This is a genomic window from uncultured Parasphingorhabdus sp. (assembly GCF_963975735.1).
In the GTDB taxonomy this organism is placed as follows: Bacteria; Pseudomonadota; Alphaproteobacteria; order Sphingomonadales; family Sphingomonadaceae; genus Parasphingorhabdus.
This window is the reverse complement of the sequence record NZ_CAXBIA010000010.1, coordinates 1-114018: the sequence shown is the minus strand read 5'-3', so window position 1 is coordinate 114018 and position 114018 is coordinate 1. Positions and strand designations below refer to the sequence as shown.

At 57.3% G+C, this 114018-nt stretch carries 106 protein-coding genes, 1 tRNA gene and 4 pseudogenes; 54 read left to right on the top strand and 57 right to left on the bottom strand.

Annotated features, from left to right (window positions below):
- Positions 1 to 195: 195 nt before the first annotated feature.
- Positions 196 to 2085 (bottom strand): AMP-binding protein, encoded by a 1890-nt coding sequence (locus AACZ86_RS11820; RefSeq protein WP_339692807.1) that lies wholly within the window; start codon positions 2083 to 2085, stop codon positions 196 to 198.
- Positions 2086 to 2127: 42 nt separating this feature from the next.
- Entirely contained in the window at positions 2128 to 3048 is a 921-nt protein-coding gene (locus tag AACZ86_RS11815) for a DMT family transporter (RefSeq protein WP_339692805.1), read from the bottom strand.
- A 124-nt stretch (positions 3049 to 3172) separates the two neighbouring features.
- On the opposite strand from AACZ86_RS11815, the gene AACZ86_RS11810 reads away from it, so the two are divergent.
- From AACZ86_RS11810 to AACZ86_RS11790, 5 genes and pseudogenes are all read left to right on the top strand, one after another.
- Positions 3173 to 4537 carry an aromatic ring-hydroxylating dioxygenase subunit alpha gene (locus tag AACZ86_RS11810; RefSeq protein WP_339692803.1) on the top strand — a complete coding sequence of 455 codons (1365 nt, stop codon included), beginning with the start codon at positions 3173 to 3175 and terminating at the stop codon, positions 4535 to 4537.
- 43 nt (positions 4538 to 4580) lie between these two features.
- The gene (locus AACZ86_RS11805; RefSeq protein WP_339692801.1) at positions 4581 to 5105 is read left to right on the top strand and encodes an aromatic-ring-hydroxylating dioxygenase subunit beta; all 525 of its coding nucleotides are present in this window, start codon (positions 4581 to 4583) and stop codon (positions 5103 to 5105) included.
- Positions 5106 to 5141: 36 nt separating this feature from the next.
- Entirely contained in the window at positions 5142 to 6239 is a 1098-nt protein-coding gene (locus AACZ86_RS11800) for an NAD(P)-dependent alcohol dehydrogenase (protein WP_339692799.1), read from the top strand.
- Between the two features lie 304 nt (positions 6240 to 6543).
- Positions 6544 to 7965 (top strand): MFS transporter, encoded by a 1422-nt coding sequence (locus tag AACZ86_RS11795; protein WP_339692820.1) that lies wholly within the window; start codon positions 6544 to 6546, stop codon positions 7963 to 7965.
- A 278-nt stretch (positions 7966 to 8243) separates the two neighbouring features.
- A pseudogene (locus AACZ86_RS11790) lies at positions 8244 to 8519 on the top strand (transposase); the annotation flags it as partial.
- Positions 8520 to 8806: 287 nt separating this feature from the next.
- Here the strand turns inward: AACZ86_RS11790 and AACZ86_RS11785 are convergent.
- The 4 genes and pseudogenes from AACZ86_RS11785 to AACZ86_RS11770 form a co-directional block, all read right to left on the bottom strand.
- Positions 8807 to 9184: pseudogene (locus AACZ86_RS11785) on the bottom strand (transposase); the annotation flags it as partial.
- Positions 9185 to 9365: 181 nt separating this feature from the next.
- A complete protein-coding gene (locus AACZ86_RS11780; RefSeq protein WP_339692798.1) occupies positions 9366 to 10424 on the bottom strand; it encodes an IS5 family transposase in 1059 nt (352 codons plus the stop codon).
- A 102-nt stretch (positions 10425 to 10526) separates the two neighbouring features.
- Complete coding sequence (locus AACZ86_RS11775; RefSeq protein WP_339692797.1) at positions 10527 to 11519, bottom strand: fumarylacetoacetate hydrolase family protein; 993 nt, start codon at positions 11517 to 11519, stop codon at positions 10527 to 10529.
- Between the two features lie 114 nt (positions 11520 to 11633).
- Positions 11634 to 12014: pseudogene (locus AACZ86_RS11770) on the bottom strand (transposase); the annotation flags it as partial.
- A gap of 153 nt (positions 12015 to 12167) precedes the next feature.
- On the opposite strand from AACZ86_RS11770, the pseudogene AACZ86_RS11765 reads away from it, so the two are divergent.
- A pseudogene (locus AACZ86_RS11765) lies at positions 12168 to 12613 on the top strand (transposase); the annotation flags it as partial.
- 465 nt (positions 12614 to 13078) lie between these two features.
- Here AACZ86_RS11765 and AACZ86_RS11760 read toward each other — a convergent pair.
- Entirely contained in the window at positions 13079 to 13552 is a 474-nt protein-coding gene (locus AACZ86_RS11760; RefSeq protein WP_339692795.1) for an Lrp/AsnC family transcriptional regulator, read from the bottom strand.
- 125 nt (positions 13553 to 13677) lie between these two features.
- Between AACZ86_RS11760 and AACZ86_RS11755 the strand changes: the two genes are divergently transcribed.
- From AACZ86_RS11755 to AACZ86_RS11725, 7 genes are all read left to right on the top strand, one after another.
- Positions 13678 to 16026 carry a transketolase gene (locus AACZ86_RS11755; protein WP_339692793.1) on the top strand — a complete coding sequence of 783 codons (2349 nt, stop codon included), beginning with the start codon at positions 13678 to 13680 and terminating at the stop codon, positions 16024 to 16026.
- 1 nt (position 16027) lies between these two features.
- Entirely contained in the window at positions 16028 to 16600 is a 573-nt protein-coding gene (locus tag AACZ86_RS11750; protein ID WP_339692792.1) for a biotin/lipoyl-containing protein, read from the top strand.
- 59 nt (positions 16601 to 16659) lie between these two features.
- A complete protein-coding gene (wecB, locus tag AACZ86_RS11745; RefSeq protein WP_339692790.1) occupies positions 16660 to 17805 on the top strand; it encodes a UDP-N-acetylglucosamine 2-epimerase (non-hydrolyzing) in 1146 nt (381 codons plus the stop codon).
- Positions 17806 to 17922: 117 nt separating this feature from the next.
- Positions 17923 to 19221: a UDP-N-acetyl-D-mannosamine dehydrogenase gene (gene wecC, locus AACZ86_RS11740; RefSeq protein ID WP_339692787.1), complete on the top strand. Its 1299-nt coding sequence runs from the start codon at positions 17923 to 17925 to the stop codon at positions 19219 to 19221.
- A gap of 224 nt (positions 19222 to 19445) precedes the next feature.
- Positions 19446 to 21032, top strand: a complete 1587-nt coding sequence (locus AACZ86_RS11735) for a toll/interleukin-1 receptor domain-containing protein (protein WP_339692784.1) — start codon at positions 19446 to 19448, stop codon at positions 21030 to 21032.
- On the top strand, positions 21029 to 21802 hold the full coding sequence (locus AACZ86_RS11730) for a hypothetical protein (RefSeq protein ID WP_339692782.1): 774 nt from the start codon (positions 21029 to 21031) through the stop codon (positions 21800 to 21802). The genes AACZ86_RS11735 and AACZ86_RS11730 overlap by 4 nt, the downstream gene beginning before the upstream one ends.
- Positions 21803 to 21819: 17 nt before the next feature.
- Positions 21820 to 23307 carry a tetratricopeptide repeat-containing protein gene (locus tag AACZ86_RS11725; RefSeq protein WP_339692779.1) on the top strand — a complete coding sequence of 496 codons (1488 nt, stop codon included), beginning with the start codon at positions 21820 to 21822 and terminating at the stop codon, positions 23305 to 23307.
- Between the two features lie 10 nt (positions 23308 to 23317).
- Here AACZ86_RS11725 and AACZ86_RS11720 read toward each other — a convergent pair whose 3' ends face one another.
- Genes AACZ86_RS11720 through AACZ86_RS11705 form a run of 4 tightly spaced genes read right to left on the bottom strand, consistent with a single transcriptional unit; the run spans position 23318 to position 27012 of the window.
- Positions 23318 to 23971 (bottom strand): Crp/Fnr family transcriptional regulator, encoded by a 654-nt coding sequence (locus AACZ86_RS11720; RefSeq protein ID WP_339692777.1) that lies wholly within the window; start codon positions 23969 to 23971, stop codon positions 23318 to 23320.
- A gap of 13 nt (positions 23972 to 23984) precedes the next feature.
- Positions 23985 to 24800, bottom strand: a complete 816-nt coding sequence (locus tag AACZ86_RS11715; RefSeq protein ID WP_339692774.1) for a TIGR03084 family metal-binding protein — start codon at positions 24798 to 24800, stop codon at positions 23985 to 23987.
- Between the two features lie 11 nt (positions 24801 to 24811).
- Positions 24812 to 26626 carry an acyclic terpene utilization AtuA family protein gene (locus tag AACZ86_RS11710; protein WP_339692771.1) on the bottom strand — a complete coding sequence of 605 codons (1815 nt, stop codon included), beginning with the start codon at positions 26624 to 26626 and terminating at the stop codon, positions 24812 to 24814.
- 5 nt (positions 26627 to 26631) lie between these two features.
- Positions 26632 to 27012, bottom strand: coding sequence for a VOC family protein (locus AACZ86_RS11705; RefSeq protein ID WP_339692768.1), 381 nt, complete (start codon positions 27010 to 27012; stop codon positions 26632 to 26634).
- 203 nt (positions 27013 to 27215) lie between these two features.
- Here AACZ86_RS11705 and AACZ86_RS11700 point away from each other — a divergent pair, with 203 nt between their 5' ends.
- Both AACZ86_RS11700 and AACZ86_RS11695 read left to right on the top strand, forming a co-directional pair.
- Positions 27216 to 27989, top strand: a complete 774-nt coding sequence (locus AACZ86_RS11700) for an SDR family oxidoreductase (RefSeq protein WP_339692766.1) — start codon at positions 27216 to 27218, stop codon at positions 27987 to 27989.
- 111 nt (positions 27990 to 28100) lie between these two features.
- Positions 28101 to 29033, top strand: coding sequence for an NmrA family NAD(P)-binding protein (locus AACZ86_RS11695; protein ID WP_339692763.1), 933 nt, complete (start codon positions 28101 to 28103; stop codon positions 29031 to 29033).
- Between the two features lie 102 nt (positions 29034 to 29135).
- Here AACZ86_RS11695 and AACZ86_RS11690 read toward each other — a convergent pair whose 3' ends face one another.
- From AACZ86_RS11690 to AACZ86_RS11675, 4 genes are all read right to left on the bottom strand, one after another.
- Positions 29136 to 30125 carry a HupE/UreJ family protein gene (locus AACZ86_RS11690; RefSeq protein WP_339692762.1) on the bottom strand — a complete coding sequence of 330 codons (990 nt, stop codon included), beginning with the start codon at positions 30123 to 30125 and terminating at the stop codon, positions 29136 to 29138.
- A complete protein-coding gene (locus AACZ86_RS11685; RefSeq protein ID WP_339692761.1) occupies positions 30122 to 30937 on the bottom strand; it encodes a peptidylprolyl isomerase in 816 nt (271 codons plus the stop codon). Before AACZ86_RS11685 ends, AACZ86_RS11690 begins: the two co-directional genes overlap by 4 nt.
- 91 nt (positions 30938 to 31028) lie before the next feature.
- A complete protein-coding gene (locus AACZ86_RS11680; protein WP_339692758.1) occupies positions 31029 to 32918 on the bottom strand; it encodes a DUF3604 domain-containing protein in 1890 nt (629 codons plus the stop codon).
- Between the two features lie 87 nt (positions 32919 to 33005).
- Entirely contained in the window at positions 33006 to 34613 is a 1608-nt protein-coding gene (locus AACZ86_RS11675; protein WP_339692755.1) for an NAD(P)/FAD-dependent oxidoreductase, read from the bottom strand.
- A gap of 160 nt (positions 34614 to 34773) precedes the next feature.
- Here AACZ86_RS11675 and AACZ86_RS11670 point away from each other — a divergent pair, with 160 nt between their 5' ends.
- From AACZ86_RS11670 to AACZ86_RS11630, 9 genes are all read left to right on the top strand, one after another.
- The gene (locus AACZ86_RS11670; RefSeq protein ID WP_339692753.1) at positions 34774 to 36591 is read left to right on the top strand and encodes a DUF885 domain-containing protein; all 1818 of its coding nucleotides are present in this window, start codon (positions 34774 to 34776) and stop codon (positions 36589 to 36591) included.
- A gap of 274 nt (positions 36592 to 36865) precedes the next feature.
- Positions 36866 to 37708: a DUF6597 domain-containing transcriptional factor gene (locus AACZ86_RS11665; RefSeq protein WP_339692750.1), complete on the top strand. Its 843-nt coding sequence runs from the start codon at positions 36866 to 36868 to the stop codon at positions 37706 to 37708.
- Positions 37709 to 37835: 127 nt separating this feature from the next.
- Positions 37836 to 38291: an SUF system Fe-S cluster assembly regulator gene (locus AACZ86_RS11660; protein WP_339692747.1), complete on the top strand. Its 456-nt coding sequence runs from the start codon at positions 37836 to 37838 to the stop codon at positions 38289 to 38291.
- 47 nt (positions 38292 to 38338) lie between these two features.
- Positions 38339 to 39799 carry a Fe-S cluster assembly protein SufB gene (sufB, locus tag AACZ86_RS11655; RefSeq protein ID WP_339692819.1) on the top strand — a complete coding sequence of 487 codons (1461 nt, stop codon included), beginning with the start codon at positions 38339 to 38341 and terminating at the stop codon, positions 39797 to 39799.
- 141 nt (positions 39800 to 39940) lie between these two features.
- The gene (gene sufC, locus AACZ86_RS11650; protein ID WP_339692746.1) at positions 39941 to 40690 is read left to right on the top strand and encodes a Fe-S cluster assembly ATPase SufC; all 750 of its coding nucleotides are present in this window, start codon (positions 39941 to 39943) and stop codon (positions 40688 to 40690) included.
- A gap of 151 nt (positions 40691 to 40841) precedes the next feature.
- Positions 40842 to 41594 (top strand): SufD family Fe-S cluster assembly protein, encoded by a 753-nt coding sequence (locus AACZ86_RS11645; RefSeq protein ID WP_339692745.1) that lies wholly within the window; start codon positions 40842 to 40844, stop codon positions 41592 to 41594.
- A 50-nt stretch (positions 41595 to 41644) separates the two neighbouring features.
- Positions 41645 to 42880 (top strand): SufS family cysteine desulfurase, encoded by a 1236-nt coding sequence (locus AACZ86_RS11640; RefSeq protein WP_339692817.1) that lies wholly within the window; start codon positions 41645 to 41647, stop codon positions 42878 to 42880.
- Between the two features lie 186 nt (positions 42881 to 43066).
- The gene (locus AACZ86_RS11635; RefSeq protein ID WP_339692815.1) at positions 43067 to 43486 is read left to right on the top strand and encodes an SUF system Fe-S cluster assembly protein; all 420 of its coding nucleotides are present in this window, start codon (positions 43067 to 43069) and stop codon (positions 43484 to 43486) included.
- A 111-nt stretch (positions 43487 to 43597) separates the two neighbouring features.
- Positions 43598 to 43960: an iron-sulfur cluster assembly accessory protein gene (locus tag AACZ86_RS11630; protein WP_339692742.1), complete on the top strand. Its 363-nt coding sequence runs from the start codon at positions 43598 to 43600 to the stop codon at positions 43958 to 43960.
- Between the two features lie 90 nt (positions 43961 to 44050).
- Here AACZ86_RS11630 and AACZ86_RS11625 read toward each other — a convergent pair whose 3' ends face one another.
- From AACZ86_RS11625 to AACZ86_RS11595, 7 genes are all read right to left on the bottom strand, one after another.
- On the bottom strand, positions 44051 to 44980 hold the full coding sequence (locus AACZ86_RS11625) for an electron transfer flavoprotein subunit alpha/FixB family protein (RefSeq protein WP_339692739.1): 930 nt from the start codon (positions 44978 to 44980) through the stop codon (positions 44051 to 44053).
- 114 nt (positions 44981 to 45094) lie between these two features.
- Positions 45095 to 45841 (bottom strand): electron transfer flavoprotein subunit beta/FixA family protein, encoded by a 747-nt coding sequence (locus AACZ86_RS11620; RefSeq protein ID WP_339692738.1) that lies wholly within the window; start codon positions 45839 to 45841, stop codon positions 45095 to 45097.
- Positions 45842 to 46038: 197 nt separating this feature from the next.
- On the bottom strand, positions 46039 to 47238 hold the full coding sequence (gene sucC / locus AACZ86_RS11615; RefSeq protein WP_339692736.1) for an ADP-forming succinate--CoA ligase subunit beta: 1200 nt from the start codon (positions 47236 to 47238) through the stop codon (positions 46039 to 46041).
- Positions 47239 to 47482: 244 nt separating this feature from the next.
- Positions 47483 to 47998: a GNAT family N-acetyltransferase gene (locus tag AACZ86_RS11610; RefSeq protein WP_339692734.1), complete on the bottom strand. Its 516-nt coding sequence runs from the start codon at positions 47996 to 47998 to the stop codon at positions 47483 to 47485.
- 13 nt (positions 47999 to 48011) lie between these two features.
- Positions 48012 to 48326 (bottom strand): hypothetical protein, encoded by a 315-nt coding sequence (locus AACZ86_RS11605; protein ID WP_339692731.1) that lies wholly within the window; start codon positions 48324 to 48326, stop codon positions 48012 to 48014.
- A complete protein-coding gene (ppa, locus tag AACZ86_RS11600; protein ID WP_339692728.1) occupies positions 48323 to 48856 on the bottom strand; it encodes an inorganic diphosphatase in 534 nt (177 codons plus the stop codon). The genes AACZ86_RS11605 and ppa overlap by 4 nt, the downstream gene beginning before the upstream one ends.
- Positions 48857 to 48870: 14 nt before the next feature.
- Positions 48871 to 50811, bottom strand: coding sequence for a peptidase M61 (locus AACZ86_RS11595; protein WP_339692725.1), 1941 nt, complete (start codon positions 50809 to 50811; stop codon positions 48871 to 48873).
- A gap of 120 nt (positions 50812 to 50931) precedes the next feature.
- On the opposite strand from AACZ86_RS11595, the gene hisS reads away from it, so the two are divergent.
- The 4 genes from hisS (at position 50932) to AACZ86_RS11575 (ending at position 55118) form a co-directional block, all read left to right on the top strand.
- Positions 50932 to 52263: a histidine--tRNA ligase gene (hisS, locus tag AACZ86_RS11590; protein WP_339692723.1), complete on the top strand. Its 1332-nt coding sequence runs from the start codon at positions 50932 to 50934 to the stop codon at positions 52261 to 52263.
- Entirely contained in the window at positions 52260 to 53336 is a 1077-nt protein-coding gene (gene prfA / locus AACZ86_RS11585; protein ID WP_339692721.1) for a peptide chain release factor 1, read from the top strand. The genes hisS and prfA overlap by 4 nt, the downstream gene beginning before the upstream one ends.
- Positions 53329 to 54165 carry a peptide chain release factor N(5)-glutamine methyltransferase gene (gene prmC / locus AACZ86_RS11580; RefSeq protein ID WP_339692718.1) on the top strand — a complete coding sequence of 279 codons (837 nt, stop codon included), beginning with the start codon at positions 53329 to 53331 and terminating at the stop codon, positions 54163 to 54165. The genes prfA and prmC overlap by 8 nt, the downstream gene beginning before the upstream one ends.
- 236 nt (positions 54166 to 54401) lie before the next feature.
- Positions 54402 to 55118: a DUF4167 domain-containing protein gene (locus AACZ86_RS11575; protein ID WP_339692715.1), complete on the top strand. Its 717-nt coding sequence runs from the start codon at positions 54402 to 54404 to the stop codon at positions 55116 to 55118.
- A gap of 114 nt (positions 55119 to 55232) precedes the next feature.
- On the opposite strand, the gene AACZ86_RS11570 is transcribed toward AACZ86_RS11575, so the two are convergent.
- The gene (locus tag AACZ86_RS11570) at positions 55233 to 55985 is read right to left on the bottom strand and encodes a folate-binding protein (protein WP_339692713.1); all 753 of its coding nucleotides are present in this window, start codon (positions 55983 to 55985) and stop codon (positions 55233 to 55235) included.
- Between the two features lie 52 nt (positions 55986 to 56037).
- Here AACZ86_RS11570 and pyrC point away from each other — a divergent pair, with 52 nt between their 5' ends.
- On the top strand, positions 56038 to 57078 hold the full coding sequence (gene pyrC, locus AACZ86_RS11565) for a dihydroorotase (protein ID WP_339692711.1): 1041 nt from the start codon (positions 56038 to 56040) through the stop codon (positions 57076 to 57078).
- Here the strand turns inward: pyrC and rarD are convergent.
- Together rarD and AACZ86_RS11555 are read right to left on the bottom strand one after the other, a co-directional pair.
- Positions 57069 to 57995 carry an EamA family transporter RarD gene (gene rarD / locus AACZ86_RS11560; RefSeq protein WP_339692708.1) on the bottom strand — a complete coding sequence of 309 codons (927 nt, stop codon included), beginning with the start codon at positions 57993 to 57995 and terminating at the stop codon, positions 57069 to 57071. The two genes, pyrC and rarD, sit on opposite strands and share 10 nt — an antisense overlap.
- A 75-nt stretch (positions 57996 to 58070) precedes the next feature.
- A complete protein-coding gene (locus AACZ86_RS11555) occupies positions 58071 to 58292 on the bottom strand; it encodes a hypothetical protein (protein ID WP_339692705.1) in 222 nt (73 codons plus the stop codon).
- An 89-nt stretch (positions 58293 to 58381) separates the two neighbouring features.
- On the opposite strand from AACZ86_RS11555, the gene AACZ86_RS11550 reads away from it, so the two are divergent.
- From AACZ86_RS11550 to AACZ86_RS11540, 3 genes are all read left to right on the top strand, one after another.
- Positions 58382 to 58933, top strand: coding sequence for a GNAT family N-acetyltransferase (locus AACZ86_RS11550; RefSeq protein ID WP_339692703.1), 552 nt, complete (start codon positions 58382 to 58384; stop codon positions 58931 to 58933).
- A gap of 10 nt (positions 58934 to 58943) precedes the next feature.
- Complete coding sequence (locus AACZ86_RS11545) at positions 58944 to 59381, top strand: DUF1330 domain-containing protein (RefSeq protein ID WP_339692701.1); 438 nt, start codon at positions 58944 to 58946, stop codon at positions 59379 to 59381.
- A gap of 113 nt (positions 59382 to 59494) precedes the next feature.
- Positions 59495 to 60277 carry a hypothetical protein gene (locus AACZ86_RS11540; protein ID WP_339692699.1) on the top strand — a complete coding sequence of 261 codons (783 nt, stop codon included), beginning with the start codon at positions 59495 to 59497 and terminating at the stop codon, positions 60275 to 60277.
- A gap of 82 nt (positions 60278 to 60359) precedes the next feature.
- Here AACZ86_RS11540 and AACZ86_RS11535 read toward each other — a convergent pair whose 3' ends face one another.
- From AACZ86_RS11535 to secB, 8 genes are all read right to left on the bottom strand, one after another.
- A complete protein-coding gene (locus AACZ86_RS11535; RefSeq protein ID WP_339692697.1) occupies positions 60360 to 61130 on the bottom strand; it encodes an SDR family oxidoreductase in 771 nt (256 codons plus the stop codon).
- Between the two features lie 22 nt (positions 61131 to 61152).
- Entirely contained in the window at positions 61153 to 62400 is a 1248-nt protein-coding gene (locus tag AACZ86_RS11530; protein WP_339692695.1) for a cytochrome P450, read from the bottom strand.
- A gap of 18 nt (positions 62401 to 62418) precedes the next feature.
- Positions 62419 to 62760: an antibiotic biosynthesis monooxygenase gene (locus AACZ86_RS11525; protein ID WP_339692692.1), complete on the bottom strand. Its 342-nt coding sequence runs from the start codon at positions 62758 to 62760 to the stop codon at positions 62419 to 62421.
- 13 nt (positions 62761 to 62773) lie between these two features.
- Positions 62774 to 63184, bottom strand: a complete 411-nt coding sequence (locus AACZ86_RS11520) for a nuclear transport factor 2 family protein (protein WP_339692690.1) — start codon at positions 63182 to 63184, stop codon at positions 62774 to 62776.
- An 84-nt stretch (positions 63185 to 63268) separates the two neighbouring features.
- A complete protein-coding gene (gene murA / locus AACZ86_RS11515; RefSeq protein ID WP_339692688.1) occupies positions 63269 to 64552 on the bottom strand; it encodes a UDP-N-acetylglucosamine 1-carboxyvinyltransferase in 1284 nt (427 codons plus the stop codon).
- Positions 64553 to 64629: 77 nt separating this feature from the next.
- On the bottom strand, positions 64630 to 65625 hold the full coding sequence (gene trpS / locus AACZ86_RS11510) for a tryptophan--tRNA ligase (RefSeq protein WP_339692813.1): 996 nt from the start codon (positions 65623 to 65625) through the stop codon (positions 64630 to 64632).
- A 15-nt stretch (positions 65626 to 65640) separates the two neighbouring features.
- Entirely contained in the window at positions 65641 to 67233 is a 1593-nt protein-coding gene (murJ, locus tag AACZ86_RS11505; RefSeq protein ID WP_339692684.1) for a murein biosynthesis integral membrane protein MurJ, read from the bottom strand.
- Positions 67234 to 67262: 29 nt separating this feature from the next.
- Positions 67263 to 67805 carry a protein-export chaperone SecB gene (gene secB, locus AACZ86_RS11500; protein WP_339692682.1) on the bottom strand — a complete coding sequence of 181 codons (543 nt, stop codon included), beginning with the start codon at positions 67803 to 67805 and terminating at the stop codon, positions 67263 to 67265.
- A gap of 278 nt (positions 67806 to 68083) precedes the next feature.
- Between secB and AACZ86_RS11495 the strand changes: the two genes are divergently transcribed.
- The 3 genes from AACZ86_RS11495 to AACZ86_RS11485 are packed head-to-tail and all read left to right on the top strand — an operon-like array spanning position 68084 to position 70619.
- Complete coding sequence (locus tag AACZ86_RS11495; RefSeq protein WP_339692680.1) at positions 68084 to 68749, top strand: Tim44/TimA family putative adaptor protein; 666 nt, start codon at positions 68084 to 68086, stop codon at positions 68747 to 68749.
- Between the two features lie 25 nt (positions 68750 to 68774).
- Positions 68775 to 70055 carry a murein transglycosylase A gene (locus AACZ86_RS11490; protein WP_339692677.1) on the top strand — a complete coding sequence of 427 codons (1281 nt, stop codon included), beginning with the start codon at positions 68775 to 68777 and terminating at the stop codon, positions 70053 to 70055.
- A gap of 3 nt (positions 70056 to 70058) precedes the next feature.
- A complete protein-coding gene (locus AACZ86_RS11485; RefSeq protein WP_339692674.1) occupies positions 70059 to 70619 on the top strand; it encodes a Smr/MutS family protein in 561 nt (186 codons plus the stop codon).
- 37 nt (positions 70620 to 70656) lie between these two features.
- On the opposite strand, the gene dapE is transcribed toward AACZ86_RS11485, so the two are convergent.
- The 9 genes from dapE to AACZ86_RS11440 form a co-directional block, all read right to left on the bottom strand.
- Positions 70657 to 71799, bottom strand: a complete 1143-nt coding sequence (gene dapE, locus AACZ86_RS11480; protein WP_339692672.1) for a succinyl-diaminopimelate desuccinylase — start codon at positions 71797 to 71799, stop codon at positions 70657 to 70659.
- Positions 71800 to 71809: 10 nt separating this feature from the next.
- Complete coding sequence (locus AACZ86_RS11475; protein WP_339692670.1) at positions 71810 to 72481, bottom strand: glutathione S-transferase family protein; 672 nt, start codon at positions 72479 to 72481, stop codon at positions 71810 to 71812.
- Positions 72482 to 72541: 60 nt separating this feature from the next.
- Complete coding sequence (yihA, locus tag AACZ86_RS11470) at positions 72542 to 73165, bottom strand: ribosome biogenesis GTP-binding protein YihA/YsxC (RefSeq protein ID WP_339692668.1); 624 nt, start codon at positions 73163 to 73165, stop codon at positions 72542 to 72544.
- Positions 73166 to 73272: 107 nt separating this feature from the next.
- Positions 73273 to 75132 carry a membrane protein insertase YidC gene (yidC, locus tag AACZ86_RS11465; protein WP_339692667.1) on the bottom strand — a complete coding sequence of 620 codons (1860 nt, stop codon included), beginning with the start codon at positions 75130 to 75132 and terminating at the stop codon, positions 73273 to 73275.
- Between the two features lie 54 nt (positions 75133 to 75186).
- Positions 75187 to 75399 (bottom strand): membrane protein insertion efficiency factor YidD, encoded by a 213-nt coding sequence (yidD, locus tag AACZ86_RS11460; RefSeq protein ID WP_339692665.1) that lies wholly within the window; start codon positions 75397 to 75399, stop codon positions 75187 to 75189.
- Between the two features lie 2 nt (positions 75400 to 75401).
- On the bottom strand, positions 75402 to 75851 hold the full coding sequence (rnpA, locus tag AACZ86_RS11455; RefSeq protein ID WP_339692662.1) for a ribonuclease P protein component: 450 nt from the start codon (positions 75849 to 75851) through the stop codon (positions 75402 to 75404).
- Positions 75852 to 75858: 7 nt separating this feature from the next.
- Positions 75859 to 75993, bottom strand: coding sequence for a 50S ribosomal protein L34 (gene rpmH, locus AACZ86_RS11450; RefSeq protein WP_339692660.1), 135 nt, complete (start codon positions 75991 to 75993; stop codon positions 75859 to 75861).
- Positions 75994 to 76101: 108 nt separating this feature from the next.
- A complete protein-coding gene (locus AACZ86_RS11445; RefSeq protein WP_339692659.1) occupies positions 76102 to 76437 on the bottom strand; it encodes a PGPGW domain-containing protein in 336 nt (111 codons plus the stop codon).
- A 122-nt stretch (positions 76438 to 76559) separates the two neighbouring features.
- Positions 76560 to 77213, bottom strand: coding sequence for a hypothetical protein (locus AACZ86_RS11440; protein ID WP_339692656.1), 654 nt, complete (start codon positions 77211 to 77213; stop codon positions 76560 to 76562).
- A 258-nt stretch (positions 77214 to 77471) separates the two neighbouring features.
- Between AACZ86_RS11440 and AACZ86_RS11435 the strand changes: the two genes are divergently transcribed.
- Complete coding sequence (locus tag AACZ86_RS11435; RefSeq protein WP_339692811.1) at positions 77472 to 78980, top strand: YifB family Mg chelatase-like AAA ATPase; 1509 nt, start codon at positions 77472 to 77474, stop codon at positions 78978 to 78980.
- A gap of 46 nt (positions 78981 to 79026) precedes the next feature.
- Here the strand turns inward: AACZ86_RS11435 and AACZ86_RS11430 are convergent, their stop codons facing one another.
- Positions 79027 to 79449, bottom strand: a complete 423-nt coding sequence (locus AACZ86_RS11430) for a polymer-forming cytoskeletal protein (protein WP_339692654.1) — start codon at positions 79447 to 79449, stop codon at positions 79027 to 79029.
- Positions 79439 to 80635, bottom strand: coding sequence for a M23 family metallopeptidase (locus AACZ86_RS11425; protein WP_339692651.1), 1197 nt, complete (start codon positions 80633 to 80635; stop codon positions 79439 to 79441). The genes AACZ86_RS11430 and AACZ86_RS11425 overlap by 11 nt, the downstream gene beginning before the upstream one ends.
- A gap of 247 nt (positions 80636 to 80882) precedes the next feature.
- Here AACZ86_RS11425 and AACZ86_RS11420 point away from each other — a divergent pair, with 247 nt between their 5' ends.
- From AACZ86_RS11420 to AACZ86_RS11380, 9 genes are all read left to right on the top strand, one after another.
- Positions 80883 to 82136, top strand: coding sequence for a glutamate-5-semialdehyde dehydrogenase (locus AACZ86_RS11420; RefSeq protein WP_339692649.1), 1254 nt, complete (start codon positions 80883 to 80885; stop codon positions 82134 to 82136).
- A gap of 10 nt (positions 82137 to 82146) precedes the next feature.
- Positions 82147 to 82788, top strand: coding sequence for a nicotinate-nucleotide adenylyltransferase (locus AACZ86_RS11415; RefSeq protein ID WP_339692646.1), 642 nt, complete (start codon positions 82147 to 82149; stop codon positions 82786 to 82788).
- 92 nt (positions 82789 to 82880) lie between these two features.
- Complete coding sequence (gene rsfS / locus AACZ86_RS11410; protein ID WP_339692809.1) at positions 82881 to 83204, top strand: ribosome silencing factor; 324 nt, start codon at positions 82881 to 82883, stop codon at positions 83202 to 83204.
- A 12-nt stretch (positions 83205 to 83216) separates the two neighbouring features.
- Complete coding sequence (locus AACZ86_RS11405; RefSeq protein WP_339692644.1) at positions 83217 to 83639, top strand: 23S rRNA (pseudouridine(1915)-N(3))-methyltransferase RlmH; 423 nt, start codon at positions 83217 to 83219, stop codon at positions 83637 to 83639.
- Positions 83640 to 83641: 2 nt separating this feature from the next.
- On the top strand, positions 83642 to 84841 hold the full coding sequence (locus AACZ86_RS11400; protein ID WP_339692642.1) for a peptidoglycan DD-metalloendopeptidase family protein: 1200 nt from the start codon (positions 83642 to 83644) through the stop codon (positions 84839 to 84841).
- 127 nt (positions 84842 to 84968) lie between these two features.
- On the top strand, positions 84969 to 86333 hold the full coding sequence (locus AACZ86_RS11395; RefSeq protein WP_339692640.1) for a S41 family peptidase: 1365 nt from the start codon (positions 84969 to 84971) through the stop codon (positions 86331 to 86333).
- Positions 86334 to 86340: 7 nt separating this feature from the next.
- Positions 86341 to 86829, top strand: coding sequence for a disulfide bond formation protein B (locus tag AACZ86_RS11390; protein ID WP_339692637.1), 489 nt, complete (start codon positions 86341 to 86343; stop codon positions 86827 to 86829).
- Positions 86822 to 87361, top strand: a complete 540-nt coding sequence (locus AACZ86_RS11385; RefSeq protein ID WP_339692634.1) for a demethoxyubiquinone hydroxylase family protein — start codon at positions 86822 to 86824, stop codon at positions 87359 to 87361. The genes AACZ86_RS11390 and AACZ86_RS11385 overlap by 8 nt, the downstream gene beginning before the upstream one ends.
- 54 nt (positions 87362 to 87415) lie before the next feature.
- Entirely contained in the window at positions 87416 to 88039 is a 624-nt protein-coding gene (locus AACZ86_RS11380) for a hypothetical protein (RefSeq protein WP_339692632.1), read from the top strand.
- Here the strand turns inward: AACZ86_RS11380 and AACZ86_RS11375 are convergent, their stop codons facing one another.
- The 5 genes from AACZ86_RS11375 to AACZ86_RS11355 all read right to left on the bottom strand — a co-directional run bounded on the left by AACZ86_RS11375 (position 88040) and on the right by AACZ86_RS11355 (position 94385).
- On the bottom strand, positions 88040 to 89812 hold the full coding sequence (locus AACZ86_RS11375; RefSeq protein ID WP_339692629.1) for a DUF885 domain-containing protein: 1773 nt from the start codon (positions 89810 to 89812) through the stop codon (positions 88040 to 88042).
- Positions 89813 to 89877: 65 nt separating this feature from the next.
- The gene (locus tag AACZ86_RS11370; protein ID WP_339692623.1) at positions 89878 to 91392 is read right to left on the bottom strand and encodes a PH domain-containing protein; all 1515 of its coding nucleotides are present in this window, start codon (positions 91390 to 91392) and stop codon (positions 89878 to 89880) included.
- Positions 91389 to 91934: a PH domain-containing protein gene (locus tag AACZ86_RS11365; RefSeq protein ID WP_339692620.1), complete on the bottom strand. Its 546-nt coding sequence runs from the start codon at positions 91932 to 91934 to the stop codon at positions 91389 to 91391. The genes AACZ86_RS11370 and AACZ86_RS11365 overlap by 4 nt, the downstream gene beginning before the upstream one ends.
- A gap of 68 nt (positions 91935 to 92002) precedes the next feature.
- A complete protein-coding gene (locus AACZ86_RS11360; protein ID WP_339692617.1) occupies positions 92003 to 93007 on the bottom strand; it encodes a nitronate monooxygenase in 1005 nt (334 codons plus the stop codon).
- Positions 93008 to 93116: 109 nt separating this feature from the next.
- Positions 93117 to 94385, bottom strand: a complete 1269-nt coding sequence (locus AACZ86_RS11355; protein ID WP_339692615.1) for an aspartate kinase — start codon at positions 94383 to 94385, stop codon at positions 93117 to 93119.
- Between the two features lie 68 nt (positions 94386 to 94453).
- On the opposite strand from AACZ86_RS11355, the gene ubiG reads away from it, so the two are divergent.
- Both ubiG and AACZ86_RS11345 read left to right on the top strand, forming a co-directional pair.
- On the top strand, positions 94454 to 95182 hold the full coding sequence (gene ubiG / locus AACZ86_RS11350) for a bifunctional 2-polyprenyl-6-hydroxyphenol methylase/3-demethylubiquinol 3-O-methyltransferase UbiG (protein WP_339692612.1): 729 nt from the start codon (positions 94454 to 94456) through the stop codon (positions 95180 to 95182).
- Positions 95182 to 95622: a GNAT family N-acetyltransferase gene (locus tag AACZ86_RS11345; protein WP_339692609.1), complete on the top strand. Its 441-nt coding sequence runs from the start codon at positions 95182 to 95184 to the stop codon at positions 95620 to 95622. Before ubiG ends, AACZ86_RS11345 begins: the two co-directional genes overlap by 1 nt.
- A 20-nt stretch (positions 95623 to 95642) precedes the next feature.
- Here AACZ86_RS11345 and AACZ86_RS11340 read toward each other — a convergent pair whose 3' ends face one another.
- The 6 genes from AACZ86_RS11340 to AACZ86_RS11315 form a co-directional block, all read right to left on the bottom strand.
- Positions 95643 to 96314: a glutathione S-transferase family protein gene (locus AACZ86_RS11340; protein ID WP_339692606.1), complete on the bottom strand. Its 672-nt coding sequence runs from the start codon at positions 96312 to 96314 to the stop codon at positions 95643 to 95645.
- 86 nt (positions 96315 to 96400) lie between these two features.
- Positions 96401 to 96847 (bottom strand): hypothetical protein, encoded by a 447-nt coding sequence (locus tag AACZ86_RS11335; RefSeq protein ID WP_339692603.1) that lies wholly within the window; start codon positions 96845 to 96847, stop codon positions 96401 to 96403.
- A 108-nt stretch (positions 96848 to 96955) separates the two neighbouring features.
- Positions 96956 to 97291 (bottom strand): VOC family protein, encoded by a 336-nt coding sequence (locus AACZ86_RS11330; protein WP_339692600.1) that lies wholly within the window; start codon positions 97289 to 97291, stop codon positions 96956 to 96958.
- A gap of 26 nt (positions 97292 to 97317) precedes the next feature.
- Entirely contained in the window at positions 97318 to 101844 is a 4527-nt protein-coding gene (gene gltB / locus AACZ86_RS11325; RefSeq protein WP_339692597.1) for a glutamate synthase large subunit, read from the bottom strand.
- Entirely contained in the window at positions 101841 to 102530 is a 690-nt protein-coding gene (locus tag AACZ86_RS11320; RefSeq protein WP_339692595.1) for a DUF2059 domain-containing protein, read from the bottom strand. The genes gltB and AACZ86_RS11320 overlap by 4 nt, the downstream gene beginning before the upstream one ends.
- Before the next feature lie 20 nt (positions 102531 to 102550).
- Positions 102551 to 104005: an NAD(P)-dependent oxidoreductase gene (locus AACZ86_RS11315; RefSeq protein ID WP_339692593.1), complete on the bottom strand. Its 1455-nt coding sequence runs from the start codon at positions 104003 to 104005 to the stop codon at positions 102551 to 102553.
- Positions 104006 to 104274: 269 nt separating this feature from the next.
- Between AACZ86_RS11315 and AACZ86_RS11310 the strand changes: the two genes are divergently transcribed.
- Positions 104275 to 105072 (top strand): undecaprenyl-diphosphate phosphatase, encoded by a 798-nt coding sequence (locus tag AACZ86_RS11310; RefSeq protein WP_339692590.1) that lies wholly within the window; start codon positions 104275 to 104277, stop codon positions 105070 to 105072.
- Between the two features lie 34 nt (positions 105073 to 105106).
- Here the strand turns inward: AACZ86_RS11310 and AACZ86_RS11305 are convergent, their stop codons facing one another.
- Positions 105107 to 106048: a complex I NDUFA9 subunit family protein gene (locus tag AACZ86_RS11305; RefSeq protein ID WP_339692588.1), complete on the bottom strand. Its 942-nt coding sequence runs from the start codon at positions 106046 to 106048 to the stop codon at positions 105107 to 105109.
- Between the two features lie 238 nt (positions 106049 to 106286).
- Between AACZ86_RS11305 and AACZ86_RS11300 the strand changes: the two genes are divergently transcribed.
- A tRNA-Leu gene (locus tag AACZ86_RS11300) sits at positions 106287 to 106373 on the top strand.
- 158 nt (positions 106374 to 106531) lie between these two features.
- Complete coding sequence (locus AACZ86_RS11295; protein WP_339692587.1) at positions 106532 to 107782, top strand: integrase arm-type DNA-binding domain-containing protein; 1251 nt, start codon at positions 106532 to 106534, stop codon at positions 107780 to 107782.
- Between the two features lie 163 nt (positions 107783 to 107945).
- On the opposite strand, the gene AACZ86_RS11290 is transcribed toward AACZ86_RS11295, so the two are convergent.
- On the bottom strand, positions 107946 to 108209 hold the full coding sequence (locus tag AACZ86_RS11290) for an AraC family transcriptional regulator (RefSeq protein WP_339692583.1): 264 nt from the start codon (positions 108207 to 108209) through the stop codon (positions 107946 to 107948).
- Between the two features lie 140 nt (positions 108210 to 108349).
- Between AACZ86_RS11290 and AACZ86_RS11285 the strand changes: the two genes are divergently transcribed.
- From AACZ86_RS11285 to AACZ86_RS11270, 4 genes are all read left to right on the top strand, one after another.
- Positions 108350 to 108658: an excalibur calcium-binding domain-containing protein gene (locus tag AACZ86_RS11285; RefSeq protein WP_339692580.1), complete on the top strand. Its 309-nt coding sequence runs from the start codon at positions 108350 to 108352 to the stop codon at positions 108656 to 108658.
- Between the two features lie 54 nt (positions 108659 to 108712).
- Positions 108713 to 110266, top strand: a complete 1554-nt coding sequence (locus AACZ86_RS11280) for a CehA/McbA family metallohydrolase (protein ID WP_339692578.1) — start codon at positions 108713 to 108715, stop codon at positions 110264 to 110266.
- A complete protein-coding gene (locus AACZ86_RS11275) occupies positions 110250 to 111455 on the top strand; it encodes a DUF2235 domain-containing protein (protein WP_339692576.1) in 1206 nt (401 codons plus the stop codon). The genes AACZ86_RS11280 and AACZ86_RS11275 overlap by 17 nt, the downstream gene beginning before the upstream one ends.
- Before the next feature lie 262 nt (positions 111456 to 111717).
- Complete coding sequence (locus AACZ86_RS11270) at positions 111718 to 113505, top strand: recombinase family protein (RefSeq protein WP_339692574.1); 1788 nt, start codon at positions 111718 to 111720, stop codon at positions 113503 to 113505.
- The last annotated feature ends 513 nt before the right edge of the window (positions 113506 to 114018 follow it).

Sequence of the window (114018 nt, the reverse complement as noted above, 5' to 3'; positions counted from 1 at the left end):
GCCTTCAACCCTTCAATGGCACAACGCGCAAGGCGGCCTACAGCTCTCGCTTACTCTGAAGCCGCGTCAATCCTCCTTGAATCACAACCTCAAATCTGTGCCATAGGCGCTGACGGCGCGCACCCGGCTTGCCGCGCTACGATCTTCAGTGATTCCGGTTTGATGGAGACTGCTCGAGACCGGCCGCGCCAATGATCAGGTGCCGTTTACTCGCAAGGCGATAGCATGGGGGATGGTGGCGTCATCGATCGTTGGCGGCAGACTAAAAGGTTCGTGATCGACGATCTTGCGCAGAAGGTTGCGGAGAATCTTTCCAGATCGGGTCTTCGGTAACTGATCGACCACATACACGGTCTTCAATGTCGCGACTGCGCCCAGTTCGGCGCGCACGGCCTCGATGACAAGTTCGGCAATCGCGAGTTCATCCGCTGTGCCTGCTCGCGCCGTTACGAATGCAACAGGAACCATGCCCTTGACCAAATCCTTCGCACCGACCAACGCGCATTCGGAAACATCGGCAAGGCGTGCCACAATCTCTTCCATCTGTCCGGTTGAAAGGCGGTGACCTGCGACATTGATGATGTCATCGGTCCGGCCCATGATATGAAGAAAACCGGCGCTGTCGCGATAGCCGGAATCGCCCGTTTCGTAATAGCCCGGGAAACTGGCGAAGTTTTTCCGATAGGCAGCCTCGTTGTTCCACAGCGTCCGGAAGGCACCAGGCGGCAGGGGCGTCCGAATAACGACGTTGCCGCTTTCGCCTTCGTCTACCGCGCGCCCATCGTCGTCGAGGATAGCAAATTCGTAGCCTGGCACCGCTAGCCCCGCGCTGCCCGGCTTGCGCCGCAAATCGCCCATCGCGAAACATGAGGCGATGGCAGGCCAGCCCAGTTCGGTCTGCCACCAGTGATCGATCACCGGCAGCCCGCTTTCCCGTTCAAGCCAGTCAATGGTTGCAGGATCGGCGCGTTCACCGGCAAGGAAGATAGCGCGGCAATCGCCCGTGCCGATCTCCTTCAGGAACTTTGCTTCGGGATCTTCCTTGCGGATTGCCCGGATCGCAGTGGGTGCGGTGAAAAAGGTCTTGACCTTGTTGCGTGTAATCGTCCGCCAGAAGGTGCCCGCATCGGGCGTGCCAACCGGTTTTCCCTCGAATAGAACGGAGGTTCCGCCGACCAGCAAGGGCCCATAGACGATATAACTGTGGCCCACGACCCAGCCAACGTCCGATGCAGCCCAGAAGGCGTCGCCCGAGCTTATGCCATAGATATTCGTCAGGGACCACGAAAGCGCGACAGCATGACCCCCATTGTCGCGCACGACACCCTTGGGAGTTCCGGTGGTTCCCGAGGTGTAGAGGATATAGAGCGGGTCCGTCGAAGCGAGCGGCAAACAGGCTGGCATTGCATCGCTTGCGGTGCGGCTGCGGAGTTCCTGCCAGTCAATGTCTCGGTCATGGCCAAGGTCGGCCGCCAGGCCCTCGCGCTGCAGAAGGACGACATGTTCGACGCCATGCAACGAAAGTTCAACCGCCTCATCGACCAAAGGTTTGTAGGCAATGACCCTCGCCCCCTCGATCCCGCACGAGGCGGTCAGGATTACTTTGGGTTCCGCATCATCAATCCGCTTGGCTAGTTCCGGTGCGGCGAATCCGCCGAAAACTACGGAATGGATCGCACCCAGACGCGCACAAGCCAGCATCGCTAAGGCCGTCTCGGGCACCATCGGCATGAAGAGGACGACTCGGTCGCCCTTCGACACACCCAGGCTGGCAAGCATCGCCGCCACTCGCCCTGTTTCGTCCCGCAGTTGTGAATAGGTGTAGCTGCGATAAGCGCCTGTCGCGGGGCTGTCGTAGGTCAGTGCAACTGCGTCGCCGCGGCCGGCCAGGACATGCCTGTCCACGCAGTTGTGGCAGGTGTTGAGAATCCCGTCAGAAAACCAGCCCTTGTCTTCGTCATAGGCCAGCCGGGGCTCGGAAAACCAGTCGATCGCCTGCGCGGCGTTCGCCCAGAAGCCTTCAGGGTCTTCGGCAGCGTGACGAAAAGCATCGGCATAGGACTGATTGTGTTGTTTTTTGGTCATGGCTTCAAGCGTCCTGGGTTGCGGATTCGGAGGGTCGCGGGGTTATCGACGTGAAATGGCGATCGCAGCGATGATCATGATCGCGCCCACAAAATGATATGAAGATAGATATTCACCAAGGAGCGGTATGGCAAGTCCGACCCCGAACACCGTCGGCAAGTTCATATAGACCCCTGCGCGAACCGATCCGATCAGCACTACCGAACGGTTGAACAGGCCATAGGCGGCAAGCGAGGGAAATATCCCGACATACAGAACGGCAGCCACCACTTCGGCCGGCGGCAACGACAGGCCCTTGCTGGCCAGCATGGTGAAGTAGGGTATTGCCAGCGATGCTGCGCCGATCGCGAAAAGGACGGCGAGCAAGGTAAGGTGATGTACGGCCGGCACCTTGCGCAGGAAGGTGGCGTAGGCCGAATAAAGGAATACAGCTGTCACGGCGAGCAAATCCCCGCGGTTGAGTGCGCTCCATTGCAGGGCGAACGGATGCCCTTTAGTCACGATCCATATGACCCCTACAAATGACAATCCAGCGCTGAGCACAAGAAGTGGCCGCAACCGCTCCCCAAACACAACCGCTGGTATCACGATCGTCATTATCGGCATGATGGCTTGCAGCATCAGACTGTTGGTCGCAGTAGTGTACTGAAGCGCCGAATAGACGAGATAGCTGAACAGCCCCACACCAAAAAGACCGAGCAGCACGAGCCCCAGCCAGGACTCGCGCAGGGCCTGGCTGTCGGCCTTGATATATCGCCAGGCGAAAGGCAGCAAGAACAGGAAAGCAACCACCCATCTCCAGAATGCAAGCGACAGGGGAGAGATCAGGTCGCGCGCTGCCCGGCCGACAATCGGGTTCAACGCCCAGAAGAAGGACGCCAGGCAAAGCAGCAGGGTGGGCGAGTTCCAGATCGCTGGCCCCGCACCGCGCCAGCCGGCGAGATGCCTAACAAACGCGTTCAAAATCCTGCGCCTTGTGGGACAAAAGCTGCTTGCAGAACAGTTCTTTTTTGCATATGGTGCATCACGTTGCCTATAATGACTGGGCCTAATTGGTGCAAGCCAAATGAGCTTTACGGAGAGAATTATGACCGGAGACCCCCGCCTTGTCGACACAATCGAATCGAGTCAGTCGCGCGAGATTTTCTGGGATAAGGACGTGTACGATCTTGAGCTGGAGCGGATTTTTGGGCGCACGTGGCTATTTCTGGGCCACGAGTCGCTCCTCCCCAAGCCCGGCGATTTCATCACCACCTATATGGCCGAAGACAAGGTCGTCCTGTCGCATCAGCCCGATGGATCATTCCGGGCGTTCATCAATTCGTGCACCCACCGCGGCAACCAGATTTGCCATGCCGACAGCGGCAATGCCAAGGCCTTCGTCTGCAACTACCACGGCTGGGTATATGGGCAGGACGGTAGCCTCGTTGATGTCCCTCTCGAATCGCGGTGCTACCACGACCAGCTCGACAAATCGCGGCTAGCCGCTAAACCCGTCCGGGTGGAGACCTACAAGGGTTTCATTTTCGGCTGCTGCGATTCTGAAGCGCCATGCCTAGAAGGATATCTGGGGGAATTCCGCTGGTACCTTGACACGATTTGGGAGGGCGCCGGAGGCGGGCTGGAATTGCAGGGACCGCCAATGAAGAGCCTTTTGGCTTGCAACTGGAAAGTGCCGACTGAAAATTTCGTCGGCGACGCCTACCACGTAGGCTGGACCCACGCCGCTGCCTTGGCCGGAATCGGCGGCGAACTTGCCGGTCTGGCGGGTAACCGCGCTGACATGCCCTTCGAAGATTTCGGCCTCCAGTTCACGACCCGGCACGGGCACGGCTTCGGAGTAATAAACAACGCGGCAGCGGCAATCCACGTCAAACGAGAAGGCTGGGCAAAGTACCTTGCCGAAACTCGGGCTGAAGTGGGCCGAAAGTTTGGGCCTGAGCGTGAGAACCTTTACGTCGGCCATTGGAATTGCTCGATCTTCCCGAACTGCTCGTTCCTATATGGCACCAATACGTTCAAGGTCTGGCATCCACGCGGGCCACACGAGATTGAGGTATGGACCTACACGATGGTGCCACGCGACGTCGACCCCGAAACCAAGAGAAGTATCCAGCGTGAAGCCAGTCGGAGTTTCGGGACTGCCGGGACGTTGGAAAGCGACGATGGCGAGAATATGTCGTCGGCGACCCATGTCAACCGCGGAAACATCACCCGCGATGGTCGAATGGACTCCAGCATGGGTGCTGGCTTCGAAGGGCCGCACCCGGTCTATCCGGGGATAGTTGGATCCAGTTTCATCGGCGAAACATCCTATCGCGGTTTCTATCGTTTCTGGAAGGAGATGCTGGATGCGCCCGATTGGACGGCGGTGAAGGCAAACGACGACACATGGGATTTGGTTTTCCCCAATCGCGAATATTGGACCGATAGGCTCGCTGCGGCCGAGTAGTAGATAAATTTCTACACGAAACGTACCGAAAACCGGAGAATTTATGTCAGTTAAGCAGATTTCAGTAGGACCGGAAGTGCAGTTCGCTATCGAGGCGCATTACCGAGCCGAAGTCCGATTGTGGCAAACCGGACAATACCGCGAGTGGCTCAAGGATATGATCGCGGAGGACATCCATTACTGGATGCCAATCTACGAACAGCGCTTTCTCCGCGATCGGCGCTCCGACCCCACTCCCGACGACGCCGCTATTTATAATGACGATTACGGCGAACTCGATCAGCGGGTTGAGCGGCTCTATACTGGTACCGTGTGGATGGAGGATCCTCCCTCCAAAATAAGGTATTTTATCGGCAACGTTGAAGCTTTCGATGCGGGCAAGGACGAATTCGACGTTTATTCAAACCTGCTCGTTTATCGTAACCGCCGCCAGCTTGAGACGACCGTGCACACGCTGGGTCGCGAAGACAGTTTGCGCCGGGTTGGCGATGGTTTCAAGGTGTTCCGGCGCAAGCTCCTGCTCGATGCCAGGGTAACGCAAGATAAGAACCTGTATTTTTTCTGTTAAGCGAGCGCCCGAGAGCGCAATAAAGGGAGACTCAATATGCAAGCCTATGCCGCGATCATTGAAAGCCAGGGCGGGAAATTTGTCCTTGATAACGTAGATATCGAAGAGCCCCGTGACAATGAAGTACTCGTAAAGATAGCTGCGGCCGGGATGTGCCACACCGATCTTACCGTCCGCGACCAATATTATCCGACGCCACTTCCCGTCGTGCTAGGCCATGAAGGTTCGGGCGTTATCGAAAAGGTCGGGCGCGGCGTCACCACAGTCAAGCCTGGCGACAAGGTGGTGTTGTCATTCAGCTATTGCGGAACCTGCCCATCGTGCCGGAAGGGCCACCAAGCCTATTGCCCGAGCCTCTTCCCACTCAATTTCATGGGTCGCAGACTCGACGGATCGACTCCGATCAGGCGCAACGGAGAAGAGATGAATGCATGCTTCTTCGGACAGTCCTCATTCGCGACCTACTCGATCGCAACTGAAAACAACTGCGTCAAGGTCGCCGACGACGCGCAGATAGAACTTCTCGGTCCGCTGGGCTGTGGCATTCAAACCGGCGCGGGCACCGTCCTCAATGCACTGCAGCCTGCCCCGGGCTCGTCGATCGCGATCTTCGGCGTCGGCTCAGTTGGTCTCAGCGCGGTGATGGCTGCAAAGGCTTCCGGTTGCCTCAAAATTATCGCAGTCGATCGCAATCCAACGCGTCTCAACCTGGCCCGTGAACTTGGTGCGACCGATATTATTGATGCCATTAGCACCAATGCCCAAGAAACGATCATTGCCCTAACGGGGGGCGGCGCGGACTATGCGATAGATACCACCGCCATTCCTCAAGTTCTGCGCAGCGCGGTAGACAGTACACATACCATGGGGGAAACAGCCGTAGTCGGCGGGGCATCGTTGGGTACCGAATTCTCGCTTGACATGAACAATATACTTTTCGGCCGCAAATTACGCGGCGTTGTTGAGGGTTCGAGCACTCCGCAAGTCTTCATCCCGCAACTGATTGCGATGCGCGAGGCCGGCCTGTTTCCGTTCGAACGGCTCTGCACGTTCTACGATTTCGACCAGATCAATCAGGCCGTCGAGGACACGGAAGTTTCCGGTAACGCAATCAAGGCCATTCTCAAGATGTAATGCCGCAAAGGGTGCTCCCTGATCGGCTTAACCCCAGTTAGAATGTTACGCCAAGCGGCCCTATAGAAAAGCCGATCATCAGGCAGGCACTTGAAAGGGCGAAGGGCAGGAAATTCACTTGTGGTTCGCCCTGAGTGGCTTCTGCTGAAACCCGCCGGTCTATTTCCAGTTTGTGCCATATATTCTGAAGGCAAACGGAGCAGATCGTCCCGTTTGCTTCCTACTTCACGGCTGACGCGACGGGGATCGCCATATTGAGTAGGGAGTGCAACAGGATGGGCGGAAAACCAAAAGCAACAAAGACATGATTGCGAAAGATGGGACGCCCCAAGGGTGGCCGCCAAGTAGACCGGACGGAGCCCAAACCATAACTGGACTTCCGGCACCTCGTCGTCTCTGGGCAGCACTTTCGATTTGGTGCGCTATATTTCTAACCATAATGGACGTATCGATCGCGAGCGTTGCGCTCCCATTTATCTCCAAGGGCCTGGAAGTAACTGCGGCAAAATCGGTGTGGGCTATAAATGCCTTTCAGATTGCCATAGTGATGGCACTTTTGCCAATGGCCAAGGCCAGTGAAATCCTCGGCTACAAAAAGGTCTATCTGGCAGGAATCGTACTTTTCATGCTTGCAGCCTCTGGAAGTATCTTAGCCACCAACCTTCCAGTTCTCGCAATATCGCGCTTCGTCCAGGGAATTGGCGCGGCGGCGGTAATGGTGGTCAGCGGGGCATTGGTTCGGACAATCTATCCCCCCGAATTCATCCCGCGTGGAATTGGCTACAATACCATAGCCGTTTCGATTGCCTCGGCCGCAGGACCGGCGGTTGGCGCACTTGTTTTGTCATTGGCAAGTTGGCATGCTGTTTTTGCCGTGGGCCTTCCGTTCGGGCTGCTTTCACTTGCGCTCGGGATTTGGGCAATTCCCTCGACGGCGTCGGCTAGACAACCTTTCGAACACTCTTCGGCGCTACTGTCCGCCGTGGGTTTTGCCGCGATCTTCCTGGCTCTTAACGACTTTGCCCAGAATACCATCTCAGGCTGGACGTTGTTTGAAGTCTGTGTCGCGGTTCCAGCCATTTTTCTCCTCGGAAAACGCACCTCCACCAGCCAAGATTCGATAGTGCCTCTAGATTTGCTAAAGCTCCGTTCGTTGCGTAAAGCCTATGCAATGTCGGCAGCAGCCTACGCCGCGATGATATTGATCACATTGTCATTTCCCTTCATTCTCCAGCAGCGGTTTCAATTCGAGCCAGACGCGATCGGCCTGCTGATGGTCCCCTTGCCGCTTGGTATCATGATCGCCGCCTTCGTCTCCGGCCGACTGGTTAATCGCTATCCATCAGCCTGGCTGTGCGGTGCGGGGCTAATTCTACTCGCAGGCGGAGCAATCTTGCTTTCGTTAATACAGCCGGGCGTCTCAACTTTCCTGATAGCTTTGGCTGCGGCAATTTGCGGTATCGGTTTTGGAATTTTCCAGGTTCCCAACAACTATAGCATGCTGGCAACCGCGCCCCACTCGCGTTCGGGAGCTGCATCGGCAATGCTATCGTTGTCACGGTTGATCGGTCAGACGCTCGGTGCCTTGATGGCCGCACTATTATTCCGCAAGATCGGCGCGCAGAGTGATGCGCCAATCGTGGCAGCGGCCATGATTGCGATGATGGTGGCAAGCGCAACCCTGTTGCAAAGAGGTCGGAATCGATCCGTTACGGGCGATACATAATTAAACATTTCTGAGCAGTCTGCGAGCGGTGGATCACTCCCCACTAAGCAAACGGCCGGATGGTGATCTTGCGTACGCCGAGCTTTTGACGGACGGGAAGAAAATTCTTCGCCGTCAAAAAGCCTGCCCTTCATTTCTCTAAAATTGCCTGCGCCGCCAGACAGGCAATCGGCACGCGGAATGGCGAAGCACTGACATATTCGAGCCCAACCTACTCACAGAACGCGATCGAAGCCGGATTACCGCCGTGCTTTCCGCAGATGCCCAGCTTGATATCGGCAAGTGTCGCTCGCCCGCGTTGAACAGCAAGCCTCGTTCCAAAACAACGACCACCCGGCGGCAAGCCTAAGCTTCTGGGCATAAGCAGGCGGGGTAACATCTATTTGCGAACATTGTTTATCCACGGTGCGCGAGCTGCTGTACCGTGGCTGGCGAAGAGCGAGACCCAATTGGGCTTTTGGTTGCGCGAGCTGCTTGCCCGGTCTCACCGCAACTCTGCAGTTGTAGCGCTAGCCAACAAACTAGTGCGTATCGCGTGGGCAACCTTGCGTCACCAAGAAACATATCGGAATGTGCCCGCCAAATCTGCGGCATTAATAAAAAGGAGTTACAATCTATCGAGAGATACGCTTTTGCGAGTGGAAAGTGAGATGGCCGAACGATTGATCGGCGGACCGGACACCTGGTCAAAAAAATGGCTTCTCGAAGCCGACAAGCTTATGAGGACCGGGCCGCGCGAATATCCCTCTTGGCGACGATCAGATGATCGATATGCCGCATACGTTTACGCAGACCGTGCGATTGCTATCAAAAAATCTACTCTTGCAAAGAGGCGGGCCATACGTTTTTTGAGTAGGCGCATTTCGAGCATCTGTTCGGTAACCACTTCTTTCAGATCACGGGCTTCCTTACGAAGATCACGGACCTCATCGCTATTGGCAGCGCGTGCCGTATCGCCAGCGAGCCTGCGCTTGCCCTTCGGTTCTCGCCATGCCCCCGGCATGGCGGCGCTGCCTCAGTCCATGAAGTCCTTCGACCATTTGTAGTATACGCCCTGCGCGCTACCCTCACGGCGGCATAGCTCTGCAATGCTATCTTCGCCGCGCAGGCCCTCCAGCACGATCCGGATTTTCTCTTCCGCGCTATACTGTTTGCGCGTTGCTCTGCGGATATCTTTCCCCACCCGCTCCGCGGGGGCTTTTGAGTGTTTTGCTTTCATTTCCGTTCCTTACAGTCACCGCAATGAAACCAAAACACTCACTTATGGCCACCTCGAACAATGGCGATTATCGGTTAGCAAAGCGGTTGCTTGAACCGCTTGCCGGGCCAGAAGCCCGATCATTTGTGGATTGATCAGTGCTATTTTGGGTTGATATAGTCTTTCTGGTTGGCCGCCGGTATCAGATGGCGACGATTGCCGCTCTTTCCAGCACCACCAGACGCCGCCTGTTGTAAGCCAGGTTCTGCATCCCGATCTTTGTCGTAGCCCGCACGATGCCGATGGTGCGGACGAACTTGCCTCCCATGCTGGTGGGCTGGGTGCCAAACACATGCTCGACCCGTGCGCGGACTTTTGAGCGGGTCTTGTTAGCTGCGTCCTGACGCGGGTCAAGCGGCTTGCCCCGATTGCCGCGCCGGTGGATGTGGCTCTTCATCGCGCGGTCGGCAAGCATCTTTTCACTCTCTTTGCTGCGGTAGGCGCTGTCGGCCCACACGCCGCTGGCGGTATTATCAGGGTCAAGCACATCCTCCAGTCTCTGGCTGTCATGCACCGAGGCTGTGCTGATAACGTAGCGCCGCACCAGCTTGTACTTCCGGTCGATGCTGATGTGGTTCTTGTAGCCGAAGTGACACTGCCCATGCTTCTTCGTCCAGCGCGCGTCCTTGTCTTTTTGGCGATTTTTGGCGGGGTGGGCCTCCCATTCCGGCGGCGTCTCCCCGGCTTTGACCTGTGCATTATCGTCGCGCGAGTTGCGCTGGCGCGGCGCAGGCACGATGGTGGCATCAATAATCTGGCCGCCCATCGCCAGATAGCCTTGATCCTTGAGATAAGCATCAAACAAGCGAAACAGCTTATCCACCGCCTTCGCTTTGCCCAGCGCCTCGCGGTACAGCCACAAGGTCTTGGCATCGGGCACTGCCTCCTCCAGACCAAGCCCTACGAACCGCATGAACGAAAGCCGGTCGCGCAATTGATACTCCATCTGGTCATCTGACAGATTATACAGCGCCTGAAGCACTAATATCTTGAAAATCAGCACCTCGTCCCACGGCTTGCGTCCCGCCGCGCTCTTGCGGTCCCTATCCGCCTTGCGTAGCCCGCCTTTGACAAGTGCGCGCTGAAGCTTCCCCCGGAATAGCGCAAAGGGAACCGCCGCTGCTATCGCCACTAACGGATCACCCGCCGCGTCCAGGCCTTCATAACGGCGGCTCAAATCAAAAAATCCCGGTTGGCTCATGATGCAAAATCCCTCGCTGTCTCAGCATCCTTGAATCGAAATTTGATCGCGGGGGCAAGAGGCTACTGTTCGAGGTGGCCTTATGTAATTAACACAGCTGCATCAATATGTTTTCAATGTTTTAACAAAACGCTTGTTCGCGGCGAAATATTCCTTTGGGTCAGCATTGCGGATCCGTTTGATTGGTGTTTCGACTGTTCCAATACTTTCGATTTCAACCCGAACGACCTCCCCTCTACTGTTCAGGTCACCTCTAGAAAGCGGGTCGCATTGAGCATCAGGATGCAGAGCGGTACCCATCGAAATTATGTCCCCTGCTTCGAGAGTTGAATGCATACTTATCCAATGGATTACTTCTGATACGGAATAGTGCAGATTTTTAGTATTATCATCGGCAATAATATCTTCGTCGATCCATGCCTTTACGTAAAGATTGTGAGGATCGTCAATTTCATCTTTGCTGACGATGTACGGCCCCATCGGTGCAAAACCATCTGCATTTTTATAGCGACCCGGATAAAGGAGATGTTCTTCAACTGGCACATATGCGAAGTCGGCTTTCGGCATTGGATAACGAACGAGATATACGTCCTCCATTCGCATAGTAGCCGAAGTCACATCATTTATTACAGTGTAGCCAAAGACATGGTTCATGGCGTTCTCAATGGCAATATATCGACCGCGCTTACCGATTATTACACCGAGTTCAGGTTCGGCATGCGTGAGTCCGTATTGTGCGTGCAATTCCAAAATCGCGCCGCTACCGGCGAGCGCCGAATTGATTTTCGGAAAGTAAACCGGGAAATCCGGTCGATGAACTAGTATTTCATCTAGTACGACGTTGTTGAGGGCAATGAATAGCATTTTCGATGGATCTGGTATCGGAGGTGCCCATTTTGCTTGCGCAGCAGAAATTGTACGCAATTTTTTTCTCGACAACGCTTTTTTAACGTTCTCAATCGCGGCGTCACCTCCTTCAATTAACTCGCGAATTGAGGCCCACGGTCCTAAATCTGACAGACGGACCAGCTGATTTTGCTGAATTCCCACTGTACCAACTGTGTCGCCGTCTTCAATAATCGTTGCAAATTTCATGACTCGTTATTTCCTGAAAAGTTGAAATGGGTTGACGTTTTATCCGTTACTCGCTCGTCAATTTGTTGATCTTAGATTACCGAAATTGTGTCAAACTTGACGTGACCCCAACGTTCATCCAGTTGCGATTAGAGTCTCGGCATCGTTATTGCGCGACTGCGCGGGTGAAGCAAGGGGCTGCGTAGCGTAGCCTCCGGCTATGCGGAGCGAAGCAGCCCCTTGCTTTTCAACTCCGGCAGCGAACGCTGCCGGAGTTGCGTATCCCAACGATGAGTGTGGCCGCTGGTTATTGTAATCATCGATCCATGCAGCGATCTTTTCACGGGCGTGATCAAGGCTCATGAACAGCGTCTCGTTCAATAACTCGTCACGCATCCGCCCGTTAAAGCTCTCCACGAACGCATTATCCGTCGGCTTGCCAGGCGTCGTGTAATGCCACTCAAGCCTTGCATCCCCGCACCATGCCAGCACCGCATTGGAGGTGAGTTCCGTGCCATAGCACATTGGGAAGCGGCTTTTGTAAAGGCCGCATTGCCTTGATGAAGGCAAGGGCGCGTAGCGTCCGCAGGCTTCATCAAGGCAGCCACAATCGGCCAGTGGGTCTCTAAAGTGAAGTTACCGACTCAACACTTTGGAGGCTGACCGATCATGACCAACCGTAATTCTACTCCCGCCGATGCTGTACTGGTAGCCATAGATATGTCCAAGCATCGCCAAGAGATATTGCTCGAGCGCCCGGAGGGCGGAAGACGCAGGCGCATGACCGTGATGGCGAGCAAGGTAGACTACGACCGGTTGACCAATGATCTGGCTGCGATTGGTCGCCGATTGTTGTCGGCTTTGAAGCCACTGGCAACTATCACCGGACGCTGGCTCACCGGCTGCTGACTGCAGGTTTCGAGCTACGCCTGATCTCATCGGTCGCGTTGGCGCGGACGCGTGAGGCGCTCCACAATGGCTGGGACAAGAACGATTCCAAAGATGCCCAGGTGATCTTGCATATGCTGCAGATCGGCGCGACCCAGCGCTATGTTGATCCGCTAGCAGCGGGCATCAATGACCTGCAGGAGATGTCGAAGACCCATGAGGCCGTCGGGCATGTTCCGGGGGCGCACTAAGCTTTCCAAGTATGGCAATGCTCGTCTGCGCCGTACGTTCTGGATGGCAGCACAGGTTGCTGGGCTTCTTTATGGGCCTTCTCGATCTCCGTATTGAAATATATATTTAAATCAACAGGTTAACGCATAAATTCGAGTCCTCTTCTTATTCAATGCGTCTGTTTTACGAGATATCTCTTGAATTTGGTTCACTCGCATTGACTCGATAATGTGGGCCTGAGTGTGGGTCTAAGTATCACATCAACTTTTTTTGTGATTTTTTATCAGGATATTATTTAGGAAGTATTCCGGACTCCGTCTCCGCCATTCATTTTTCGTTTTAATCTAAAAAGCTAGATGGGCGGCGCGTCTGGTGACGCGATGTTTCTTCCGGGTTGGCCAAATATACCACGGTGCACGTCTGCGAGGCTATGTGTGAGGATATTGCGCGGGCGTACTAATTCAGTGCCCGAGCGGTAATGCCGTCTTGTAGATGATTGGCCGCAGGGCAAAGCTGGTGGTGACTTGCGCTACACCACCGATCATCGTCAGCTTGTTGCGCAGAAAATGCTCGAAGGCATTCAGCGATTCCACCATTACCCGCAGCTGGTAATCAGCATCTCCGCTCATCAGATAGCATTCCATTACTTCCGGAAAATCGGCAATTGCTGTTTCGAAGGCTCGCAGGTGCCGGTCATCCTGCTGGTCGAGGCGAACCCGCACAAAGGCAGAAACCGAAAGGCCGATGGCTTGCGGGTCAACCAGTGCCACATAGCCAGAGATCATGCCCCGGGATTCAAGCTGACGAACCCGGCGCAGGCATGGACTAGGCGATAGTCCGATTTTTTCTGCCAGATCGCTGTTTGTCATACGGCCATCGGTCTGCAGGGCGTCCAATATCCGTCTGTCAAATTCATCCAGTTCAGTATTTGACATAATCTGCCTTAATGCATGATAATATAGTAAATTATGCCAATTTATTAAGATATGGCGCAACCAGTAGCAATAACATGTTGGCTGGAAAGATCTATAAGCGACAGCCCAGATCCGGAGATTCAAAAATGGTGAAAACGGCGCAGCCTTCTAACGCGGAAACCATAAATGTGCTGGAAACGCTCGAAGCGCGTTTGCGCTGGCTTTCCTCCTGGACGGTGCATAACGCCAATCACATCCGGCCCAAACGCGATGGTTTGAAGGTTGGCGGGCATCAGGCGAGCTGCTCTTCGATGACGGCAATCATGGCGGCGCTCTATTTCCATGCGTTGCGGCCCCAGGACAAGGTCGCGGTCAAGCCACATGCGGGGCCCGTGCTGCACGCGATTCACTATATGCTCGGCAACCAGTCGCGCGAAAATCTGATCAACTTCCGTAGCCTTGGCGGTGTCCAGAGCTACCCCTCGCGCACCAAGGATAGCATTCCTGTTGATTTTTCAACCGGCTCTGTCGGTCTGGGCGTTGCCGTCACCGCTTTCTCTAGTCTGGTGCAGGACTATCTCATCGCACACGGGCAGGTGAAAAACGAAGACGCGGGCAGAATGATCGCGCTGATGGGCGATGCGGAGCTGGATGAAGGCAATATCTATGAGTGCCTGATCGAAGGCTATAAACATAATATCCGCAATTGCTGGTGGATTGTGGACTATAACCGCCAGTCGCTCGACAGCACCACCGCCGACCGGATGTTCCGGCGCTTCGACGATATATTCGAGACATGTGGCTGGCGGGTGATCACGCTTAAATATGGCAAGTTGCAGCAGGCGGCGTTCAGGAAACCGGGTGGCAAGGCGCTCGAGGAATGGATCGACAATTGTCCGAACGCCGATTTTGCCGTGCTGACCTACAAAGGCGGAGAGGCATGGCGCGAGCGGTTGCTCGCAGACATCGGCGGCAAGGCGAACGTAACGAAGCTCATCGCCGGCTATGATGATGACCAGCTTGCTGCGCTGATGACTAATCTGGGCGGGCATTGCATGGCCAGTCTGACCGAGGCCTTTGATGCTGCGGATGACGAACTGCCGACCATGTTCATCGCTTATACGGTGAAGGGCTTTGGTCTGCCATTGGCAGGACATAAGGATAATCACTCCGGCATGATGAACCCGCCGCAGATTCACTGTCTGCGGGACCGGATGGGCATATCCGAGGGCGATGAATGGGAGCCCTATGCCGGACTTGGTGACAATATGGCCGCCGAACTCAAGGCCTTCATGGAAAATAGCGCCTTTGCCCGAACCCCGCCGGAGGGCGAGGCGGAAGCTGTTCCGGTACCAGCGCGTTTTTCCATTCCCGACGGGGATGAACAATCCACGCAGGCCGCGTTCGGTCGGATATTGTTTGACCTTGCCAAATCCGATGAGGAAATCGGCAACCGGATTGTGACCACAGCGCCCGATGTGACGCAGACCACAAATCTTGGCGCCTTTGTAAACCAGCGCGGCCTGTTCCGCCGTCAGGAAGTGGCCGATGTGTTCCGGCAGGCAAAAATCCCCTCTGCGCAGAAATGGGCCGCCCATGCGGCTGGCCAGCATATCGAGCTGGGTATCGCGGAGAATAACTTCTTTCTCATGCTGACATCGCTGGGGCTTTCCGCGCCGCATTTCGGCACACGGTTGCTGCCGGTCGGGACGGTCTATGATCCATTTATCGCCCGCGGTCTCGATGCGCTCAACTATGGCTGTTATCAGGATGCACGTTTCCTGCTGGTCGGAACGCCGTCTGGTCTGACGCTGGCCGGCGAAGGCGGCGCGCACCAGTCTATCAACACGCCGCTTATCGGCATGGGACAGCCCAATCTCGACTATTTCGAACCGGCGTGGGCGGACGAGGTGGCGCTGATGATGCGTCATGCTTTCGACCATATGCAGAGGCCGGATGGCAGTTCTGTCTATCTGCGGCTGAGTACACGATCCGTCCCGCAGATTAAACGCAACAGCGATGCCTGGGAGGCCGATGCTTTAAAGGGCGGCTACTGGCTGCGTCAACCCGGCCCGGAGGCTGAGGCCGCCATTGTCTTCACCGGTGCCATTGCTCCCGAAGCGTTGGAAGCATGGGAAAGCCTGTCGGAAGACATGCCGGGACTGGGGCTTCTCAATGTAACCTCGCCCGACTTGCTGCACCGCGGATGGTCCGCGCGCTGTGCTTGTCGCTGGAATGGTGCGCAAACGGACATTGCGCCTTCCCATGCCGAACATCTGCTGTCGGCACTGGCTCCCGGTGCCGGTCTGGTCACAATATTGGACGGCTCGCCGGGCGCCTTGTCCTGGCTGGGCGGAGTCAAGGGCATGCGGGTTAGTCCGCTCGGCACCGACCGCTTTGGCCAGACCGGGGATCTGCTCGACCTTTACCGCGAATACCGGCTCGATGCAGAGGCTATCGTTGATGCGGCCGCTGAACTGTTTCTGGAGAATTGAGATGGCGATTGAACTTGAAATGCCTGCATTGTCATCGACCATGGAGAAAGGCACGCTGGCAAAATGGCTCGTCGCAATAGGCGATGCGGTCAAATCAGGCGATGTGATTGCGGAGATTGAAACCGACAAGGCGACGATGGAATTTGAAGCGGTTGATGAGGGACGTATCGCCTCGCTTCTGATCGCGGAAGGCACTGACGATGTTCCTGTCGGCACGATTATCGCAACCATGGCCGAAGACGGCGAAGCAGTCGCTGCGGTGCCGGTCGTGACGGCGGCCAAGTCTCCGGTTGATGCTGAAGCTCCGGTGGAAGAGCAGAGACGGCCACCTCCAACCACTCCAGAACCAGCTCCAGCTCCCGTTGCAGATCCGCTACGGGGACCAGCTATTGCTGGGCACGGCGATAATCGGGCCGCTAATGCAACCCCGCTCGCTCGGCGCATCGCCAGTTTCAAGGGGCTTTCGCTCAGCGATCTCAAGGGATCGGGGCCGCGTGGCAAGATCGTCAAAGCCGACCTTGGCTTGCCGTCATTGTTGTCGCCTCCATCCACAGTCATCATGAACGGCCGATAGAGACATTCTAGCATAGATAGTTTAGCAAATATTAGCCTTAATCGGTTAGCGGGTAAGCCATGAAAAATAGTCCAATATCCAAACCGAAGGTTGTCACGATTTTTGGTACAAGGCCAGAGGCCATCAAGCTATTCCCGGTAATCCGGGCGCTATCCGAACGCGATAAATTGCAAACCATCAGCTGTGTGACAGCTCAGCATAGGGAAATGCTGGATCAGGTGTTGGAAATCGCTGATATTCAACCGGACTATGATCTTGACCTTATGCGCGCCAACCAGAGCCTCGACGAACTGACCGGCCGTCTCCTGACTGGCATCGGCCAAATCCTTGACGATATCAAACCTCAAAGGGTGGTGGTGCAGGGTGACACTGCCACTGCGATGTGCGGGGCGCTGGCCGCTTATTATCGGCAGATTCCGGTCAGCCATGTTGAAGCTGGTCTTCGTAGTTACAATATTTATCATCCATGGCCAGAAGAGGTGAACCGGAAAATTATCGGAACGATCGCTGATCAGCATTTTGCGCCGACGGAGACCTCCGCTGGTGCATTGCGTAAAGAAAACGTCGCCGATGAACAGATCAGCGTCACCGGCAACACCGTCATTGATGCATTGTTGATAACGACAGAAAAGAACCGGACCGGCCAACCCGTAAATAGAGATCTGCAGAATTTGTTCGACAAATTCTCCGACAGGAAAATTATCGGAGTTACCAGTCATAGGCGCGAGAATTTTGGTGACGGTTTGACAAATATCGCATCTGCCCTTCGCGAGATCGCCCGCCGCAATGACGTTGCACTGATTTTTCCGGTGCATCTTAATCCCAATGTGCGCGCGATCATGAACGATGCTCTGGGAGGTCTCGACAATGTTGCGATGATCGAACCGCTGGATTATCCCAATTTTGTTGCCCTGCTGGATAGCTGCACCCTGATGCTCACCGATAGCGGCGGCGTGCAGGAGGAAGCGCCGGCGCTAGGAAAGCCGGTATTGGTTATGCGCGACACTACCGAACGGCCGGAAGGCATAGAGGCAGGCACAGCCAAATTGGTGGGGACCGACCCAGATGTGATCATCAAAGAGACCAGCAAGCTGCTCGACGATAAAAGATATTACGATTCAATGGCAAAAGCCCATAATCCCTTTGGGGATGGGCTCGCAAGTCAGCGGATTGCCGCCATTATCGAGCAAAGTCTGATATCCTAAAACGCATATTGGAAAAACTTTTCGGATTGCCCCCCATTACCGAAATATTTACGATGTTCTACTATCGCAGATCCTGAGATTTACGCCCGATAGGGCGCATTCAGGAGATTTTTTAATATGCTTTCCGACGAGAAACCTTCCGTTTGCGTTTTGGGCCTCGGCTATATTGGATTGCCAACAGCGGCAGTCATCGCGCGTTCCGGATGTGCCGTGCTCGGCGTTGATGTGACCGCCCACGTCGTCGACACCGTTAATAGCGGCAAGATTCATATTGAAGAAGTCGACCTGGAAGGCCTCGTCCAGGGCGTTGTCGCGCGCGGAACATTACGGGCAACTCTGCATATTGAACCCGCCGATGTGTTCGTCATTGCGGTGCCGACTCCTTTTGGTGACAATCATGTACCGAACACCAGCTACGTAATGGAAGCGGCCACCAATGTTGCCGCTGCCTTGAAAGCCGGTGATACAATTATACTGGAATCGACATCTCCTGTCGGGACGACCGAAAAAATGCGGGATCTGATTGCGAAATTGCGCCCGGACCTCAAGATACCCGGACTTACCAATGATATTCCGGACGTCGCCATTGCCTATTGTCCTGAACGGGTGTTGCCGGGAAGAATTCTGGAAGAGCTCACCAATAATGATCGATGTATCGGCGGCATAACGCCGCGCTGCGCCCGCAAAGCATTGGGTTTCTATCGGCGTTTTGTCCGAGGTGAATGCGTTACGACAACCGCACGCGCGGCAGAGATGACCAAGCTGGTCGAGAATAGCTATCGCGACGTCAACATTGCCTTCGCCAATGAACTTTCGATCGTGGCGGATGAAATGGAGCTGGATGTGTGGGAGGTTATCCGGCTTGCCAATCGTCATCCCCGGGTCAATATATTGAAGCCTGGTCCTGGTGTCGGCGGGCATTGCATCGCAGTCGATCCATGGTTTATCATCCACGGCGCACCCAATCAGACCCCGCTTATCCGTATCGCCCGAGAAGTGAACGACTCAAAAATCGATCATGTACTGGAACAAGCAGCGCGCATGATCGACGAACTGCCCGGAGTGTCTGTTGCCTGCTTCGGTCTGGCGTTCAAAGCCAATATTGATGATTTCCGCGAAAGTCCGGCGCTGAAAATTGCCGCTAAACTAGCGCAGCAATATGGTGGACGGATCAAGATTGTCGAACCCTACGCCAACGAATTGCCGGCAGCCTTTGACGGAACAGAGGCGGAGCTAATCGATATTGACGCGGCTCTCGAAACTTGTCCGGTCATGATCACGCTAACGGACCATGATATATTCAAATCCATTCCGCTCGATGAACGCGCCGGGAAAGTCGTTTATGACACGCGCGGCATTTGGCCGGATCAGCCCGACAATGTGCAGGCCGCTACCGGCCTTCGGCTGGCCAGCTAGACGTTTTCCGTTTCCAAACACCGCCCAAGAACTGATCGGCTGACGCCTTCGGGCTAGTACGCGGATTTCGACAGCATGAACCTAGTCGCGCGATAACATGACGCGTGATGATCGGTATAATGCGGCTGGAAACTTTTGACCGTGACAGCGATAGCGAAAAGTTATAGAATTTTACATGTAGCTATCGGGCAAATGTCGTCTGAACATTCGATCGCGGGGCAAAATTGGGAGACGCAGGGAAATCTGATCCGCAAGCGGTGCGTTTTCGCGCCTTTGTCAGTTACAGCCATGCCGATGCCGCGATCGCGCAAAAACTCCACAGGAAAATAGAGACATACCGGCTGCCGCAACATTTGCGGGATCGTGAGACCGATGATCCGGACAACGGCCGGCTCGGGCGGATATTCCGCGATCGCGAAGACCTGCCGGCGGCCGAGGATCTTTCGGAATCAGTGAAGGAAGCGCTGGCGGGATCGGAGGTGCTGGTGGTAATCTGCTCTCCTGACGCACAGGCATCAATATGGGTGGCCCGCGAAATCGAACTGTTCCGGGCGTTGCATCCCGGTCGGCCGGTGCTGGCGGCGCTGGTTCGCGGCGAGCCGGAAGAGGCTTTTCCCGCAGCGTTACGGGATGGCACCGAACCGCTGGCGGCGGACCTGCGCAAGGAGGGTGATGGCTGGCGGCTGGGCTTTTTGAAGATTGTTGCGGGCATTGCCGGTGTCCCCCTCGACGCGCTGGTCCAGCGCGATGCCACCCGTCGCGTCCGCCGCGTGATGGCGGTCACGGGCGGCGCGCTGGTCGCCCTGCTAGCAATGATCGGGATGACAATATTCGCAATCCAGTCGCGCAACGAAGCGCAGCACCAGCAGGCCGAAGCCGAGGGGCTGGTCGAATATATGCTGACCGATTTGCGTACCGAGCTGAAGGGTGTCGGCCGGCTCGACGTGATGACCAAGGTCAACGAACGGGCGATGGATTATTACGAGGATCAGGGCGACTTGTCCAACATGCCCGCCGAAAGTCTGGAGCGGCGCGCGCGGATATTGCATGCGATGGGCGAGGATGATGAAAAGCGTGGAGATCTGGACAAGGCGCTCGCGAAGTTCACCGAGGCGCACCGGGTGACGGAGGCCTTGCTGGCGAGGGATCCGGATAATCCGGACCGGATTTTCGGGCATGCACAGAGTGAATATTGGGTGGGGTATGTTGCCTATCGACGCAAAATTTGGGACCAGGCTGAAAGTCGTTTCCAGGCCTATAAGCGCCTCGCACTGGAACTACTGGCTAAAGATCAAAACAACCTGGGGTGGCTGAGGGAAGCTGGATATGCCGAGGGAAATTTGTGTTCTCTTGCGCTAAGCAGGACTGACCGAAAATATGACCCGCTTCCGAGCTGCAACGCCGCAAAAAACTATGCTAATAAAGTTGCCCAGAGGAGCTCTAACGAAACTAAGCCAATCGCAGATCTTGCCAATAGGCTCGGGTGGCTTGGCGATGCTCAAATTCGCGTCGGAGATCACGAAGCAGGTCTTTTGACGTATCGCAAACAGCATCACTTGTTGGTGAACCTTCATAGAAAAAGTTCGGTCAATATGGATGTAACAGACCGTCTCATGCGGGCCAAGATGACGCTTTCCGAGGTACTGCGAAAACAAGGCGGCATAACCATGTCTCGAAGATACAACAAGGAAGCTGAGTTAATCGCGCAGTCAATGGTGTCTAGCGATCCCGACAACAAAAAGTGGCAAGAATGGCTACTTCGCATTCAACTAGCTCATCGAATTGAGGAAACTGAAGGAGAACTTCAATGAATAAAATGGCTAAGAAAATCAGTCGGGAGCCACCGAAACTAATACCAGTAAGCCCTAATCCTGAATCGATCAGACATATATCTGGCAAAAAGCCGGATCAGGTTAGGTTCTTTGAAATCGGATTTGACACAAGCGGTTCTGGCATCAGCCTTGCCGTGAAACGAACCGGCTGGTGTAGTGTCAATGATTGGGCTGAAGCTGATTCTGAGCTCACAAAAGCGATGCAAAAAGCAAGCGGAGGTAACAACAAAAATCCATTTCCCAATCCATCTGGCGGAACCTACCATCCAGAAGGTTCCCCGAATGGTCGATGGCCCCGCACGGGCCTTTCATTTCGGGGCCCCGTTCAAGGCGGTAACGGAAGTCTGGAGCTGTCAAATCAATGTCTGTTTGTCATTCGCTTAGCATCAGGCCAAGGACTAGCCAAAACTGACTGGCGGTTCTCGACACGATATGCTCCTTTCAGCGGAGATGGAAACATCAAGGATTTGAAAGACATCTTTTCCGACGCAGCATTTATACGTTTTGATCAAAATCATGCGATTAGAGAACAACCGGATGAGTTTGAAAGGCCGTTGGGTATTGATCCCTACGCTTCAACAGATTGGGCTTGTTTTCTATTTGACGTTGAAGAAGCACGGCAAAAATCGAATAACGATTATGTGTTCAGATACAACATACACATCGAAATCAAAGATCGCAAAAAAGGTAACTATATTTCCATAATCATCGATCCTGATATTGGACATCCAGAAGGAAATAGCCCCTGAATAAAGCATCGCTTAATATGACCCCCCTCCACCAAATCCTCTCCATCGCCCGCGCGGGTAACCCCGCGCGGGCTTGGGCTTTGTTTCAGTCTTCTGGCTGGGACGCGCGCCTCGATGACCCAAAAGCGCTCACCCTAAAGGGCCGCTTGCTCAAGGATCAGGCGAAGGCTTCCGAGGGGGCTGATCGCGCCCGGCTTTATGGCGAAGCGGCTGAGGCTTATGCGGCTGCTGCGGAGCTGGAGCGGGATAGTTATCCGCTGATCAATGCTGCTGCGCTTGCGTTGCTGGGCGGTCAGCCGGAGCGAGCTCGCTCGCTGGCCCAAGAAACCTTGGCGCTCCTTGAGAGTGATCCCGGCCAAGGCGAAAATGCCTATTGGCGCGAAGCGACGAGGGCGGAGGCATTGCTGCTGCTCGGTGATGACACCGCTGCCCGCGCGGCGTTGGCCGACGGAATATCGAAACTGCCTCGGGCGTGGGAGGATCATGCCGCGACCATCGGCCAGTTTGAACTAATCCTCGCCGAACAGGGCCGGGATGCGGCGTGGCTCGACCGGCACCGGCCGCCGCCAAGTCTCTATTTCAGCGGTATCATCGGCCTCGACGACAAGGATGCGGCTATCCAGCAGGATATCGACGTGATCGTCGCTCGAGAAAAACCCGGTTTCGGTTTTGGCGCACTGGCGGCAGGGGCGGATATATTGATCGCCGAGGCGCTGCACAAATCGGGTGCGGAGCTTCACATCATATTGCCTTATCCGGTCGACCGCTTCCGCAAATTGTCGGTGGCGCCTTTTGGTGACCACTGGCTCGCCCGTTTTGATGCGCTGATCGAGGTGGCGGCCCGGTTGGACGTGCTAACTGAATTGCCCGACGAGGAAGAACGGTCGATCGGGGTTGCTGTGGAACTGGCCGATCTGGTTGCCATGGGCCAGTGCGTCCGCAACGCCGGGGTACTGCAGAGCCGCCCGAAGGCGCTCACGATTACCGGCATCGGCGATGCACCGCGCCACCAGCATCTGGTCTGGGCCGAGACCGGTCACGATCAATTTGCCATATCCGTTGCCCGCAAGGCGGATCACCAGTCGATCACCGGGCTCTCCGACGAGGAGACCAGAGAGGTTGCCGCGATTCTCCGGGTGGAGGATCTTGACCGGGACGTGCTGTCACAGTTTCCCGAAGCTGACCGCGCGTTTCAGCCTGCCGGCGATGGCCAGTACAGGGTTTCAACCAATATTGCGGAACTGCTGGCGACCGGCCGGTCGCTGTTGCAGCACAATAGCGACAGCCGGATCAGCCTGCTGATCGATATCATGGATCCGCAAAGGCCTGCGGCTTCGTTGCTGGAACAGGCCGGTGACATGGCGCGCGCTTCGGGCGGTGGGGCGATTCTGACCGATTATAAATCCGCGATGGTCCTGACGCTTGAACCGGGCAGGCATGCGGTCGAGGAGATCGGCGAATTGCAGACCGCGCACGGCCCGCTGTCTCTATGGTCCCTCACCTGAGCGGTGCAGTTCAGACCACCAGTTCCTCGAGCAGCCCGCGCGACAGGATTTCCAGCCGTTCTTCGTCGCGCCGGATGATTCCGCGCCGTTCCAGCGCATTGATCGCCCGCGAACCGGTTTCGCGCGTGGTCTGGGCGAATAGAGCGAGAGCGGCGATCACTGGTGGCGGGGCTATCTCGCCTTCCTCCCCGGCTTCGTGCAGCAATTCGGCATATACGCGACCATTGGCAGTCAGGGTGATACGCGCCGCCATCCGGTCGAGCACCGCATTATATTGCCGGCCCAATATTTTCGACAGACCGCTTCCGAGCCGCGCTTCCGCTTGCAGCAGGGCAGTCATATTGGCGGTGGATATTTCGAGGACCGCCAGACGGTTCTGCGCCACGACATCGGAGATCACGATCCGCTCGTGCGGGAAAGCGCCGAATAATTCTCCAGGGCCGTGGGACGCGAGCAATTTGGTCTGGCCATCGATGCCAATGATCTGCAACTGGGCGCGCCCCTCGAGCACGATCCACAGCTTGGCTCCGAGATCGCCCTGATGGGCGAGAATATCCTTGTGACCGTAATGCACAAGCCTAGTAGCAGCATCGACCTTCGCCGCTTCTTCCTGCGAGCAGGAAAAAAACGAGGCGAGGGCGGCTATGCGGTCGCTGGCTGTCATCATCTCCTCCATGTCAGCCGGTCGCGATAGTCCGCGTTCCCTTGGCAGGCGGCGTTTCCGGAGCGCCCGCAAAGCATTGGGCGATCTCCATCCATTGGCGGGCAGTAGTGCCGACCGTCTCGAGGGATGTGTCGTCGATATTGCGGGTATGGGTCACGACCTGCGAGAATTCGACCGCGCTGCCGCGCACGACATTGTCTTCTTGCGGGTCATTCCATTCCCAGACGGCACCCGACGGTGCGGTTAACTGGACGAAGGGTTTTGGTGCGGGCGGTTCCTGACGGCGGTTGCGGAAGGTCCAGCCATAAGTGGTGATGCCCAGATGGGCGATATTGCGGATCCCGTCGCCGTCTGGGCGCTCCTTGCCCAATATGTCGAATATCTCCTGCCCGTGGGACCAAGTCTCCATCTGGCGGGCGATGATTTTCGACTTCGTGGTCATATCAGGTCCGGCCCATGCAACGCGATGTTCGGGATCGGCTTCGCCATAAGCGGCCGCGAGCTTTGGATAATAATCGCAATAGGCATCGAACAGAGCCTTGCCGCGGATCCCGCCGGCATTTGCGTCGAGCCATTCATATTGCACATCGACATGGCCCTTGCCGGTCTGGAAAGCGCCCATGATATCGCGGAGAAACTGTTTGAAGGCATCCGGATCCTGCAGGGTCATCAGGGCGGCTGCGTTCCAGATATGCAGATGGCCGATGACATCCTCGATGGTCCAGTTCTTGAACTGGGTGACTGTGGCAAAGAGATCATCCCCGGCATCGGCGAGCACGGCGGCGAGCGTATCGCTCTCGTCTTTGAAATCCTGAGCTTCCTGCATCATCGAGATATTCCTTATTGATCGTCCAGCTTATCGGCCAGCGCAGCCGGTATGGCAACAGGATGGGCGAGCAATATCTGGCTATAGCCTTTGCCCTGGGCATCGTTTCTTATGCTCGCCATACCGCCGCCGCCGAGTATCGTGTCGATCAGGAAATTGATCGCGTGGGAGCCCGGCAGGCTATATTTCTCCACCTTGGCAGCATCGGCACCGCCTGCGATAAAATGACCAAAGCGTTCGGCCACGGAGTCCGTGGTCAGAGCTGCCCAGATATAGGGAAGATAGGCCGGGTCGCGCGCGATCACGCCGATATTGGCCTTATTGCCTTTGTCGCCGGAGCGGGCCCAGGCCAACCGGATCAGCGGTACATTGGTAACGGCATCTTGTCCGTCTGGCGCTTGAGGAGGCTGCGGTCGCTGGATGGCTGCGGGATCAAAAGCCGCACCGTCGGCGTCCTGAAACGCGATTGTCTTGCCATCGACATCGATCTCGACGGGCAGCGCGCCTTTCGGTGTGAGATAAGAGAACAGCCGCACGACCGGGGACGGTTTAGCGCGCGCACCGGAAAAGCCGCTGAGCCCCGGCGGGGTTGCAAGGCCTAGGCCGGTGAGTTCGCGGAGCAATATGCCAATCGCTGCCGCTTCGCTATGTTTGGCGGCGATCTTGGCAACCACTTCGCGGGGTTCATGACTTGGCGCAAAATCACCAAACTGGCTGCCCGCGCCGATGATCTCGACGCTGGTCTCGCTATAGTCACCGAGATTGTGACCGCGCAGGATATTGTTGGCGCGGACCAAGACATTGTCACAGAATTTCTGTGCTTTTCTGGCGGCGTCAAAGCCGTAAAAGCTGACCGAGGTCCCGCCGCGAAAACCTTCGGCATAGGTCAGGCAGGTCTTGTAATGATCCGGTGCGGGATAACCCTGTGCGGGAGAGACTTGGACCATGTTCGGACCAGTCTGGACAATCTCGACCTTCGAAAAATCACAGACCACGTCAGGCAGCATATAGGCCTGAGGATCACCGATTTCGTAGAGCATTTGCTCAGAAACCGTGCCGACGGTCACGCAGCCTGCAGTGCCCTCAGGCTTGGTGACCGTGAACGATCCGGCGGCCGAAACGGTGCCAATCGGATAGCCGATATTGGCGATGTCGCCGGCGTCTTCCCAGTCGGTATAATTGCCACCGGTGGCTTGCGGTCCGCATTCGAGCAGGTGGCCTGCCAGGCTGCCGCTGGCAAGCAGATCATGGTCGCTTGCCGACCAGCCAAATTCGTGGATGCAGGCGCCGAGCGTCACCGCGCTGTCGACGCAGCGGCCGGTGATGACGATGTCGGCACCCTCTGCCAGCGCCCGGGCGATCGGGAAAGCGCCCAGATAAGCGTTGATGCTGGCGATCTTGTCCTTGTCCGGAAAGGCCGCTCCGGTGAACATTTCGGTTGGCGCATCGGCTGCGATAGCGTCCAGATCGGCCAGCAAATTGTCGCCGGTGATCACAGCAACTTTGAGATCGAGTCCTTGCTCCTTGATCAGAGCGCGGGCCGCCTCGCCGCAAGCAGCAGGGTTGACCCCGCCCGCGTTGGCAATCACCTTCACCCCTTGCGCGGCAATGGCTTTGGCATGCGGCTTCAGGACCGCGCTGATGAAATCGCCGGCATAGCCCGCAGCAGGATCCCTGGCATGGGCTCGCGCCATGATCGACATGGTTATCTCGGCGAGATAATCATAAACCAGATAATCCACGCCCGCGCCGAGCAGCTGCGGAGTGGCCATGGCGCTTTCGCCCCAGAAGCCACTCGCGCCGCCAATGCGGATAGTCTTGTCCGCCATATATCTTAGCCCATCCGGTGCAGGGCGCAGAGCTTGTTGCCGTCCGGATCGCGTAAATAGGCGAGATAGAGTTTCATGCCCGGATTGTCGCGAACACCTGGAGGATCTTCAATCGCGGTGCCGCCAGCTTCGAGGCCAGCCTTGTGCCATGCGTCGGCCTGGTCGGGATTTTCCATGGCAAATCCGACGGTCATGCCGTTGCCACAGGTGGCTTCCTTGCCGTCGATCGGGGAAGTGACCATGAAAATATTGTCATTGTGGATATACATCAGCCGACCTTTTGGGTCGACCATGGCCTCGGTGCCGCCAACGCTTTTAAACAAGGCGTCATAGAATTTTTTTGAGCGGTCGATATCGTTCGATCCGACCATCATGTGACTGTACATTATACTCTCCTTTGTTTCATTCTCGGTAAACCGCACCAAATTCTTGCGCTTTCAACATTGCCACCCGTTTTGTGGCCCGTGTCACTTTGTTCCGGGTCAGACTTTCGGGTGAGCCTCGGCCCGAAGGCAATCTTGCTCTTGTTCTAGCCGGTTCGCATCTTTAAGCGAGTGATTAATTTATTCAAGCAGGAGTGTAAGCGAACATGGAAATCAGAGACAAAACCATTGTCATCACCGGCGGCGCCAGCGGTATCGGGGCGGCAATGGCTCGCCGGTTCGCAGCGGAAGGAGCAAAGAAGATTGTCTGTGCTGACCGTGATCTTGCCGGTGCGCAGGCGGTGGCCGACGAAATCGGCGGCGTGGCGATCAAGACCGATGTGTCGCTGGCAGCGGATATCAGCCATCTGATTGAAACCGTCGAATCCGATATCGGTCCGATCGATCTGTTTGTTTCCAATGCCGGTATCATCACCGGTGGCGGCGTAGAAGTGGATGATGCGGACTGGCAGAATATCTGGGACATCAATGTCCTGGCGCATATCCGGGTCGCACGGATATTGGTGCCCAAGATGCTGGCGCGTGGTGGTGGCTATTTGCTCAATACTGCCTCGGCGGCCGGACTTCTGGCGCAAATCGGGTCCGCGCCATATTCGGTGACCAAGCATGCAGCTGTCAGCTTCGCCGAGTGGCTGGCGATTACCCACGGCGCCGAAGGACTGAAAGTCTCGGTTCTCTGCCCACAAGGCGTCGATACGCCGATGATTGCGGGTGTCGACACTTCCACGGTTGCCAAGGACGGAATCGTGACACCGGAACATGTCGCCGATATTTGCGTCGAGGCGATCGGCGACGAGCGGTTCCTGATATTGCCCCATCCTGTTGTCGGTGACTATATCAAGCAGAAGGGTGCCGACCCCGAACGCTGGATTTCCGGTATGCAGCGCTGGCAGGCGATGCTGACCGAACAGACTTCCTGACAGAGTGTTGAGAGATTCTGCCCCTAACAAAAAAGTCCTGACAAAAAGGAGCATTGGGGCTCGGCTTTTTCGGCTCTAGCGTCGCCTGCAAATGCAACAGGAGAGAATATCATGGCATTAGTATCAGTCGTGGGTGCAACCGGTCGGCAGGGCCTCGCACAAATACGGCAATTGGCAGCGGCCGGCCACAAGGTTCGCGCCTTGTCGCGGAGTGAAAATCCTGATCTGGGCGGTTCCAACGTTGCCGATGAATGCAGGCAGATAGACCTTAGCGATGAATCAACCTGGATCCCGGCCTTTGAGGGTTCGGATGCCGTTTTCTATACCCACCCGCTGCAGGCCCGAGAAGATCGCGCGACCATGGTTGGCAAGGTGGCAGCAGCTGCCAAGGAAGCAGGCACCGAGCGTTTTGTCTGGAATACGTCGAGCTGGATTCCCGAGCGCCCGGGCGATCCGTTCACCTATGGCAACAACACCATCGCGGTGAACGAGATTTTCCGGTCCGGCATGCCGGCAACGGTATTCGGTTCGGTATTGTTCATGGACAATCTGCTGACCAATTGGGCGCGGCCGTTCATTATCGATGAAAAACGCTATGTCTATCCGCATAATGCGACTCTGGAGGCCAACTGGATCAGTCTGGACGATGTTGGCAAATGTATGGTCGCTGCGATGGATCGCCCCGACTTTGAAGGCTCGTGGATGAATATTGGAGGACCACAGCGTATCAAGCCCCCGGAAGTAGCCGAGATCTTGTCACGCGTATTCGGCCACGAAATCAAATATGACCCTTGCACGCCAAAGGAATTTGGAGACTATCTGGTCAAGGCCTTTGGCGATGACGTGCCACCGGAAAATCGTGAATCCATGGCTGCCGGGATCACTGCCTTCTACGAATATAACAACAATAATGTAACGAGACCCTTTGAAGTGGACACCGATTTCATGCAGCAGCGTTTGCCGGAAGTCGAATTCGAGACACTCGAACAATGGGCCGCGCGGCAAGACTGGTCAGAAGACGCGCACAGACCGCCCGCGGGATAACATTCGCCCCCCGACGTACAAATCAGACGAAATTCTGGCCTTTGTTCCGAGCCACGGAGCAAAGGCCAATTTTTATGTTCGCCGGTCGAAATGGTTGACGTTTCAGGCCACCATCCGTTCGACGAACCAGTAAGTGGCGATGATGCCGATGCCATAGGCCATGGCGGTTTTGGTTGGCTGCAACCATTGCCCCCGCAGTTTTCGAATTCCGTATAGAGCCGCCAGAGCTAAGGCTACGATCGCCAGCTGTCCGATTTCCACACCAAGGTTAAAGGTCAGCAGCGCCAGCGGAACATCATCTTGCGGCAATCCTATTTCGGCAAGCGCGCCGGCGAAGCCGAAGCCGTGGAGCAGGCCAAACAGAAAGGCCACGATCCAGGGAAAACGTTCCGAGAGCCGGAGATCGTCAGGCCTGGATTTCACGACCTCGACGGCGAGAAAGACGATCGACAGCGCAATCACCGCTTCAACCGGCTGGGACGGCAGCGACAGCAGACCCAGCGTCGTTCCGACCAATGTCAGGCTATGCGCGATGGTGAAGGCGGTGACGGTCTTCGCGACGAGCCACCCGCCCTTGAGCAGCAGCACCAGTGCCAGCACGAAAAACAGGTGATCGAAGCCGAGCAGGATATGTTCGATGCCGAGGATCGTATAGGTCGCCGCGACATTGGAGATTATCGAGGGCTTGGCCAGGGTGGCGGTCGGCTGGTCCGGCGTCAGGCGCACGGTCTGCATAGCAGAGTCGATTGGCGCAATGCGTACCAGCGCATCGGTGGTCGACAGTTCCAGGCCCTTCAGGCCGATAGTCTTCCCCTGCACCGATCCGTCGCAGCGCAACGAAAACCGGGTGAGAATATTGCTGCCGGAAAATTCGCGCTGGCGCTCGCCTTCGATTTTGCAGTTGTCGGGTATTGTCACCTCGCCGCTATGGCCGAGACGCGAATTGGCCGACGCCTTCCACAGGAGCAACCATTGACTCGGCGAGTCTTCGGTCATCTCGATATAGGCTGGACGCAGTTCATCGGCATGGGCGCTGGTCGGACAAAGGACGAGCACCAGACATGCCCACAGGACAGCCCACCAGCGATTCATGGTCGACCGACTACGGTAATTTCATATTGCGTCCGGTAACGCTCCAGAGCTTGTTGTTTTTGCCCGGTCTGTTGCGCCGCGTGCCATTCGTTGGTTACCCGCTGCCGGACATCGTCCAGAGTCGCCTCTTTTGCCGGTGTTTTCGCAGTAATCTTGACCGCATGGACTCCAAAACCCGATGTGACAGGGCCGCTCCAGACACCGGTTTTCAGCCCGGCCAATTGTCCGGCAAATTTATCGCCAAACTGGCGCCCGATGTCTTCGACGCTGGCCTGCCTTAGAGTTTCTGGCAGGGAAATGGATTGTGCAAAGGCCGCGGACCCGGTGCCGGCGTTCAGTTGATCGATCCGCTCCCCCGCTTGCGCCGCGCTAATCTGGCCGAGATAGATTTGCTCGAAATCATAGAGTGGCGACAAAGCATATTTGGCAGGATTCTTGTCCATCCATTGCTGGAGAATGGCGTCGGTAGGAGCGACATTATCGGCGTCCTGGCCATCGACGAAGCGCATCTTGGTAAAGAGCCGACGCCGGATCATCGGATCATTTTTGTCGAGTCCCAGCCGCAAGGCTTCGCGATAGTAAATTTCTTCGGCAATCTCCTGATCGATCAGGCCGTCCAGTTCCTGCCGGGTCGGCGCACGGCGGAAACTTTGCACCCAGTCCGTCTTGAGCCGGGCGATATCCGTTTCATCGATGTTGATCGTATAATCCGCCGGATCACGGCTGCTGCCGGTGGCCCAGAAAAATGCAAAAACCAGCACCGCGCCGCCAAGAAAATGCACCAGCGGCTCTCGGATAAATTTACGCAACATATATCGTGTAACCCATTATGTTCAGCCGCAGCCAGTCGATGGATCACGAGCCCGTATGATGACGGGCACCGTGAGATAAGGTGGAACTGGCCTATGCGGCCGGTGTATACCAGATCGGCGAGCTATAGGCCCGTTCCTGCTGAATCTTGATGACTTCATCAGGCAAGGTCAGGCTGAATTTGAGCGCGTCATAGACCGGCCATGTCGGCGTCGGGATTTCCAGTACCCGCACATAATAAAATGCATTCTGCGCCGCGTCAAAATCGGGGTCTTGCCAGAAGGTGACCAGCTCAGGCGCGCCGGTCGCATTGTCCCAGGTGCCCTTGGTCAGATCGACCGTATTGGGAACAGGGCTCAGCTTGCCATTGGCCCCGAGTTTGCGGGTATCGGAATCGCTCCAGCTGACATTATAGATTTTTTCCTGGCTCTTGCCCGTCGCATCGACCCAGCCCTTGATCACTTGTACGCGATCCAGACTGGCGCTTTCCGGATCCATCAGCGCGCTGATCAGGAATTTCGGTGCTTCGCCGTCACCGCCGCTCAGATCGCCGCCCATCGGAACGCCCTTGGCATAGCCGGTTTTGACCAGATCACCGATATCGTCGGCGGTAAAATCAAAGCCGCCGAAAAAGCGGACCTGCATCCGCGGACCGGTGGTTGCATAGACTTCGCGGCGCATCATCGCATCGAATATGGCTTCGCGCGTGTTGCTGGTCGCCCAGACGGCCGCATAGCCGCTGGACAGATAATTCCAGCCGAAACGGCCTTCCCGGGTACCGAGATTCTGAGGTTCGAGCGCGCGACCCTTGTTGTTTGCTTCGTTTCCGGTGTGTTTGCCAAAGAAATTATTCTCGTCGGCAGTTGCCAGCGAGGTATGGCTGTCGGTCGAACCGATCATTCCGAATTTGAAGGGATTGGCTCCAACCGCCAAAGTCAGTTCCAGACCCCGCTTCAGTGCTTCGCGAACATAGCTGCCACCATAGCTTTCAGGGGGCATATCCCTCGTACAGCTCAGGTTGCATTTGTCCCAGCCAGCAACGCCGAAATCGGCGAACTCGTCATTGGGTGACAGAAACGGATGGGTTTCGCTATCTCCCTTGATTTGTGTGACCTCGACGATAGGTTCGCGCAACGCCCGGGTTTTGATATAGGCGGCGTCAATCGGGCTGCCGTCAAATTTGTTCATGGCGAACATGCGGCCGTTCGAGACATTACTGTTGTGTGGAATGGCAAGCACCTTGCCACCGGTATTCTTTTCATAGGCGTCCATATAGGCCCAGAGCTTTTCCGGGTCCTGTGAACCCAGTGCGCCATAAGGAAGGGTATCGCCCATCTTTTTCGGTCCGTCACGGAACATGACAACCCGGTGGAGATTGTCGCCATCCGGCATTGAGGTAAATTCAAATCCCATGAACGCCGTGAATTTCCCGGGCTCATTATACTGGTCGACGGTTTCGCCGTGTTTTTCCCATAGATCGGCTGTGCGTTCTTTGGATTCTTCCGGATCGGTGAGTGAGGCTGGCAATGTGCCCTTGGCCGCACCATCGATGAGTTCCGCTGTCACCCGCAACGAACCCTCGTCGCTCTCGTTCATCATATCGTGCCAGCGGAGCAGGAATTTATTGGTGAGCAAGGCAATACGCGGGGCTTCCATGATCGCCTTGGTCGCGCCCATCGCGTCGCTATGATCGGCGATCACCAGAAAATCGAGTGGCCGCGATAATTTGGCCTTGGCGCCTTTAGTCGCAGTGACTTCCTCTCCGCGCGCAAATCTGAGGGCGTTCTCGGCGTCCAGTCGATCGCCAAACCCGAATGCGTCGATGCTGTTGTCGGTGTGGAGATGGGTGTCGCCCCAGAAAACCTGTTCGGGATATTCGGTGTTCGCAACCTCTACGCTGCCCTCGTCACCATCGTTGATTTTCGAACAGCCCGATAAAGCCAGAGCAGCCGTGCATGCTGCCACCATTAGTGATTTGCGCATAGTGAGTCTCCCATCCCAATGACCCGAAGCTATCCCGCTCGGGGAGCAGGTGCAATAGGCAGTTGGTTTGGCTAGTCTGACGTAGCGTCAACCGAACCATCGACCCAGAAAACCGCGGTCCCGCAAGATGGCTTTGGCGGCATTGTGGCCCGGTGCGCCGGTTACACCGCCGCCCGGGTGGGTCCCCGAACCGCACATATAAAGACTCTTTAACGGGCCCTTGTAATTGGCAGATCCGATTACCGGCCGTGCTGTCCAAAGCTGGTCGAGAGACATGCGACCATGAAATATATCACCGCCGACCAGACCGAATTTGCGTTCGAGATCGAGCGGGGACAGCGCCATTTGTCCCAGGATCAGCTTGCGAAAGCCCGGTGCATGAGCTTCGACAACGTCCAGTATCGCATCTACTGCTGCGCGGCGTTCATCGTCCCAGTTGCGGCCCACGGGCAATTCAGGGGCAAATTGTTGGCAAAACAGACTTGCGACATGCTGGCCGGCAGGGGCAAGACTGTCATCGACAAGACTGGGTATCAACATCTCGACAACCGGCTGGCGCGACCAGCCGTATCGACGCGCGTCCTGATAGGCCCGGTCCATATAGTCGAGCGAGGGTGCCATGATGATCCCGGATTTCAGATGATCCCCGGTGCCGGGAAGGTCGATAAACTCGGGTAAGCCGTCGAGCGCCAGATTCATCCGGAAACTACCGGAGCCACATTGATAGCCGGCCATCATATTGCGAAAATCGGCGGGCAGGTCGACGGGATCGATCAGGCGGTCATAGAGCAGTTTCGGGCCGACATTGGCGATGATCTTTCGCGCATGGATTTGCTCGCCGCCGACCGTACAAATACCGATCGCGATCCCATTCTCGACAAGCAGTTTTGCCACCGGCGTTGCGAGACTGATTTCGACCCCGGCTTCTATACAGGCATCGGCCATGAGCTCGGTAATCCGCCCCATGCCACCGATCACATGGCCCCATTGCCCCTGCTTGCCATTGACCTCGCCGAAGACGTGGTGGAGCAGAACATAGGCGCTGCCCGGCGTATCGGGGCTGGCATAATTGCCGACAATCGCATCAAAACCGAAGGCCGCCTTGATCGGCGCGCTTTCAAACCATTGGTCCAGCAGTTCGCGTGCGCTCAGCGTGAACAATTTGATGATTGCATGCTGTTCCTGCAACGATAGTCGGGTGAACCGGCGGGCCGCCTTGATCCCCGCCAACATGGCATGGCCACCGCCTCCGACATTGGGGGGAATTTCCAGCGCCAGATCGCGTAATATGGCAGCCGCCGATTCCAGCATCTCGTAATATTGCGGCAAGCGCGCCGCGTCGGACGTGGAAAATCGCGCAATCTCCTTTTGCGTGGCTTCAAGCGAGCCGCCGAGGAGCAAATATTCACCCTCGCCCAGCGGCAGGAAGTTGCTTTTCGGTCGCTCGATAACCCGATAGCCGCGTTCCACCAGACCCATGTCGGCAATGATTTTCGGCTGGAGCAGCGAGACCGTGTAGCTGGCAGTGCTGTTGCGAAAGCCCGGATGGAATTCTTCGGTCACCGCCGCGCCACCGATCACATCGCGCGCTTCCAATATCCGGACCTTCATTCCGGCGCGTGCGAGATAATAAGCGCAGACCAGGCCGTTATGGCCCCCGCCGATGATCAATGCGTCCGGTGAATATGAATTCATGGTGGTTCGAAACCTACCGTTGGGCGATCCTGGCAGCAACCGGCAATTGGTTTGAATGACGTTTTCTCTGCGGCGATACGCCTGCGATCCGGAAGGTTTGTGCAAATCGAAACGGAATGATAGGATCGGAGAAATTTGAATCAAATAAGGAATGTTTTGGATGAGATCTTTTTTGCTGACTGCCGCGTCTGCCCTGGCTTTGTCTGCCGTCGCCACTGCGCCCGCAGCCCATGCGCAAACCGTTGAAACCGCAACCGAGGCAAAAGAGGATATCAACAGCCAGCTATCAGAATTTTTCAAGGATTATGATGATCAGGAACTGACGCATTCCCCCGTTTCCAAAGCCTATCGTGGTATAAGGGATGCCGATTATGGCAAATGGGACGACCCGAGCGATGCTGCCGAAGTGGCGCAATATGAACGTGGCCAGATGGCGCGCGCGCAGATGGAAGCGGAATTTTCCCAAGATCAATTGAGCGAAGCCAGCCAGCTGAGCTATCGTCTGTTTCAGGCGCGGGCCGAGCGTTCGAGCAACGCCTTTCCCTTCCGTCACAACGCCTATATTTTTGACCAGATGAATGGCGTGCAAAGCCAGATACCGGCGTTCATGATCAATATTCATCGGGTGTCGAGCAAAGCGGACGCGGAAGCCTATGTCAGCCGCCTTGGTGCGGCAGGCCCGTTGATCGAGTCTCTGGTAGCACAGTCGGCCGAACGGGCGGACGATGGTATCATCGTTCCTGACTGGGTATTTCCCTATGTAATCGCCGACGCAAAAAATGTGATCAGCGGTGCGCCGTTCGGCGAAGGTGATGATTCTCCCATTTTTGCCGATCTCAAAAAGAAGGTGATGGCGCTCGATATCCCTGATGCGGAAAAATCCGCGCTGGTTGCGCGCGGCACGGCGGCATTGAACGATAGCCTCAAGCCGGCCTACGAGAAATTGATTGTCGAAATGGAACGCCAGCAGGCAATGGGTGTCGAAGGCGACGGTATCTGGCGGTTCAAAGACGGCGCTGCCTATTATGCCGAGCGGTTGAACAATTATACGACCACCGATCTGACGGCAGACGAAATCCATCAAATTGGACTCGAAAATGTTGAGCGGATTCACGGACTGATGCGCAAAATCATGGCCGATGTCGGTTTTGACGGCGACCTGCAGGATTTCTTCCAGCATTTGCGAGCCGGGGACGAATTTTATTATGGCACGCGCGAAGCCTATCTGGCGGATGTTGATGACAAGCTGGCGGCGATGGAAGCCAGGCTGCCGGAGTTTTTCAACACGTTGCCCAAAGCGCCGCTGGTCATCAAACCGGTCGAGGCTTTTCGCGAGAAATCAGCGGGCAAGGCGTTTTACAACGGTCCGGCACCCGATGGCTCACGCCCCGGGACCTATTACGTCAACCTCTATAATCTGCGCAGCATGTCCAAGACCGAGCTGGAAGCGCTAGCGTTTCACGAGGGTTTGCCGGGTCATCATCTGCAAAGATCGATCCAGACAGAACTTGGCGATTTGCCGCCCTTCCGGAGATTTGGCGGATGGACTGCCTATACCGAAGGCTGGGGTCTCTATTCGGAGGAACTCGGCAAGGATATGGGCTTTTACGAGGACCCATATAGCGATTTCGGCCGCCTCGGGATGGAATTGTGGCGGGCCTGCCGGCTGGTTGTCGACACCGGCATCCATCACAAGCGCTGGAGCCGCGAGGAAGCCATTCAATATCTGACGGACAATACGCCCAATCCCGAAGGTGATATCCGCAAGGCGATCGAGCGCTATGTCGTCTACCCGGGTCAGGCGACGGCCTATATGATCGGCAAGCTCAAAATCCTCGAGCTTCGTGGCCGGGCACAGGAAGCGCTGGGTGACAAGTTCACCATGGGCGAATTCCACGATGTGATCCTGAACAGTGGTCCGGTGCCGCTCGATATTATGGAAGAACGGGTGAACGCGTGGATAGACTCGAGCAGCTGAGTTGGGGCAGCATTCAGGCACCGTGGCCTGAATAGTCAAACGTTCTGAATGAATCTGTCGTTTTTATCCAATTAATCAATGTGATTAGAGGTGCATAGATGGCTTGCGACCCGAAGGGCTCTCGCCATCGCTCAGGTGATGGCATGTGGGTTCTTTTCCTTATTGGCCTGACTATTAATTTAGTCAGGCCTTTTTTTTGTCTTTGTTTTCCAGCTATAAAGGCGCATTCATATGTTATCTGAACCTGGGGAGGGACAGATCAAGGGGTCGTAGCTTGGTTAGTTTGAGATATTTTGCGCCTGCAGAGGATGTCCGGGATCTGGTCTCGGTCTATTATTTGTTCGAGGTGGATCAGGCGCGTTTTGCCGATAACGAGCGAGCAGCCATCGCACAATTGCGCTTTCTGCTGGAAGGCAGTGCAGTCATCAGTTTCGCAGACGGCAGCCGTTTTCCGGCCAAAGACACAATGTTGCAGGGGCCTTCAACGGGAGCGATGCATTTTGACGTGACCGGTCCGTTCCGGATGTTCGGAGTGGGCATATTGCCAGGCGGCTGGGCCATTTCCACTAGAAAATCGGCAGCAGATTATACCGATCGGGCGGTTAACGCGGCCGAGGTGTTCAGTCAGGAAATTGACAAGAATCTTGAATATTTGCGGGGATGTCAGACCCCGGAAGAGATGGTGGCCTGGGCGGACAAGATTTACCGGGCACTGAAACCGCGCCTGAAGCCGGAAACGGCTGCGTTCACCAAGATGATCGACGAATGGCTGTCGTCGGAACCCTCGCCGCCGGTCAGCCGGCTGATGGAACAGTCGTCGCAAAGCTCCCGGCAGGTCCTGCGCACGGTGAACAAGCTCTATGGCATGCCGCCCAAATATCTCGCGCGAAAATATCGCGCCTTGCGCGCGGCGCGAGCCTATGCCGAGCATAATGAAGAGGAATTGCTGGAACTGGTCGATGCCTTTTACGACCAGTCGCACATGATCCGCGAAGTGAAATTCTTCGCTGGTGTGACCCCGACCCAGCTGCGGGTGGGCGAAGGCGAAACCGCCCGGCTGATCGACCAGCGCGGTAACCTGAAGGGCCAGATTGCACCGCTGACTTCCGATACGTGATTGGAAGAATTGGAAGCATGTTTTCTGCTTTTTTCGAACCGCTTGACGCCGCGCTACGCTTGCAATGTTGGATAAATGAGACTAAATCAGTCTTGTTTAGATTTTAACCCCCAATGATTCGAGAAAAATGCGCCTTTCCAACCTTGCCGACTATGCCGTAGTCCTGATGTCCGCCGCCGCGCGCCATTGCGGTGCTGCGCTGCTCGCGGAAGGGAAGCTCAACGCGACCAAGCTCTCGCAGGAGACTGGCGTTCCGCTGCCAACGGCGAAGAAACTGGTTAGCCGCTTGACGGCCGCCGGGCTGTTCGAATCGACGCGCGGTATTGGCGGCGGTATCCGGCTGGCCCGGCCCCCTTCCGCGATCAGTCTTGCCGATATTGTCGAGGCGGTCGAAGGCCCGCTGGCGATCACCAGTTGCACCATCGACGGCAATCATGATTGTGTGTTGGAGGACGGCTGCACCGTGAAACCCCATTGGGGCGTTGTGAACCGCACAATCCGCAAGGCGCTGGCCGATGTCAGCCTGGCAAGCCTGTCGGATTTGCCAGTCGCCCCCAAAATTCGAATAATGGAAAAAGCATGATGAGCGAAGACGTCAAAACATCTGATTATGATGCCGAACGCACGGAAATGAATGCCGAGGCGCAGGAAGCGGTCGACAAGGCGAGCGCCTATGAGTTCGGCTGGTCGTCGGACATCGAGCAGGATTTCGCGCCCAAGGGTCTGAACGAAGACACGGTGCGGTTCATTTCCGACAAGAAGGGCGAGCCCGAGTGGATGCTGGACTGGCGTCTCAAGGCTTTTCGTCAGTGGGAAAAGATGGAATCACCGGACTGGGCAAAGCTCGAAATCCCGATGATCGACTATCAGGATGCTTATTATTACGCCGAGCCGAAGCCGAAGGAAAAGCTGGGTTCGCTTGATGAAGTCGATCCCGAAATCCTGCGCATCTATGAAAAGCTTGGCATCCCGATCGAGGAGCAAAAGGTTCTCGCCGGCGTCGAAGGCGCGCGCAAGGTTGCTGTGGACGCGGTGTTCGACAGCGTGTCGGTGGCGACCACCTTCCGCAAGGAACTGGAAGACGCAGGCGTGATTTTCCGCTCGATCTCGGAAGCGATCAAGGAATATCCCGAACTGGTCAAAAAATATCTCGGCAAGGTTGTGCCGATGCACGACAATTATTTCGCCACGCTCAACTGCGCCGTGTTTAGCGACGGCACCTTTGTCTACATTCCCAAGGGCGTGAAATGTCCGATGGAGCTGAGCACCTATTTCCGGATCAATGCGGAAAATACCGGCCAGTTCGAGCGGACACTAATTGTCGCCGAAGCCGGCAGCTACGTCTCCTACCTCGAAGGCTGCACCGCGCCGATGCGCGACGAGAACCAGTTGCACGCCGCGGTGGTCGAACTGGTCGCGATGGATGATGCGGAGATCAAATATTCGACCGTGCAAAACTGGTATCCCGGCGACGAGAACGGCAAGGGCGGCATCTATAATTTCGTCACCAAGCGCGGCCTCTGCCAGGGCAAGAACAGCAAGATCAGCTGGACCCAGGTCGAGACCGGCAGCGCGGTCACCTGGAAATATCCGAGCTGCGTGCTGAATGGCGAGGGCAGCGTTGGCGAATTTTACTCCGTCGCGCTGACCAATAATTATCAGCAGGCCGATACCGGCACCAAGATGATCCACAATGGCAAGAACACTCGTTCGACGATCATCTCCAAGGGCATCAGCGCCGGTCACAGCGACAATACCTATCGTGGTCTGGTGCGGGTTGGTCCCAATGCGGAAAATGTTCGTAACTTTACCCAGTGCGACAGCCTGTTGCTCGGCGACCAGAGTGGTGCGCACACGGTGCCCTATATCGAGGTCAAGAACCCGACCGCGACGATCGAGCATGAAGCGACCACCAGCAAGATTAGCGACGACCAGATGTTCTACGCCCAGCAACGCGGCCTCGACACGGAAGCGGCGGTGAGCCTGATTGTTAATGGCTTTGCCAAGGAAGTGCTCAAGGAATTGCCGATGGAATTTGCGGTCGAAGCGCAGAAATTGCTGGCGATTTCGTTGGAAGGTTCGGTCGGGTGATGCGTTGCCTCTCATCCCATCGTCATGCTGAACTCGTTTCAGCATCCATCGTGCGTCAATCACTGCCTGCCCGTTTGGCGAAATGGACCCTGAAACAAGTTCAGGGTGACGAGTTTAAGAGTGAAATCGAAAGTAGAATTAATGCTAAAAATTGAAAATCTCCACGCCACAGTCGGCGACACAGAAATCCTCAAGGGGCTTTCGCTCACGCTCAACGCGGGTGAAATCCATGCGATCATGGGACCCAATGGTGCGGGCAAGTCGACGCTGGCTTATGCGCTGGGCGGACGGCCCGGTTATGAAGTGACCGCTGGCTCCGCGACATTTGACGGACAGGATTTGCTCGCACTCGATCCGCACGAGCGGGCCGCGGCGGGTATCTTCCTCGGCTTTCAATATCCGGTCGAAATTCCCGGCGTTTCCAACCTGCAATTTCTGCGCGAAAGCCTGAATGCACAGCGGCTGGCGCGCGGCGAAGAGGCGCTCAACGGCGCGGAGTTCATCAAGCTCGCCAAGGAAAAGGCGGCGCTGCTGAAGATGGACATGGATATGCTCAAACGGGCGGTCAATGTCGGTTTTTCCGGCGGCGAGAAGAAGCGAAACGAGATGGTGCAGATGGGGATTCTCGATCCCAAGCTGGCGATCCTCGACGAGACCGACAGCGGCCTCGACATCGATGCGCTGCGGACGGTCGGGAACGGAATCAATTCGATCATGCGCAAGCCCGACAAGGCGGTGTTGCTGATCACCCATTATCAACGCCTGCTCGACGAAGTGAAACCCGATTTTGTCCATGTTCTGGCGAACGGCCGGATTGTGAAGACCGGCGGGCCGGAACTGGCGCTGCAGCTCGAGAATGAAGGCTATGAAGCGATCGCGGAGGCGGCATGATGTTGTCTGAAGCATCTTTCCTCCCCGTGTCCGCAGGACATGGGGAGGTGGCGCGCCGCAGGCGTGACGGAGGGGCGGTTCGCGCATTACCCCTCCACCATGCTTCGCATGGTCCCCCTCCCCATGCCTTCGGCACAGGGAGGAACGTGATATGAACGCTCCGCTCCCTACGCGTCGTGACGAAGCCTGGCGCTATGCTGACCTCAAGGCGCTTGAAACCGTTTGGGCGAAGCTCGACGGACCAGAGAAAATCATAGTGCCGGCGGGCGAAACTGTTTCGCGTCAGATTTCCGAACTTCCGGTGATCGACGGCGTAGGCATGATCGACCTTGATGTCACCATTGGCGACAAGGCGACGTTCAACATCCATGTGCTGGCGCATAATGCCGACTATGGCCGGATTCAGGTCAAGGCGACTTTGGGCAATGGCTCGCATTTTGAGCTGGGTGGCGCGATTCTCGGGTCGGGCAAGCAGACGCTGGAAATCGTTACCGAGACCATTCACGCCGAACCGAATGCGACCTCCAACCAGGTGGTGCGCTCGGTACTGGCGGACACGGCGACCGGAAGTTTTCTCGGCAGTATCAATGTTGCCCGCCACGCGCAGAAAACCGATGCGGCGCAGTCGGTCAAATCAATGCTGCTCGATCGCGGTGCGACTGCCAATGCAAAGCCCGAGCTGGAAATTTTCGCCGACGATGTGAAATGCGCCCATGGCGCGACCGTTGGTGAACTCGACAAACAGGCGCTCTTCTACCTCGCCTCGCGCGGCCTGCCGCCGGCGCTGGCCAAGAAGCTGATGCTGCAGGCGTTCATTGCCGATGCCTTTGTGTCGCTTGATGATGATGCGGCGCGGGACGCGATCGAGGGCAAGGCGCTTGAGGTGTTGGAGGCTTTGTCGTGAGCCAGAGCAGCTCTCTTCCGTTCGCTTCGAGCGAAGTCGAGAAGCCGGTTGTGGCCGATAGCGGTGTCTCGACTGCGCTCGACACGAACAGTGTTGCACCATCTTACCGCGCCGACTTCCCCGGCATAGCCGCTGACTGGCACTATCTCGACTCTGCCGCCACCGCGCAGAAACCCAAAGCCGTGCTCGACGCCATCGCCCGCGCCTACGGCCCGGATTACGCAACCGTCCACCGCGGCGTCTACGCTCGCTCCGCCAATATGACGCTCGCCTATGAAGCCGCGCGCAAACGCGTCGCCGGCTTTCTTGGCGCTGCATCCGAGAATGAAATCGTCTTCACCAGCGGCGCGACCGACAGTATCAATCTGGTCGCCGAAAGCTGGGGCAACAAATATATTGCCAAGGGCGACCGCATCATGCTGTCGCAGCTGGAGCATCATTCGAACATCGTGCCGTGGCAGATGCTGGCCGAGCGGGTCGGCGCGCATATTGATGTCGCGCCGCTGACCGGTGATGGCCAGATTGATCTCGACTGGCTCGAGGAACATCTGACCGAACAGCACAAGCTGGTCGCGCTGGCGCATGTTTCCAATGTGCTCGGGTCGTTGCTCGATGCGAAACGGGCAGCGGCAATCGCACACAAGGTTGGTGCGAAGCTGTTGCTCGATGGCTGTCAGGCCGCACCGCGCCTGCCCGTCAAGGTGCAGGATCTCGGTTGCGATTTTTACGTTTTTTCGGGGCACAAAATTTACGGCCCAACCGGCATCGGGGCCCTGTGGGCGCCTTATGCGACGCTCGAAGTCATGCCACCCTGGAAGGGCGGCGGGTCGATGATCGATCGCGTGTCTTTTGACCGCACCACCTATGCGCCGCCACCGGGCCGCTTTGAAGCGGGTACGCCGCATATTGTTGGCGTGGTCGGGCTGGACGCGGCGATCCAATATGTCGAGGGCATTGGTCTCGACGTAATCTCGGCGCATGAAAATGCGACACTGGCCAAGGCGCGCGAAGCCCTGTCCGGGATCAACTCTGTGCGGGTCTTTGGCCCTGACAAGAGCATGGGTATATTGAGTTTCGCGGTCGGCGACGTGCATCCGCATGACGTCGCCACTATATTGGATGAAGGCGGCGTTGCGATCCGCGCCGGCCATCATTGCGCGCAGCCGCTGATGGACTATCTCGGCGTAGCGGCGACGGCGCGGGCGAGTTTCGGGATTTACAGTGATGACAATGATGTCGCCGCTCTGGTGGACGGCATCAATCGGGTCAGAAAGATTTTCGGGTAAGGTGACGATATGAACGAAGAACGCAAAATATTGGTCGAAGAAGTCGAGTCGGTGGAGAAACCACGGCTGGCAAAGGTCGAGGACGCTGTGGATACACCGTTCGTCTCGAGCGAAGTCGAGAGACCGGATGACAGCGAGCAAAATGTCTCGACTACGCTCGACACGAACGACAGGCCCACCCCTGTCATGGCGCCTTCGCCTTTCGAAGCGGAAAGCGATGCAGCGAAGCTCAGTCGCAAGAAGGATTATCTCGAAGGCTTTCTGGCGCAGAAACCGACTGAGGCTCCGGCCGGAGAAGCCGGTGGCGATCTCTACGAAGCGGTGATCGATACGCTGAAATCGATTTTCGATCCGGAAATCCCGGTGAATATTTATGATCTCGGCCTGATCTATGGCGTCGAGATTACGCCCGACAATCACGCGATTGTTACGATGACGCTGACCACGCCGCATTGCCCGGTCGCCGAATCGATGCCTGGCGAGATCGAACTGCAAGTCGGCAGCGTACCCGGCGTCGGCCACGCCGAAGTCAATCTCGTCTGGGACCCGCCATGGGATCCGCAGAAGATGAGCGACGAGGCGAAGCTTGAACTGGGGATGTTGTAATATAAAGCCCTCTCCCCTTCAGGGGAGAGGGTTGGGAGAGGGGGATGTTCACCATGACTCCCCCTCCCTTGATCCCTCCCCTGAAGGGGAGGGAGAATTTGGAGCAAGACTATGACCGACACGAAAACCAAAACCCGCGAAATACCCGCCGCGATCAATCTGACGCCGGCGGCGGAGCAGCGCATTGCCGACCTGATGGCCAAGGCCCCCGACGACGCGATCGGCGTAAAGCTATCCACCCCGCGCCGCGGTTGCTCGGGCCTGGCCTATTCGGTCGACTATATCACCGAGGAAGTCCCGTTCGACGAAAAGATCGTCACCCCCGGCGGTCTGTTTTATGTCGACGGCGGCTCGGTGCTCTACCTGATCGGCAGCACGATGGACTGGGTGGAAGATGATTTCACCGCTGGTTTTGTGTTCGAGAATCCGAATGCCAAGGGCGCTTGCGGGTGTGGGGAGAGTTTTACGGTTTAGAGCTCTTAATTCGAACAATAGCCGACATGAAAAAACCCCGACGTGAAAACGCCGGGGTTTTTTAATTCTTTAAACCAGTGGAAAGGGACTTCAGACCTTCGAAGTCAGTTCCGGCACCGCATCAAACAGATCCGCAACCAGTCCGATATCCGCGACCTGGAAAATCGGTGCGTCTTCGTCCTTGTTGATCGCGACGATGATCTTGCTGTCTTTCATGCCCGCGAGATGCTGGATCGCGCCGGAGATGCCGATGGCGATATAGACTTCCGGAGCGACGATCTTGCCGGTCTGGCCGACCTGATAGTCGTTCGGGACATAGCCCGCGTCAACCGCAGCGCGCGAGGCACCGATGCCGGCGCCGAGCTTGTCTGCCAATGGCGTGATCACTTCCTCGAACTTCTCGGACGAACCCAGAGCGCGACCGCCGGAAACGATGATTTTTGCGCTGGTCAGTTCGGGGCGTTCGGACTTGGCGATTTCTTCACTGACGAAGCTGGATAGGCCAGCGTCGCTGGCGCCGCCAACGGCTTCGATGGTGCCGGAGCCGCCTTCGGTGGCCGCTTTGTCAAAAGCCGTGCCGCGAACGGTGATGACTTTCTTGGCATCCGAGGATTTGACCGTGGCGATCGCGTTGCCGGCGTAGATTGGCCGGGTGAACGTGTCTTCGCTTTCGACCGAGAGAATGTCGCTGATCTGCATGACGTCGAGCAAAGCTGCGACGCGCGGGGCGATATTCTTGCCGGTGGTGGTGGCGGGCGCGAGGAACGCGTCGTGCGTTTCCATCAGGCTGGCGATCAGCGGCGCGGCATTTTCCGCGAGCTGGTTGGCGAGCGAGGCGTCGTCGGCGACATGGACGGTGGCAATGCCAGCGACCTTGGCAACCTGTTCGGCAACGCTGGCACAGCCGGAGCCGATGACCAGAGCGTGGACTTCGCCCAGTTGCGACGCGGCGGTGACTACGGCCAGCGTCGCGTCTTTCATGTTACTGTTGTCATGTTCTACGAGTACGAGAGTTTTCATTTTGTAACTCCTTAAATCCTTGTTCCATTCCGTTCGTGCTGAGCCTGTCGAAGCACCTTGTCCCACCATCCTTCGACAAGCTCAGGATGAACGGGGGTGATTGGGCTCAAACGGTTAAATGGCTCCCACAGCTTTGAGCTTTGCGACCAGCGCGTCGACGTCTTCGACCTTTTCACCAGCCTGGCGAACCGGTGGTTCGGTGACGGTGATGGTGGTCAGACGCGGGCTGATGTCGACGCCGTAATCGGCTGGCGTTTTCTCATCCATCGGCTTTTTCTTCGCCTTCATGATGTTCGGCAGCGACGCATAGCGCGGTTCGTTGAGGCGCAGGTCGGTGGTGACCACGGCGGGCAGGTTCAGCTTGACCGTCTGCAGGCCGCCGTCGATTTCGCGTTTGACGGTGATGCTGTCGCCATCAATATCGATTTCATTGGCGAACGTGCCCTGACCCCAGCCGAGCAAGGCTGCGAGCATCTGGCCGGTCTGGTTCGAATCGTCATCGATTGCCTGCTTGCCGGTGATGACCAGCTTCGGTGCTTCTTCTTCGACGATCTTGGCGAGGATCTTGGCTACGGCGAGCGGTTCGACTTCTTCGTCGGTCACGACGAGGATCGCCCGGTCCGCACCCATGGCGAGTGCGGTGCGCAGCGTTTCCTGAGCCTTTTGCGGGCCAACCGAAACGGCGATGATTTCTTCTGCCTTGCCGGCCTCTTTCAGGCGGATGGCTTCCTCGACGGAGATTTCGTCAAACGGGTTCATCGACATTTTGACATTGGCGAGATCGACGCCGCTGCCGTCGGATTTAACCCGCGGTTTCACGTTATAATCTATGACCCGTTTTACGGGTACCAGGATTTTCATTGCTGTTTCCTTTTTTCAAATTTCACTACGCGATTAACTTACGTTCACGTAAACGTCAAGTTTTTGTGCTGCGGTGCAGCATCATCGATTTTGCCACAAGGGCATGTCCCGTTCGTAATGAGCTTGTCGAAGTACGGAATTACGCACTCCATCATCCTTCGACAGGCTCAGGACGAACGGCCTTGGTTTCCGTCCGTTCAGGCTGCTGCTTTAACCTGTGCAACAATCTTCTTCGCTGCATCGCCCAGATCATCGGCCGACACGATAGGCAGACCGCTATTGGCCAGGATTTCCTTGCCCTTCGCAACATTGGTGCCTTCCAGTCTAACGACCAGCGGCACATCCAGTTCCACTTCCTTCGCCGCGGCAACAATACCTTCGGCGATGATGTCGCACTTCATGATGCCGCCAAAGATGTTGACGAGAATGCCTTCGACCGCAGGATCGGCGAGGATGATCTTGAACGCAGCGGTGACCTTTTCCTTGGTAGCCCCGCCGCCAACGTCGAGGAAATTGGCAGGAAAGGCGCCATTGAGCTTGATGATATCCATCGTCGCCATCGCCAGACCGGCACCATTGACCATGCAGCCGATATTGCCGTCGAGCTTGATATAGGCGAGGTCGGATTTGCTGGCTTCGACTTCTGCCGGATCTTCTTCGGTCTCGTCGCGCAGCGCGGCGATGTCGGGATGACGCATCAGCGCGTTGCCGTCAAAGCTCATCTTGGTGTCGAGCACGATCAGTTGCTGATCCTCGGTCACCACCAGCGGGTTGATTTCGACCATTTCGCAATCCATCGCCATGAATGCGTCGTAGAGTTTCTTGCCGAGCTTCTGCGCCTGCTTGTTGAGGTCGCCTTCCAGCCCGAGCGCGAAAGCGATGGTCCGGCCATGATGCGGCATGAAGCCCTGAGCCGGGTCGATGGTGATCGTCTTGATTTTTTCCGGCGTGCTATGCGCTACTTCCTCGATATCCATACCGCCTTCGGTGGATACAACGATTGCAACGCGGCCACTGGCCCGGTCGACCAGCATCGAGAGGTAGAATTCCTTCTCGATATCGACGCCGTCGGTGACATAGAGCCGGTTGACCTGCTTGCCGGCGTCGCCGGTCTGGATCGTAACCAATGTGTTGCCGAGCATTTCTTCTGCATTGGCGCGCACTTCGTCGATCGATTTCGACAGCCGGACGCCGCCTTTGGCATCGGGACCCAGTTCCTTATATTTGCCCTTGCCGCGTCCACCTGCGTGAATCTGCGCCTTGACAACATAAAGCGGTCCGGGAAGTTTTCCGGCTGCGGCGACCGCTTCGTCAACGGTAAGCGCGGCATAGCCGGCAGGAACGGCGATACCGTGTTTGGCAAGCAGTTCCTTGCCCTGATATTCGTGGATATTCATGGGAAGGGTGAGCACCTTTCAAAATGGAGGTCTTGAGTCTCAAGACAAGCGATTAATTTGGCACGGCTAAAGCACAGTCAGGTCCCTATTTCCACCCTGTTTCGTGATAATTATCAGATGTCCTAGTCTGCTCCCCGACATAGCATTGACTGCAATCGACAATGTTCACGCAAATCGGGAAAATCGCCCGGATATCGGCAAAAAATTCGACTCTCCGGAATATATGCCCTTCAGCCCAGTGCTTTTACAGCGGCAGACGCATGGCGCAGCGGCGTTCGCCGGGCAGGCCGTGCTCGATTTCGAATTTGAGTATGTCGGCGAGTCTGTCCGGCAGCGCGGTCTCGTCCAGTGTCTGATAGCCCAGCTTGCGGTAGAATTGCTCGTTGAAAGGCAGGTCGCGAAAAGTTGTCAGGGTGAGCGCTGCCAAGCCGTTTTCCGTCGCATATATTTTTGCGGTCTCCAGCAAATGTCGCCCGACACCTTTGCCCTGGTGCCCGTCCTCGACCGACAGTTCGATTATGTGCAGTGCATCGCCATATATGGCCGTTGTAACAAATCCGAAACAGCGCTTTCCGGTCGCCGCTACCCAGACGGTGCCTTCGTCAATGTAAATCCGGTGTTGTTCAGCGGACATTACGGTTCCGCTGGCGATCCATTCGAGACCGGCTATGGCGAGAAACGCCTTGGCTGCCGATCTCTCGATATCCGGTAATATCGCTGCATCATCGACGGTCGCGAGTCGAATGGAGATGCCGGACATATTGGCGCCGCGCCTATTTGACCGCGCAGACTAGGCCGGAGGACGTGACTACGCCGACGATTTCCGGATCCTGAAGCGAGCGGGTCTGTTTGACGAATTCCTTGAACGTCACATCGCCCGGATTGCGATTCTTGAGCTTGCCTAGACCGTTCAGCTTATTGAGTTGTCCGAGCGACAGCCGGTCAACCATCCGGTCCGCCATGCAGGCCGATACCGGCGCAGAAAGTCCCGCGCTCATCAACCCGTTGCGCACCCGGGTTTCAGGGGTGGCGCAGCCGGCGAGTGCCGACAGCGCTATCGCCCCCAAAATTATCCGGTTCGCGTTCATTTCGCGGTTTTCGCCAGTTCGATTGCTTCGAGCACAACGCGCTTGGCTTCTTCAGCATCGCCCCATTTGCCGACCCGGACCCATTTCTCGGGCTCGAGATCTTTGTAATGGGTGAAGAAATGCTCGATCTGCTGCATCACGATTTCGGGCAGGTCATTGCCCTCGTCGATCTTGCGATAATAAGGGAATGTCGCGTCGATCGGCACGCAGAGCAATTTTTCGTCGCCGCCATGCTCGTCTTCGAGGTTGAGCACCGCAATCGGCCGGCAGCGCACGACACAGCCTGGCATGAAGGGCGAACGGGCCACAACCAGTGCATCCAGCGGGTCGCCATCGGGCGACAAAGTATGCGGAATGAAGCCGTAATTGGCCGGATAGCGCATCGGGGTGTGGAGGATACGGTCGACGAAAAGCGCGCCCGATGCCTTGTCGAATTCATATTTGACGGGTTCGCCGCCCACCGGAACTTCAATGACGACGTTCAGGGCTTCTGGCGGGTTATCGCCAATCGGAATTTTGTTAATATCCATGGAAAAGGGAGTCCTTATCTGGTTCTCGGTTGCAACAGACGGTCTATGCCGCTTTCTTGATCAACACCCTCTCCGGTGATTTTATCGAGCGCCGGATAGCGCAGGCCACCGGAATGGTCGACCATAAAATTATGATAGGCCTCACCATTTTTCGCAAAAATTTCGATCGTGCCTTCTGCCCCGCGATTTTCCTCGATCGCCTGTTTCAGCGCTTCGTCGCTATAGGCCTTGCCGTTGACCGCCGAGATAGTGAGGCCGGGTTTGAGGCCTGCCTTGAACGCCGGACTGTCCCAGATAACTGATTTAATCGTGCCCTTGCCGCCCATGATCAGGCCGATGCTGTAGCTGAGGTCCAGCTGCTTCCTGCGTTTGTCATTGGCCAGAATATAGGCGCTCGGCGTATCGACATAGACAAGCCGGTAGCCACCGAGGACGAGCCCGTTTTTCGGAGCTTCTGTACCGGTCCGGTAAACCCGCTCCTCGATGAAGCCAGCCCAGTCATAGGCCTGGACCTTGTCGAGCGCAGCGACAACATCCGACTGCTCATAAGTGACAACGCCCCAGTCACCATTTTTGCCGCCGAAAAAGGCGCGTGCAAAATCTTCCAGCGATTTTGTGCCGCCCGATTCGCGGCGGATGATCTGGTCGGCCTCGAGCCAGATCAGCAGGCCTTCGTTATAATAATCCTCTGCCCGCTGCCAGCTGGTCCAGGGTTTCGGCCGCCGCGCGGCGATGATCGGATCAAGCGTGGTATCGATCAATGGACGCCAGCTCCGGCCGACCCGCTGATCGATTCCCGCGGCGATGGCAGCGAGGGCGTCGAGCGTATCCTCCTTCGAATAGAGTCCGGACCGTGCGCCCAGGACATAGCCCCAGAATTGCGTCTGCCCTTCGTAGACCCAGAGCAGGCTGTCGCGCATCGGTTGCCGGAAATCGGGCGTCCACATGCCGGCGGGACGGCGATATTTGCCGTTCCATGCATGGGTAAGTTCATGCGGCAGCAGGTTGCGACGGCCCGGGCCGCTATCCCAGTCGGTAAAATATTCCCGGTTCACGCCATTTTCGGACGAGCGGTGATGCTCCAGTCCTATGCCGCCCATATCCTCGGTGAGCGCTAGCAGGAAATCATAGCGGTCATAGGGATGGCTGCCGAACAGCGCTTCGGCTTCCTTGACCAGTTTTATATGCGGCGTGAGTTGGGCCTTTTTGGGCTTCAGGAATTTTGCGTCATCCGCAACGATATTGAGATGCACCCGGCTGGTCAGCTGATGGGTCTGGAAAAATTGTCCGGCGAAAACCGGGCTGTCGACCAGAGTATCATAGTCGGTCTTTTCATAGACAATCGTGCCGCCGGTCCGCGATTTCGGTCGCATCGCGCTCGCGGCCTGCCAGCCGTCCGGGTAGATGGCGGTCGCCTCGACCGGAATTTGCCGGACATAATAGCCGGCGGGATATAGCGAAACCTGATGCCAGCGCAGGTTCAGCATGGCTGGTGCCATGACAATGCGGCCGTGGCTGCTGGTGGTGGCCGAGACAAACTGGAATTTCGCGGTGATCGTGCTGACATTCTCAGGAACCGTCAGATGGAAGGCGAAAACATCGACATCGTCGCGGATCCATGCCAGTTTTTCGCCATTGGCGGTGAATTCCAGCCCGGTGAGTTTCTCGATCTCGCCGCGCGGCGCATGGTTGCCGGGAAGCCATTCGGGGTAGAGCAGCGTCAGGCGCCCGGCTTTTGCCACCGGAATCGTCTGGGTGACGCGGAAAATTCCCTGGTCATGATCGCGGGCATCGACCTGCAAAGTCATGGTGCCGGGATAGGCTATGTCCTGCGGCGCGGGGATCGTCTCCTGCGGCGCAACATAGCTCGGTTTGCTCAAGCGGTCCGGCATTGCCGCCGCCGTTGTAGAAATGGTGAAGGCCAAGAAAAGAGCCAATATGCCAACCAGACGCATGTGCAGAAAATCCCTTTGGTGATCAGCGTGTGCAAATGGGGGATTTTGCAACTTTCGTCCAGAGGCTTGCTGGAAATAAGCCACTTCCGCTTTGCCGCTTCACTGGCTAAAGCGCTCCCTATGGCAAAGATACAGACACCCCAGCCCGTGCGCGGCACCCAGGATATATTTGGCGAAGAGCAGGAGCGCTTCCAGCATGTTGTGGAGACATTTGAACGTGTGCGACGGCTGTACGCATTCAAGGGCGTCGAAATGCCGGTGTTTGAACCGACCGCGGTCTTTTCCCGCTCGCTTGGCGAGACCACCGATGTGGTGTCCAAGGAAATGTACAGTTTCGAGGATCGCGGCGGCGACAGCCTGACCCTGCGGCCGGAATTTACCGCGGGTATCTCGCGCGCTTTCCTGACCAACGGGTGGCAGCAGCATATGCCGCTCAAACTCTCCGCCCATGGCCCCCTGTTCCGTTATGAACGGCCGCAGAAAGGCCGCTACCGGCAGTTTCACCAGCTCGATGCAGAGATTATCGGGGCGGGCGAAGCGACGGCGGATGTCGAATTGCTTTGCTTTGCCGATCAGCTTTTGCAGGAACTGGGTATCGCCGATGGCGTGACCCTGCAGCTCAATACATTGGGCGACGCGGAAAGCCGGGATGCCTGGCGTGACGCTTTGGTCGAGCATTTTCAGGCGCACCGTAAGGATCTTTCGGAAGACAGTCAGGACCGGCTGGAGCGCAATCCGCTGCGGATTCTCGACAGCAAGGAACGGCAGGACCGGCCAATCGCCGATGCGGCTCCGGATATTGACGCCTATCTGTCGACCGAGGCGAAAGAATTTTTCGCTCAGGTCACCGAAGGGCTGGATGCCTGCGGCGTGGCCTGGACGCGCAACAGCCGCTTGGTGCGGGGCCTCGACTATTATCGCCATACTGCCTTTGAATTTGTCACTGACCGGCTCGGCGCACAGGGCACGGTTCTGGCTGGCGGGCGTTATGATGGCCTGATCGAGACTCTCGGCGGTCCAGCGACCCCCGCTGTGGGTTGGGCTGCCGGTATCGAGCGCTTGGGCATGTTGCTTACCGAAGTGCCCGAGGCTTCACTGGAACTGGCCATTGTGCCGATGGGCGAGGAAGCCACGGTTAAGGCGCTGTCGGTAGCGAACGAACTCCGCAAAACTGGGTTTTCAGCCGATATTTTCGGCAGCGGGAAGTTCAAGAAACGCATGGCGCGCGCCAATCAGGCGGGCGCATTGGCGGCAATCATCATCGGCGAGGACGAGCTGGCCTCCGGCAAGTTGCAGTTCAAAAATCTCGCCACTGGCGAGCAGACTGGGCTGGATGTCGCAGAGATCACGGAAAAAATGTGGGACCTGAGATTTTCCGACGACCTTGATGATCTCGACTCCGACCTTCTGGCATTGGAACAGGATGTGAAGTCTTCGGGAGAGAGTGATTGACCACCATCACCCCCCAGAGACTGGCGCAAATCGAGGCGCGTTTTGCCGAGCTTCAGGCGATGATGGCCTCGGGCGATCTCGACAGCGAAAAATTTGTCGCTGTTTCCAAGGAATATGCCGAAATCGAACCGGTTGCCGAGGCCGCTGCCAATGTGAAATCACTGCGTGACGAACAAGCGGAACTGGCCGAGATGCTCGCCGGTGATGATGCCGAGATGAAGGCGATGGCGGCCGATGAAGTGGATGGCGTGAAGAAGGCGCTGGAAAAGGCCGAACATGCGCTCGCGCTGCAATTGCTGCCCAAGGACAGCGCCGATGACCGGCCAGCGATGCTCGAAATCCGCGCCGGTACCGGTGGTGACGAGGCCGCGCTTTTTGCCGGTGATCTGTACCGCATGTATACGCGCTATGCCGAGGATCAGGGCTGGAAGGTCGAGATGATCTCCGCCAATGCCTCGGAAGTCGGCGGGTTCAAGGAAGTGGTCGCCAATATCCAGGGCAAGGGCGTGTTTGCCAAGCTGAAATTCGAATCCGGCGTGCACCGGGTGCAGCGGGTACCGGAAACGGAAAGCGGCGGACGGATTCATACCTCGGCGGCGACGGTGGCAATCCTGCCGGAGCCGGAAGAGGTCGATATCAAGATCCGCACCGAGGATCTGCGCATCGATACCTATCGGGCAAGCGGCGCTGGCGGACAGCATGTCAACAAGACCGACAGCGCGATCCGCATCACTCACTTGCCGACCGGTCTGGTTGTACAGTGCCAGGACGGCAAGTCGCAGCACAAGAACAAGGCGCAGGCGATGAAGGTGCTGGCGGCGCGGATGTATGAGCAGGAACGCGACGCGGTGCAAAGCGAGGAAGCCGAAGCGCGCAAGTCGATGGTCGGTTCCGGCGATCGCAGCGAGCGCATCCGCACCTATAATTATCCGCAAGGCCGGGTCACCGACCACCGGATCAACCTGACGCTGCACAAGCTGCCCGAAATCATCGAGGGCACGGCGCTTGGTGAAATGGTCGATGCGCTGATCGCAGAGGATGAAGCCAGCCGGCTTGCCAATCTGGATGGGTGATGTCGCCGGTGTTTTGCGCGAAGCGACACAGATGTTAAGCGAAATCTCCGATAGTCCGCGACTCGATGCGGAATTGCTGATGGCGCATGCGCTGAAAATGGAGCGCGCCGATCTGCTGCTGAAACTGCCCGAACTGACCGCTCCGGCCGAATTTTCTGCGCTGGTCGAACGGCGCCGGCGATCCGAACCCGTTGCCCATATCATCGGCATGAAGGAATTCTGGGGTCTTGATTTTCAGGTCAGCCCGGATGTCCTGATCCCCCGTCCCGACAGCGAATTGCTGATCGAGGAAGCGGTTCGCTTATGCGCGACGCAGCATCCGCAAAGGATATTGGACCTCGGCACGGGCAGTGGCGCGCTTCTGCTCGCCGCGCTCAGCGAATTTCCCGCGGCCAACGGTCTGGGTATCGATGCCAGCACCGCTGCCTTGCAAATTGCCCATAATAATGCGGATGCGCTGGGATTGGCCGACCGGGCCAGGTTCCTGCTGCTCGACTGGACGCTGCCCGACTGGACGGGTCCGCTCGGTTCCGGCTTTGATCTGATCCTCGCCAACCCGCCTTATGTCTCGACCAACGCCCGGTTGTCCGCGGATGTAGCCCAATATGAACCCCATCAGGCGCTGTTCGCCGGAGAGGATGGAATGGATGACTATCGGATCATCATTCCCGGGCTTGAAAATCTGCTTTCTCCCACCGGAAAGGCCCTGCTCGAAATTGGCTTCGATCAAGCAGATGCGGTTTCGGAACTGGCTATGAACAACGGCTATCATGTTGAGTTAAAGAAAGATTTAGGGGAAAATGATCGTTTGTTAATCCTCCATCGGTAAAAAGGGCTTGGTTTTGACGAGGCGACTCGCTAAGACTTGTTCAGGCGCAGATGATTTCTGGCTTTTCCCTAAATCACTGGCCTGCCCCCAACTTGATAATTTTGCTGGTTTTCGGCGAGTATTTGTCTTGTATGGGCCGCTGTGAACGGGTTGTCTGCAGCGCAATTGCCACCAGCGCGTGGCTATAACTTGAGAAAGACCAAGTTTATAAACGGTATAAGGATACCTAAAATTTGATGAACAATCGTCAGCCTAGCCGCCGTGGACGTGGCCGGAACACCAATAATAATAACCGCCCCCAGGGCAACCGTAGTGGTGGGTCGGACCGCGATAACCGGATCGATAGTCGCGCGCGTGGCAATGCAGCGCAGATGCTCGATAAATTCAAGAAAATGGCGCAGGACGCACAGGTCAATGGCGACCGCGTTCAGGCCGAATATTATCATCAATTCGCCGATCATTATTTCCGGGTCAATGCCGATACCGTGGCTCGTCGCGAAGAACAGCGGATCGCCCGTGAAGAGCCGCGTGGAGATAACCGGTCGGACAATCGGCCCGATAATCGTGGTGACAATCGTGGCAATGGTTCAGGCCAGAGCGATTCCAACGACAATGATGGCGACAATAATCGTAACCGGCCACAGCAGGCACAGCAAAATCGTCCGCCGCGGGAAGAGCGGGACAATCGCGAAAGTCGCGATAATGGCAACGATATCGCTGCGAATGATACGACCGAAGAGAAAAAACCGGTTCGCAGCCGTCGTCCGCGCAAGGTTGAAACTGTCGGAGCCCGCAACGACGCAGCGGAACAGAATGGCGAGTCAAACGGTCTGGATGCCAGCGCCCTGCCGCCAGCGATTTCGCAATCGATCGAGGTCGAGGTTGAGAAGAAGCCGGCGCGTAAAAAGCGTGTACCCAAGCCGAAGGTGGTTGAAGAAGGCGATACCGTCTAACGACTGTTTTGCCGGAATCAAATAGGGACGAGCATGTTAGCCAAGGCTGCTGCTCGTCGCAAAACTGCCGCTAACCGAACATTTATATCAGGCCGTTCAACGCCGGCGCTGCGATTAAGCGGCGTCCAGTCCCTCAATGGCTGTTGCCAGCCAGCCGGGAAGATCTAGCCCCTGCAAATCGTCGACACGCCGATGTTCAACCGACAGACCATCGCCGGGATAGGCAATGCGCTGGCGTTTTTCGTCGGCTTGCGCGATCGGCACGACGACCATCCGCCGGTTCACCTTTTGCCGGTAATTCATCCGCGCAGTATTTTCCTGTCCGACATAGCAGCCCTTGGTAAAGCTGACGCCGTTCAGTTCCGCAGCGTTGCATTCGAGCCATAAAGTCTTGTCGCTGCCGAACTCACTGGCTCCCTCGGTGACGCCGAGCGACAGGCGGTGCTTTCGATAATCTTCGTCCGCACCTTCACCATCACTTGCGTCGTCCAGCCAGCGGTAGCCCAATGCGGCCAGGCGGGGATCGACCGGTCTGTTTTCGGCTGCCAAAGCCCAGTGGACTTGCAGTGAATCATCCACAGCGATCTCGATCTTTCGCCGCAGCCGATAGAGTTTCAGGCGGCGGACAAGTCCCTCGGCCTGCTCCCTCTCGCAGTCGATCAATATATCCTCGCCATCGGCCCACAGAAAGAAATCGAACAGCAGTTTCCCCTGAGCGGTGAGCAGCGCAGCCCATTGCGGCACGCCTGCTACGACAGCGGTGGTGTCCTGCGTTACCAGCCCTTGCAGAAACTGCCGGATGTCTTCGGACCCGTCCGTTGCCGAGAGGCGGATGACGGCGCGTTCATTAAGTCTGGTTTCGGTCATGGCATTTAGGTAGGGTGTGCGAACCGAAAAACCAAGCCTTGCGCGGAGCTATATGACCGATACCCTTACTATACGTCGCCCCGATGACTGGCACGTCCATCTTCGTGACGGCGCGATGCTGGAAGCGGTTGCTCCGTTTACCGCCCGGCAATTTGCCCGGGCTATCATCATGCCCAATCTTTCCCCGCCGGTGACCAGCGCTGCCAGTGCCGCGGCCTATCGGGAACGGATCATGGCGGCATTGCCCGATGATTCCGGTTTTACACCGCTGATGACCTGTTATCTGACCGATGATGCGGATGCGGACGATATAGCGACCGGTCATGCGGCTGGCATTTTTACGGCCGCGAAACTCTATCCCGCCAATGCCACGACCAACAGCGCGCACGGGGTGACCGATGTAGCGCATATCATGCCGGTGCTCGAACGGATGCAGGATATTGGCATGCCGCTGCTGGTGCACGGCGAGGTGACCGATGGCAGTATCGATATTTTTGACCGGGAAGCCGTGTTTATCGAGCGGATATTGGAAAAGCTGATTGAAACGCTTCCGGATCTGAAAGTCGTGTTCGAGCATATCACGACCGAGCAGGCGGTACGCTTTGTCGATGGCGCTGGTCCGAATGTTGCGGCAACCATTACGCCGCATCATCTGCATATCAATCGCAATGCGATGTTCACCGGCGGCATTCGGCCCCATGCTTATTGCCTGCCGGTTGCCAAGCGCGAGCTGCACAGGCTGGCGCTACGCAAGGCGGCGACCTCCGGATCTGCGAAATATTTCCTCGGTACCGACAGCGCACCGCATGAAATCCACGCCAAGCTATCGGCCTGTGGATGTGCGGGTATTTTCAACGCACCTTATGCGCTGGAGAGCTACGCTGCTGTGTTCGACGAAGAAGGCGCGCTCGACCGGCTGGAGGGCTTCGCGTCCGTGCATGGGCCGCAATTTTACGGCTTGCCGCTCAACGAAGACCGGGTGACGCTGGAAGGCGGCAGTTTTACCGTGCCCGAGAGCCTCAACACCGGCGGCTCCACGCTTGTTCCCTTTCACGCGGATTCCGAACTGGCCTGGCATATCGTTCAGGCCTGACCGGCAATCGCTTTCCGCGCTGTCTTGCCCGCTAGAATGCTGTCGGTCGAATAGATCGCCAGGCTGATCCAGATCAGCAAGAAACAAATGATGTGCGATGGTGTCAGCGCTTCCTTGTAAACCAGCACGCCAACGAGAAACTGGATCGTCGGTGCGAGATAATTTAACAGTCCGATGGCGCCTAGGGTCATCTTCTTGACCGCCGAGGCGAACAGCAGCAGCGGGATGGCAGTGACAATGGAACCGCCGATCAGCAACAGATCAATCATCCGGTCATCGCCGAGATGCAGGCCAGTCGTAGACGGCGCTGTGCCGAACGTAAGCCAGACGAGAAGCAGGGTAAAAGGAAGGAACAACATTCCGGTCTCTGCCGTCAGGCCCACTATAGGTCCGATGTCTGCGATCTTGCGGACCAGCCCGTAGCTGCTCCACGAAATCGCCAGAGCGAGACTGATCCAGAGCGTATCGAGCGCTTGAACGGCCAGCACCGAAACGCCCGCAGCGGCTATCGCAATGGCAATCCATTTGTTGCGGGAGAGCTTCTCGCCGAGAAATATCCGGCCGAGAAAAACGCTGAGCAAAGGGCTGATAAAATAGCCGAGACTGGCCGCGAGAATATGATTCTCGTGCACGGCCCAGACATAGACCAGCCAGTTTGCTGCGATGAGACAGGAACTCGCCAGCATCGCCCAGCGCAATCTGGAATCAGCCAGTGCCGATGCCAGACCGACAAGGTTTTTCCGGAAATAGAGAATGACGAGCAGCAGCGGCACTGACCAGATGATCCGGTGGGCAACGACTTCCAGCGCGTCTACGCTTTGCAGCAGCTTGAAATAGACCGGCATCAAACCCCAGAAAACGCAGGCGGTTAGCGCCTGAAAGAGGCCGATACGGCTGGTGGATTGGGCAACGGACATAGTGCAGCGACTAGGCTTCGCGCCGTCACCGGGCAATCAAGAAATCCTATTGTCGGGGAAACCCGGACCGGGGGGTCAGATAATGCCGCCACCTATCCATAGCCGGAAGGCGCATATGCACACGACGATCAAACAGAAATACATGCCACTGGTGCGTGACGAAATCAGGCCGAACAGCGCGCCGATGCCGGCGATCGGCAGGATCAGCCAGTTGGTCCAGCCAAGCAGGGGGACCAGACCTATGAAGGAGAGAATGAGGGCGATACCGCCGATGAAGATTGAGATCAGATTAGCCATGGCTGTATTATAGGCGTAATGCACCGATATTTCAAGTATTTCCAAATTGGCAGGGTCATAGTAGGCTTGCTGCTTGCGGGAGGATGGCCTTGGCTGTTGAAGATATCAGAATTGAAACGGAACGGTTGATCCTGCGTCCGCCCAATGGTGACGATTTCGAACAATGGGCCAGATTTCAATCCGATGAAGCCACAATGACCTTCATTGGCGGAGTCAAAAGCCGCGCCGAAAGCTGGCGGGATCTATGCGCCATGGTCGGTGCGTGGCATGTTCGCGGCTATGCGATGTTTTCGCTGATCCTCAAAGATAGCGGAAAATGGATTGGCCGCATCGGCCCCTGGTATCCCGACAGCTGGCCCGGGACCGAGGTCGGCTGGGGCATCGCGCCGGAATATGCGGGCAAGGGCTATGCGCTGGAAGCGGCAGTCGCGAGCATGAACTATGCCGTCGATGCGCTCGGCTGGAGCGATATTTGTCATACTATTGATCCCGACAATCTTGCTTCGATCAAATTGGCCGAGCGGGTGGGCTCTACCAATCGCGGGCCGACGCGGCTTCCCGAGCCCTATCAGGATGCGCGGGTTGACGACTGGGGACAATCGCGCGAACAATGGCAAGAGAATAGAAAACAGTTCCAGTAGGAGAGCAGCCATGGCCGAAGATCGCTATCTTGATCCGACACGCGAGAGTTTTGATGCGTTCAAGGCGCTGCCCCGCGATGTGCCGATCAACATGCTCAATCTGCTGCGCTTCCATCAGGTCGCGCAATATCCCGCAGATCATCCCAATGCCGGCAAGGGTTGGAACGGTGCGCGGGCCTATGAAGAATATGGCAAGACCAGCGGGCCGATTTTCAAACGGGTGGGCGGCACGATCCTCTGGCGGGGTCAGATGGAATGTATGGTGATCGGGCCCGACGACAAGCAATGGGATGTCTCCTTCATCGCCGGCTATCCCAATAGCGGCGCGTTCATGGAAATGGTCACTGACCCCGAATATCAGAAGGCGGTGGTCAATCGCCAGGCCGCTGTCCTGACATCCCGCCTGATTCGATTCGGTGAAATCGACGGGCCCGACACGTTCGGATGAAATCCCGAATTGGGACAATAGGTTAACGAATAGTCACCGGATTAACCAAATTCCCTAACGAAATATTAACGCTTTTTGATGCATTTGTTCCCCTAAATTCAGGAGCAAATTGCATGTCTTATTTTTCCCGTTCACTCATGCTGTCCGCAGCAGCTTTTGCGTTACCGCTAACGCTTGCGGCTTGCGGGAGCAACGAAGCCAGCGAAGAAGAGCTGGCGAACCTGGACGATAATCTGACCTCCGACCCGGCGATGAATGATGCGCTGGAAGATGCTATATTGGTTGATCCCGATCTCACGGATCAGGCCAACCGCAATGCTATTCGCGGTGCGAACGGTCCCGCCGACGGATCGGTCCCTCCCGGTGCCAGCTATGCCGGCGCAGCGGAAGGCGGAAAGGCAGCAGCAGCGGCTGCACTAGGCGGCAAAATGCTGAGTGCCCCGAAACCGCGGCAGATGACGTCGGATGACGAATGTACCAGCTGTGCCGGAAGCGAAGGCATGACGCTGGGCGCGAAAGCCGAACAGCAAAGCGCAAAGCGCGGCAAAGGCACGTGCGACCAGAAGCTCAGCTATGACATGGGCTGGGCCAACCGGATGCCACCGGAATTTCCGGTCTATCCCAAAGCGGCTGTGCAGGAAGCTGCCGGTGTTGAAGGCGGTCTATGCGACATTCGTGTGGTCAGTTTCACGACCGCTTCGCCGATGAAGAGCGTCGTCGATTTCTATTATACCCAGGCCAAGCGCGGTGGGTTTGATGCCGAATATCTGCTACGCGGCAGCGAACATGTTCTGGGCGGAACCCGGGGCAGCGATGACGGTGCCTTCGTGATCACCCTGAACAAGCGTTCGGGCGGCGGGACGGCTGTCGATATTGTCGCCAGCAACGGTCGCTAGATCGGAAACAACAACGCCGGACTTCGCATTGCATATTGTCCGGTAATTGAAAGGTGGCCCGCTCCGGCCACCTTTTTTCATTTTATTCGCGGTAGCTGCCGCCGCCATCGACGGTGATGTCATTGGCGGTGGTAAAGCTGCTCAGGTCGCTGGCCAGCCACAGCATCGCATTGGCAACTTCGACCGCCTGTCCGACCCGGTTGATCGGATGGTTGCGGTTGAACAGTTCCACCGCTTCGTCATGCGGTCCGGGATAGGCGGCGAGATAGCGCTGGTACATCGGCGTGTCGATCGCGCCGGGGTGGACGGTGTTGACCCGTACCGGATATTTCTCGGCAGCGCAGTGGAGCGCGAGCGATTTGCTCAGCGAGGTAACCGCTGCCTTGCTGGCGCAATAGGCTGCGAATTGCGCGCCGGGACGCATGGCGAGCATCGAACCGATATTGACGATAGCGCCGTCTTCTCCGCTTTCAAGTATTGCGGGGAGGCCGACACGGCAACCGTAGAATGTGCCCTGCATGTTGATATCGATGGTCCGGTTCCAGCTGTCCAGATCGACCTCGTCAACCGATCCGGGCTCGGAAATGCCCGCGACATTGAACAGGGTGGTGATCTTGCCGAAGCGCTTCTTCGTAGCGTCGACAGCCGCGTGCCATTGCTCGAGATTGCGCACATCCAGCTCGACCGCATCCGCGCGGTCACCCAGAGAGGCTGCCAGCTCCTTCGCCTTGTCGATCTGGATATCGGCCAGCATCACCGAGCCGCCTTCTTCGATAACCCGCCGTCCGGCGGTGCCGCCAATGCCTTCCGCGCCGCCTGAAATCAGCGCGACTTTTCCGTCCATCATACCCATTATATATTCCTGTCTCTCTGGCTTATTTCTTGTCGAATATGATCGGCAGATTGCTCAGACCGCGCAACATCATGTTGGGCGGATAGTTCAGTTCCGCGCCTTCCCTGATCCGGATATTGTCCATGCGTTTGGCAAATTGCTGGAATGATACGGTCATTTCCTTGCGCGACAGCATATTGCCGACGCACATGTGGATGCCCTTTCCGAAGGCCAGATGGGTGCGCGCATTTTTGCGGTCGACCTGAAATGCGTTCGGATTTTCAAACTGCTTGGGGTCGCGGTTGGCGGCGTGATAGCGCATCATCACCATCGCGCCCTTGGGCAGCGTCACGCCGCCCAGTTCGGCATCGCGGTGCATCACCCGCCAGATGCCGGATGAGCCGCTCGACATGCGCAGCACTTCTTCGACTGCATTGGGGATCAGCGACGGATCATCCTGAATTTTCTTATACTGGTCGGGGTTGGTTGCAAAAAGCCGCATGCCTTCGGCCAGTGCGGCCGTTGTAGTTTCATTGCCGGCGACCATCAACTGCTGGACTATAGACAGGGATTCTGCATCGTCGAGCGGCCGTTCACCGTCAACTTGAGCATTCACCAGGTCAGAAAGAATATCGTTCTTCGCTTCCTTGCGCCGCTCGTCCATATTGGCTTTCAGCGCGTGCTGATATTCGACCACCTCGCGTTCGGTCTCCAGTTGCCGTTCGCGCGTCATCATGCCTGACAGACGATCGACAAAGGCATTGGTCCAGCGCTTGATCGTATGGGCATCGGCCACGTCGAGGCCGAGTTGCACGGCAATCGTCCGCACCGGCATCGGAATCGCATATTCATCGACAAATTCGCACTCGCCCTTGTCGATGAAATTGTCGATCAGTTCGTTCGACATCTCCCGCATGCTGTCTTCCAGCTTGTTCACTTTCGGCATCGAGAATGCGAGATTGACCAATTTGCGGAACCGCGTGTGGACCGGCTGGTCGGCGGTCAGCAGGGTGTTTACCTGCGGCCAGCCCTTTGCCTGGATCGCCTGCAATTCCTTGTCATTTTCAAGCTCTTCCTCGGATTTTCCGCCGGAGAGCAACGCATTGAAATTGTTAGAAAAATCATCCAGCCGACCGACAGCTTCCGAGATCAGGTCATAGTCCAGAACCACATATGTGCCGCTTGCCTCGTCAAAAAAGACCGGCGTCTTGGCGCGTTTCTCTTCATAAAATTCAAACGGATCGGCCAGAATATCCGGTTGAAAAAGGGATTTGGATACTGCTTCGTTCATGACAGGTTCCTGCTCATATTAGTCAAATGATGGCGTGGGTTTGCCCTCGGCATTATAAACCGGCCCTTCGGCATCGACCCGGTATTTGGCGCTGACGGCGTTGATCAGGCCGAAGCTGCCGATATGGGCAAGCATGTTGGCATAATGGACATCCTGAAAATGCTGGGCGAGAGCTTCCTCGTCGGCCCATTCTTCAAACACCTCGATACGCGATGGATTATGCATATCGGCGGCCCAGCTATAGCAAAGGCACCCTTCCTGGCTCAGCGCGCCATCGATAAAAGGCTGCGCTTTCTTCAGACATTCTTCGCGTGTTGCCGGTTCGACGTCGATATGTGCCGCGATCAGTATTTTGGCCATGCTTCAAATTCTCCTAAAGCTTGTTGCCGCCAAATTGCGCGACGACGACAAATATGCGTTTGCTGTAAAGCCACTGGCCGTCGACTTTGACAAATTCATCATCATAGCGGCCGCCGGCAACGCGTGGCTCGCCATTTTCAACCAAAATTTCATGAGTCTGGTAGCGGCCCGAGGCGGTGTCGCCTGTAATATCCAGAGACGCAGGTATGCCGAGAAAACTGACGGCATCGAACTGGCTCATGGCGCCGTTCCAGAGATTGACGATATTGGTCCGGCCGACGACTTCGGTTCCCATTAGCGACCAGACAGCATCTTCGGTCCACAGCGCGCCCCAGTCGTCTGGGTCTTTGCGCAGCACTGCGTCGCAATAGCTGTCGTGCAATTCCCGGATGGCCAACCGGTCTTCTATTGGTCCTGAAAACATTGACTGATCCTCTCCTGATTATGGAGAGACTACACGGCAAAACCGCCGGAAAAACAAGCTGCCATAAGTGCTAGCGGGGGTGAATCAATCGCCGCTGATCCGTTCGATATCCGCGCCCACCGCTGCGAGTTTTTCTTCCAGCCGCTCATAGCCGCGATCAAGATGGTAGATACGCTGCAGCCGGGTTTCGCCTTCCGCTGCCAGTCCGGCAATCGCCAGACTCATCGAAGCGCGCAGGTCGGTCGCCATCACCGGCGCGCCGGTCAGTTTCTTGACGCCCCGGACCACGGCGGTGCGGCCCTTGGTTTCGATATCCGCGCCCATGCGGTTCAGTTCAGGCACATGCATGTAGCGATTCTCGAAAATGGTTTCGGTGAGTACGCTGGCGCCATCGGCGAGGCAGAGCATCGCCATCAGTTGCGCCTGCATGTCGGTGGCGAGACCGGGATAGGGCGCAGTCGAGAGGGTAAGCGGTTTGAGCTTGCCATCGGAAGCCACCCTTATGCCCTTGGCATGGACGTCGATTTGCAGACCGGCGTGGCGCAGCGCATCGAGCGTCGCTTCCATCTCGTCAGCCTTGGCAGCCAGCAGATCGACTTCGCCGCCGGCTATGCCGACCGCGCAGGCGTAGCTGCCCGCTTCGATCCGGTCAGACATCACCCGATAGGTGCATCCGTGCAGCCGATCGACGCCGGTTATCGTGAGTGTCGACGAGCCAATGCCTTCGATTTCCGAACCCATGGCAACCAGCATGTTGCACAGGTCGACAATTTCCGGTTCCCGCGCGGCGTTCTTGAGGACGCTGGTGCCGTTCGCCAAGACCGCTGCCATCAATGCATTTTCCGTCGCTCCGACCGAGACGACCGGAAAGGTGAAATCGCCGCCGGGCAAGCCGCCATCGGGAACGCGAGCTATCACATAGCCGCTGGTGGTTTCGATCGAGGCGCCAAGCGCTTCGATAGCCTTGAGATGCAAGTCGATCGGCCGGTTGCCGATGGCGCAGCCACCGGGCAGCGAGACCCGGCATTCGCCAGCGCGCGCCAGCAATGGGCCGAGAACCAATATCGATGCCCGCATCTTGCGAACGATATCATAAGGCGCTTCGGTCGAGGTGATCCGGCCCGCTTTCAGCGTCATGACCCGGCCGAAATCTTCTGGCCGCGCGCCTTCGATCGTGGTCGAAACACCCAGCTGGTTGAGCAAATGTCCGAAACTGTCGACATCGGCCAGCCTCGGCAGGTTGCGCAGGGTGACCGGTTCTTCGGTCAACAGGGCGCAAGGTAACAAGGTCAGAGCGCTATTCTTGGCCCCCGAAATGGGAATTGTGCCAGACAGGCGATTGCCGCCGCGTATTGAGATAATATCCATGGTCTAGCATTTACCTAAAATGGGGATGCAGGCAAGTCTATTGCGCCGCTTGCACCCCGACATTGCAGCAAAACGCGCTAGTTCCGCAACAATCCGAGCGCGGCATAGGCGGCTTCCACCGTCGGCCGTGCCATTGCCGAGGCCTTTTCCGAACCATCGCGTAAAATCGTGTCGATCGCTGTCTCGTCCTTGCGCAATTCTTCGAACCGCTGGCGAATGGGTGACAATTTGCTCACCGCCAGATCGGCCAGCGCCGGTTTGAAGTCGCCAAAGCCCTTGCCCGCATATTCGGCAAGCACAGCGTCTTGTGAGAGGTCGGCCAGCGCGGCATAGATGACGATCAGGTTCCTGGCTTCCGCCCGCTCTGCCAGATCGTCCATATTGTCGGGCAACGGCTCCGGATCGGTTTTGGCCTTCTTGAATTTCCGTGCAATTGTCTCGTCATCGTCGGTCATGTTGATCCGGCTGAGATCGGACGGGTCCGACTTGCTCATTTTGGCATTGCCGTCGCGCAGGCTCATGATCCGCGCCGCCGTTTTACCGAAAAACGGTTCCGGCAGGACGAAGGTTTCGGTGCCGGTATCGTTATTGAACTTTGTCGCGATGTCGCGGGCCAGTTCGAGATGCTGTCTCTGGTCGTCGCCGACGGGAACATGGGTCGCCTGATAGAGCAGGACATCGGCCGCCTGCAGCACCGGATAACCCAACAGCCCCAGAGACGACCTCTGTTTGTGTTTACCGGATTTTTCCTTGAACTGGGTCATCCGGTCCAGCCAGCCCATCGGCGTGTTGCAAATCAGCATCCAGGCCAGTTCAGGATGCGCGGGTACGCGGGCCTGGTTGAACAGGATCGATTTGTCGGGATCCACCCCGGCAGCAACCAGCGCTGCGACCATTTCGCGGCAGTTGGTAGCCAGTTCAACGGGATCATTATGGACGGTAATGGCGTGGAGATCGGCCAGAAAGAACAGGCATTCGCTCTCGTCCTGCATCTTCACCCAGTTCTTGATCGCGCCGAGATAATTGCCGAGATGAAGATTTCCTGTTGGCTGGATGCCCGATACTGTCCGCATTTTTGGCGACATATTCTATGTTTCCTCCGTCGGAATGGGTTTGCGTTTGACCAGTGCGATGATCCTTTGCTTGTCCACCGCGCCGACCATGAAGCCGACGACAGCATAAACAGCTGCACCAGCGGCCACAAGCACCACCAGCGACCAGATCCGCGACCAGACATCGGCAGCGAAATAAGGCGTCAATGGGCCCATCAGCATCCACAATATAGCGGCCATTGCCGCAGTTGCGATTAACTGGCGGAAAATCCGCGACGCCAGGGCGGCGGTGAAGTGGAAAAATCCGCGCCGATGGAGAATGGTATACAGAAGCACACAATTTAGCGTGGCAGAGGCCGCCGTCGCCGCGGCCAGTCCGACGATGCCGTAACCGGCATACATGACGACATAGATGTTGAGCGCAATATTGACGATGAGAGCAGCCAGAGCCGTCAAGACCGGAGTTTTCGTGTCGGATCGGGCGAAAAACCCCGGTATGAGGATTTTTATGATCACATAAGCGGGCAGGCCGGCAACCAGTGCGACAACGATGTTCGACATCAGCGCGCCGTCCGCCGGGGTAAACTTGCCGCCAACGAAAAAGGCGCTGGTAAAGGCCGGCGCGCAGATGGCGAGGGCCGCCGCAGCGGGCAGGGTCAGCAACGTCGCCATTTCGAAGGCGTCGGCCTGCAGACGTTGCGCGAGCGCCTGGTTTTCATTCTGGATGTGGCGCGACAACATTGGCAGGATGGCCGTGCCCAGAGCGATGCCGACAATGCCGAGCGGCATCTGGTTCAGGCGGTCGGCCATTTTCAGAAGCGTCAACGACCCCTGGGGCAGGGAGGTGGCAAAAAACGTGTCGACAAACTGGCTGATCTGGTAAATTCCGGCGCCAAATGTTGCGGGCAGGATAACCATCCCCAATTGCTTGATCTCGGGTGTCAGGCGCGGGCGCTTGATCTGCAGTTTTACGTCGGCGCGCTTCACCGCCCACCACAGATAGATCAGCTGGACGAGGCCCGACAGGGCCACCGCCGCGCTCAATATTTCAACGACAATCACATCGTTGCTCGTGTCGCCGCGGACATAATAGCCGATCAGGATCGCGCTGATCAGCGTGATGTTGAACAAAACCGGAGCAATAGCGCCCGGCGCGAAGCGGGAGCGGGCGTTCAGCAGGCCGGACAGCATTGCCACCAGACTGATGAAAAACAGATAGGGGAACGTCATCCGGCTCAGAAAGACGGCGAGCTCGAATTTGCCCGGCTGGGACTGGAATTCGGAGGCCAGGCCGTAAACGATCAACGGCATGGCGAGCATCGCTACCGCCGAGAAGGCGAGCAAGATCCAGATGAACACCGACAGGACGTCATCGGCAAATTCCTTGGCTTTCGCCTCGCCATCCTCGTCAGCAAGCCGCCGGCTGTACATCGGCACAAAGGCGACCGAAAAGGCCCCTTCGGCAAATAGCCGCCGAAACGTGTTGGGCAGGGTAAAGGCCAGCTGATAGGCATCGGCGGCAAGGCCCGCACCCAACACTCTTGCCAGCAGCATATCACGGACGAAACCGAATATGCGGCTGATGATAGTAAATCCGGCAATCGTGCCGGTATTTTTGATCAGGCTCATTTCAAGCCCTCAATAAGTGACTAATCAGCTCAGGCATTCCCGACCGGCTGTTCGCCCGCTTGCTCTGCTGCCATCTGTTCGCGTTGCTGCATATAGAGCGCCGTGAAATCAATCGGTTCGAGCAACAATGCCTGGAATCCGGCGTCGCGGACGGCATCTGAAATGATCGCCCGTGCAAACGGGAAGAGAAGCCGCGGTGCTTCGGCGAAAAGAAACGGATGTGCCTGTTCTTCGGACACATTGCGCAGCCCGAAGAGGCCGCAATAGAGCAGTTCCACGGCAAAGGCGACGCCTTCGTTAGCTTTCGCTGTGACTTCAATTTTCAGTTCGACTTCATGAACCTCATCCGAGACTTTGGACGAACCGATATTGAACTGCACATCAATTTGCGGCTGGGCGTTCCATTGATACACATCCGGTGCGTTCGGATTCTCGACGGAAAGATCCTTCACATATTGCGAAATCACACCAATTTGCGGCTGGGTGTCTGCACCATTGGCCAGTGGATCGGGAGTCGTCACGGTTCCAGATGGATTCGCGCCGGATTCATTTGTGTCATTCTCGTCAGCCATCGGGCTTGTCCTTTCGGAAAATCAGTCAAAAATGTCTTTTGACGCATATTGCGCCGCCGTTCGCAGCGCGCCTAGCAGGCGACGGAAGCGAGGGCAATTAAAGAGTTAACCGGAGTAACACAGCCCGGCATTGCGCCGAATTCGTCAGCACTGGTTCACAAATTGGACGGTACAAGATACTGGCCGATTGCGGCTTGGCGGCTTTTTCTCTAATGCCGTTTGAAACCGGCCCTTTTTCTGCCTATGTATAGGGCAACAGGAAAGATTGGATTCTTACAGTGACCATCGAAATCGTATTATTGGCAATGGTAGCGGCCTTTCTCGGCTTGCGGCTTTACTCTGTGCTGGGCAAACGCACCGGCCACGAGCAGGAACATACGCCGCGGAGCATTGAACCGCGCGGAAATGAACGCCGATCATTAGACGATGCCAAGCCGCATGTTCCGGATATCGTTCCGGCCCAGGCAGGTGCGCCGGCGATGGTCTATGACAGCAGCGCCGAAGCCGGCATGCGGGAAATCCTGAGCGCCGACCGCAATTTTGATGTGGGCCGTTTCCTCGAGGGTTCGCAAGCCGCTTATGCCATGATCCTCGAAGCCTTCTGGAAAGGCGACAAGGAAGAATTGAAACTGCTGTGCGATGACGATGTTTACGAGAGCTTTGTCGAAGTCATAGATGCCCGTGAAAAACGAGGTGAAGTACTGGAAAACCAGCTGGTGCGGATCGATAATGCGCGCATTTCCGAAGCCGAATACCGGCGACCGGTGGCCCGTATCACGGTGCAGTTTGATGCCGACATCGCTGCGGTGGTCAAAGATAAAAAGGGTAAGCTGATCGGCGGCTCGCTATCCGACGCGGCCGAAACCCACGATGTCTGGACGTTCAGCCGCGATCTTTCCAGCGCCGATCCCAATTGGCTGCTCGACGAGACCGATGAGGCCTGACCCTCAGCCGTCAGGGAACAGCATCATGAAAATCGGAACGCTTTTAGGCGCGCTGACGCTGTTCAGCGCCTGTTCGATGTCGATCATCCCGCAGGGGGCAGCACAAAGCCAACCTGCCCCGCAGCAGAGTGCAAGCGGATCGGGGCAGAGCTCGACCATAGCGAATGATCCGAGCCGCGCTTTTCAGACCGTCGATGCGAGCCAGCTTGTAAGAATTGGCGATGATCCGACCCGCGCTCTGGGCACCGGCATTGCTGCCGGGCCGGATATTGCGTCGCTCAATCTCTCGCAATCCAAAGCCACGTCGGCCCTCGGCTCCTTTCGCACCAGCTGTTCCTCGCTGGTCCGGCGGGAAGACAATAGCGGACTGACCAACGGTGCAGATTGGCAATTGTCGTGCGATGCCGCCCAGAACTGGCCCGCCAATGATGCGGCACGTTTCTTCACATCCTATTTCGAAACCGTCCAGGTCGGCGACGGAAACGCTTTCGCCACCGGCTATTTCGAACCGCAAATTCGTGGATCTAGAGTCAGAAACAGCAATTATCCAGTGCCCGTCTACCGGCGACCGGCCAATTTGATCGACGTCGATCTGGGTCTGTTTTCCGAAGAACTGAAAGACAAACGCGTCCGCGGCAAGGTCGACGGCACAAAATTGGTCCCTTATGAAGACCGGGCAGCCATTGACGATGGTGCTCTCGCCGGTCAGGGGCTCGAGATTGCATGGGCCCAGGATTATATCGAATTTTTCTTCTTGCAGATTCAGGGTAGCGGCCGACTGGCTCTGCCCGACGGCTCGGTCATGCGGATCGGCTATGCCGGGCAGAACGGTCATGACTATACCGGTATCGGGCGGGTGATGCGCGAACGCGGTCTGCTCGCCGACGGCAAGACCAATATGCAGGGCATTGTCGAGTGGCTGCGGGCGAATCCCGCAGAAGGCATGAAGATCATGCGCGAGAATGAAAGCTATGTCTTCTTCACCGAACTGACCGGTCCGGGTCCTTTGGGCGCCATGGGTCATCCGGTAGTCGCGCGGACCTCGGTCGCCGCAGACCGGATGTTCGTGCCTCTGGGCGCGCCGGTCTATCTCGATATGGAGCATGATATAGCCGACGGCCTCTGGGTCGCACAAGATAGTGGCGGGGCGATCAAGGGCCCCAACCGTTTCGACACATTCTGGGGTGCCGGTGAACAAGCCGCCCGGATAGCAGGCGGCATGTCTTCGCGCGGCAAGGCGCTGATCTTCCTGCCGAAAGGCACGGTTTCCCGGCTGTATGCATCACAACGCGCCCCGGGCCAATAAACCGTGTCCGACCGGCCCCTTACCGCCGGTGAAAAGGCGCTCTGGCAGAAATTTATCGAGACCGTAGAGCCGCTCGATCAAGGGCGGGTGAAGCGCATCGAATCGCTTCCCGTCGCCAGGAAGCGGGTGCAAGATGCCGGACCAATCACAGCAGAATATTTTGGCGGCGAGCCCAGCAAGGCTGTTCCGTTGCGTGACCAGAAACCGGTGCCGACCCGGCACGGTCTCGACGGCGGCTGGGATCGCCGCCTGGCCAAAGGCATCATTCAACCGGACGTTACCGTCGATCTTCACGGCTACAGCCTGTCGTCGGCCCATGGACGTCTCGACAGTGCGCTGGAACTGAGCATCGCGGCCGGCCATCGCGCAATATTGCTGATTACCGGCAAGGCCCGCAGCGACGAAGAGCGCAACCGTGCGGGTGGTCGCGGAGCGATACGGTCTGCTATATCCGACTGGCTCGCGGCATCGCGCCATGCATCCCGTATTGCTACCGTCCGCAGTGCCCATCCGCGGCATGGCGGCGCCGGGGCGCTCTATATCATATTGCGCCGTTCGCGCTGATCGGCGCACTTGCCGGACGGCTGTTTTCAAAAGCGGCCTAGCGGAGGGCGCGTTCCACAATAAGCGCGAAAATCCTCGACAGCTGTTCGAGATCTTCGATCGCCACCGCTTCGTCGAGCTTGTGCATGGTCGCGTTGCAAAGGCCGAATTCGACCACCGGCATGATCTTGGCCAGAAAGCGCGCGTCGGAGGTGCCGCCTGACGTCGACAGTTCCGGTTCTACCCCCGTTACTTCGCGAATCGCACCCGCGACGATGTCCGAAAATTCTCCGGGCGGTGTCAGGAACGGTTCGCCGGAAATAATCGGTTTCAGTTCGCCGCCGTGCCGTTCCACAATCTCCTTGACCATCGCGCTCAGGCTTTCGCCGCTATGCCGGTCGTTGAACCGGATCGAGAGGCGTCCCTCTGCCTTGGCCGGGATGACATTATGTGCCGGATTGCCGACGTGGAGGTCTGTAAATTCGATATTGCTCGGCTGGAACCAGTCGGTCCCCTCGTCGAGCTGAAGCGAATCGATCTCGCTGAGAATCTTGCCAAGCTTGGTGATCGGGTTGTCGGCGTTATGCGGATAGGCGACGTGGCCCTGCATACCGTTCACAGCGATCCACATATTGACCGAACCGCGTCGGCCGATTTTCATCATGTCGCCCAGCCGGTTGACCGATGTCGGCTCGCCGACAAGACAAAGGTCAGGGGTAATGCCCTGCTCGGCCATCAGCTCCATGATTGCGACCGTGCCGAAACGCGCAGGCCCTTCTTCGTCGCCGGTGATGATCAGGCTGATCGTGCCGAGATCATCGGGCAGCTGTTCCAGCGCTCCGACAAAGGCGGCGATACTGCCTTTCATATCGACCGCGCCGCGACCGTAGAGCAAGTCACCGCGCTCTTCCGGAACGAATGGATCGGTCTGCCAGCCCTGGCCGGGCGGGACGACGTCAAGATGGCCCGCATATGCAAAATGACGCGATCCGGGGGCCCCGTGGCGAATGGCGAAGAGATTCTCGACGGGGCCGCCAAGCTCTGCATCCTCCGGGGCATCGCCAGCGATAAATCGCGATATCTCGAACCCCAGCGGAGCGAGCATCGCTTCCATCTCGTCAAACACGCTGCCGGTCGCGGGTGTGATGCTGGGATGCGCGATCAGTCGCTTTGCATAGTCGAGTGTATTTGTGCGGGTCATGGGCGGCCGATCAGCTTTTTGCCGTTTCCGGCTGTTCGAGGCGTTCGATCACCCATGGTTCCTCTTCAGCCGCTTCCATCCATTGCGCAGTCCACTCATGGTCGATTACGGTCTGCATATAGCTCGTGGCGAAGCCTGGCAGGCGGAATCCATATGTCTGGAAGCGCGATACGACTGGCGCAAACATGATGTCGGCGGCGCCATAGGTGCCGAACAGAAATGGTCCGCCACCGCCAAAACGTGCCCTGGCCTGAGCCCATAATTCTATGATGCGAGCAGCGTCAGCCTTGACCTCGTCGCTCAACGCCAAGCCTTCGTAAATTTTCCGTGTGTTCATCGGACATTGCCGGCGCAGCGCCATATAGCCGGAATGCATTTCTGCGGCCATCGAGCGGGCCATGCCGCGTGCGGTCTCGTCCTTGGGCCAGAAACGGTCCCGATGGGTCTTGTCGGCGAGCCAGTCGATTATCGCCAGACTGTCCCATACGACGGTTTCGCCATCCCATAATATCGGAACCTTACCACCCGACGGGGCGAAATTCTCGCTCTCGCGGACATGATCCCAATCGTCGCCGAATAAGGGCACGGTGAGCTCTTCGAAGGAGAGGCCCGACTGCTTGCAGGCAAGCCAGCCGCGCATCGACCAGCTGGAATAGGCTTTGTTTCCGATTATCAGTTTCATATTCTGTCCCATAACCAAATATGGTGCGCTGTGTATAGAAAAGCGTCGCCGGGCAGCGATCTAGCTCTGCACTGCTTCCAGTACCGCGAGCCGGAGTTCGTCGATGCCCTGTTTCTTTTCCGAAGAGGTAAGCAACAGGTCCGGATGCGCGGCAGGATGTTTCTTGGCAATCTCCGCGACTTTTGCAGCCGTGATATCCAGTTCTTCCTGCTTCACCTTGTCCGCTTTGGTCAGCACGACCCTGTAGCTCACCGCCGCCTTGTCGAGCATTTCCATCACTTCTTCGTCGACCGGCTTGATGCCGTGTCGAGAATCGATCAGGACGAATGTGCGTTTGAGTACCGCGCGACCGCGGAGATAGTCGTTGATCAGAAAGCGCCATTTCTGGACCACTTTCGGCGGTGCCTTGGCATAGCCATAGCCGGGCATGTCGCAGATGCGGAAGATCAGCGGATCGCCGATATCGAAGAAATTCAGTTCCTGCGTCCGTCCCGGCGTGTTGGAGGTTCGCGCCAGGCCATTGCGATTGGTCATCGCGTTGATCAGCGACGACTTGCCGACATTGGACCGGCCGGCAAACGCAATTTCCGGGACTTTCGGGTCCGGCAGAAATTGCAGCTGCGGCGCGCTTTTCAGAAAACTGATCGGGCCGGAGAACAGCTTCGGGTGGAGTGGCGCAGTCATCTATTTGTCATCCTGACGATCGCAAACCCGCGCCATGCCCGTCACCACAATGAAGTGCGACAGGCGGCCGTTCGGCTTCGCTTCCGCTGGAATGACAGGGCAGGGGCTCATGCCCCGGCCTTGTCAGCAGCAGCTTTTCTTGCTTTTTCTTCGGCTTCCTTGGCCATCATTTCCTTCATCTGGGGATGACGGGAATAGAGCCAGCTTTGCTGGGCGATGGTGAGAATATTGGACACGGTCCAGTAGAGCTGCAGACCGGCGGCAAAGGGTGCCATGATGAACACCAATATCCACGGCATGATGCTGAATATCTGCTTCTGCATCGGATCCATCGGTGCCGGGTTCAGCTTGAACTGGAAGTGCATGGTGATGCCCATCAGGATCGGCAAGATACCGACGGCAAGGAAGCTGGGCGGATCGAACGGCAACAGGCCGAACAGGTTGACCGGAGTCAGCGGGTCGGGTGCGCTCAGATCCTTGATCCAAAGGATGAAGGGCTGGTGGCGCATTTCAATCGACAGCATCAGCACCTTGTACAGCGCGAAGAAGATCGGAATCTGCAGGAAGATCGGAAGGCAGCCCGCGAGCGGATTGACCTTCTCGTCCTTGTACAGCTTCATGATTTCCTGCTGTTGCTGTTGCTTGTCTTCTTTATGCTTCTCCTGGATAGCCTTCATTTTCGGCTGAACCGCTCGCATTTGCGCCATGGACTTGAATTGCTTCTGCGCGATCGGGAACATGATACCCCGGACGACGAAGGTCATCAGGATGATTGCGACCCCGAAATTGCCGACCAGCTGGAATAACCAGTTAAGCAGATAGAAAAGCGGTTTCTCGAACCAGTAGAACCAGCCCCAGTCGATCGCCCGGTCGAGATTCTTGATATTATATTCTGATTCGTATCTTTCGAGAATCGCGTTTTCCTTGGCACCGGCAAAAAGGCGCGTGGTGGTGTTCAACTGTTTGCCGGGTGCGATGATCTGCGCGCTTTTCTTCGCAATCTCGGCCTGGAAAATATCACCGCCGCCGGAGCGGAATTTTGCGTCGACTTGCGAAATATTGTCAGGGATCAAAGCGCCCAGCCAATATTTGTCGGTAAAGCCCAGCCAACTGACTTCCGTGTCATAGGAATTGGTTCCGGCAACCGCAGACGTACCGAACATCCGGGTGAAGAAACCCGGTTCTTCACCGGCCAGATTCTTATAATCCACATCGTAATTTGCTGCGCCTTCATAGACGCCGACCGGACCGGAGTGGATGGTCCATGTGCTGGCTTCGCTCGCCGGAATATTTGCCAGATCCCGTTTCCGGTTGAGCAGACCATAAGGTTTGATCGCGATCGCATTCTCACCGCGGTTCGTCACATTCTGTTCGGCGGTGATCAGATAATCCGCGTCGATCGACAGCTTGATCGCATAGGTTTGTCCGGTCTCGTTCGACCAGCTGAGTGTCACCGGCGTTTCGGGAGTCAGTTTGCTTTGATCGGTTGACCAGATCGTATTGTCATCCGGAACGGCAACGCCCTCGCCGGCCCAGCCGAAGCGGCTGAAATAGGCGTTCTCGGTGCCAGAAGGGGAGAAGAGCCGGACAGATCCGCTATCCTTGCTCATGTCGACCGTGTGATCGGTCAGCGTGAGATCATCAATGCGGCCGCCTTTGAGATTGATCGAACCTTTGACGCGGGGTGTGTCGATCAGGACGCGGGGGTTTTCCCGCAATACGGTCGCCAACGGCCGGACCTTGCCCGATCCGGCGTCCGTGGCAATCTCGGTGCTACTGGATGCCGAGCCTGCCACCGGGGTCATTTTATCGCCGGAGACCTGATCATTGGCCGGAGCATTTGCCTGTTCGACCACTTCATTCTTGTTGGCCATATCCGGGAAAAACTGTTCCATCAGCATCGGCCATCCGAACAGGATGATTCCGGTGAGCAGCACCGCCATGATTATATTGCGTTTGTTGTCCACTATATCGTCCTGTTTTCGGCTATTTGTTGCAAATAGGGTAGGTGTATGAGGGTATCAAGGCACCGGGTCGTAACCCGAGCTTCCCCAAGGATGGCAGCGCAATAGCCGTTTAGCCCCTAACCAGCCACCCTTAATTGCACCATGTTTCTCGATCGCTTCAATCGCATAGCTGCTGCAGGTCGGCTGGTAGCGGCAAGTCGGCGGCAATATCCGCGACGGGCCCCATTGCCAGCAGCGCACGAAGAAGATGAAAACGGACCTGAGCATCGCTAAGCGAGCTTTTTGGCCAGATATTTCAGACCCTTTTCCAGTTCGGCCTTCATGGCGGCGAAGTCCGCTTCCTTATTGGCTTTGCGACCGATAATGACGTGATCGACGCCGGGTATCCCGTCACCGGGCAATGTCTCGGCAAGCAAAGCACGAAAGCGACGCTTCATGCGGTTGCGAGCGACGGCGTTGCCAATTTTTTTGGTGACCGTGATGCCGCGGCGAATCGTCGCTGGCGGAACGGGATGGTCACTGCGACGACGATGCGCCAGCAGGACAAAATTGGGGGTGACGAATCGTTTGCCGCGATTGGCAGCGAGAAAATCTGCCCGCTTGCGAATCACCTCGATAAGCGGATCTGATTCGAGCGATGCCGATTCGGGTGAAGGCTGCTTCAAGTCCAGATGATCCAGCGATGGGCGTGCTTCAGCAGGCGCAGCGCTGGCGGTCATGTTGGTTTTAGGCAGAGAGCTTTTGACGGCCACGAGCGCGGCGGGCAGCCAATACTTTGCGGCCTCCGACGGTGGCCTTGCGGGCGCGGAAACCATGGCGCCGTTTACGGACCAGGCGGCTTGGTTGAAATGTACGCTTCATCGCGGTTATCCTACGTCAAAATTTCAATAAAAAAGGGCCGCCATAAACTGCGGCCGATACGTTGTGGCTGCGATTAGGCAGGCAGGCGCTGAAAGTCAAGCGTTTGCGCTAGACTTTCTTGTCCCGATTGCCGGTTTTAACCTTGCCGAAAATCGGCAGTTCAAAATCCTCGGGAAGGGTCTTGTGGTGCCGTCTGCGCATGGCCCAGTCGGTCCATTTGCCATAATGGGGGAATCGCCGTTTGAAATCGACATAGCGCTTTTTGGCCCAGCGTGAGTTTTGCAGGACCAGCGCAAGCCCGATCGGAAAGACGATGATGAAGCCGGGGCCGGGGATCGCGCCGATGATCGGTGAAACCAGAATCAACATGAATCCGATGACCGCGAGGGCGAATCGCGATCCTGATGTATATTTCCAGCGTTTCTTCGTCGGTTCGTCGTTCATCACATTCCAATTGGTGCTTCGGGACCAGTCTCGCAAGCCTTGCCGGTACAACTAAAGCGCGCAGATGTGATTATCGTTCCTTCAGATGGATAAACCATGAACGGAAGGTCGGGATGGAGACCCTAGTGGACGAGTTGAAAGCGAGCCATGTCGCTGCGGGACAGGCGCAACTGATCGGAGAAGGGCACGCTGTTGGTCAAGGCGTAAAACGCTCTTGCAGTGGGGCCCGATACGCCCATTTCCTGATAATAGTCGAGATATTCGGCATGGACCGGATCGCTGGCTGGATAGTCATTCGCCTCCCGTCCGTCTTCGTCCATCCAGCTGTGCACGATGAATTCCGCATCCGGATGAGCTGTCCGCTGGACGCCGGCGAGAAAAAGTTCGACCGCGCCGGAGCGAACCGAGCCGTTGGCCGGTACATGGGTGCTGATTCCCGCGCGGCGGATCATTCTGGCAAGTTCGAGATTGGCCTCCTCGTCGACCGAGCCGTCACAATCGCGCATTTCGATCCGTGTGATTCCGGGATATTGGCTCAGCATTTGGCGAAAGACCGCCGGGGTATAGCTATCCACGGTTCCGGTCATGACCACCAGGTCCGGCGCGACCACCTGAAATGGTCCGTATTGGGCAAAGGCGTTGCCAAAGGAACTGGACGCCGATGCCTGCAACGGTGCTGGTTCGAATATATCATATTCCAGCGTCTCGACTGTCTCGGTTACCACATAGCTGCTGGCGCTATGGGCCGCGTTGGCCGGCAGCACCAAAAATGCCACAAGCAGGAAGACGCTTGCAAAAAAACCGCCCGAAGAGCGGCTATTGCCTGTTGATCCTGATTGGTTCTGCCGTTTCATCCCGCTCCATTGCAGCCCAGGCGCTTGCCAAAGCGTAAGAACGTTTGGTTGCGAGAAAATTAACCGCCTATTGCCTGCGAGTGTCCGGGACTTTTGACGGTTGCGGCCAAGCGGCGGTTGCCGCTCGACTCAATCTCAGGTCGCCGCCACTATTCCAGGCATGAAATTGGGGCGACTATGATGGTGGCGCTGGTTCAGACGGTGGCGTATCTCGGACTGGAAGCGCGGGGTGTCGAAGTGCAATGTCAGGTTGCGCCGGGATTGCCTGCGTTTAACGTCGTCGGCCTGCCGGACAAGGCGGTCGCGGAAAGCCGCGAGCGGGTGCGCGCTGCGATCGCGGCGATGGGACTTTCGCTGCCGCCGAAGCGGATCACGGTTAACCTGTCGCCCGCCGATCTGCCGAAAGCCGGTTCCCATTATGACCTGCCGATTGCGCTGGCGTTGCTGGGGGCGATGAACATTGTCGATGCCGAGACGCTGGCGAGCTATATTGTCGTCGGAGAATTGTCGCTCGATGGCCGATTGGCGGTTACGCCGGGCGTCTTGCTGGCGGCGCTCCATGCGTCGGGTGAGAATCTGGGTTTGATATGTCCGGCGTTGCAGGGTTCGGAAGCTGCCTGGGCGGGTGATGTCGAGGTCTTGGCGCCGACCAACCTGCTGGCGCTGCTCAATCATTTCAAAGGGCAGTCTATATTGACACCACCGGAAACCGGCGATGCGCCCGAACCGGATTATGGACCGGACCTCAAGGATGTGAAAGGACAGGAAACCGCGAAGCGGGCTTTGGAGATTGCTGCGGCTGGCGGACATAACCTTCTCATGAACGGTCCGCCAGGCTCGGGGAAATCGCTACTGGCATCCTGTTTACCCGGCATATTGCCGCCGTTGTCGCCATCCGAGGCACTGGAAGTGTCGATGGTGGCTTCTGTCGCAGGGACGCTGGAGGGCGGACAAATGTCCCGGCAGCGACCGTTCCGCTCACCGCATCACAGCGCCTCGATGGCGGCGCTGGTTGGCGGCGGACTCAAGGTCCGTCCCGGCGAAGTCAGCATGGCGCATCTCGGGGTGTTGTTCCTCGACGAATTGCCCGAGTTCCAGAGGGCGGTGCTTGATTCGCTGCGGCAACCACTCGAGACCGGAGAAGTCAGCGTGGCCCGCGCCAATGCGCATGTCACCTTTCCGGCTCGCGTGCAGATGGTCGCGGCGATGAATCCATGTCGCTGCGGGCATTTGGGAGACGCGGCACTTGCCTGTTCACGGGCACCGAGATGCGCCGCCGACTATCAGGCAAAAGTTTCGGGACCGCTGCTCGACCGCATTGATCTCCATATAGAGGTCGAGGCTTTGTCCGCCGCCGATCTCACCATGCCCCCGCCAGCGGAAAATTCCGAGATGGTGGCGCAGCGGGTCGCCAGGGCGCGGTCGGTCCAGCGCCAGCGCTATGCTGATCTCGACGCGCGAACCAATACGGAAATCGATGGTGATGCGCTGGAGACATATGCCACGCCCGATGAGCCCGGCCGCAAACTGCTGGCACAGGCCGCAGAAGCGATGCGGCTGTCGGCGCGCGGCTATACGCGGGTTTTACGGGTGGCCCGGACGATCGCTGATTTGGCTGGCGCAGACGGAGTCGGGCGGATTCATGTGGCCGAAGCGCTCAGCTATCGGCGCCAAGCGCCCCGCAATTAGCTTGAGGGTGGGTGTCGATCAATGCTGCTAGCGCACAACAGCAGAATCAAGCCGCCTTGTCGCCTTCCGTCAGCTCCAGCGGGATAGCCATTTCGCTTTTGTTCAGCGTCGTCTTGGCGATATTTGGCGCCTTGTTGCTGCGGTGCTTGAATTTGCCGTCGACATGGCCACCCTGTTCGATGGTCACATTTTCATAAGTGACGTCACCGCCGATGCGGGCGGTGGACGCGATGGCAAGATCGCCGGCGTCGATCGAGCCCTCGACGGAACCCGACAGGCTGGCGTTCTGGGCGCTGATCGCGCCCTTTATCTTGCTCGATGGCCCCTGGACGAGCGACAGGCATTTTACGTCGCCGATCACTTCGCCGTCGATATGAAGATCGACCTTCGATTCGATATTGCCGGTGATAGTGATCCCGTCACCGATGATCGAGAAACTCGATCCGCTGCTGCCGTTACTACGAGCCACGGCTGGTGCCTGACTCGGTGCGCTTTGGCGAGTTGGCACGTTGTCGTGCGATGGCTTTGACCTTGAGAACATCTGTATTCGCCTCCAAAAATGGCCGGGGGTTGATTGCTTTTCCGTTCAGCCGCACTTCAAAATGCAAATGCGTTCCGGTCGAGCGTCCCGTGCTTCCCATAGCCCCCAATTGTAGTCCCTGTTCAACTTTTTGACCAGTGGTCACACCGATCCGTGACAAATGCGCGTAACGCGTCATCAATCCGTTGCCGTGGGTGACTTCCACGGTTTTGCCATAGCCGGATTTCCATCCTGCATGGGTGACCCTGCCGCCGGCCGCTGCCATAATTGGCTGGCCATGTGGCCCTTTGAAATCGATGCCGCTGTGCATTGCGCCGCCGCCGGTGAATGGATCACGACGATAGCCATAGCTGCTCGACAGCATCCCGGTGCTGGACGGTTTGCCGGACGGAATCGCGATCAACGTCCGCTCCAGTGCGTCCATCCGCTGCAGCGCAAGATTAAGGCGTTCAAGCGTCGGATGGAGCTGCTGGTTTTGTTTTTTGAAGAAAGGAATCAGCGGACCACCCATGGCATCCATGGAGTTCCGGGACAGCTTGTCCGGGTTCAGGCCGAATTTGCGAATTGCCTCCGCTGCTTGCTCGGTGCGTTGCACGGCTGCCAATGTGAGGCGCCGGGCAAACATGATCTGCCGGGCTTCCAGTGCTGCAAGATGGGCCGCTTCCGGGAAAGCCGCGCTGATCTTTTGCGTATTTTCGGACAGTTGTTCGTCGGTTTGCTTTTGCCCCGCTGCCTCAGCGGCCTCGGGCTGGTCGCCGACAAATTGCTCGGTCATCTGATCGAGTACATCCTGACGCTGCTCAAGATCGGCCGCGACGTCGTCAATCGATGCCTTGTAATTTGCGATCCGGCTTTCCGAGCTGTTCACCCTGGCTTCTTTTTGCGCAAGGGCCACGCGCTCGCCGGTGACGGTAAGCTGATTGATCATCATCGCCAGCGTGATCAATAGCCAGATAGCCAGTGCCGCAGCGACAGAATAGGCCACACGCTTCTGCAATGTTGCCGAAATGGTTAGAAAACGGACCTGTCCGTGCGACCGCATGAAAAACTCGCGATCGGTAAACATATGGTCCAGCCGGGCTATAAGCCCTTGTCTGGTTTTTTGTGTTTGCATGACCCGCCGTTGTTATTCGTAATCCCCATCCAAGGGGTATCAGAGAGTCTGGTGTGATGCGAATCACAGGGCAACGACTCGTGACGAGCCGAACGAGTCATGCGACGAACTGCGATATTCATAGAAAATTAATTTTGATTTGACGGGATTCGTACGAATCTGCCGTTTACCAACAAGTAAATTTTCATTTGTCCCGGGGTTGCGATTGAGGGTTAAATTGCTCACGCCGCCATGCTAGCAGCCACTTATGACAGAAGCTGTAAAACTTATCACCGAAATGGGACAGAAGGCGCGGGCTGCATTCACGATGCTGGCCGGCGTGAGCGATGCCCAGAAATCCGATGCCCTGACCGCCGCTGCGCGACATTTGCGCGCGAGCCATGCCGTCATCCTCGCCGCCAATCAACGCGATATGGAAAATGCCCGTGCGCGCGGTTTGACTGACGCCATGTTGGACCGGTTGATGATCGACGAAGCTCGGCTCGCAGCGATCGCTGCGGCAGTAGAGAAGGTCGCCAACCTTCCCGACCCTGTCGGACAAATCATCGACCGCAGCGAGCAGCCCAATGGCCTTGTGATGGAGCGCATCCGGGTTCCGCTCGGCGTGATCGGCATTATTTACGAAAGCCGGCCCAATGTTACCGCCGATGCGGCGGCCTTGGCGCTGCGGTCGGGCAATGCCGTTATCCTGCGCGGTGGATCGGAAGCGATAGAGAGCAACCGGGCGATTTTTGACGCCATGACGGCAGGCGTGGTCGAAGCGGGTCTCGCCGAACATGCTATCCAGCTTGTCCAGACCACCGACCGGGCGGCAGTCGGCGCGATGCTGAAGGCCAACGGGCTGATCGACATCATCATTCCCCGCGGCGGCAAGTCGCTGGTCAAGCGGGTGCAGGATGAAGCAAGCGTTCCCATTCTCGCGCATCTCGACGGGATCAATCATACCTATATCGGCAAGGATGCAGATCAGGATAAAGCGATTGCCATCGCCGTGAATGCCAAGATGCGGCGCACCGGGGTGTGCGGAGCGATGGAAACCTTGCTGATTGATCAGGATTATCCGGCACCCGGCGCCCTGGTACGGGCGTTGATTGACGCGGGTTGCGAAGTCCGCGGCGACGATTCGGTGCTCGAACTGGACGAACGCATCGTTTCTGCGGAAGCGGCGGACTGGGATACCGAATATCTCGCGCCGATCGCGGCCGTAGCGATGGTCAACGGCGTGGATGAAGCCCTGGAGCATATCGCTGCCCATGGATCGCATCATACCGATGTTATCGTCACCGAGGATAAGGCGATCGCCGAAAAATTCATCCAGCGCGCCGATAGCGCGATCGTGATGCACAATGCTTCGAGCCAGTTTGCCGATGGCGGCGAATTCGGCCTCGGCGCGGAAATCGGGATTTCCACAGGACGCATGCACGCGCGCGGTCCGGTGGCGCTGGAAGGACTGACGACCTATAAATGGGTGGTTCGCGGTACCGGGCAAGTGCGGCCTTGAACGTGATTCGGTGAAAACTACCGGCCTTCTTGGCGGATCGTTCAATCCGGCCCATGGCGCCCACCGGTCGATCAGCCTGTTTGCGATGGAGCAACTGGCGCTGGACGAATTCTGGTGGCTGGTTTCGCCCGGCAATCCGCTTAAAGAGGGGGCCAAGGACATGGCGCCGTTGCATGCGCGCCTGGCATCGGCCCGGAAAATGGCGAGGCGGAGTGCGATCCGGCCGACCGCGATAGAACAGCAATTGGGCACGAAATATACATATGATACGCTGCTAAAACTGGTTCGCCGTTACCCGAAGCGACAATTTATCTGGATCATGGGGGCCGATAATCTGGCGCAATTCCACCGCTGGAGAGACTGGCGAAAAATTGCCAGATTATTGCCGATTGCAGTTATTTCGAGACCCGGCTATGATGACGATGCTTTTGCGGCTCCCGCAATGGCTTGGCTGCGGCGCTTCGTCCACCCCGCGAGCCAACGTGGTAACTGGACCAACTGGAGTACGCCGGCGCTGACATTCCTGCGCTATCGTCCCGACCCACGCTCGGCCACCGCGATCCGGATGGCCCGGCCCCATTGGCATCAGCAATATGATGATTGCCGCGTTCGTGACGCGGTGACACACCGGCTGATAGGCCCAGAAGATTAGGATTTAAGTTGACGAAATCGAAGGTAAAAGCTCTGAAATCTGCCACTTCCAAGGAAGGAAAGGCCGAGTCGGATGCACTCCATGCGCTTGTCATGAAATCGCTCGACGATGATCAGGCACAAGATGTTGTCTCCATCCCGCTGGCGGGCAAAAGCAATATTGCAGACCATATGGTGATCGCCGAGGGGCGTTCGACCAGACAGGTCGCGTCAATTGCCCAGAAACTCTCCGAACGGATCAAACAGGCCGGCGGAGTCGCCCGAGTCGAAGGTCTTGCCAATGCCGACTGGGTATTGGTCGATGCAGGCGATGTCATCATCCATCTGTTCCGGCCCGAGGTGCGCAGTTTCTACAATCTCGAACGCATGTGGGCGGTCGACGAGGAAGATGACTCGGCGGCTGTCGTCGAAGCCTGATTTTGCGGCGCGATGAGACTGCATATCGTCGCTCGCGGAAAAATAGGCCGCAGCCCGGAAGCGGAGATGGTGAACCGCTATGTGAAGCGGATCGGATGGGATGTTAAAATAAGCGAGTTGCCCGATCAGGGTGGCAAGTCGCCGAAGCTGGAAGGTGTCACGAAAATAATCGCGATGGACGAAGCGGGCGAAAACTGGACCTCGAAGAAATTTGCGGATTTGCTCTCTACCTGGCGCGATGACGGCGCGCGCGAAGCGCGTTTTCTGATCGGGGCCGCCGATGGTTTGAGCGCCGAAGAGCGCGCTAGCGCGGACCATTTCTTTTCATTCGGTAAGGCCACCTGGCCACATATGATGGCACGGGCCATGCTGGCGGAACAGCTGTTTCGGGCCACATCGATTATCGCCGGCCATCCCTATCACAGGGAAGGGTGACCATGATGCTGCGATCCGTTCTCGTGATGATTGCAGTTGTTGGCGTTGCATTTAGCGGAGCAGCTTTGCTCTCGGCGCAGGCGCCCGGACCAAGTCTTTCGGAACAACGGCGCAGTCTGATCTCGGCGCGCGAGCAGTCCGAGCGGGCCCGCCAGCGCAGCGATGCCCTGAAACGCCAGGCCGAGGCGGCAAGCAATGATGCCGACCGGATCGCCAGCGAAGCCGCCGCTCTGGCGGCGCGCATCCAGGGGGCGGAAGCCGATATAAAGGCTGCGCGCACCCGCATCGATATCGTGGCCCGTCTTCAGGAGCGCCAGCGCGCGCGGCTGGCGGAAAAACAGGGGCCGATGGTCCGGCTGACCGCCGCGCTCCAGATGATGACCCGAAAGCCGACCGCGCTTGCGCTGGTTGAACCGCGCTCGCTTGACGAGCTTATCTATATGCGATCGATCCTGTCGGCGGTGATGCCGGAAATCGAGCGGCGAACCGCTAGCCTGCGCGACGAGGTCCGGCAGGGCGAACAGCTTCGGCTGCAGGCCACCCGGGCGATTGCGTCGCTCGACGAGAGCCAGCGCCGTCTGACAGAGCGGCGGCGACAGCTGGCCGCGCTGGAAGCGAACGAACGGATTGAAGCGGCGCAATTTTCCGACGATGCCGGAATCGAACAGGACCGGGCCCTCGCTCTGGGTGAGGAAGCGCGGGATATCGTGGATTTGATGGACCAGATTCGCGAAAGCGGCGCGGTCCGCGAAGCGCTGGCAGAACTGGATGGGCCGTTGCTGCGACCTGGTCAGGGACGCAACCCATCGCTCCGCAAGCAAACTCGCGGCGATGATGTTGCCAATGCCTATCTCCTGCCGGTGAGCGGGGAGATTGTTACCGGTCTTGGCGAAATTTCCAATAGCGGCTATCGCTCGCGTGGACTTACGCTTGCGGTTTCTTCCGGCGCGCAGATTGTCGCGCCTGCCGCGGGACGGGTGGCCTATTCCGGACGCTATCGGGGCTATGGCAATATCATTATCATCGAACATGAGGCCGGCTGGACCAGTCTGATCACCAATTTGGCGACGATCCGTGTCGCGGTCGGTGACCGGGTTGTGCAGGGCGCGCCGGTCGGACAGTCCGGGTCTGATGACCCGACCGTCACCGTCGAACTGCGTCGCAACGGCCGACCGATTGATATTGCCGCGCTGATTGGCTGAAATCCGACGGGATTACGGAAAAATTGTTGTTCATCGAACACTTCTGTCATTTTTGGTTAAGCTGCTTGGCTTTAGGGGTGATTCCAGCCTATATTTGATCCCGATCTAGACATACAGGATAGCATTGATGAAAAAGCCCGTATTGCAAGCCACCGCCCTTGTCCTGACCGTCGCGCTTTTGCCCGCGACGACGTCGGCAATTTCCGCCGTGGATGCAAATACCTATCGCGAGATGGAGCAGTTCATGAGCGTCTTTGAACGGGTGCGGAATGACTATGTCGATCAGGTCGACGATGCCGATCTGATCAAGGGTGCGATTGAGGGCATGCTAGCTAGCCTCGATCCGCACAGCAGCTTTCTCGATGTCCGGGATTTTGAAAATCTGCGGACCCAGACCGATGGCAATTACGGTGGCCTCGGCCTTTCGGTGACCCTTGAAGACGGCGCGGTAAAAGTCATTGCTCCGTTCAAGGATACGCCTGCTGACAAGGCCGGCGTGAAAGCGGGAGACTATATAACCCATATCAATGGTGAACTGATTTACGGCGGCACGCTGGATGAAGCGGTCGAGGAAATGCGCGGCAAGCCCGGCACGCCGATCAGCATTACCATCGTCCGCCCCGGCCGCGACAAACCGTTCGACGTTACGATGGATCGTGCGATCATCGATCTCAAACCGGTCACATGGGAAATCAAGGACCAGATCGGCGTGATCAGTATCAACAGCTTCTCCAATGACACCGGCGCTGACGTTGCCGCGGCGATTGCCGGTATCGACAAATCGCTTGGCAAGAAGCCGCTCGGCTATGTGCTCGATCTGCGGTCCAACCCCGGTGGTCTGCTTGATGAAGCCGTGTCGGTTTCCGATGTATTCCTCTCGCGCGGAGAAATCGTTTCGCAGCGCGGACGGCAAAAATCCGATATCGAGCGTTATTTCGCCAAGACCGGCGATGCCGCCAACGGTCTGCCGATCATCATTCTGATCGACGCGGGTTCGGCTTCGGCTTCCGAAATCGTTGCCGGCGCGCTGCAAGACCATCACCGCGCTCTCGTCATGGGTGAGCGCAGCTTCGGCAAGGGCTCGGTGCAGACTTTGCTACCTCTCGCCAACAACAGCGCATTGCGCCTGACCACGGCGCGCTATTACACGCCGTCCGGCAAATCGGTGCAGGAGGGCGGGATTGAGCCCGACATCAATGTGCCGCAGCTGTCCGACCCGGATTACAAGTCCCGGCCCCGGTTCCGCGAATCCGATTTGCGGAAACATCTGATCAACGAGCTCAAGCTCGAGGACGAGGTACTGGAAGAGGATGGCAAGGACGATCCGCGTTTCGCCCAGACTGCCGAAGAGTTGAAGGAGCAGGGCGTGGAAGATTTCCAGCTCCATTATGCACTGCAAACGATCGGGCGGCTTGGTCCCGAAGGCTTGAAAATGGCGATCAACAAGGCGGCTAGAAAACCTGCCAAGAAAACAGTGGTAGCGAAAAACTAGGGCCATAATGATGGGATCCATTCGCACTGCCAATTGGCTGGCTTTCCTGCTGCCCTCCGCTTTGCTGGGCGGCGCGTTGCTCAGCCAATATGGCTTTGGCCTTTATCCGTGTGAAATGTGTATGTGGCAAAGATGGCCGCATCTTGCTGCGATCATCCTAGCATTACCCGCCCTGCTGTTTCGTTCCAGAAACTGGTCGAAGCTATTGGTGGTTGCGGCAGCTATCGCAATATTGATCAGCGGCCTCATCGGCGGTTTTCATGCCGGTGTGGAATATGACTGGTGGGAAGGGCTTACCTCTTGCACCACCAATGTTGCTGCGGGTGGCGACATGCTCGATTCGATCATGAACGCGCCGCTGGTCCGTTGCGATGTGGCACCATGGTCGCTGTTCGGTATTTCGCTGGCCGGCTTTAATTTTCTCTGGTCGGTAAGCGGCGCCATTCTGATTTTGATCATGGTGGCAACGGGGCGCAAGGATGTCGACAATGTCTGAAACAAAATTGGGCCGGAATAGTGTCGATATCGCATCGATGATCCGGGTCAACCAGGCCGGCGAATATGGCGCGGCACAAATCTACAAGGGACAGCTGGCGGTGATGGGCGACAATGCGCCCCACAGCAGCGCGATCCACCATATGGCCGAACAGGAACAGCGACATCTCGAGGCTTTTGACCAGATGATCGCGGAGCGCGGCGTGCGGCCGACCGCTTTGCAACCCTTCTGGAAAATTGCCGGCTATGCGCTGGGCGCGACGACAGCAGCGATGGGACCACGAGCGGCGATGGCCTGTACGGCTGCGGTAGAAACCGAAATCGATCACCATTACCAAGAACAGCTTGAAGCGCTGGAATCGGAAAATGATCCCGAGCTAACCCGTATTATTGCGGAGTTTCGCGAAGAGGAATTAGAGCATAAGGCAACGGCAATCGCATCGGGAGCGGAAGACGCGCCCGGCTATCCGGCCTTGAGCGCCGTGATCAGGCTGGGATGCAGATTTGCCATCGGTTTGTCGAAACGGATCTAGGAAGCGCAATCCGCTTCAGCGTCGGTTCAGGACGGCGGATACAAAGGAAATGCCATGATATATAAATTTTTATTCTCCGCCGCTGCCCTTTCAAGCGTCGGCATGATGGCGGTACCCGCTCAGGCTCAGGACCAGGCCGGAGACCGGGTCAATCAACTCGTCATCTATGGCGATGACCCCTGTCCGGTAAGCAGCGACAAAGAGATTGTCGTCTGCGCCCGCAAGGACGAGGGCGAGCGTTACCGCATTCCCGAAACCTTGAGAAGCGGCGGTTTGGGCGATGCCAAGAACCAGGCCTGGTCGGAGCGGGTCAGATCCTACGAATATGTCGGGAAATCCGGAACCAGCAGCTGCTCGCCCACCGGAGCAGGGGGTTTCACCGGTTGCACACAAGCGCTGCTCAGCCAGGCCTATGCGGAAAAAGGCATTGATGACACGGTCAACTGGGGACAGCTGATCGAAGAGGAACGGCAGAACCGCCTGTCCCGGATCGATGCGGAATCCGATGCTGTGGAAGAACGTGTGCTGGAAATCGAAGCCGATCGCGAAGCGCGGGAAGCGGCAGCCGAGGAAGCCAGGGACCGGCTTGATGCGCAAGATACCGACGCGCAGGAAGCCACCAATGATCTGGCCGTGCCACCGGGGGCCGATGAAACCCCCGGTCCGGATGATGAATGACTAGCTAGCCTTCTGGGCTTCTATCCACCGGTTTACCTGCGCTTCGAGCATATCCAGCGGCACTGCGCCCTGTCCCAACACGACATCGTGAAACGCGCGCAGGTCGAACTTGTCGCCCAGTTCGCGGGTCGCCTTGCTGCGTAGTTCTCGGATTTTCAACTCGCCCATTTTATAGGCCAGAGCCTGTCCGGGCCAGCTGATATAGCGGTTCACTTCGGCCTCGATATTGGCCTCGCTGAGCGCGGTATTGTCGGTCATGAAATCGATTGCCCGCTGTTTGCTCCAGCCTTTGCTGTGGATGCCGGTATCGACGACCAGCCGGCACGCGCGCCACATTTCGTAGGACAGCCGCCCCATGTTCTTGGCGGGCGTATCATATAGATCCATCTCGATGCCGAGCCGCTCCGAATAGAGGCCCCAGCCTTCGACAAAGGCGGTGAAAAACGCGCCATGTTTGCGGAAGTCCGGCATATCGAGTTCCTGTTGCAACGCGATCTGCTGATGATGGCCGGGCACCGCTTCGTGAACACTCAGCGCCGGAATTTCCCAGAAGGGGCGCTGGTCGAGTTTCGACGTGTTGACATAATAGAAGCCGGCAATGCCGACGTCCGGCGAGCCGGGATTATAATATGCGGTGGTCGTGCCCTCGGCGGTCTCCGCCGGGATTTCCTTGATGCCATAAGGAAGCCGCGCGAGCTTGCCGATGATCGAGGGCATTTTGCCATCGATGATCTTGGTCACCCGGGCAACCTTTTCCATCAACTCTTCCGGTGTTTTGGCATAATATTGCGGGTCGGTCCGCAGATGCTCGATAAACGCCTCGCGCGAATCATAGCCGGCTTCCTTGGCAACCTCGACCATTTCGGCGCGGATTCGGGCGACTTCGCTGACGCCAATGTTATGGATTTCGTCGGCAGTCTTGGTCGTCGTGGTCATCTGGCGAATTCGGAAATCATAATATTTCGATCCGCCGGGCTGGGCCGAGACGCCGGGAGCCTTGGCGCAATTCGGGGCATAGCTCTTGGTGTACCAGTCGTAATGCTTTTGCAGGGCAGGATTGATCAGCGCGCCGATGGTCGTCATCGCGCTACCAGCGAGACCTTCAAAGACCTCAGGGTCCATGCCTTCCGGCACTTTGCGGGTGAAAGGCTGAAAAAAGCGTGATTCGCGTACATCATCCGTGATCAGGCCGGAAATGCTGGTTTCATAGCCCTCCATCGATACGCAGGGCTGGACAAAACCGCCTGCCAACGCCTTGTTGGCGACCGCAATTGATTGATCATTCACCTGCGCATATTGTTTCAGCCGGTTGATATAGGTCCGGTAATCCTGCGCGTTGCGGAACGGCAGATTGTTTTGCATGCTGGCGAAATTCTGGTGCCAGCCGCCGCGGTTGGTAAAATTGATCGTGCGCTGGCCGTAGCTGTTGGCCTCGACCTGCTCGGCCAGCGAACGTCGCAATATGCCATAGTTGGTCTTGTCGTCCTCGTTCAGCGCTGCTGTGTCAATTGCATCCAGTTGCGCGAGCCAGGCCTTTGCTTTTGCCACGCGGCTGTCTTCGGCTTCGAGACTGGCATCGCTGACCCGGCCAACCGGATCATCGACCCCGAGGGAGGAGGCAAATTCCGGATATTGTTCCAGCTGATAGTCCCAATATGCATCGATGACGGCGTGTAACGCGGTTGCTTCCCGGTTGGTCTCCGCCTGGGCATAGACGGGTGGACAGACCAGCATCGCTAGCGGTGCCAGCATGGCTAAACTCGTTTTGCGCATCATATTCTCCCTGAACAAATCCTATAATATCTATCGCAACTATCGTGAATGATCGGAGCCTTTAGTCAAGCATGATTTCGATGGGCAACCAGCAGGGCGCGCAAATCCATGGCGCTTTGCAAGGGAATATCGACGATCCGGAGCGGCGCGGTGGTCGAGCCGCCGGCGATACCGATGGTGACCGTTGCCAGTTCCAGCGGATGGTCGAGCGGCGACTGGCTGACATCGACGCTTTGGACCTTGCGGAGCAGGAGTATAGTCAGTTTGCGGCGCCACCAGCCCGAGCGGACATATAATTGGCTGTCTGCAAGGGCATATTGATGATGACGCCAGTTGAGAATCAGGATGAGGATGATCGGGATGGCCAGCAGCAGGATCGCCAAATAGCCGCTATGGATGAAATGCCCGGCACCGAGGGCAGCAGTCGTCAGCACCAGCGAGACGATGATCGCGCGACGCCACCAGAAGGCAGGATTGACGGCCTGAAAATCGATATCGGGCGAGGCTGGCTTGATGGCGCATTCGAACAGGATCGGCTCGATCTCGGACAGTTTCGCACAGGGGGCCGCGCTGTGATCGGTCTCGCCGCTGGCATCGCCTGCCAGTGATGTGAATTTGAGATGATACCAGCCGAAATATTCGCGGACCGGACCGCTCTGCAATATGGCGGCCTGAACCCGGTGGATCGGCATCACCATGTCGGTCAGGGTGAACAGCCCGCGCCGCCGCCGGAAACCCCGCTGCCCGCTATCGACCCGGTCGAGGCGGAAGGCATATTCACGGACGAACGTCCGGACGATGCCGCTGACAAAGCCTATCGTGATCAGCGACAGGATCGCGAATAGCGCCCAGCCTAGACGGACGGTCGAACTCAGGCCGTTGATCGTCTCCTGTTCGGGCAGGGCATCGATCCAGGTGCGGGGATCGAAGAAGCCGTCGGGCAGCAGAAAATCGAGATTCTGGGCCAGTGCGCCGAGAATGGCGAGCAGGACGAAGGAGAAGTTGAACAGTCCGGCGATGAAGATACGCCGGTTGTCCATCGCAAATATTGGTGGAGTTTCTGTTGTGACGGGCTCGGCGTCTGCCATGGTATCCGCAGTGATTTTGCCGGCTTTATAGTCCCGTATCGTGTCGCGTAGTGCCTCTGCATCGGCGCGCGACAGCGCGTCTAGCTGGCCGTCTTCGCCCGCGCCGGAACCCGTTTCCAGCGCCACTGTCGCAAGCCCGAGCAAGCGGCTGACGAGCTTTTGTTCGAGGCTGACATCCTGGATCCGGTCGAACGGGATCGAGCGGTTGTTGCGGTTGAGCAGGCCGCTCTTGATGCGGATTTCCCGGTCTGTCACCTGATAGGTGAAGCGGGACCAGATCAGGGTCGTGACCCCGACAACCAGCGTGACCAGCGCCAGCGCGGCGAGCGCGGTATAGGTGATATTCTGGTCGAACAGGCTGAAATGGAGGACGATGATCGCGACGATATTCCGGCTGAGCATCGACAGTGATTTCAGAATGATGCTGAGCGGGTGCAGCCGCCGGAAGGGGGCAGCGTCTGGTGTCAGCGATGGAGCCGCTTCTTCGCTCATATCATATCTTGGCGGATATGGCCCTTGATCGTCTCGCGCATCGCTTCGGCGTCGGCGGTAGCAAGGCCGGGCAGGGTGACGATGCTGTTGTGGGTCCCGGCTGTGTGCACGATCAGGGTCGACAGGCCGAATAGTCGCTGCAGCGGACCCTGTGCGACGTCGATATGCTGTATACGGTTGAACGGGACGATCGTGTCAGTCCGCCAGAGGAAACCGCGGAGTACCCGCAATTGTTCTTCGCCCATGTCATAGCCCCAGCGGCGATAGATGCGGTGGGGCAGGACGACAACCTGCAGGGCCGCAAATATTGCCACCGGAACAAGGACCATGCCGGGCCTGGCGCCAAATTGCATGTGGAGCAGAATTTCACCGGCCACCGCCACCGCCAGCAGGATCAGCGAACGAATGACCATGTTGATCCGGATCAGGCTTTTCTGCGGCGGATGGAGCGGTGTAAGGCCTTGATTATAGGTGCTTTGCAGGTCTGGCTCCACAGCCGAATATTGATCGGAAATGGAAGATTTGGAAGCATCTTTTGTCATGGCTTAGCTATGGCGAAACTGTGTTAGCAAGGCAAGACGGATCGCGTCCGGCTTCCCGCGTCGCAGAGCTATCGCGCCAGAGCGGTTTCCGCCTGATCGATCAAAGATTTGATAATTTCGGCCACGGATTCTTCGGCCTTGACCATGCCGACCGACTGTCCGGCCATGACACTTCCATGCTCGATATCGCCATCTATGACCGCTTTTCGTAACGCACCCGCCCAAAAATGTTCAATTTGCAACTGTGCTTCACCCATTTCGATCTCGCCCGAATCCAGCAATTTGGCGACTTCGATCTGCTTGTGGGTGAATTCTTCCGTGCCCTTGTTCTTGAGCGCGCGGACCGGGATTACCGGCAGGCGCGGATCGACCTGGACGCTGGTGATCGCATCGCGGGCGTTGCCGCGGATGAAGGCTTTCTTGAAATCGGGATGGGCGATCGATTCATGGGCGCAAACAAAGCGCGTACCGAGCTGGACGCCGCTGGCGCCCATTTCGAGATAGGCAGCGATCATCTCGCCCGTGCCGATGCCGCCGGCAACGAAGACCGGTAGCTGGCTGGCAATCTCCGGCAATATTTCCTGCGCGAGCACCGAAGTCGACACCGGACCGATATGGCCGCCGGCCTCCATGCCTTCGATGACAATCGCGTCGACGCCGGAACGGACAAATTTCTTGGCCAGCGCCATGGCGGGGGCGAAGCAGATCACTTTTGCGCCGGTTTCCTTGATCGCTTCCAGGCTCCCCTTGGGCGGCAGACCGCCAGCCAGCACGACATGGGTCACCGCATGTTTGCCGCAGACCGCAATCAGCGCCATCAGATCAGGATGCATGGTGATCAGATTGACGCCGAACGGTTTGTCGGTGCGTTTCTTGGTCTCGGCAATTTCGGTGTCGAGCAAGTCCGGCGTCATCGCGCCGCAGGCAATCACGCCAAAGCCGCCGGCGTTGGAAATCGCGCTGACCAGATTGCGTTCCGACACCCAGGACATCGCCCCGCACATGATCGCGGTTTCGCAGCCGAGAAAATCGGTGCCGCGCTGCATGAGATGCTGGAGTTTGGATTGGGTCATATGTTTCTTTCTAAAGCCCGCGCCCGTTCAGGGGAGAGGGTTGGTAAAGGAGGCAGTTCATTATGACTCCCCCTCCCTTAATCCCTCCCCTGAAGGGGAGGGAAAATATCTAGGCGGCGTCCACCGCATCCAGCCCGTAAGCCGTGTGCAGCACGCGCAGCGCCAGTTCGGTATAATCTTCCTCAATCAGCACGCTGACCTTGATTTCCGATGTGGTGATCGCCTGGATATTGACGCCGCGATCGGCCAGCGCGCGGAACATCGTCGAGGCGATGCCGGCATGGCTCTTCATGCCGACGCCGACGACCGATATCTTGGCGACATTGGTGTCGGGGATCAGGCGGTTGAAACCGATTTTTTCCTGCGCGCCTTCCAAGACCTGCATCGCCCGGTCGAGATCGACGCTGGGCACGGTGAAGGTCACGTCGGTTTCGCCTTTTTCGCGGCCGACATTCTGGATGATCATGTCGACATTGATCGCGGCATCGGCGAGCGGCGCGAAAATATCCGCAACCGCGCCCGGCTTGTCGGGCACGCGGGTCAAAGTGATCTTGGCTTCATTCTTGTCATGGGCGATGCCGGTGATCAGCTTCCGTTCCATATCTTCAATCTCCATTTCGTCTTCGCTGACGATCATCGTGCCGGGCAGGTCGTCGGCGGTCTTGTTGCTATTTTCATCGGTGAAGGACGAGAGCACCTGAATGCGCACGCCTTCTTTCATCGCCAGTCCGACCGAGCGGGTCTGCAATACTTTCGCGCCAACGCTGGCCAGTTCGAGCATTTCCTCGAAGGTCACCTTGTTGAGCTTTTGCGCCCGGGTCACGATCCGCGGGTCGGTGGTATAGACGCCATCGACATCGGTGTAGATGTCGCAGCGATCCGCCTTGACCGCTGCCGCGATCGCAACCGCGCTGGTATCGGATCCGCCGCGGCCCAGAGTCGTGATCCGGCCTTCTTCGCTCAGGCCCTGAAATCCGGGAATGATAGCGATTTCGCCGCTCTTCATGGCCGCGGTCAGAGCTTCTGCGTCAATCGAGTCAATCCGCGCCTTGCTATGCGCCTCTACCGTGCGGATCGGCATTTGCCAGCCAAGCCAGCTGCGCGCCTTTGCGCCGAGAGACTGCAAGGCGACGGCGAGCAAGCCCGCGGTCACCTGTTCGCCCGAAGCCACGACCACGTCATATTCCGCCGGATCATAAAGCGAACTGGCTTCGCGGCAGAAATTGACCAGGCGGTCGGTGTCGCCGGCCATGGCGGAGACCACCACCGCGACTTCGTGCCCAGCGTCGGACTGTTGTTTGACGATCTGCGCCACCCGGCGGATGCGTTCGATTCCGGCCATCGAGGTGCCGCCAAATTTCATCACTATGCGTGCCATGCTGCTGTCGGTAAAACTTTCGATAAAAAGGGCCTGAACAGGATTGAAAAGCCTGATAAAGAGGGGACATGACAAAGGCAAGTAGCACAATCAAGCCCGACGAAGCCGCGCATTTCGGTGCGCTCGCAGCGGAATGGTGGGACCCCAAGGGGTCTTCGGCCATGCTGCACCGGCTGAATCCGGTCCGGCTCTCCTATATACGCGATGCGATTGACCTGCATTTTCACGCTGACTCCAGCCTTTTGAAGCCGCTTGCCGGGAAAAAGGCGCTGGATGTCGGCTGCGGCGCGGGCCTGCTTTGCGAGCCGCTGGCACGGCTTGGCGCGCAGGTGACGGGCCTCGATGCGGCACCGGAGAATATCGCCGCGGCGCGGGCGCATGCCGAGCCGCAGCGACTGGACATCGATTATCGCAACGAGGCGATCGAGAATTTCCTCGACAAAGACCATGATCTGGTGACCTCGCTGGAGGTGCTCGAACATGTCGATGACCCGCAGGGCTTCGTTGACGGTCTCGCGGACGCGTTGGCTGATGACGGCCTGATGATAATCTCGACGCCCAATCGCACCGCCTTGTCTAAACTGTTGCTGGTCGAGCTGGCCGAACGGACCGGGCAGATCCCGCGCGGCACCCACCATCACGAGCAATTTATCACGCCGGACGAGCTGGAAAAATTGCTACACAACGCCGGTCTTCAAGTCATTGATACCACCGGCCTGTCATATGGTCCGGCAAGCGGCTTTTCCCTGTCCGACAATCTGTCGCTCAACTATCTGATGACGGTCATCAAAGCCTGATGGTCGATGTCCGGCCCTATATGCTGTCGGACAAACAGGCCTGTCTCGCGATATTTGACGGCAATGTGCCGGATTTCTTCGATGCCACCGAGCGCGACCTATTTGTCGAATTTCTCGACCAGCCGAAAGGTCATTATTTCTGCATCGAGCAGGACGGCCGTATACTTGGTTGCGGCGGCTTTGCCAGAGAAGACCGGGAACAGGCGCGCTTCACCTGGGGCATGGTCGACCAGGCGCATCACGGTGATGGTCTGGGACGGCTGCTGACCGAGCATCGGCTGCGGGAAATTGTCAGGTCCGGTGACTATGAAGAAGCGGACCTGTCGACCACGCCGAGAGTTGCTCCCTTTTTCGCAAAATTCGGATTTTTCGAAACCGGCCGCGAAAAAGACGGGTTCGCGCCGGGCATGGACAAGGTGTTGATGGTCAAGCCGCTGTAGCTATCGCCTGGGCATGCGCGTCAGAAATCGACCTTTTCATAATGCGGCGGCGGCGCAATCACTTCCATCCGTTCGGACAGTAATGGCCGGAACGACGGCCGCGATTTGAACATCGCGTACCATGCCTTGGTCTGTTCGTGCCCGGCCCAGTCGATCGCCCCTAGATAGTCGGCGACGGAAATCTGTGCCGCTGCGGCAAGATCGGCTAGGCTCATCGTCGCCCCGGCCAGCCAGCTGCGGTGGTCGATCAGATAGTCGATATAGTCGAGATGGGAATTCGCCCGGCGCATCGCCTCGCGCAAGATCTTGGCGTCGGGCGGTTCGCGCCGGACCAGTCTCTTGTGCATGCGTTCGTGCATCATCGGCGCGGTCACATCGCCATAAAATTGTTCGTCGAACCAGGCGACCAGACGCCGGATCTCGGCCCGGTTGACCGCCGTGCCATTGATCATCGGGACTTTCTCGACCGTTTCCTCGATATATTCGCAAATCGCCACGCTATCGACGAGATGAATATCGCGCTCGCTATGTTTCATGACCGGAGTGCGACCGGTCGGGTTCATCGCCAGAAAATCGTCGCGCTGGTCCCAGGGTGATTCGCGGACAAGCTCATAGCCAACCGACTTCTCGCCCAGCAGCAAGCGGACTTTACGGGAAAACGGACATAGGGGGAATTGGTACAACTGCCACATGGGTTCGTGTTAGTCGCGAACAGGGGTTTGTGGAAGAGCTTTGATGCCCGATTTCGACATTGTCCGGAGGTCGCGTTCGGGCAGCATTATTCCGACGCATCCATGCGCCGTTTCATCCGATTACCGATAGCCTGCAACTGCGGAAGCAGCGCGCCGAATTCCGAGGCGATGATCCCCATCATCGCGGTGCCACGACGCATTTCCGCTTCCGCATCGCGGTCAAAATCCGGGTCGTCACGCCGGGCCAGATCGCCCAGCGTAGCATCGGGGCTGATCGCGGAAAAATCGTCATCGCGCCGCATATCCTCCGGCATTGCCTTGCCCATGGCATGCGCAAATTGGCCAATGGGCAGGTCCATCATTGCCATCATGAAGCCCGACATCATCGAAACCATATCATCCTGAAATGCCGGATCATTGAGCCGGTCGACCATCTCGGCTTCCGGTTGATGGTCCTGCGCCAGCGCGGGGCTGGCCAGAATCAGCGAGGCGGCGAATATTGGTCCGGTCAGAGACAGGGTAGAGCGGCGCATGGGAATTTCCTCCAGATGATCATCAATGACCTCGGAATAGCGAATCACGCCTGATTCTCTGCTGAACCACGGGACGCCGGGCTGTAAAGACTTGTAACCGGGGTCGATCTAGTCCGGCTGATAGACGGCCAGCCGGTTTCCCGCCGGATCATGACATTCGAATCGCCGTCCGCCGGGATAGGCGAAAATCTCTTTGACGATTTCGCCATTGGCCGCTTTGACCTGCGCCAGCGAAGCTTCCAGATCGTCACTCTCCAGCGTCGGCATCGGAGCAACCGGTTCCGCTCCTGCGGCAATGCCGATCTGCACCGGCCCGCCTTCGACGGCGGCATAGTCCGGACCATAATCGGTGAAGGCAAAACCGAATGCCTGTTCGTAGAAGGCTTTGCTCGCGGGCAGGTCGCTGGCCTTCATTTCGAGATAATTGGGCGTGATCCTGGGCATGCTATTTCCTCTCCGGATCGATCAAATCACTCCGCCGCTTCCATCACCTCTTTATCCGATAAAGGATGCTCTATCCGGCTGACCATTTCCTTCGGGCAGACCTGCCAGAAGCGGTCCCGCCAGCGGTCCCAGTCGCGCAATATCGCTTCGGACCAGTTGCTGTCGGTGGTCTTGTGGTGGCGCTCGATCAGCGAGAGCAGATGGCCTTCCCAATAAGCGCTGTCGAGCCGTTGCCAGACGATGCTTTCTGCATTGGCCATTTTCCCGAATTCATCCTCGGTATCGAGAATGAAGGCCATGCCGCCGGTCATGCCGGCACCGAAATTGCTGCCGACCGGGCCCAATATGACGGCATTGCCGCCGGTCATATATTCGCAGCCATTGGCGCCGCAGCCCTCGACCACGACATCCGCGCCGCTGTTGCGGACGGCGAAACGCTCGCCCGCCTGTCCGGCTGCATAGAGTTGTCCGGCGGTCGCGCCATAGAGCACGGTATTGCCGATGATCGTATTCTCCTGGCTGACCAGCGGCGAGCTGACCATCGGGCGGACGACGATCTTGCCGCCGCACAGACCCTTGCCGACATAGTCATTGGCGTCGCCGAACACTTCCAGTGTGATCCCCTGACAGAGGAAGGCGCCGAGCGACTGTCCGGCGGAACCGCGCAGGCGGATATGGACATGGTCTTCGTTCAGACTGCTCATGCCATATTTTGCGGTGATTTCGGCGGAGAAGCGCGTGCCGACGGCGCGGTGGGTGTTGCGCACCGTATAGGTGAGCTGCATTTTCTCGCGCCGCTCGAATACCGGCCTGGCGTCGTCGATCATTTCCGCGTCGAGACCGTCCGGGACTTCGTTGCGCGGCGTGGCGATGTTGAAGCTGCGCTGGTCATCTCTCGCATCAACCTTGGCAAGGATCGGGTTGAGATCGAGGTCGTCGAGATGCTCGGCACCGCGGCTGACCTGCCGCAGAAGCTCGGTGCGGCCGATGATTTCGCCGAGCGAGCGGTAGCCGAGGCGCGCGAGTATCTCGCGAACTTCCTCGGCCATATAGGTCATCAGATTGATCACCTTCTCCGGCGTGCCGGTGAATTTCTGGCGCAGCTTTTCATCCTGTACGCAGACGCCGACCGGGCAGGTGTTGCTGTGGCACTGGCGGACCATGATGCAGCCCATGGCGACCAGGCTGAGCGTGCCGATGCCATATTCCTCGGCGCCGAGAATCGCGGCAATGACGATGTCGCGGCCGGTCTTGAGGCCGCCGTCGGTGCGCAGTTTTACCCGGTGGCGCAGGCCGTTGAGGGTGAGTACCTGATTGGCTTCCGACAGTCCCATTTCCCACGGGGTACCGGCGAACTTGATCGAGGTTTGCGGCGATGCGCCGGTGCCGCCGGTATTGCCGGAGATCAGGATGACATCGGCATGGGCCTTGGCCACGCCCGCTGCAATCGTACCGATACCGGCCGAGGACACCAGCTTGACGCAGACCTGCGCGCGCGGATTGATCTGCTTGAGGTCGTAGATCAGCTGGGCGAGATCCTCAATCGAGTAGATATCGTGATGCGGCGGCGGCGAGATCAGGGTGACGCCGGGGGTCGAGTGGCGCAGCTTGGCAATAAATTCGGTGACCTTGAAGCCGGGCAGCTGGCCACCTTCGCCGGGCTTGGCGCCCTGTGCGACCTTAATCTCGATTTCCTCGCAAGCGCCGAGATATTCCGAGGTCACGCCAAAGCGGCCGGAGGCGACCTGCTTGATCGGGCTCGAGGCATTGTCGCCATTTTCATAGGGCTTGTAGCGGCGCTTTTCCTCGCCGCCTTCGCCGGACACGGATTTCGCGCCGATCCGGTTCATCGCGATGGCGAGCGTCTCGTGTGCCTCGGGGCTGAGCGCGCCGAGGCTCATGCCCGGCGTGTTGAACCGCTTGCGAACCTCAGTGATCGCCTCGACCTCGTCGATCGGCACCGGCACCGGCGCATAGTTGAACTCCATCAGATCGCGCAGATAGATCGGCTCCATCTCGCGCACGGCTTGGGAGAATTGCAGATAGGAGGAGTAGCTGTCGTGGGCGACCGCCGATTGCAGCAGGTGCATCATATGCGCGCCATAGGCATGGGCCTCGCCGCCATCGCGTTGTTTGTAGAAACCGCCGACCGGCAGGCGAACGACCGCCGGCTCAAAGGCCGCCTCGTGCTTTTCCTGGGCGTTGATGAACAAAGAGGCATAGCCTTCGCCGGATATCTTGGTCGGCATGCCGGGGAAGAGATCGTTGCACAATGCGCGGGACAGGCCGACGGCTTCGAAATTATAGCCGCCGCGATAGCTGGAGATGACGGCGATGCCCATTTTCGCCATGATCTTGAGCAGACCCTCGTCGACCGCTTTCTTGTGCCGTTGCAGACATTCGTCAAAACTGAAGTCGCCGAACAGGCCGCGGGCGTGGCGGTCGGCAATCGCCGCTTCGGCCATATAGGCGTTGACCGTGGTCGCGCCGACACCGATCAGCACGGCATAGCAATGGGTGTCGAGACATTCGGCTGCCCGGACGTTGATCGAGGCGTAGGAGCGCAGCCCCTTTCGGACCAGATGAGTGTGCACCGCCGCCGTCGCGATCACCATCGAGATGGCCATCCGGTCCTCGTCAATATCCTCGTCGGTGAGGAAGATTTCGGTCTTGCCGGCGCGCACCGCCTGCTCCGCTTCGGTCCGGATCCGGGCCAGTGCATCGCGCAGTTCAATGGCCGCGCCGCTGGTGCTCAACGTACAGTCTATCTGTGCCACAGCATCGCCAAAGCCGAGCTTCAGCCGCTCCCAAAGCGCGCAGCTGAGCACCGGGCTTTCCAGCACCATCACGTCCTCGTTCTGGCTGTCCTGCTCGAGAATATTGGCCAGATTGGAAAAGCGCGTGCGCAGGCTCATCACATGGCGTTCGCGCAGGCTGTCGATCGGCGGGTTGGTGACCTGGGAGAAATTCTGCTTGAAAAAATGGCTGATCTGCCGCGGCTTGACGCTGATCACAGCCAATGGGGTATCATCTCCCATCGAGCCGATTGCTTCCTTGGCATCCTCGACCATCGGCGCGAGGACCATTTCCATATCTTCAAGCGTGTGGCCGGCGGCGGTCTGGCGGCGGATCAGTTCTTCCCTGGAATAGCCCATGCCGGAAACTGTCGGTGCCGGCGGCAGGTCGTCGACGGTCAGGAAGCCCTTGACCAGATCGGCATAAGGTTCTTCCGAAGCGATCCGGTCCTTGAGTTCGCGGTCCTTGAACAGGACGCCTTCATCGAGATCGACGGCGATCATCTGGCCGGGGCCGAGCCGGCCCTTCTCGATGACCTGGCTTTCGGGAACCACGACCATGCCGGATTCGCTGCCGATGATCAGCAGATTGTCGGCGGTGACCGAATAGCGCAGCGGGCGCAGCGCGTTGCGGTCGACGCCGGCAACCGCCCAGTGGCCATCGGTCATGGCCAGCGCGGCGGGGCCGTCCCACGGCTCCATGACGCTCGCCATATATTCGTACATTGCCTGATGGGCGGGATCGATATCCGGGTTGTTCTGCCAGGCTTCGGGGACCAGCATGATCTTCGCGGTCGGCGCATCGCGGCCGGAGCGGCAGATGGTCTCGAACACCGCATCGAGCGCTGCCGTGTCGGAGGAACCGGCCGGGATCACCGGCTTGATATCTTCGCTGTGATCGCCAAAGGCGAGGCTCGCCATCTTGATCTCGTGGCTCTTCATCCAGTTCTTGTTGCCGCGAATGGTGTTGATCTCGCCATTATGGGCAAGGCAGCGGAACGGCTGGGCCAGCCACCATTGGGGAAAAGTGTTGGTCGAATAGCGCTGGTGGAAAATCGCTACCCGGCTCTCGAAGCGATCGTCCAGCAGGTCGGGATAGAAGACCGACAGGGATTCAGCGAGAAACAGCCCCTTGTAGATGATCGAGCGGCAGGACAGGCTGCAGATATAGAAATCCTGAATTTGCGCAGCGATCACCTTCTTCTCGATCCGGCGGCGGATGAGATAGAGATTTTTCTCGAATTCGCGGGCGTCTTGCTTGTCCGGCATCGGACCGGCGATCATGATCTGCTCGATTTCGGGGCGGGTGTTCTGCGCCTTTGGTCCGATCACCGAGACATCCACCGGCACCTGACGCCAGCCGTAGATCGTATAGCCGGATTCGATGATTTCCGCCTCGACGATGGTCCGGCAGGACTCCTGCGCATTGAGATCCGTGCGTGGCAGGAAGATCATGCCGACGGCCAGCCGGTTGGGGCGGACCTTGTGCCCGCTGTCGGCAATCGCGTCGTCGAAGAAGCGCTCGGGCAGATCGACGTGCAGGCCGGCGCCGTCGCCGGTCATGCCATCGGCATCGACCGCGCCCCGGTGCCAGACCGCCTTCAGCGCATCGATGGCCGAGGATACGACGCGCCGCGACGGCTTGCCGTCGGTCGCCGCGACCAGACCGACACCGCAAGCATCACTTTCGAATTCGGGACGGTACATGCCTTCGCGGGCGAGCCGTTCATGTTCGGGGGTGGGATATTGATGGGTCATTCGTCGTCTTCCTGCAGATTCGGCCCTGTTTTGACCGGCGGAAGATGGGCGGTCGATTCCTCGACTTTTCTCATGATCGCCGGCATGGCCTGCATCATTTCCGGCACGAAGCTCATCATCGACTGCATCATTTCCGGATCGACAAAGACCATCATATAGTCACGGGCAAAGGCGCCGCCGGTTTCGGTAGCAAAAAAGGCGTTCATTTCGGCCAGTTGGTCAGCCGTGAACTTTCGGGCATAAATATTTGCAAGTGTTCCGCGAATAGCCGGTTCCATTGCGGTCATCAGGTCGACCATTTCATTGGTCATGACTTTGGTAGATATTTGCATCCGCTCTTTAAAATGCGGGTCCCGCTCCAGCATCATGTCATTGATGGAAGCATCACCCATTTCCTCTATCGCCGCATCATCGACGCCATAGCCTTTCATGGTTTCTGCCATCGGACGGTCGAAACTCTGGCTGATGATGCTGTCCATCATCTGGTCCATCGTACCCTTCATCATCCGCTCATAGGTGCCGAGCGGGAACAGATAGTCGATCGTGACCTCGGCAGCGGCGAGACGGGCAGGATCGGCAGTGATTTGCCCAATGCTGTTTGTTGTGCTCGTTGTATCTCGCGCCGCTGCGGGAACGCTCGCGACAAGCGCCAGAGTTGCTGCAAATGTTGAAAATAATAGCTTCATGATAATGCTCCGTTTGCGGTCTATGCCGCCACTTTCTCAGCCAGTTTCTTCTCTTTCAGAAACCGGTGCATATGCTCGGTCACATCGCGGCCGTCCCGGATGCCCCAGACCACCAGGCTGGCACCGCGGACGATGTCGCCTGCAGCGAACACGCCCTCCAGATTGGTCATCATCGATTTGTGATCGACGCGCAAAGTGCCCCAGCGGGTGACGGAGAGGTCCGGGCAATCAAACAGATTGGGCAGGTCTTCCGCGTCAAAGCCCAGTGCCTTGATCACCAGATCGGCCTCGACGGTAAAATCGCTGTCCGGTTCTACTTCGGGAGAGCGGCGGCCGCTGGCATCGGGGGCGCCGAGTCGCATTCTATTCGCCCTGACCGCTGTGACATGGTCGGTGCCCTCGACCGCCTTCGGTGCCGACAGCCAGACAAATTCGACGCCTTCTTCTTCGGCATTGCGGACTTCGTTCTGCGAGCCCGGCATATTGGCACGGTCGCGGCGATAGAGACATTTGACCGATTTCGCGCCCTGCCGGATCGAGGTGCGCACGCAATCCATCGCGGTATCGCCGCCGCCGATGACGACGACATTCTTGCCCTGCGCGTTGAATCGCCCATTGTCGAAATCGGGTACATCATCGCCAAAGCTCTTGCGGTTGGAGGCGATCAGGAAATCGAGCGCTTCTTCGACTCCCGGTGCGCCCACGCCCGGCACCTGGATTTCGCGCGCCTTGTAGACACCGGTTGCGATCAGGATCGCGTCATGTTTATCGCGTAATTCTTCCAGTGTTGCGTCCCGCCCTACTTCGAAACTTTCGTGGAAGCTGATCCCGCCGTCCTTGAGCCGCTGGACCCGGCGCATGATCACTTCTTTTTCCAGCTTGAAACCCGGAATGCCGTAAGTCAGCAGCCCGCCGGCGCGGTCGTGGCGGTCGTAGACATGCACGTCATAGCCGGCGACCCGCAGATATTCGGCGGCGGTCAGCCCGGCTGGCCCGGCACCGATGATGCCGACCGACTGGCCTTTGGAGCGACCGGGCTGCAGCGGTTCGACCCAACCTTCTTCCCAGGCGGTGTCGGTGATATATTTTTCCACCGCACCGATGGTGACCGCGCCGTGACCGGAAAATTCGATCACGCAATTGCCCTCGCACAAGCGGTCCTGCGGGCAGATGCGGCCACAGATTTCCGGCATGGTCGAGGTCAGGTTCGACATTTCATAGGCTTCGCGCAAACGCCCCTCGGCGGTCAGGCGGAGCCAGTCGGGGATATGATTGTGCAGCGGGCAGTGGACCGAACAATAAGGCACGCCGCATTGCGAGCAGCGGGCGGCCTGTTCCGCTGCCTTGTCCGGCGCATAGCGGTCGGCGATTTCCTGAAAATCCTCTGCGCGCAGATCAGGGTCGCGCTTTTCCGGGTAGGCCTGGCCCTCCTCGACAAATTTCAGCATTTTCAATTTCTGCGGGCTTTTTGCCATGCCAGATACTCGTTTTCCGTAATATATGAGTGCAAACAGCGGCCGTCCCCGGCGGCTGTGGCAGATTAAATAACCAAAAAGGCAGCGCAAGTCACGCATATTCTTGCTATTAGGACAGCTAATATGCCCTATATAGATGTTCGACGGAGCCATCCGATTGATCTGCCGGGATTATACAGGGCTATTGGTATCGTATCGGACCTATATTTTCCTCACGACAACCGCTCGGCGAAACGCTATTGCGCGTCCAAACAATATACGGGCTGCTCATGACCTTCATTCAAATGCTGCTCCTCGCGATCGTGCAGGGCGTTACCGAATTTCTGCCGATATCCTCTTCGGGTCATTTGATCCTGCTGCCGGTATTCACTGGTTACGCGGATCAGGGGCCGATGATCGACATTGCCGTCCATGTCGGTTCGCTGCTCGCGATCATCACCTATTTTTTCAAAGATGTCTGGTCGCTGGGCCGGGGCGGTCTCGCCACCATCGGCGTCGGCCAGGCACCCGCCGAACGGCGATTGTTCTGGTGGATCATCATTGGCACGATCCCGGCGGTCATCGTCGGCCTGTTTCTGAAGACCGGCGGCTATCTCGACGGTTTCCGCAGCACCACATTGGTCGGCGTCAATCTGATCGTCTACGGCATCCTGCTGGGCGTCGCCGACCGGTTCGGACGGCAGGTCAAATCCTTCGAGGATCTGACGCTGAAGGACGGCATCATCGTCGGACTGGCGCAGGCCATGGCCCTCATTCCCGGCACCAGCCGTTCGGGCGTGACCATGACCGCTGCCCGTTTCCTCGGTTACACAAGGGTCGAGGCAGCGCGCTTTTCCTTCCTGCTGTCGATACCGGCGGTGGCCGGTGCCGGCGTGCTGATCATTCCCGATCTGATGGGGGCCAGCACCGAATTACTCAAGGAAGCGCTGATCACCGGCGTGCTGACCTTTATCGCGGCGCTGGCGACCATGACCTTCCTGATGCAATTCCTGCGCAAGGCTTCGATGATGGTCTTTGTCGTCTACCGCATCGCCATGGGCATCGCGCTGCTCGCATTATTCCAATAGACCTGCTTTTCCAAGCTTGTTTGGCGGGCGGCTTCTAGCTTGCCTTGGCGCGCGCGCCAAAGCGGCCGTGGGCGGTATATTTTTCCATCCAGCCACTCGCCACCGCAGCGAGCGGGGTCGGCGCGACACCAAAGGCGTTCAGACCCTTGGCCGCCGGTGCAACGACATTGTCTTTCTGCAGCATCTTGTACTGATCCGACGTGATCGGGGAGCCGGGGAGCATCGCCAATATTCTGGCGGCGAAATCCGGTACGTCGACAAAAGTCCGCTCGCGCCCCGTCATCCTGGCTATCCGCCGGTTGAGATCTCCCATGCTGATGGCTTCCGGACCGCCCAGCTCAAAGGTCTGGCCGGAGTAAAGCCCCGGCTGGCTGAGCGCTTCGGCGACGACATCGGCGACATCGCCGACAAAGACCGGCTGGAATTTCGTGGCGCTGCCGATGACCGGTACGACCGGCAGCATCGCGATCATCGCGGCAAAGCGGTTGATGAACTCGTCCTCGCGGCCAAAGACAATCGAAGGTCGCAAAATGATAGCGTCGGGAAATGCGTTCAAAACCGCCTGCTCGCCTTCGCCCTTGCTGCGGCCATAGCGCGACGGCGATCGAATGTCGGCACCAATCGCGGACAGGTGCAGCAAAGTCCGGCAACCCGCTTTCGCCGCGGCCTCGGCGACATTGCGCGCGCCCTCGACATGGATGCGGGTGAAATCGCCGTTCAGGACACCGACCAGATTGACCACGCCGTCGCAGCCCTGGACCGCACGGGCGACGCTGTCCGGCTTGGTGATGTCGGCGCTGGCAAATTGCGTCTGGCCGAGATTGCCGAGCGGCTTGATATGCATGGCATTCTTGATATTGCGCTCGGCTATCCGCAACCGCGCACCGCGGGCGAGCAGCTCCTGCGCGACATAGCGGCCCAAAAAGCCGCCGCCGCCAAATATGCAAATCAATTGTCCATCAAGATCCATGTTCATCTTCCACCCTTGGCTTGGTTTCTGCGTTGCCTCTGCCCCAGCCGCGCGGTTGACGCAACAACGATTCCCCGCTCGGCATAGCATAATATCGGTCGCGCCGCACCGGTTCGCCAGCCGCCACGCACCGCCGACCCCCGGGAACGCGCTTTTGCCGATATGAATCATTGACAGCTCAGCCATCAAGCGGCTAATCGCCCGCCTCTATCAGGCGGCATGAAGATGATTGCCACCTGCATGGGCCCAGATGGCGGAATTGGTAGACGCGCATGCTTCAGGTGCATGTATTCGCAAGGATGTGGAGGTTCGAGTCCTCTTCTGGGCACCATTTGTTCTTCCGGACATATCCATAAATGTCCATGAAAGTCCAGTAAATCTGCCAAATATGACGATAAATTCGTCCATCCCTATCCGGTGAAATCCGTTGCAATTGACGGTACATTACAGTACATTTGACGGTATATTTTCCGGTAAATGAGGTGACATATGTTAACCGACTTGGCCGTTAGGAAGGCAGTCGCGAGAGAAAAGCCCTATAAAATGTCAGATGGCGGCGGGCTCTATATGCTCGTTACCAAAGCAGGTCAGCGCTATTGGCGGATGGATTATCGCTTCGCTGGAAGGCGGAGCACGATTGCCTTAGGTGTATATCCTGAGGTCTCTCTCGCCGAAGCGCGAGTTAAGAGGAAAGAAATCAAACAACAAATCGCAGAGGGCTTCGATCCCGCTGCAAAACGCAAGATCGACAAAATCACCGGTCCGCTCGCCAATGCCAACACATTTTCGGCTGTGGCGGAAGAATGGCTGGACAAGGCAGAGCGCGAAGGCCGGGCCAAGGTTACGTTACGCAAGCTGCGCTGGCTTCTGGATTTTGCACATCCGATAATTGGCCTTCGCAAAATCAGCGATATCAAGGCACCTGAGTTGTTGGCGGTATTGCGCATGGTCGAAAAGCGGGGACACTATGAAACCGCCAGACGATTGCGCAGCACGTGCGGGCAGGTTTTCCGCTATGCCATTGCCACGGGAAGAGCCGATCGGGACATATCGGCCGATCTTAGAGGGGCAATCACCGTTCCCAAGGTGACGCACCGAGCAGCAATTGTCGACCCGAAGGAAGCAGGAGTGTTGTTGCGTGCGATCGACGCCTATTCGGGTTATCCGATCACCCATACGGCATTGCGGATGGCCCCGCACGTTTTTGTGCGCCCCGGCGAGCTACGCCAGGCAGAGTGGAGCGAGTTTGATTTTGATAAATTAATCTGGACCATTCCGGCGGAGAAAACCAAAATGCGCAAGCCGCATCGCGTTCCGCTAACGCGGCAGGTTTTGGCAATCATTGATGACATACGCGAAATTAGTGGTTTCCGACGCTTTCTCTTTCCGGCTCAAGGCAAGCGAGATCGGCCAATGTGCGAAAACACCATCAACCTTGCGCTGCGCCGAATGGGATTTGACGGCAAAACTATGACTGCGCATGGATTCCGCGCCATGGCCAGTACATTGCTGAACGAACAGGGCAGATGGAATCCTGATGCTATCGAGAGGCAATTGGGTCACTCTGAAAGAGACGATGTGCGACGGGCTTACGCGCGGGGGAAGCATTGGGAAGAGCGTGTCGCAATGATGATAAACTGGTCGGATTATTTGGACCAATTGCGATCTGGTGCAAAGATACTGCATGGACATTTCAGAAAGCCGCGAGCTGTGTTGACCAAGACTCAGCCTTCTGGATGATGTTGGAGCCCAGACCATCAAAGCGATCCTTCGACTTTTGACACATCGATTGTTATTCTCGGACGATCCGGTTGGTCTTGAAAACAGTCTTTGATTATCCCTTGAACGAGGTTTCTGAACGATAGCCGACATCCTCGGCAATGGCTTCGATCAGTCGGCGGGTCTATTGCAGCAAACCTGCTGCAAGCTGCATCCTCCAACGGGCGAGATAGTGCGTCGGTGTTTCGCCCAAACATGTGCCGAACTTCTTCGAAAAAATTGCCCGAGACATCCCACATTCCGTGGCCAGTTTTTCGAGCGTCCAGTCATTTGCAGGACGACCGTGAATGAGCGCAAGCGCGGTGCTCATGGCGGGATTGCGCGGCGCGGCGAGCCAGCCACCCGAATTTTCAAGTAGCCCATCAATATAACGCGGCAGAACACGCACGAACAACAGCTCGCTGGGCCGCACTAGATAATCATTTGCGCAGCATGAGCTCTGGTAATCGCAGTTTGATAATCGCGGCCAAGGTTTAAATGGATTCGACTCTCATTCCGTAGTCGGTCATATTCAGGCCGGAGGCAATCATGCGATACTTGGCGGTTCTCGTTCTATCTATGGCGGTGACGCAAATAGAGCCGATGTCTGCACCAGCTTACGCACACGGCGGCGGATTGGCGGCTGATGGCTGTCACAATGACCGCAAGAACGGCGGCCGCCATTGTCACCGCGGCAATGGCGGCAATCCGCCCCCTCCCCAGCGTGCTGCAAACGGTTCTGTATATTATCCCAATTGCGCATCAGCCCGTGCAGCTGGCGCTGCACCAATTTATCGGGGCGAGGCGGGATATGGAACGCATCTCGACCGGGATGGTGACGGTAAAGCATGTGAATGAAACTGGCACGCGGCCTTGTGTGGCCGTGAAGATGTTGGATGAACGGGGGATAATATGAAGACGCCAGTAGCAATATTCACACTGATTGCAGGCCTGCTTTGTACCGCACCTGCACTTGCCCAGGTCGAGACGGTGCGGTTCGGCAATCTTCATGCCCATAGCTCCTATTCCGATGGTCTAGGCGAACCTGCCGAAGCGTATGAGATGGCCTGCGAAGCGGGTCTCGATTTCTTTGCGGTTACCGAGCACAATCATGCAGCCGGCGACGGCAAGGGTGAGCGCAAGGACGGCTTGATGATCGCCACCCAGCCTGACCTTTACAAAGGCACACCCTCATCGCTCGTCGAGAGCGCCGACCGACTCAACAGGTCGGGCGAATGTGTCACAATATACGGCCAGGAATTCTCGACCATATCGAGCGGCAATCATGCGAATATCTTTGATGTCGATATGGTCATTGATGCGCCCAATGGTGATTTTGCAAAACTGCTTGGATGGCTGCAGGCTAACCCGGACAGTGGCGGCAATATGCCGCTCATGCAGTTCAACCACCCGGCAGGCGGCCAGAGAGCGCGCCTGGATTACGGCCGTGATGATTTTGGCGGGGACGAGCAAATGTGGGTGCAGTCGATGGCGCCGCACGTGTCGCTTATCGAGATGCTCAACGCCCCTGCCCTGCGGGACGGAACACATCAGCGCACACACAGCCGGCAGGGCCAGTATTTCCGCTATCTCAATCTGGGGTTTCATCTGGCGCCAAGCGTTGGTCAGGATAATCATTATCGCAATTGGGGTTTTTCAACCGATGCCCGGGTTGCCGTCATCACATCTGATTTTACGCGCGCTGGAATACTAAGCGCCCTGCGCGCACGCCGCGCCTATGCCAGTGAAGACAAGAATCTGCGGGTCATATTCAGATCCGGCGACGCGCTGCAGGGCGACATCGCCAACCCTCCAGCGATTGGCGCAGAACTCGATCTCAGCGTGCAAATTGTCGATGACGACGAACCCGATGCCTCGTACCGCATTGACCTGTTCAAGGATGTTGCTGGCGGCAAGCCGGTATCATCGCCGACCGAAAGCTACGAGGTTTCTGGCAACCAGACCGTGCCACTGGTTCTGGAAGGCATCAGGCTCGAGGCGCTCGGAGAATATGTCCTGCTTCGGATAACCCAATTTGGGCGCGAGGATGACGAACATGCAGAAGACGATGTTGTATGGACAGCGCCGATCTGGTTTGAACCGCCATCCTTTCACCATCTTCTTGATGATTTGCCTGACCTTCGCATTGTTTCCATGATACCCGACCCGCTGGGTGATGATTTCACCAACGAACAGATAACCTTTCGCAATATAGGCAGCGGACCTATCGATCTTGCCGGCTGGCGCGTTCGCGATCTCGCGGGCAATGTCTGGGAACTGGATGTTTTGGCAAGCATCGCTGCAGGTGAAGACAAAACGCTCGTACGAAACGGCGCGCCAATGTCGCTGAACAATGGCGGTGACAAGATCGAACTGGTTGCACCTGAAGGCACCGTCGTCCAATCCGTGACCTATGACAAGGTTCGGGCAGATGAAGTGGTAATGGCCGATGGCATCACCCCCTAAGACAGCGGCAAAGCCCAAAAAGGCACCTGCTAAAGCCAAGCCTGCGCGAAAAGCGCCAGCGCCGCGCAATCTGGTGATCTTGCTGGACGGTACAGGCAATGAGCTTGGCCGCAATCTGTCCAACGTCTTGAAACTCTACCGCATCGCACAGAAGAATGATCAGCAGCTGGTCTACTACAGCCCCGGCGTTGGTACCATCAGCCGGATAAGTCCCTGGCAGCGGTTTCGTCAGAAGCTCGTCGGTGTTCTGGGCCTCGCCTTTGGCTATGGGCTCGATGAAAATGTGCTCGGCGCTTACCGCTTCCTCGCGCAAAACTATCAAAAGGGCGACCGCATCTATCTGTTCGGGTTCAGCCGAGGCGCATGGACCGCAAGAGTTCTTGCCGGCTTCATCCATCTGATCGGGCTTCTGGAGCCCGAGCAGATCAACATGAGCGACAGCGCGCTTGGTACATATAAGAAAGCGGCGAAAGACAACCAGCTTGATCTGGCATGGCACTTTGCCCGCGTGATTAGATCACGGCGCGTTCCGATCGAGTTTATCGGTGTCTGGGACACTGTTGCCTCGGTACTCGTGCCGCGCCCTGACCGGTTCTGGATACCCAGCCTCGAGACATTGCCCTATACGCTTCAGAACCCCTCGGTAGCCCGGTTCCGCCATGCTTTGGCCATCGATGAACGCCGGCGCATGTTCCGCGTCGCAAAATGGCAGGAACCGCAAAAGTTCGAACCGAACCCCTTTAACAAGAGCCTGACCAAGGATCAGGACATCAAGCAAGTCTGGTTTGCAGGCGTTCATTCCGATGTCGGAGGAGGCTATTCTGAGAAATACAGCGCTCTTTCCAAATATCCGCTCATCTGGATGGCCGAAGAGGCCAGGAAAGCAGGTCTCAGGATCAGCACGCAGATGCTCAATCATCTGGCTTACGGAAAAGACCGCAAAGGCAGCAAGCATCAATATAAGCCGCCTTCACCAACCGCCATGATCCACAGGTCGCTTACCATCGGCTGGTGGGTGCTCGAAATCATCCCCAAGAATATCAAATACCGGGAGTGGAAGCGTTGGTCGTTTCTTTGGCGCTACATACCTTGGGCTGAACCCCGGCTCATTCGGAATGGAGATATCCATCCATCGGTTGATGAGCGGAAGAAGGCTTTGCCTGACTATAAGCCTGTCAACGTGCCATGACGGCGGACCCGGTTATCGCTTTCCTACACAAAGCCAGATTTGTAACCGGTCTGCATGCGCCCTCCCGATCTTGAAGAACTGGCATTTGGACTGCTCGTATTTCTGCTCGCTCTGCCAGCGGCTTATTGGTTCATGCGAGGGCTGTTTGCTTTGTTGCTGGGTTTGTAAAAGGTATACGCGCCTTTGAATTGTAGTCGACGGGGGTATAAGTACCCAACGCCGATATTTAGCTGAAAATCATCTTTTTTTTTGGAGATGTCATATGTCAGTGGACCACGGCAATCCGATCAAGCGGTGCGCAATTTACACACGAAAAAGCACAAACAAACGTCTCGATCATGATGTAAACTCTCTCGTGACACAGCGAGAGATCTGCAGCGCCTATATCAAAAGCCAGCAGTATAAAAACTGGGTTGAGTTGAATGAACGCTATGACGACGGAGGTCATTCCGGCAGCGGACTGGACCGGCCGGCGCTAGCGAAGCTTATGCAGGACATAGAGGCTGGCAAAGTGGATGCGGTCATCGTCTACAAGATTGACCGGCTGACCCGAAGCCTGTTTGATTTTGTTCGTCTGATCGAGATCTTTGATCGCCAGAACATCACGTTGACTTCGATCTCCCAAGCTTTTGATACCTCCGACAGCATGGGGCGCATGATCCTGAACATTCTGCTCACATTCTCCCAGTTCGAGCGCGAACTGATATCCGAGCGGGTTCGCGACAGTATCCGCACCCGCAAGAAACATGGACTGGTCCACGGCGGCCTGCCGCCATTTGGCTATTGTGCCGCCAAGAACGGACTGCGCATTGACAAGGCAGAGGCGGCGATAGTTCGGTTCATTTTCAAGACGTTTTTGCAAACAAGGCGCTACACAATCGTTATGACGGCTGTGCGAGAGGCCGGATATTGCAGCTCGGTAAAATATACCAGACGGGGCGAGTCACGTGGTGGCGGCCCTATGACCCCCGGAGCAGTGTACGGGATCCTGGGCAATCCAATCTATGTCGGCGAGATACGCGGAAAAGGTGCCAACTATCAGGGAATTCATGAGCCGATCATATCGCGGGACACGTGGGAAGCGACTCAGGCACTGTGCGCCAGCAGAAAAAATCGGCCTGCCGATTCCAGGGATACAAAACATTTTCTGGCAGGATTGTTATGGGACGATCTTGGGCGCCATATGCGGCTGGATCTCAACTGGCACCGCGGCACTACATACTGCGCCTATGTGTCGAGTAATGCCACCTGGTCGCAGCGAGAATATCGCCGCGCCTATCGCTGCAATGCTGACAATCTGGACAAGCTCGTTTTCGCGTCGGTTTCCGACTTCCTGTGCGACCGGGCCAGGCTCAGGAGCGCGCTGAAGGGGCTGGGGATATCGTATGAGGAGCTGGACCAACTGACCGCAAAGGGTAAAGCGGCTGAAAACCGCCTCTGCAATACGCAACCTGAAAGGCTGGAGGAGTTGTTCGCGGCATTGCTCAATCGCATTGAAGTGGGGGAGGAAAAGCTCTCAATCTGCTTCCGGTCCTTGGAACTGCGCCGGTTCCTGCTCTGGGATGACAACTCCACCTTTCGGGGGCGACCAGCGGATTGGCCATGCAGCGATGCCCGGTATGAATTTGAGGTTGCAGTCCGCGCTGTCACCGCAGAACGCTGGCCTTCGCTGCACATCAAACCTCGCGATGTGTCCCAAGTGGCAAAACTCGACAAGAAACTGGTAGATCTGGTGCAGCGCGCAAGAAAAGCGCAGCGTTTGGTAGACGAACACAGAGAGTGGTCGATCGAAGATCTCGCTTATAAAGAAAATTGCCGACCGACATTCTTTGCTCGGCTGATCCGGTTGAACTACCTTGCACCCGATATTGTCACGGCAATTCTCGATGGTACCCAGCCGGCGGCCCTGACGCGTGATATTGTGCTCAACTCCAATATCCCAACCGACTGGGCCATCCAGCGCCAGCTGTTCGGGTTCCCGGCACCGGAAAGGGAGATTACCCCGCGACAGCTTTTTGGGCGGGGAATGTGGCCGACTCGGGCGGAATAGCTCGCGACCTTCAGCCTGTGCCATTCACAGGGGGAGCATCAATCGCAGGGTTGTATGATTACTAACCTGTTGCTGAGAGCCCTGTGTCCGCTTCGCGCCCCAATTGCCGTCATTACCACGGTCGAAGATTGTTTCTGAAAGCCGTCATTTAGGGCGCAGAATTTTCTGGCACCTAAATGGCAACAAGTGGGTGGATTCCGGAATGTCCGCAATTGTGCAACGATCAGCAAAAGCCGACATCGCCTTTATGAAAAGAATGGGCCGATCATGACTGCCCGGTTTAGAGCACTGGGGGTGGCAAAGCTGACATTCGAAGAAAATTCAGAAGTCTCTGGAATCTGCCGTCTATCCATTCACAGTGCTAGACGCCGCCATCCCTTTGACAAGTCCTGATAACGAGTCCAGCTTGGTTTAGTCGGCAAGGTTGCCAGACATTTTCCCAAGCAGGGTCTTGACCGTGTCAATCTCCGTTGCGGAAATTCCTGCCAGTCGTTGCGCGTATATCGCGTCGGC

Excerpts from the sequence above, each read along its gene's own strand:
- AACZ86_RS11760 (WP_339692795.1), bottom strand. The coding sequence starts at position 13,552 with ATGTCAAATACTGAACTGGATGAATTTGACAGACGGATATTGGACGCC.
- AACZ86_RS11680 (WP_339692758.1), bottom strand. The coding sequence starts at position 32,918 with ATGCGCAAATCACTAATGGTGGCAGCATGCACGGCTGCTCTGGCTTTA.
- AACZ86_RS11670 (WP_339692753.1), top strand. The coding sequence starts at position 34,774 with ATGAGATCTTTTTTGCTGACTGCCGCGTCTGCCCTGGCTTTGTCTGCC.
- AACZ86_RS11635 (WP_339692815.1), top strand. The coding sequence starts at position 43,067 with ATGGCGCCTTCGCCTTTCGAAGCGGAAAGCGATGCAGCGAAGCTCAGT.
- AACZ86_RS11795 (WP_339692820.1), top strand. The coding sequence starts at position 6,544 with ATGATTGCGAAAGATGGGACGCCCCAAGGGTGGCCGCCAAGTAGACCG.
- AACZ86_RS11545 (WP_339692701.1), top strand. The coding sequence starts at position 58,944 with ATGGCCGAAGATCGCTATCTTGATCCGACACGCGAGAGTTTTGATGCG.
- AACZ86_RS11775 (WP_339692797.1), bottom strand. The coding sequence starts at position 11,519 with ATGAAATTTGCAACGATTATTGAAGACGGCGACACAGTTGGTACAGTG.
- AACZ86_RS11330 (WP_339692600.1), bottom strand. The coding sequence starts at position 97,291 with ATGCCCAGGATCACGCCCAATTATCTCGAAATGAAGGCCAGCGACCTG.
- AACZ86_RS11685 (WP_339692761.1), bottom strand. The coding sequence starts at position 30,937 with ATGTTGCGTAAATTTATCCGAGAGCCGCTGGTGCATTTTCTTGGCGGC.
- AACZ86_RS11355 (WP_339692615.1), bottom strand. The coding sequence starts at position 94,385 with ATGGCACGCATAGTGATGAAATTTGGCGGCACCTCGATGGCCGGAATC.
- AACZ86_RS11385 (WP_339692634.1), top strand. The coding sequence starts at position 86,822 with ATGTCTGAAACAAAATTGGGCCGGAATAGTGTCGATATCGCATCGATG.
- AACZ86_RS11720 (WP_339692777.1), bottom strand. The coding sequence starts at position 23,971 with ATGACAGCCAGCGACCGCATAGCCGCCCTCGCCTCGTTTTTTTCCTGC.
- AACZ86_RS11390 (WP_339692637.1), top strand. The coding sequence starts at position 86,341 with ATGATGGGATCCATTCGCACTGCCAATTGGCTGGCTTTCCTGCTGCCC.
- yihA (WP_339692668.1), bottom strand. The coding sequence starts at position 73,165 with ATGACTGCGCCACTCCACCCGAAGCTGTTCTCCGGCCCGATCAGTTTT.
- AACZ86_RS11530 (WP_339692695.1), bottom strand. The coding sequence starts at position 62,400 with ATGAACGAAGCAGTATCCAAATCCCTTTTTCAACCGGATATTCTGGCC.
- AACZ86_RS11305 (WP_339692588.1), bottom strand. The coding sequence starts at position 106,048 with ATGAACATGGATCTTGATGGACAATTGATTTGCATATTTGGCGGCGGC.
- AACZ86_RS11595 (WP_339692725.1), bottom strand. The coding sequence starts at position 50,811 with ATGCGTCTGGTTGGCATATTGGCTCTTTTCTTGGCCTTCACCATTTCT.
- AACZ86_RS11730 (WP_339692782.1), top strand. The coding sequence starts at position 21,029 with ATGAATAAAATGGCTAAGAAAATCAGTCGGGAGCCACCGAAACTAATA.
- AACZ86_RS11540 (WP_339692699.1), top strand. The coding sequence starts at position 59,495 with ATGTCTTATTTTTCCCGTTCACTCATGCTGTCCGCAGCAGCTTTTGCG.
- AACZ86_RS11535 (WP_339692697.1), bottom strand. The coding sequence starts at position 61,130 with ATGGGTATGATGGACGGAAAAGTCGCGCTGATTTCAGGCGGCGCGGAA.
- AACZ86_RS11820 (WP_339692807.1), bottom strand. The coding sequence starts at position 2,085 with ATGACCAAAAAACAACACAATCAGTCCTATGCCGATGCTTTTCGTCAC.
- AACZ86_RS11605 (WP_339692731.1), bottom strand. The coding sequence starts at position 48,326 with ATGAACGCGAACCGGATAATTTTGGGGGCGATAGCGCTGTCGGCACTC.
- AACZ86_RS11575 (WP_339692715.1), top strand. The coding sequence starts at position 54,402 with ATGAACAATCGTCAGCCTAGCCGCCGTGGACGTGGCCGGAACACCAAT.
- secB (WP_339692682.1), bottom strand. The coding sequence starts at position 67,805 with ATGGCTGACGAGAATGACACAAATGAATCCGGCGCGAATCCATCTGGA.
- yidD (WP_339692665.1), bottom strand. The coding sequence starts at position 75,399 with ATGCTCAGGTCCGTTTTCATCTTCTTCGTGCGCTGCTGGCAATGGGGC.
- AACZ86_RS11475 (WP_339692670.1), bottom strand. The coding sequence starts at position 72,481 with ATGAAACTGATAATCGGAAACAAAGCCTATTCCAGCTGGTCGATGCGC.
- AACZ86_RS11405 (WP_339692644.1), top strand. The coding sequence starts at position 83,217 with ATGAGACTGCATATCGTCGCTCGCGGAAAAATAGGCCGCAGCCCGGAA.
- pyrC (WP_339692711.1), top strand. The coding sequence starts at position 56,038 with ATGACCGATACCCTTACTATACGTCGCCCCGATGACTGGCACGTCCAT.
- AACZ86_RS11755 (WP_339692793.1), top strand. The coding sequence starts at position 13,678 with ATGGTGAAAACGGCGCAGCCTTCTAACGCGGAAACCATAAATGTGCTG.
- AACZ86_RS11280 (WP_339692578.1), top strand. The coding sequence starts at position 108,713 with ATGAAGACGCCAGTAGCAATATTCACACTGATTGCAGGCCTGCTTTGT.
- AACZ86_RS11275 (WP_339692576.1), top strand. The coding sequence starts at position 110,250 with ATGGCATCACCCCCTAAGACAGCGGCAAAGCCCAAAAAGGCACCTGCT.
- AACZ86_RS11375 (WP_339692629.1), bottom strand. The coding sequence starts at position 89,812 with ATGCGCAAAACGAGTTTAGCCATGCTGGCACCGCTAGCGATGCTGGTC.
- AACZ86_RS11700 (WP_339692766.1), top strand. The coding sequence starts at position 27,216 with ATGGAAATCAGAGACAAAACCATTGTCATCACCGGCGGCGCCAGCGGT.
- ppa (WP_339692728.1), bottom strand. The coding sequence starts at position 48,856 with ATGGATATTAACAAAATTCCGATTGGCGATAACCCGCCAGAAGCCCTG.
- AACZ86_RS11675 (WP_339692755.1), bottom strand. The coding sequence starts at position 34,613 with ATGAATTCATATTCACCGGACGCATTGATCATCGGCGGGGGCCATAAC.
- AACZ86_RS11570 (WP_339692713.1), bottom strand. The coding sequence starts at position 55,985 with ATGACCGAAACCAGACTTAATGAACGCGCCGTCATCCGCCTCTCGGCA.
- AACZ86_RS11625 (WP_339692739.1), bottom strand. The coding sequence starts at position 44,980 with ATGAAAACTCTCGTACTCGTAGAACATGACAACAGTAACATGAAAGAC.
- AACZ86_RS11425 (WP_339692651.1), bottom strand. The coding sequence starts at position 80,635 with ATGCAAACACAAAAAACCAGACAAGGGCTTATAGCCCGGCTGGACCAT.
- sufC (WP_339692746.1), top strand. The coding sequence starts at position 39,941 with ATGCTAAAAATTGAAAATCTCCACGCCACAGTCGGCGACACAGAAATC.
- murA (WP_339692688.1), bottom strand. The coding sequence starts at position 64,552 with ATGGATATTATCTCAATACGCGGCGGCAATCGCCTGTCTGGCACAATT.
- AACZ86_RS11380 (WP_339692632.1), top strand. The coding sequence starts at position 87,416 with ATGATATATAAATTTTTATTCTCCGCCGCTGCCCTTTCAAGCGTCGGC.
- AACZ86_RS11690 (WP_339692762.1), bottom strand. The coding sequence starts at position 30,125 with ATGAATCGCTGGTGGGCTGTCCTGTGGGCATGTCTGGTGCTCGTCCTT.
- rarD (WP_339692708.1), bottom strand. The coding sequence starts at position 57,995 with ATGTCCGTTGCCCAATCCACCAGCCGTATCGGCCTCTTTCAGGCGCTA.
- dapE (WP_339692672.1), bottom strand. The coding sequence starts at position 71,799 with ATGACCCGCACAAATACACTCGACTATGCAAAGCGACTGATCGCGCAT.
- AACZ86_RS11710 (WP_339692771.1), bottom strand. The coding sequence starts at position 26,626 with ATGGCGGACAAGACTATCCGCATTGGCGGCGCGAGTGGCTTCTGGGGC.
- AACZ86_RS11620 (WP_339692738.1), bottom strand. The coding sequence starts at position 45,841 with ATGAAAATCCTGGTACCCGTAAAACGGGTCATAGATTATAACGTGAAA.
- AACZ86_RS11520 (WP_339692690.1), bottom strand. The coding sequence starts at position 63,184 with ATGTTTTCAGGACCAATAGAAGACCGGTTGGCCATCCGGGAATTGCAC.
- AACZ86_RS11780 (WP_339692798.1), bottom strand. The coding sequence starts at position 10,424 with ATGAGCCAACCGGGATTTTTTGATTTGAGCCGCCGTTATGAAGGCCTG.
- AACZ86_RS11315 (WP_339692593.1), bottom strand. The coding sequence starts at position 104,005 with ATGGCAAAAAGCCCGCAGAAATTGAAAATGCTGAAATTTGTCGAGGAG.
- AACZ86_RS11445 (WP_339692659.1), bottom strand. The coding sequence starts at position 76,437 with ATGAACGACGAACCGACGAAGAAACGCTGGAAATATACATCAGGATCG.
- AACZ86_RS11695 (WP_339692763.1), top strand. The coding sequence starts at position 28,101 with ATGGCATTAGTATCAGTCGTGGGTGCAACCGGTCGGCAGGGCCTCGCA.
- ubiG (WP_339692612.1), top strand. The coding sequence starts at position 94,454 with ATGACAAAGGCAAGTAGCACAATCAAGCCCGACGAAGCCGCGCATTTC.
- AACZ86_RS11395 (WP_339692640.1), top strand. The coding sequence starts at position 84,969 with ATGAAAAAGCCCGTATTGCAAGCCACCGCCCTTGTCCTGACCGTCGCG.
- AACZ86_RS11525 (WP_339692692.1), bottom strand. The coding sequence starts at position 62,760 with ATGGCCAAAATACTGATCGCGGCACATATCGACGTCGAACCGGCAACA.
- gltB (WP_339692597.1), bottom strand. The coding sequence starts at position 101,844 with ATGACCCATCAATATCCCACCCCCGAACATGAACGGCTCGCCCGCGAA.
- AACZ86_RS11715 (WP_339692774.1), bottom strand. The coding sequence starts at position 24,800 with ATGATGCAGGAAGCTCAGGATTTCAAAGACGAGAGCGATACGCTCGCC.
- AACZ86_RS11270 (WP_339692574.1), top strand. The coding sequence starts at position 111,718 with ATGTCAGTGGACCACGGCAATCCGATCAAGCGGTGCGCAATTTACACA.
- AACZ86_RS11365 (WP_339692620.1), bottom strand. The coding sequence starts at position 91,934 with ATGACAAAAGATGCTTCCAAATCTTCCATTTCCGATCAATATTCGGCT.
- sufB (WP_339692819.1), top strand. The coding sequence starts at position 38,339 with ATGAATGCCGAGGCGCAGGAAGCGGTCGACAAGGCGAGCGCCTATGAG.
- AACZ86_RS11295 (WP_339692587.1), top strand. The coding sequence starts at position 106,532 with ATGTTAACCGACTTGGCCGTTAGGAAGGCAGTCGCGAGAGAAAAGCCC.
- AACZ86_RS11555 (WP_339692705.1), bottom strand. The coding sequence starts at position 58,292 with ATGGCTAATCTGATCTCAATCTTCATCGGCGGTATCGCCCTCATTCTC.
- AACZ86_RS11750 (WP_339692792.1), top strand. The coding sequence starts at position 16,028 with ATGGCGATTGAACTTGAAATGCCTGCATTGTCATCGACCATGGAGAAA.
- AACZ86_RS11340 (WP_339692606.1), bottom strand. The coding sequence starts at position 96,314 with ATGTGGCAGTTGTACCAATTCCCCCTATGTCCGTTTTCCCGTAAAGTC.
- AACZ86_RS11370 (WP_339692623.1), bottom strand. The coding sequence starts at position 91,392 with ATGAGCGAAGAAGCGGCTCCATCGCTGACACCAGACGCTGCCCCCTTC.
- AACZ86_RS11800 (WP_339692799.1), top strand. The coding sequence starts at position 5,142 with ATGCAAGCCTATGCCGCGATCATTGAAAGCCAGGGCGGGAAATTTGTC.
- AACZ86_RS11310 (WP_339692590.1), top strand. The coding sequence starts at position 104,275 with ATGACCTTCATTCAAATGCTGCTCCTCGCGATCGTGCAGGGCGTTACC.
- wecC (WP_339692787.1), top strand. The coding sequence starts at position 17,923 with ATGCTTTCCGACGAGAAACCTTCCGTTTGCGTTTTGGGCCTCGGCTAT.
- AACZ86_RS11320 (WP_339692595.1), bottom strand. The coding sequence starts at position 102,530 with ATGAAGCTATTATTTTCAACATTTGCAGCAACTCTGGCGCTTGTCGCG.
- rnpA (WP_339692662.1), bottom strand. The coding sequence starts at position 75,851 with ATGACCGCCAGCGCTGCGCCTGCTGAAGCACGCCCATCGCTGGATCAT.
- AACZ86_RS11810 (WP_339692803.1), top strand. The coding sequence starts at position 3,173 with ATGACCGGAGACCCCCGCCTTGTCGACACAATCGAATCGAGTCAGTCG.
- murJ (WP_339692684.1), bottom strand. The coding sequence starts at position 67,233 with ATGAGCCTGATCAAAAATACCGGCACGATTGCCGGATTTACTATCATC.
- AACZ86_RS11435 (WP_339692811.1), top strand. The coding sequence starts at position 77,472 with ATGGTGGCGCTGGTTCAGACGGTGGCGTATCTCGGACTGGAAGCGCGG.
- AACZ86_RS11630 (WP_339692742.1), top strand. The coding sequence starts at position 43,598 with ATGACCGACACGAAAACCAAAACCCGCGAAATACCCGCCGCGATCAAT.
- AACZ86_RS11360 (WP_339692617.1), bottom strand. The coding sequence starts at position 93,007 with ATGACCCAATCCAAACTCCAGCATCTCATGCAGCGCGGCACCGATTTT.
- hisS (WP_339692723.1), top strand. The coding sequence starts at position 50,932 with ATGGCAAAGATACAGACACCCCAGCCCGTGCGCGGCACCCAGGATATA.
- rpmH (WP_339692660.1), bottom strand. The coding sequence starts at position 75,993 with ATGAAGCGTACATTTCAACCAAGCCGCCTGGTCCGTAAACGGCGCCAT.
- AACZ86_RS11490 (WP_339692677.1), top strand. The coding sequence starts at position 68,775 with ATGAAAATCGGAACGCTTTTAGGCGCGCTGACGCTGTTCAGCGCCTGT.
- prmC (WP_339692718.1), top strand. The coding sequence starts at position 53,329 with ATGGGTGATGTCGCCGGTGTTTTGCGCGAAGCGACACAGATGTTAAGC.
- rsfS (WP_339692809.1), top strand. The coding sequence starts at position 82,881 with ATGAAATCGCTCGACGATGATCAGGCACAAGATGTTGTCTCCATCCCG.
- AACZ86_RS11660 (WP_339692747.1), top strand. The coding sequence starts at position 37,836 with ATGCGCCTTTCCAACCTTGCCGACTATGCCGTAGTCCTGATGTCCGCC.
- AACZ86_RS11285 (WP_339692580.1), top strand. The coding sequence starts at position 108,350 with ATGCGATACTTGGCGGTTCTCGTTCTATCTATGGCGGTGACGCAAATA.
- trpS (WP_339692813.1), bottom strand. The coding sequence starts at position 65,625 with ATGCGGACAGTATCGGGCATCCAGCCAACAGGAAATCTTCATCTCGGC.
- AACZ86_RS11400 (WP_339692642.1), top strand. The coding sequence starts at position 83,642 with ATGATGCTGCGATCCGTTCTCGTGATGATTGCAGTTGTTGGCGTTGCA.
- wecB (WP_339692790.1), top strand. The coding sequence starts at position 16,660 with ATGAAAAATAGTCCAATATCCAAACCGAAGGTTGTCACGATTTTTGGT.
- AACZ86_RS11335 (WP_339692603.1), bottom strand. The coding sequence starts at position 96,847 with ATGCGCCGCTCTACCCTGTCTCTGACCGGACCAATATTCGCCGCCTCG.
- AACZ86_RS11805 (WP_339692801.1), top strand. The coding sequence starts at position 4,581 with ATGTCAGTTAAGCAGATTTCAGTAGGACCGGAAGTGCAGTTCGCTATC.
- sucC (WP_339692736.1), bottom strand. The coding sequence starts at position 47,238 with ATGAATATCCACGAATATCAGGGCAAGGAACTGCTTGCCAAACACGGT.
- AACZ86_RS11345 (WP_339692609.1), top strand. The coding sequence starts at position 95,182 with ATGGTCGATGTCCGGCCCTATATGCTGTCGGACAAACAGGCCTGTCTC.
- AACZ86_RS11645 (WP_339692745.1), top strand. The coding sequence starts at position 40,842 with ATGAACGCTCCGCTCCCTACGCGTCGTGACGAAGCCTGGCGCTATGCT.
- AACZ86_RS11420 (WP_339692649.1), top strand. The coding sequence starts at position 80,883 with ATGACAGAAGCTGTAAAACTTATCACCGAAATGGGACAGAAGGCGCGG.
- AACZ86_RS11610 (WP_339692734.1), bottom strand. The coding sequence starts at position 47,998 with ATGTCCGGCATCTCCATTCGACTCGCGACCGTCGATGATGCAGCGATA.
- AACZ86_RS11705 (WP_339692768.1), bottom strand. The coding sequence starts at position 27,012 with ATGTACAGTCACATGATGGTCGGATCGAACGATATCGACCGCTCAAAA.
- AACZ86_RS11725 (WP_339692779.1), top strand. The coding sequence starts at position 21,820 with ATGACCCCCCTCCACCAAATCCTCTCCATCGCCCGCGCGGGTAACCCC.